This window comes from Streptomyces sp. NPDC030799 (assembly GCF_055572255.1).
Map to the genome: position 1 here is coordinate 68,120 of NZ_JBVIDS010000011.1, position 109,662 is coordinate 177,781.

The 109,662-nt window shown below is 72.5% G+C and carries 104 protein-coding genes and 7 pseudogenes (1 of these 111 running past the window's edge); 60 read left to right on the forward strand and 51 right to left on the reverse strand.

Going from position 1 to position 109,662, the window contains the following annotated elements; translation table 11 throughout:
- Positions 1–145 precede the first annotated feature (145 nt).
- Both ACZ41I_RS26320 and ACZ41I_RS26325 read left to right on the forward strand, forming a co-directional pair.
- A complete protein-coding gene (locus ACZ41I_RS26320) occupies positions 146–691 on the forward strand; it encodes a methylated-DNA--[protein]-cysteine S-methyltransferase (protein ID WP_468515184.1) in 546 nt (181 codons plus the stop codon).
- A gap of 426 nt (positions 692–1,117) precedes the next feature.
- A complete protein-coding gene (locus ACZ41I_RS26325) occupies positions 1,118–3,499 on the forward strand; it encodes a SpoIIE family protein phosphatase (protein WP_468515185.1) in 2,382 nt (793 codons plus the stop codon).
- 3 nt (positions 3,500–3,502) lie between these two features.
- Here the strand turns inward: ACZ41I_RS26325 and ACZ41I_RS26330 are convergent, their stop codons facing one another.
- A complete protein-coding gene (locus ACZ41I_RS26330) occupies positions 3,503–4,051 on the reverse strand; it encodes an RNA polymerase sigma factor (protein ID WP_399775127.1) in 549 nt (182 codons plus the stop codon).
- Positions 4,052–4,098: 47 nt separating this feature from the next.
- Here ACZ41I_RS26330 and ACZ41I_RS26335 point away from each other — a divergent pair, with 47 nt between their 5' ends.
- From ACZ41I_RS26335 to ACZ41I_RS26355, 5 genes are all read left to right on the forward strand, one after another.
- Positions 4,099–5,487 (forward strand): serine/threonine-protein kinase, encoded by a 1,389-nt coding sequence (locus tag ACZ41I_RS26335; RefSeq protein ID WP_468515186.1) that lies wholly within the window; start codon positions 4,099–4,101, stop codon positions 5,485–5,487.
- A gap of 148 nt (positions 5,488–5,635) precedes the next feature.
- The gene (locus ACZ41I_RS26340; protein ID WP_468318513.1) at positions 5,636–6,325 is read left to right on the forward strand and encodes a DUF4232 domain-containing protein; all 690 of its coding nucleotides are present in this window, start codon (positions 5,636–5,638) and stop codon (positions 6,323–6,325) included.
- Positions 6,326–6,524: 199 nt separating this feature from the next.
- On the forward strand, positions 6,525–7,763 hold the full coding sequence (locus tag ACZ41I_RS26345; protein WP_399775248.1) for a hypothetical protein: 1,239 nt from the start codon (positions 6,525–6,527) through the stop codon (positions 7,761–7,763).
- 65 nt (positions 7,764–7,828) lie between these two features.
- The gene (locus ACZ41I_RS26350) at positions 7,829–9,082 is read left to right on the forward strand and encodes an arsenic transporter (protein ID WP_468515349.1); all 1,254 of its coding nucleotides are present in this window, start codon (positions 7,829–7,831) and stop codon (positions 9,080–9,082) included.
- A gap of 29 nt (positions 9,083–9,111) precedes the next feature.
- Positions 9,112–9,603, forward strand: coding sequence for a universal stress protein (locus tag ACZ41I_RS26355; protein WP_468515187.1), 492 nt, complete (start codon positions 9,112–9,114; stop codon positions 9,601–9,603).
- Between the two features lies 1 nt (position 9,604).
- Here ACZ41I_RS26355 and ACZ41I_RS26360 read toward each other — a convergent pair whose 3' ends face one another.
- Both ACZ41I_RS26360 and ACZ41I_RS26365 read right to left on the reverse strand, forming a co-directional pair.
- On the reverse strand, positions 9,605–11,758 hold the full coding sequence (locus tag ACZ41I_RS26360; RefSeq protein WP_468515188.1) for an RICIN domain-containing protein: 2,154 nt from the start codon (positions 11,756–11,758) through the stop codon (positions 9,605–9,607).
- A 579-nt stretch (positions 11,759–12,337) separates the two neighbouring features.
- A complete protein-coding gene (locus ACZ41I_RS26365; RefSeq protein ID WP_399775114.1) occupies positions 12,338–13,306 on the reverse strand; it encodes an aldo/keto reductase in 969 nt (322 codons plus the stop codon).
- A 290-nt stretch (positions 13,307–13,596) separates the two neighbouring features.
- Between ACZ41I_RS26365 and ACZ41I_RS26370 the strand changes: the two genes are divergently transcribed.
- A complete protein-coding gene (locus ACZ41I_RS26370) occupies positions 13,597–14,454 on the forward strand; it encodes a hypothetical protein (RefSeq protein ID WP_399775112.1) in 858 nt (285 codons plus the stop codon).
- 59 nt (positions 14,455–14,513) lie between these two features.
- Here ACZ41I_RS26370 and ACZ41I_RS26375 read toward each other — a convergent pair whose 3' ends face one another.
- On the reverse strand, positions 14,514–15,047 hold the full coding sequence (locus tag ACZ41I_RS26375) for a flavoprotein (RefSeq protein WP_399775110.1): 534 nt from the start codon (positions 15,045–15,047) through the stop codon (positions 14,514–14,516).
- Between the two features lie 9 nt (positions 15,048–15,056).
- Positions 15,057–15,515 (reverse strand): nuclear transport factor 2 family protein, encoded by a 459-nt coding sequence (locus ACZ41I_RS26380; protein WP_363219488.1) that lies wholly within the window; start codon positions 15,513–15,515, stop codon positions 15,057–15,059.
- A gap of 132 nt (positions 15,516–15,647) precedes the next feature.
- Between ACZ41I_RS26380 and ACZ41I_RS26385 the strand changes: the two genes are divergently transcribed.
- Positions 15,648–16,235, forward strand: coding sequence for a TetR/AcrR family transcriptional regulator (locus tag ACZ41I_RS26385; RefSeq protein ID WP_399775106.1), 588 nt, complete (start codon positions 15,648–15,650; stop codon positions 16,233–16,235).
- Here the strand turns inward: ACZ41I_RS26385 and ACZ41I_RS26390 are convergent.
- The 3 genes from ACZ41I_RS26390 to ACZ41I_RS26400 all read right to left on the reverse strand — a co-directional run bounded on the left by ACZ41I_RS26390 (position 16,210) and on the right by ACZ41I_RS26400 (position 18,280).
- Positions 16,210–16,410 carry a ferredoxin gene (locus tag ACZ41I_RS26390; protein WP_363219490.1) on the reverse strand — a complete coding sequence of 67 codons (201 nt, stop codon included), beginning with the start codon at positions 16,408–16,410 and terminating at the stop codon, positions 16,210–16,212. The genes ACZ41I_RS26385 and ACZ41I_RS26390 overlap by 26 nt on opposite strands.
- 12 nt (positions 16,411–16,422) lie before the next feature.
- Positions 16,423–17,652, reverse strand: coding sequence for a cytochrome P450 (locus tag ACZ41I_RS26395; RefSeq protein ID WP_363219491.1), 1,230 nt, complete (start codon positions 17,650–17,652; stop codon positions 16,423–16,425).
- A gap of 169 nt (positions 17,653–17,821) precedes the next feature.
- Entirely contained in the window at positions 17,822–18,280 is a 459-nt protein-coding gene (locus ACZ41I_RS26400; protein ID WP_468515189.1) for a nuclear transport factor 2 family protein, read from the reverse strand.
- Between the two features lie 196 nt (positions 18,281–18,476).
- On the opposite strand from ACZ41I_RS26400, the gene ACZ41I_RS26405 reads away from it, so the two are divergent.
- Complete coding sequence (locus ACZ41I_RS26405; RefSeq protein ID WP_363219493.1) at positions 18,477–18,926, forward strand: nitroreductase family deazaflavin-dependent oxidoreductase; 450 nt, start codon at positions 18,477–18,479, stop codon at positions 18,924–18,926.
- A gap of 103 nt (positions 18,927–19,029) precedes the next feature.
- On the opposite strand, the gene ACZ41I_RS26410 is transcribed toward ACZ41I_RS26405, so the two are convergent.
- Positions 19,030–19,995: a cation diffusion facilitator family transporter gene (locus ACZ41I_RS26410; RefSeq protein ID WP_363219504.1), complete on the reverse strand. Its 966-nt coding sequence runs from the start codon at positions 19,993–19,995 to the stop codon at positions 19,030–19,032.
- Between the two features lie 215 nt (positions 19,996–20,210).
- On the opposite strand from ACZ41I_RS26410, the gene ACZ41I_RS26415 reads away from it, so the two are divergent.
- A complete protein-coding gene (locus ACZ41I_RS26415) occupies positions 20,211–21,227 on the forward strand; it encodes a glutathione S-transferase family protein (RefSeq protein ID WP_363219494.1) in 1,017 nt (338 codons plus the stop codon).
- Between the two features lie 28 nt (positions 21,228–21,255).
- A complete protein-coding gene (locus ACZ41I_RS26420) occupies positions 21,256–21,558 on the forward strand; it encodes a DUF4235 domain-containing protein (RefSeq protein ID WP_399775096.1) in 303 nt (100 codons plus the stop codon).
- Positions 21,559–21,562: 4 nt separating this feature from the next.
- Here ACZ41I_RS26420 and ACZ41I_RS26425 read toward each other — a convergent pair whose 3' ends face one another.
- Positions 21,563–22,024 carry a pyridoxamine 5'-phosphate oxidase family protein gene (locus tag ACZ41I_RS26425; protein WP_468515190.1) on the reverse strand — a complete coding sequence of 154 codons (462 nt, stop codon included), beginning with the start codon at positions 22,022–22,024 and terminating at the stop codon, positions 21,563–21,565.
- Positions 22,025–22,218: 194 nt separating this feature from the next.
- Here ACZ41I_RS26425 and ACZ41I_RS26430 point away from each other — a divergent pair, with 194 nt between their 5' ends.
- The gene (locus ACZ41I_RS26430; protein ID WP_468515191.1) at positions 22,219–23,853 is read left to right on the forward strand and encodes an amidohydrolase; all 1,635 of its coding nucleotides are present in this window, start codon (positions 22,219–22,221) and stop codon (positions 23,851–23,853) included.
- A gap of 33 nt (positions 23,854–23,886) precedes the next feature.
- Here ACZ41I_RS26430 and ACZ41I_RS26435 read toward each other — a convergent pair whose 3' ends face one another.
- The gene (locus tag ACZ41I_RS26435; RefSeq protein ID WP_468515192.1) at positions 23,887–24,855 is read right to left on the reverse strand and encodes a GlxA family transcriptional regulator; all 969 of its coding nucleotides are present in this window, start codon (positions 24,853–24,855) and stop codon (positions 23,887–23,889) included.
- 71 nt (positions 24,856–24,926) lie between these two features.
- On the opposite strand from ACZ41I_RS26435, the gene ACZ41I_RS26440 reads away from it, so the two are divergent.
- Together ACZ41I_RS26440 and ACZ41I_RS26445 are read left to right on the forward strand one after the other, a co-directional pair.
- Entirely contained in the window at positions 24,927–25,877 is a 951-nt protein-coding gene (locus ACZ41I_RS26440) for an NADP-dependent oxidoreductase (protein WP_363219499.1), read from the forward strand.
- 175 nt (positions 25,878–26,052) lie between these two features.
- Positions 26,053–26,433 carry an anti-sigma factor antagonist gene (locus ACZ41I_RS26445; protein WP_363219500.1) on the forward strand — a complete coding sequence of 127 codons (381 nt, stop codon included), beginning with the start codon at positions 26,053–26,055 and terminating at the stop codon, positions 26,431–26,433.
- A 21-nt stretch (positions 26,434–26,454) separates the two neighbouring features.
- On the opposite strand, the gene ACZ41I_RS26450 is transcribed toward ACZ41I_RS26445, so the two are convergent.
- The gene (locus ACZ41I_RS26450) at positions 26,455–27,402 is read right to left on the reverse strand and encodes a ribose-phosphate diphosphokinase (RefSeq protein ID WP_399775085.1); all 948 of its coding nucleotides are present in this window, start codon (positions 27,400–27,402) and stop codon (positions 26,455–26,457) included.
- 154 nt (positions 27,403–27,556) lie between these two features.
- On the opposite strand from ACZ41I_RS26450, the gene ACZ41I_RS26455 reads away from it, so the two are divergent.
- Positions 27,557–28,216: a DUF4230 domain-containing protein gene (locus ACZ41I_RS26455; protein WP_468515193.1), complete on the forward strand. Its 660-nt coding sequence runs from the start codon at positions 27,557–27,559 to the stop codon at positions 28,214–28,216.
- Here the strand turns inward: ACZ41I_RS26455 and ACZ41I_RS26460 are convergent, their stop codons facing one another.
- The 6 genes from ACZ41I_RS26460 to ACZ41I_RS26485 form a co-directional block, all read right to left on the reverse strand.
- The gene (locus tag ACZ41I_RS26460) at positions 28,217–29,989 is read right to left on the reverse strand and encodes a complex I subunit 5 family protein (protein ID WP_399775083.1); all 1,773 of its coding nucleotides are present in this window, start codon (positions 29,987–29,989) and stop codon (positions 28,217–28,219) included.
- Complete coding sequence (locus ACZ41I_RS26465; RefSeq protein WP_363221043.1) at positions 29,989–30,336, reverse strand: sodium:proton antiporter; 348 nt, start codon at positions 30,334–30,336, stop codon at positions 29,989–29,991. Before ACZ41I_RS26465 ends, ACZ41I_RS26460 begins: the two co-directional genes overlap by 1 nt.
- 10 nt (positions 30,337–30,346) lie before the next feature.
- Complete coding sequence (locus ACZ41I_RS26470; RefSeq protein ID WP_399775080.1) at positions 30,347–31,084, reverse strand: MnhB domain-containing protein; 738 nt, start codon at positions 31,082–31,084, stop codon at positions 30,347–30,349.
- Complete coding sequence (locus tag ACZ41I_RS26475) at positions 31,081–31,341, reverse strand: Na(+)/H(+) antiporter subunit B (protein WP_468515194.1); 261 nt, start codon at positions 31,339–31,341, stop codon at positions 31,081–31,083. The genes ACZ41I_RS26470 and ACZ41I_RS26475 overlap by 4 nt, the downstream gene beginning before the upstream one ends.
- A gap of 381 nt (positions 31,342–31,722) precedes the next feature.
- Entirely contained in the window at positions 31,723–32,175 is a 453-nt protein-coding gene (locus tag ACZ41I_RS26480; RefSeq protein ID WP_468318546.1) for an MrpF/PhaF family protein, read from the reverse strand.
- The gene (locus ACZ41I_RS26485; RefSeq protein ID WP_363219557.1) at positions 32,172–32,366 is read right to left on the reverse strand and encodes a hypothetical protein; all 195 of its coding nucleotides are present in this window, start codon (positions 32,364–32,366) and stop codon (positions 32,172–32,174) included. Before ACZ41I_RS26485 ends, ACZ41I_RS26480 begins: the two co-directional genes overlap by 4 nt.
- Before the next feature lie 241 nt (positions 32,367–32,607).
- Between ACZ41I_RS26485 and ACZ41I_RS26490 the strand changes: the two genes are divergently transcribed.
- Entirely contained in the window at positions 32,608–33,252 is a 645-nt protein-coding gene (locus tag ACZ41I_RS26490) for a VanZ family protein (RefSeq protein WP_468515195.1), read from the forward strand.
- A 111-nt stretch (positions 33,253–33,363) separates the two neighbouring features.
- The gene (locus ACZ41I_RS26495) at positions 33,364–34,599 is read left to right on the forward strand and encodes a lectin (RefSeq protein ID WP_468515196.1); all 1,236 of its coding nucleotides are present in this window, start codon (positions 33,364–33,366) and stop codon (positions 34,597–34,599) included.
- Positions 34,600–34,608: 9 nt separating this feature from the next.
- Here ACZ41I_RS26495 and ACZ41I_RS26500 read toward each other — a convergent pair whose 3' ends face one another.
- The 3 genes from ACZ41I_RS26500 to ACZ41I_RS26510 are packed head-to-tail and all read right to left on the reverse strand — an operon-like array spanning position 34,609 to position 36,708.
- Positions 34,609–34,854: a hypothetical protein gene (locus ACZ41I_RS26500; protein WP_363219554.1), complete on the reverse strand. Its 246-nt coding sequence runs from the start codon at positions 34,852–34,854 to the stop codon at positions 34,609–34,611.
- Between the two features lie 35 nt (positions 34,855–34,889).
- Positions 34,890–35,915, reverse strand: a complete 1,026-nt coding sequence (locus tag ACZ41I_RS26505) for a DNA topoisomerase IB (RefSeq protein WP_468515197.1) — start codon at positions 35,913–35,915, stop codon at positions 34,890–34,892.
- 4 nt (positions 35,916–35,919) lie between these two features.
- Positions 35,920–36,708, reverse strand: a complete 789-nt coding sequence (locus ACZ41I_RS26510; protein WP_468515198.1) for an SDR family oxidoreductase — start codon at positions 36,706–36,708, stop codon at positions 35,920–35,922.
- Positions 36,709–36,868: 160 nt separating this feature from the next.
- On the opposite strand from ACZ41I_RS26510, the gene ACZ41I_RS26515 reads away from it, so the two are divergent.
- Entirely contained in the window at positions 36,869–37,909 is a 1,041-nt protein-coding gene (locus ACZ41I_RS26515; protein WP_363219551.1) for a PHP domain-containing protein, read from the forward strand.
- 74 nt (positions 37,910–37,983) lie between these two features.
- Positions 37,984–38,649, forward strand: a complete 666-nt coding sequence (locus ACZ41I_RS26520) for an HAD family hydrolase (protein ID WP_399775060.1) — start codon at positions 37,984–37,986, stop codon at positions 38,647–38,649.
- A 164-nt stretch (positions 38,650–38,813) separates the two neighbouring features.
- On the opposite strand, the gene ACZ41I_RS26525 is transcribed toward ACZ41I_RS26520, so the two are convergent.
- A complete protein-coding gene (locus tag ACZ41I_RS26525) occupies positions 38,814–39,698 on the reverse strand; it encodes an alpha/beta fold hydrolase (RefSeq protein WP_468515199.1) in 885 nt (294 codons plus the stop codon).
- Between the two features lie 177 nt (positions 39,699–39,875).
- Between ACZ41I_RS26525 and ACZ41I_RS26530 the strand changes: the two genes are divergently transcribed.
- Together ACZ41I_RS26530 and ACZ41I_RS26535 are read left to right on the forward strand one after the other, a co-directional pair.
- Complete coding sequence (locus ACZ41I_RS26530) at positions 39,876–40,907, forward strand: SDR family oxidoreductase (RefSeq protein WP_399775236.1); 1,032 nt, start codon at positions 39,876–39,878, stop codon at positions 40,905–40,907.
- A 34-nt stretch (positions 40,908–40,941) separates the two neighbouring features.
- Entirely contained in the window at positions 40,942–41,184 is a 243-nt protein-coding gene (locus ACZ41I_RS26535; protein WP_399775055.1) for a hypothetical protein, read from the forward strand.
- Between the two features lie 31 nt (positions 41,185–41,215).
- On the opposite strand, the gene pdxR is transcribed toward ACZ41I_RS26535, so the two are convergent.
- The gene (pdxR, locus tag ACZ41I_RS26540) at positions 41,216–42,625 is read right to left on the reverse strand and encodes a MocR-like pyridoxine biosynthesis transcription factor PdxR (protein WP_468515200.1); all 1,410 of its coding nucleotides are present in this window, start codon (positions 42,623–42,625) and stop codon (positions 41,216–41,218) included.
- An 84-nt stretch (positions 42,626–42,709) separates the two neighbouring features.
- Here pdxR and ACZ41I_RS26545 point away from each other — a divergent pair, with 84 nt between their 5' ends.
- Positions 42,710–43,465 (forward strand): metallophosphoesterase, encoded by a 756-nt coding sequence (locus tag ACZ41I_RS26545; RefSeq protein ID WP_468515201.1) that lies wholly within the window; start codon positions 42,710–42,712, stop codon positions 43,463–43,465.
- Between the two features lie 233 nt (positions 43,466–43,698).
- Here ACZ41I_RS26545 and ACZ41I_RS26550 read toward each other — a convergent pair whose 3' ends face one another.
- Positions 43,699–44,991, reverse strand: a complete 1,293-nt coding sequence (locus tag ACZ41I_RS26550) for an ROK family transcriptional regulator (RefSeq protein ID WP_468515202.1) — start codon at positions 44,989–44,991, stop codon at positions 43,699–43,701.
- A gap of 142 nt (positions 44,992–45,133) precedes the next feature.
- Positions 45,134–48,352 (reverse strand): cytochrome P450, encoded by a 3,219-nt coding sequence (locus tag ACZ41I_RS26555; protein WP_468515203.1) that lies wholly within the window; start codon positions 48,350–48,352, stop codon positions 45,134–45,136.
- Positions 48,353–48,601: 249 nt separating this feature from the next.
- Between ACZ41I_RS26555 and ACZ41I_RS26560 the strand changes: the two genes are divergently transcribed.
- Positions 48,602–49,243, forward strand: a complete 642-nt coding sequence (locus ACZ41I_RS26560) for a PAS domain S-box protein (protein ID WP_468515204.1) — start codon at positions 48,602–48,604, stop codon at positions 49,241–49,243.
- A gap of 228 nt (positions 49,244–49,471) precedes the next feature.
- Positions 49,472–49,966 carry an FBP domain-containing protein gene (locus ACZ41I_RS26565; RefSeq protein WP_399775040.1) on the forward strand — a complete coding sequence of 165 codons (495 nt, stop codon included), beginning with the start codon at positions 49,472–49,474 and terminating at the stop codon, positions 49,964–49,966.
- Here ACZ41I_RS26565 and ACZ41I_RS26570 read toward each other — a convergent pair.
- Positions 49,957–50,226 (reverse strand): annotated as a pseudogene (locus ACZ41I_RS26570) (hypothetical protein); the annotation flags it as partial. The gene ACZ41I_RS26565 and the pseudogene ACZ41I_RS26570 sit on opposite strands and share 10 nt — an antisense overlap.
- 434 nt (positions 50,227–50,660) lie before the next feature.
- Positions 50,661–51,269 carry a TIGR03086 family metal-binding protein gene (locus tag ACZ41I_RS26575; protein WP_363219584.1) on the reverse strand — a complete coding sequence of 203 codons (609 nt, stop codon included), beginning with the start codon at positions 51,267–51,269 and terminating at the stop codon, positions 50,661–50,663.
- 154 nt (positions 51,270–51,423) lie between these two features.
- Here ACZ41I_RS26575 and ACZ41I_RS26580 point away from each other — a divergent pair, with 154 nt between their 5' ends.
- The 3 genes from ACZ41I_RS26580 (at position 51,424) to ACZ41I_RS26590 (ending at position 55,177) form a co-directional block, all read left to right on the forward strand.
- Complete coding sequence (locus ACZ41I_RS26580; protein WP_399775035.1) at positions 51,424–52,677, forward strand: aromatic acid exporter family protein; 1,254 nt, start codon at positions 51,424–51,426, stop codon at positions 52,675–52,677.
- 69 nt (positions 52,678–52,746) lie between these two features.
- Positions 52,747–53,832 carry a hypothetical protein gene (locus ACZ41I_RS26585; RefSeq protein ID WP_468515205.1) on the forward strand — a complete coding sequence of 362 codons (1,086 nt, stop codon included), beginning with the start codon at positions 52,747–52,749 and terminating at the stop codon, positions 53,830–53,832.
- A gap of 112 nt (positions 53,833–53,944) precedes the next feature.
- Positions 53,945–55,177 carry a lactonase family protein gene (locus ACZ41I_RS26590; RefSeq protein ID WP_468318575.1) on the forward strand — a complete coding sequence of 411 codons (1,233 nt, stop codon included), beginning with the start codon at positions 53,945–53,947 and terminating at the stop codon, positions 55,175–55,177.
- A 146-nt stretch (positions 55,178–55,323) separates the two neighbouring features.
- Here the strand turns inward: ACZ41I_RS26590 and ACZ41I_RS26595 are convergent, their stop codons facing one another.
- Together ACZ41I_RS26595 and ACZ41I_RS26600 are read right to left on the reverse strand one after the other, a co-directional pair.
- The gene (locus ACZ41I_RS26595) at positions 55,324–56,064 is read right to left on the reverse strand and encodes a DUF2470 domain-containing protein (RefSeq protein WP_399775029.1); all 741 of its coding nucleotides are present in this window, start codon (positions 56,062–56,064) and stop codon (positions 55,324–55,326) included.
- 80 nt (positions 56,065–56,144) lie between these two features.
- A complete protein-coding gene (locus ACZ41I_RS26600; RefSeq protein ID WP_399775027.1) occupies positions 56,145–56,750 on the reverse strand; it encodes a TetR/AcrR family transcriptional regulator in 606 nt (201 codons plus the stop codon).
- Positions 56,751–56,869: 119 nt separating this feature from the next.
- Here ACZ41I_RS26600 and ACZ41I_RS26605 point away from each other — a divergent pair, with 119 nt between their 5' ends.
- Positions 56,870–58,450 (forward strand): cytochrome P450, encoded by a 1,581-nt coding sequence (locus ACZ41I_RS26605; protein WP_468515206.1) that lies wholly within the window; start codon positions 56,870–56,872, stop codon positions 58,448–58,450.
- On the opposite strand, the gene ACZ41I_RS26610 is transcribed toward ACZ41I_RS26605, so the two are convergent.
- The 4 genes and pseudogenes from ACZ41I_RS26610 to ACZ41I_RS26625 all read right to left on the reverse strand — a co-directional run.
- A complete protein-coding gene (locus tag ACZ41I_RS26610; protein ID WP_468515207.1) occupies positions 58,412–59,275 on the reverse strand; it encodes a pentapeptide repeat-containing protein in 864 nt (287 codons plus the stop codon). The two genes, ACZ41I_RS26605 and ACZ41I_RS26610, sit on opposite strands and share 39 nt — an antisense overlap.
- 649 nt (positions 59,276–59,924) lie before the next feature.
- Positions 59,925–60,668 (reverse strand): PIG-L deacetylase family protein, encoded by a 744-nt coding sequence (locus ACZ41I_RS26615; protein ID WP_399775021.1) that lies wholly within the window; start codon positions 60,666–60,668, stop codon positions 59,925–59,927.
- A 191-nt stretch (positions 60,669–60,859) separates the two neighbouring features.
- Positions 60,860–62,161, reverse strand: a complete 1,302-nt coding sequence (locus ACZ41I_RS26620; protein ID WP_363219371.1) for an alpha/beta fold hydrolase — start codon at positions 62,159–62,161, stop codon at positions 60,860–60,862.
- Positions 62,162–62,286: 125 nt separating this feature from the next.
- Positions 62,287–62,777: pseudogene (locus tag ACZ41I_RS26625) on the reverse strand (substrate-binding domain-containing protein); the annotation flags it as partial.
- A gap of 209 nt (positions 62,778–62,986) precedes the next feature.
- On the opposite strand from ACZ41I_RS26625, the gene ACZ41I_RS26630 reads away from it, so the two are divergent.
- From ACZ41I_RS26630 to ACZ41I_RS26645, 4 genes are all read left to right on the forward strand, one after another.
- Positions 62,987–63,742: a (Fe-S)-binding protein gene (locus tag ACZ41I_RS26630; RefSeq protein ID WP_363219369.1), complete on the forward strand. Its 756-nt coding sequence runs from the start codon at positions 62,987–62,989 to the stop codon at positions 63,740–63,742.
- Positions 63,739–65,217: a LutB/LldF family L-lactate oxidation iron-sulfur protein gene (locus tag ACZ41I_RS26635; protein ID WP_468515208.1), complete on the forward strand. Its 1,479-nt coding sequence runs from the start codon at positions 63,739–63,741 to the stop codon at positions 65,215–65,217. Before ACZ41I_RS26630 ends, ACZ41I_RS26635 begins: the two co-directional genes overlap by 4 nt.
- Positions 65,214–65,855, forward strand: a complete 642-nt coding sequence (locus tag ACZ41I_RS26640; RefSeq protein ID WP_468318593.1) for a LutC/YkgG family protein — start codon at positions 65,214–65,216, stop codon at positions 65,853–65,855. The genes ACZ41I_RS26635 and ACZ41I_RS26640 overlap by 4 nt, the downstream gene beginning before the upstream one ends.
- 148 nt (positions 65,856–66,003) lie before the next feature.
- Positions 66,004–67,158: a betaine/proline/choline family ABC transporter ATP-binding protein gene (locus tag ACZ41I_RS26645; RefSeq protein WP_468318596.1), complete on the forward strand. Its 1,155-nt coding sequence runs from the start codon at positions 66,004–66,006 to the stop codon at positions 67,156–67,158.
- On the opposite strand, the gene ACZ41I_RS26650 is transcribed toward ACZ41I_RS26645, so the two are convergent.
- The 3 genes from ACZ41I_RS26650 to ACZ41I_RS26660 all read right to left on the reverse strand — a co-directional run bounded on the left by ACZ41I_RS26650 (position 67,055) and on the right by ACZ41I_RS26660 (position 69,616).
- Positions 67,055–68,110, reverse strand: coding sequence for an ABC transporter substrate-binding protein (locus ACZ41I_RS26650; protein ID WP_468515209.1), 1,056 nt, complete (start codon positions 68,108–68,110; stop codon positions 67,055–67,057). The two genes, ACZ41I_RS26645 and ACZ41I_RS26650, sit on opposite strands and share 104 nt — an antisense overlap.
- 62 nt (positions 68,111–68,172) lie before the next feature.
- Positions 68,173–68,844, reverse strand: coding sequence for an ABC transporter permease (locus ACZ41I_RS26655; protein ID WP_468515210.1), 672 nt, complete (start codon positions 68,842–68,844; stop codon positions 68,173–68,175).
- A 28-nt stretch (positions 68,845–68,872) separates the two neighbouring features.
- Entirely contained in the window at positions 68,873–69,616 is a 744-nt protein-coding gene (locus ACZ41I_RS26660; RefSeq protein ID WP_399775004.1) for an ABC transporter permease, read from the reverse strand.
- A 158-nt stretch (positions 69,617–69,774) separates the two neighbouring features.
- On the opposite strand from ACZ41I_RS26660, the gene ACZ41I_RS26665 reads away from it, so the two are divergent.
- The 3 genes from ACZ41I_RS26665 to ACZ41I_RS26675 are packed head-to-tail and all read left to right on the forward strand — an operon-like array spanning position 69,775 to position 73,009.
- Positions 69,775–70,632 (forward strand): AAA family ATPase, encoded by an 858-nt coding sequence (locus ACZ41I_RS26665; protein ID WP_363219362.1) that lies wholly within the window; start codon positions 69,775–69,777, stop codon positions 70,630–70,632.
- Positions 70,629–71,981: a VWA domain-containing protein gene (locus ACZ41I_RS26670; RefSeq protein ID WP_468318606.1), complete on the forward strand. Its 1,353-nt coding sequence runs from the start codon at positions 70,629–70,631 to the stop codon at positions 71,979–71,981. Before ACZ41I_RS26665 ends, ACZ41I_RS26670 begins: the two co-directional genes overlap by 4 nt.
- 59 nt (positions 71,982–72,040) lie before the next feature.
- A complete protein-coding gene (locus tag ACZ41I_RS26675; protein WP_468515211.1) occupies positions 72,041–73,009 on the forward strand; it encodes a pyridoxal-phosphate dependent enzyme in 969 nt (322 codons plus the stop codon).
- Between the two features lie 431 nt (positions 73,010–73,440).
- On the opposite strand, the gene ACZ41I_RS26680 is transcribed toward ACZ41I_RS26675, so the two are convergent.
- Positions 73,441–73,797 (reverse strand): cupin domain-containing protein, encoded by a 357-nt coding sequence (locus ACZ41I_RS26680; protein WP_363219724.1) that lies wholly within the window; start codon positions 73,795–73,797, stop codon positions 73,441–73,443.
- A gap of 285 nt (positions 73,798–74,082) precedes the next feature.
- Positions 74,083–74,739, reverse strand: coding sequence for a transmembrane-type terpene cyclase (locus ACZ41I_RS26685; protein ID WP_363219723.1), 657 nt, complete (start codon positions 74,737–74,739; stop codon positions 74,083–74,085).
- An 84-nt stretch (positions 74,740–74,823) separates the two neighbouring features.
- On the opposite strand from ACZ41I_RS26685, the gene ACZ41I_RS26690 reads away from it, so the two are divergent.
- The 5 genes and pseudogenes from ACZ41I_RS26690 (at position 74,824) to ACZ41I_RS26710 (ending at position 77,662) form a co-directional block, all read left to right on the forward strand.
- Positions 74,824–75,390, forward strand: coding sequence for a GNAT family N-acetyltransferase (locus ACZ41I_RS26690; protein WP_468515350.1), 567 nt, complete (start codon positions 74,824–74,826; stop codon positions 75,388–75,390).
- 147 nt (positions 75,391–75,537) lie between these two features.
- On the forward strand, positions 75,538–75,975 hold the full coding sequence (locus ACZ41I_RS26695; RefSeq protein WP_468515212.1) for a hypothetical protein: 438 nt from the start codon (positions 75,538–75,540) through the stop codon (positions 75,973–75,975).
- Between the two features lie 109 nt (positions 75,976–76,084).
- Positions 76,085–76,267 (forward strand): annotated as a pseudogene (locus ACZ41I_RS26700) (sigma-70 family RNA polymerase sigma factor); the annotation flags it as partial.
- Positions 76,264–76,605, forward strand: coding sequence for a hypothetical protein (locus ACZ41I_RS26705; RefSeq protein WP_468515213.1), 342 nt, complete (start codon positions 76,264–76,266; stop codon positions 76,603–76,605). The pseudogene ACZ41I_RS26700 and the gene ACZ41I_RS26705, both read left to right, overlap by 4 nt.
- A gap of 91 nt (positions 76,606–76,696) precedes the next feature.
- Entirely contained in the window at positions 76,697–77,662 is a 966-nt protein-coding gene (locus tag ACZ41I_RS26710; RefSeq protein ID WP_363219721.1) for a pirin family protein, read from the forward strand.
- A 261-nt stretch (positions 77,663–77,923) separates the two neighbouring features.
- Here ACZ41I_RS26710 and ACZ41I_RS26715 read toward each other — a convergent pair.
- Together ACZ41I_RS26715 and ACZ41I_RS26720 are read right to left on the reverse strand one after the other, a co-directional pair.
- Positions 77,924–78,016, reverse strand: a pseudogene (locus ACZ41I_RS26715) (IS5/IS1182 family transposase); the annotation flags it as partial.
- Positions 78,017–78,119: 103 nt separating this feature from the next.
- Positions 78,120–78,416 carry a hypothetical protein gene (locus tag ACZ41I_RS26720; RefSeq protein ID WP_468515214.1) on the reverse strand — a complete coding sequence of 99 codons (297 nt, stop codon included), beginning with the start codon at positions 78,414–78,416 and terminating at the stop codon, positions 78,120–78,122.
- A 548-nt stretch (positions 78,417–78,964) separates the two neighbouring features.
- On the opposite strand from ACZ41I_RS26720, the gene ACZ41I_RS26725 reads away from it, so the two are divergent.
- Together ACZ41I_RS26725 and ACZ41I_RS26730 are read left to right on the forward strand one after the other, a co-directional pair.
- Positions 78,965–79,423, forward strand: a complete 459-nt coding sequence (locus tag ACZ41I_RS26725; RefSeq protein WP_468515215.1) for a cyclic nucleotide-binding domain-containing protein — start codon at positions 78,965–78,967, stop codon at positions 79,421–79,423.
- 44 nt (positions 79,424–79,467) lie between these two features.
- Complete coding sequence (locus ACZ41I_RS26730; RefSeq protein ID WP_468515216.1) at positions 79,468–80,121, forward strand: CBS domain-containing protein; 654 nt, start codon at positions 79,468–79,470, stop codon at positions 80,119–80,121.
- Between the two features lie 411 nt (positions 80,122–80,532).
- Here ACZ41I_RS26730 and ACZ41I_RS26735 read toward each other — a convergent pair whose 3' ends face one another.
- Positions 80,533–81,378, reverse strand: coding sequence for a CBS domain-containing protein (locus ACZ41I_RS26735; protein ID WP_468515217.1), 846 nt, complete (start codon positions 81,376–81,378; stop codon positions 80,533–80,535).
- A 30-nt stretch (positions 81,379–81,408) separates the two neighbouring features.
- On the opposite strand from ACZ41I_RS26735, the pseudogene ppdK reads away from it, so the two are divergent.
- The 4 genes and pseudogenes from ppdK to ACZ41I_RS26755 form a co-directional block, all read left to right on the forward strand.
- Positions 81,409–83,827, forward strand: a pseudogene (ppdK, locus tag ACZ41I_RS26740) (pyruvate, phosphate dikinase).
- 184 nt (positions 83,828–84,011) lie between these two features.
- Positions 84,012–84,470, forward strand: a complete 459-nt coding sequence (locus ACZ41I_RS26745) for a pyridoxamine 5'-phosphate oxidase family protein (protein WP_468515218.1) — start codon at positions 84,012–84,014, stop codon at positions 84,468–84,470.
- A gap of 442 nt (positions 84,471–84,912) precedes the next feature.
- Positions 84,913–85,500, forward strand: a complete 588-nt coding sequence (locus ACZ41I_RS26750) for an Rv1733c family protein (RefSeq protein WP_468515219.1) — start codon at positions 84,913–84,915, stop codon at positions 85,498–85,500.
- 246 nt (positions 85,501–85,746) lie between these two features.
- Positions 85,747–86,124, forward strand: a pseudogene (locus ACZ41I_RS26755) (site-2 protease family protein); the annotation flags it as partial.
- A 251-nt stretch (positions 86,125–86,375) separates the two neighbouring features.
- Here the strand turns inward: ACZ41I_RS26755 and ACZ41I_RS26760 are convergent.
- Both ACZ41I_RS26760 and ACZ41I_RS26765 read right to left on the reverse strand, forming a co-directional pair.
- Complete coding sequence (locus ACZ41I_RS26760) at positions 86,376–87,284, reverse strand: universal stress protein (protein ID WP_468515220.1); 909 nt, start codon at positions 87,282–87,284, stop codon at positions 86,376–86,378.
- Between the two features lie 25 nt (positions 87,285–87,309).
- A complete protein-coding gene (locus ACZ41I_RS26765) occupies positions 87,310–88,215 on the reverse strand; it encodes a universal stress protein (RefSeq protein ID WP_468515221.1) in 906 nt (301 codons plus the stop codon).
- A 238-nt stretch (positions 88,216–88,453) separates the two neighbouring features.
- Between ACZ41I_RS26765 and ACZ41I_RS26770 the strand changes: the two genes are divergently transcribed.
- Positions 88,454–89,107, forward strand: a complete 654-nt coding sequence (locus tag ACZ41I_RS26770; protein WP_468318119.1) for a CBS domain-containing protein — start codon at positions 88,454–88,456, stop codon at positions 89,105–89,107.
- 194 nt (positions 89,108–89,301) lie between these two features.
- Here ACZ41I_RS26770 and ACZ41I_RS26775 read toward each other — a convergent pair whose 3' ends face one another.
- Positions 89,302–90,171 carry a CBS domain-containing protein gene (locus ACZ41I_RS26775; protein WP_468515222.1) on the reverse strand — a complete coding sequence of 290 codons (870 nt, stop codon included), beginning with the start codon at positions 90,169–90,171 and terminating at the stop codon, positions 89,302–89,304.
- A 334-nt stretch (positions 90,172–90,505) separates the two neighbouring features.
- Here ACZ41I_RS26775 and ACZ41I_RS26780 point away from each other — a divergent pair, with 334 nt between their 5' ends.
- The 7 genes from ACZ41I_RS26780 to ACZ41I_RS26810 are packed head-to-tail and all read left to right on the forward strand — an operon-like array spanning position 90,506 to position 97,327.
- Positions 90,506–90,793 carry a DUF1918 domain-containing protein gene (locus tag ACZ41I_RS26780; protein WP_468515223.1) on the forward strand — a complete coding sequence of 96 codons (288 nt, stop codon included), beginning with the start codon at positions 90,506–90,508 and terminating at the stop codon, positions 90,791–90,793.
- Positions 90,777–91,655: a universal stress protein gene (locus ACZ41I_RS26785; protein ID WP_468515224.1), complete on the forward strand. Its 879-nt coding sequence runs from the start codon at positions 90,777–90,779 to the stop codon at positions 91,653–91,655. The genes ACZ41I_RS26780 and ACZ41I_RS26785 overlap by 17 nt, the downstream gene beginning before the upstream one ends.
- Before the next feature lie 30 nt (positions 91,656–91,685).
- On the forward strand, positions 91,686–92,675 hold the full coding sequence (locus tag ACZ41I_RS26790) for an Acg family FMN-binding oxidoreductase (protein ID WP_468318107.1): 990 nt from the start codon (positions 91,686–91,688) through the stop codon (positions 92,673–92,675).
- A gap of 39 nt (positions 92,676–92,714) precedes the next feature.
- Positions 92,715–93,173 (forward strand): CBS domain-containing protein, encoded by a 459-nt coding sequence (locus tag ACZ41I_RS26795; RefSeq protein WP_468318104.1) that lies wholly within the window; start codon positions 92,715–92,717, stop codon positions 93,171–93,173.
- Positions 93,163–96,018: a cation-translocating P-type ATPase gene (locus ACZ41I_RS26800; protein WP_468515225.1), complete on the forward strand. Its 2,856-nt coding sequence runs from the start codon at positions 93,163–93,165 to the stop codon at positions 96,016–96,018. Before ACZ41I_RS26795 ends, ACZ41I_RS26800 begins: the two co-directional genes overlap by 11 nt.
- Positions 96,015–96,674, forward strand: a complete 660-nt coding sequence (locus tag ACZ41I_RS26805) for a potassium channel family protein (RefSeq protein WP_468515226.1) — start codon at positions 96,015–96,017, stop codon at positions 96,672–96,674. Before ACZ41I_RS26800 ends, ACZ41I_RS26805 begins: the two co-directional genes overlap by 4 nt.
- Positions 96,671–97,327 (forward strand): potassium channel family protein, encoded by a 657-nt coding sequence (locus tag ACZ41I_RS26810; protein ID WP_468318095.1) that lies wholly within the window; start codon positions 96,671–96,673, stop codon positions 97,325–97,327. Before ACZ41I_RS26805 ends, ACZ41I_RS26810 begins: the two co-directional genes overlap by 4 nt.
- Before the next feature lie 28 nt (positions 97,328–97,355).
- Here ACZ41I_RS26810 and ACZ41I_RS26815 read toward each other — a convergent pair whose 3' ends face one another.
- The 7 genes from ACZ41I_RS26815 to ACZ41I_RS26845 form a co-directional block, all read right to left on the reverse strand.
- Positions 97,356–97,799 (reverse strand): universal stress protein, encoded by a 444-nt coding sequence (locus tag ACZ41I_RS26815; RefSeq protein WP_468515227.1) that lies wholly within the window; start codon positions 97,797–97,799, stop codon positions 97,356–97,358.
- Positions 97,800–97,944: 145 nt separating this feature from the next.
- Positions 97,945–98,823, reverse strand: coding sequence for a universal stress protein (locus ACZ41I_RS26820; RefSeq protein WP_468318089.1), 879 nt, complete (start codon positions 98,821–98,823; stop codon positions 97,945–97,947).
- Positions 98,824–98,944: 121 nt separating this feature from the next.
- Positions 98,945–99,424 carry a hydrogenase maturation protease gene (locus ACZ41I_RS26825; RefSeq protein WP_468515228.1) on the reverse strand — a complete coding sequence of 160 codons (480 nt, stop codon included), beginning with the start codon at positions 99,422–99,424 and terminating at the stop codon, positions 98,945–98,947.
- Entirely contained in the window at positions 99,421–100,767 is a 1,347-nt protein-coding gene (locus ACZ41I_RS26830) for a Ni/Fe hydrogenase subunit alpha (protein WP_468515229.1), read from the reverse strand. The genes ACZ41I_RS26825 and ACZ41I_RS26830 overlap by 4 nt, the downstream gene beginning before the upstream one ends.
- A 25-nt stretch (positions 100,768–100,792) precedes the next feature.
- The gene (locus tag ACZ41I_RS26835) at positions 100,793–101,641 is read right to left on the reverse strand and encodes an NADH-quinone oxidoreductase subunit B family protein (RefSeq protein WP_468318081.1); all 849 of its coding nucleotides are present in this window, start codon (positions 101,639–101,641) and stop codon (positions 100,793–100,795) included.
- 1 nt (position 101,642) lies between these two features.
- On the reverse strand, positions 101,643–102,461 hold the full coding sequence (locus ACZ41I_RS26840; protein WP_468515230.1) for an FAD/NAD(P)-binding protein: 819 nt from the start codon (positions 102,459–102,461) through the stop codon (positions 101,643–101,645).
- On the reverse strand, positions 102,458–103,642 hold the full coding sequence (locus ACZ41I_RS26845) for a 4Fe-4S dicluster domain-containing protein (RefSeq protein WP_468515231.1): 1,185 nt from the start codon (positions 103,640–103,642) through the stop codon (positions 102,458–102,460). Before ACZ41I_RS26845 ends, ACZ41I_RS26840 begins: the two co-directional genes overlap by 4 nt.
- Positions 103,643–103,805: 163 nt before the next feature.
- Between ACZ41I_RS26845 and ACZ41I_RS26850 the strand changes: the two are divergent.
- The 5 genes and pseudogenes from ACZ41I_RS26850 to ACZ41I_RS26870 form a co-directional block, all read left to right on the forward strand.
- A pseudogene (locus tag ACZ41I_RS26850) lies at positions 103,806–104,174 on the forward strand (hemerythrin domain-containing protein); the annotation flags it as partial.
- A 156-nt stretch (positions 104,175–104,330) separates the two neighbouring features.
- On the forward strand, positions 104,331–106,163 hold the full coding sequence (gene acsA, locus ACZ41I_RS26855; RefSeq protein ID WP_468515232.1) for an acetate--CoA ligase: 1,833 nt from the start codon (positions 104,331–104,333) through the stop codon (positions 106,161–106,163).
- A complete protein-coding gene (pdhA, locus tag ACZ41I_RS26860; RefSeq protein ID WP_468515233.1) occupies positions 106,160–107,185 on the forward strand; it encodes a pyruvate dehydrogenase (acetyl-transferring) E1 component subunit alpha in 1,026 nt (341 codons plus the stop codon). Before acsA ends, pdhA begins: the two co-directional genes overlap by 4 nt.
- Complete coding sequence (locus ACZ41I_RS26865; RefSeq protein WP_468515234.1) at positions 107,182–108,264, forward strand: alpha-ketoacid dehydrogenase subunit beta; 1,083 nt, start codon at positions 107,182–107,184, stop codon at positions 108,262–108,264. The genes pdhA and ACZ41I_RS26865 overlap by 4 nt, the downstream gene beginning before the upstream one ends.
- Before the next feature lies 1 nt (position 108,265).
- Positions 108,266–109,662 carry the 5' portion of a dihydrolipoamide acetyltransferase family protein gene (locus tag ACZ41I_RS26870; RefSeq protein ID WP_468515235.1) on the forward strand. The gene runs 91 nt beyond the window's last position, so 1,397 of the gene's 1,488 nt are visible here — the first part of the coding sequence; the start codon lies at positions 108,266–108,268; its stop codon lies off the right edge, out of view.

The window sequence follows — 109,662 nt, forward strand, 5'->3', positions numbered from 1 at the left end:
CGTAAATATCGGCAGGTCAAGTGCCCTTTTCCGCGGTACCCGAGGGTGTGAAAGCCAGGTCCGATTCCCGCCGGTCAGCGAGCGTGGGGCGCAGCAGACTAGGCAGCACGGAAAGAGACCCCGGCAGGACACGAGGAGCACTCCGATGAGCACACGCACCCTGCACACCCTCCACCCGAGCCCGCTGGGCGACCTGCTGCTGACCGGCTCGGTGTCGCCGTCCGGCCTGACACTCGGCTCCCTCAGTGTGCCGGGGCAGCGCGGCGCACCCACCGTCCGTTCGGAGGACCGCGACGACGGCCCGTTCGCCGAGGCGCACCGGCAGCTGGACGCCTACTTCGCGGGCCGTCGGACCCGGTTCGAGCTGCCGCTCGCCGCCACCGGCACCCCGTTCCAGCGGGCGGTGTGGCAGGCCCTCGACGACATCCCCTACGGCACGACGACCACCTACGGCGCGCTGGCGGCCCGGCTGGGCGTGCCGCGCACCGGACTCCGCGCGCTGGGCCGGGCGCTTGGCGCCAATCCCCTGCTGCTGGTGCGCCCCTGCCACCGGGTGATCGGCGCGGACGGCACCATGCGCGGGTACGCGGGCGGAGTCGAGGGAAAGCGGTGGCTGCTCACGCACGAGGGTGCGCTGCAGCCGGCCCTGCCACGAGGCGCCCATCGGGAGGCGCTCGCTTCAACTCCCTGACGCCGAGGGTCGTGGACGTCGTCGAACTCGACCGATATCCGTCGGCCGGTGGAGGCCGGCGGCAGGGTGGAGGCCAGCCGGCGGAGCGGCGGCGCGTGCGCAGGCGCCGGTCGGGTCGGTGATGCCGCCCGGGTTGACCAGGGCGAAGCGCCGGCCGTCCCGCAGCGGCATGGTGTGGCGGCCGCCGGGATGCTCAGCAGCGCTCGGGCCCGGCTCAGAAATGCTCACAACTGATCGTGAACAAACAGAGGTCGGGCACCCACGCCCGCCCGGGGTCGCAGATCGGCCGGATCTCCCCCTTGACGGTGTTCGACCGACCGGGCCGGGCCGGCGGAGGTCGTGGTTCACAGGAGTCCCCGAAGTACTACGCTGGAACGCGAGAGGTGCCACCTGTTCACTGTGAGTGTGCGCTTGGGAGCGGCGACGATGAGCCGGGTCTATCCGTTCGACGACGCGGCGACGGCCCGGGCTGTCATCGACGACGAGGGAAAGCTGGTCGAGTGGAACGAGGGTGCCAGGCGCCTGCTCGGCCACCCGGCGGACGCCGTCCTGGGCCGTCCCGCCGCCCGGCTGCTGGCCGGGGAGTACCCGTCGGCCCTGCCCACGGGCGCCCGCTGGCAGGGAACCGTCGGATTGCGCCACCGGGACGGCCGTACCGTGCCGGTCTGGCTGCTCGTGCACCGCCGGCCGCCGCGCGACGGACACGGCGGCGACTGGCTCGTCGTCACCCCGCTGCCTCCCGAAGAACCGCCCGCCGAGGACGACCCGCTCGCCGCGGCGGACCTCATCCAGTCGCCGTGCGCGGTCGCCGTGTACGACGCGGAGCTGCGGCTGCGCCGGATGAACGAGGCGATGGCCGAGGTCATCGGGCTGCCGGAGGAGCGCCTGCGCGGGCTGCGGCTCGTGGAGATCGGCGGCCGGCCGCAGAGCGACGACCTGGAGCAAAGCATGCTCCAGGTGCTGACCACGGGCCGGCCGCTGGATGTGCAGACCTTCGTGCACACCGGCGGCGAGGACCGCGCGCATGCCTGGCTCGCCCGGATGGCGCCGGTCAGGGACGCGCAGGGCCGGGTGCGCGGGGTGTGCCTGGCCGCGCACGACATCACCGACAGCCACCGCGCCCGGCAGCGGCTGCAGCTGGTGAACGAGGCGAGCGTGCGCATCGGCAGCACGCTGGACGTCACCCGCACCGCGCAGGAGCTGGCCGACGTGTGCGTGCCCGTGCTCGCCGACTTCGTCACCATCGATCTGCTGGACCCGCAGGACTACGGCGGCGAGCCCCCGGCCCGCCTCTCGGCGCCGGTCACCCTGCGCCGGGCCGCCCACCGGTCGGTCCTGGACGGCGTGCCGGAGGCGGTGATGGAGCCCGGGCAGACGGAGGAGTACCCGGCCGGCTCCGCCCAGGCGGACTCGCTGACCGCGGGCCACACGATCACCGCGTCCGGGACCGTCGGCGACCTGCTGCCATGGCTTACCTGGCACAGCGCGCGCAGCGAGCGGGTGCGCAGATTCGGCATGCACTCCTCGATGTCGGTGCCCATCCAGGCCCGTGGGCTCACCCTCGGCGTGGCGGTCCTCACGCGGCACCGGCGCCCGGACCCGTTCACCGCGGACGACCGGCTGCTCGCCGAGGAGATCACCACCCGGGCCGCCGTCTGCATCGACAACGCCCGCCGCTACTCCCGCGAACGCGAGACGGCGCTCGCGCTCCAGCGCAGCCTGCTGCCGCGCACCCTGCCGCGCACGGCCGCGCTGAAGGCCTCCTCCCGCTATCTGCCGGCCGCGCGGGCCGGAGTGGGCGGCGACTGGTTCGATGTGATCCCGCTGTCCGGGATGCGGGTCGCGATGGTCGTCGGGGACGTCGTCGGACACGGCGTGGAGGCCTCGGCCACCATGGGCCGGCTGCGGACCGCCGTGCGCACCCTCGCCGACATCGATCTGGCCCCGGACGAGCTGCTCACCCACCTGGACGACCTGGTGATCCGGCTGTCGGAGGAGTCCGGCGGCGACGGCAGCCCCGGCGAGGTCGGCGCGACCTGCCTGTACGCCGTCTACGACCCGGTGTCGCGGCGCTGCACCCTGGCGCGCGCCGGGCACCCGCCGCCCGTGCTGCTGCGGCCGGGCGGCCGGCCGCATCTGCTGGACCTGCCCGCCGGTCCCCCGCTGGGCCTGGGCGGGCTGCCCTTCGAGTCCGCCGAGTTGGCACTGCCCGAGGGCACCGTCCTCGCGCTGTACACCGACGGTCTGGTGATGTCCCGGGGGCGGGACGGGGACGCCGGCCGCGAGCTGCTGTACGAGGCGCTGGCCGGGCACACCGGCTCCCTCGACGTGACCTGTGACCGTGTGCTGCACACCCTGCTGCCGCCGGGTGGCGTCCCCGACGACGTGGCGCTGCTGCTCGCCCGCACCCAGGGCCTGCCGGCCTCGCAGGTGGCGACCTGGGACATCCCGGCCGACCCGGCACTGGTCGCTCCGATCCGCAAGCAGGTCGTGGAGCAGCTGGACACCTGGGGGCTGAGCGAGGCGGCCTTCACGGCGGAACTGGTGGTCAGCGAGCTGGTCACCAACGCCATCCGGTACGGCTCGCATCCCATCCGGCTGCGGCTGATCCACGATGCGACCACGCTGATCGTCGAGGTGTCCGACACCAGCCACACCGCTCCGCACCTGCGCCGGGCCAAGACCTTCGACGAGGGCGGCCGTGGCCTGCTGCTGGTCGCCCAGCTCACCCAGCGCTGGGGCAGCCGGCACACCCCGGAGGGAAAGACGATCTGGGCGGAACTGCCCCTCTTCGAGGAGGACGAGTAGCGCTCAGGACCCCGCCAGCCACGGCCGTACCTGTTTGCGGGCCTCGTGCAGACGGGACTTGAGCGTGCCGAGCGGGATGCCGACGCGCTCGGCGGCCTCGGCGTAGTCCAGCTGGCAGATGTCCCGGTAGACCAGCGGCGCGACCAGGTGCGGATGTGTCCGCTCCAGCCGGTCCAGCGCCTCCAGCAGATCCACCCGGGAGCCGGCGATGACGCTGGTGGTGCGCGGGTCGACGGCGTACGACGGCTCGATGGCGGCCGGCTGCTCGGCGGCCCGCCGCTTCAGCTCGCGGTACTTCTGCCGGGCGCAGTTGGCGACCACGGTGTACAGCCAGGTGCTGAAGCGGCTGCGGCCCTCGAAGCCGGAGATGTACCGGGCCACCTGGAGCAGCACGTCCTGCGCGGCCTCCTCGGCGTCCTCCCGGCACGGCAGGAAGCGCCCGCAGCGGCGCAGGACCTCCGGCCGGATCTCGGTGAGCAGCCGGTCCAGGGCCGCGCTGTCGCCGGCGGCGGCCCGCCGCGCGAGGTCTTCCAACGGCGCCTGGTCCTGCACGGACGGGCCCTCCTTCAAGTCGATCTCAGGCCAGGCATGATAGTCGTATGCACTCCCTGGAGCGGATCGGCCGCTACCGCCTCAACCGGCCGCTGGGCACCGGCGGCTTCGCCACGGTCTGGCTCGCCCATGACGACGAGCTTCAGGCACCGGTCGCGGTCAAGGTCCTCGCCGACAACTGGGCCCACCGGCTCGACGTCAGGGACCGCTTCCTGTCCGAGGCGCGGCTGCTGCGCCGGGCCGGCTCCAGCCGTGTGGTGCAGGTCTACGACATCGGCGAACTCCCCGACGGCAGGCCGTACTTCGTGATGGAGTACGCCGACGGCGGCACCCTCGCCGATCTGCTGGCGGGCGGGCCGCTGCCGGTGGGGCACGCGCTCGCGCTGACGGCCGAGGCCGCCCGGGCCGCCGCCGCGCTGCACGAGGCGGGCATCGTGCACCGGGACATCAAGCCCACCAACGTGCTGCTGCACACCGCCCCGGACGGCACCCGGCGGGTGCTGCTGGCCGACCTGGGGCTCGCCAAGAGCCTCGCGCAGGCCTCGGTGCTCACGCTGGCCGCGGGCTCGGCGGGCTATCAGCCACCGGAGCAGGCCGAGCCCGGCGAGGGCATCGACGAGCGTGCCGACGTCTACAGCCTGGGGGCGGTCGGCTATGAGCTGGTCACCGGCAGCGTGCCGGGCCCGCCGGGCAGGGTCGTACCGCCCGGGCGGCTGCGGCCGGACCTCGGTGACGACGTGGAGCGGGCGCTGCTGCGCGCGCTGGAGCCGGACCGCGCGCGGCGCTGGCCCGGCGCACAGGCGTTCGCGAACGAGCTGGACCGGCTGTCGGCGTCCTTGGCGCTCCGGCCCGCCCGGCGGCTGGACGGCGTCCGTGGCCGGCTGAACACGGTGACGCTGGCCCTGGCCGCGCTCCTCGCCGCGGCGGCGGCCGCGGCCACGGTGACCGTGCTGATCAACCGCGGCGGTTCCTCGGACGAGGTCCGGGTGACGGACTCGACCGGACGGGTGGTCGTGAAGGTTCCGGCCGGCTGGAGCCGCGAGCTGCGCAACTCCGGCTGGGACCCGGCCACGCTGGGACTCGGCAAGGGGCGTGAACCGGGGCTGGTGGTCGCCGACGACCTGAGCCACTGGCCCGATCTGCGGAAGGCGGTGGACGGCGTGTTCGTGGGGGTGAGCGAGCACGGCGACGTCACCGCGAAGGTGAAGGCCCTCACCCACTCCGGCTGCCGCTACTCCGGCAGCCGCACCTTCACCGACGGCGACTGGCACGGCCTGGTGCGGGCCTGGAGCGGCTGCCCGGACGGCGGTTCGGTCACGGAGTCCGCGCTGAACCCGGCGGACGGCGCCGCGCAGCCCCAGGTGTACGTACAGGTGCGCGAGCGGGGCGCCGGGGACGCGACCGAGGGGATACTCCGTTCGCTGAGCGTGACCTGACGGGCGGCTGGCGGCGGTCGCGGCGGGGAAGAAAACCCTCCGTGCCGAACTTTTCCGGCGTTCGGTGCATCGGAGTGTGAGGACGGCGCAGTCCGCGCCGTCAGGCACGCGGTCCGCCGCGTGCCGTGACCATCCAGGAGTGTTCTACATGGTGTACACACCCCGGTCCGCGCGGCGCGGGACCCTGCTCGTGGGCACGGTCACCGTGCTGGGGCTCCTGACCGCCTGCGGCAACGGCCAGGACGTCCACAGCAACCCACCGATGACGGTCTCCGGTACGGCCGCCCCGGCGACCGGCACCACGAAGAGCCCGGAGTCCCCCACGTCCGCCCCGGCGGCGTCCCGCAGTACCGTCCCCTCGTCCTCGACCACGAAGGCCACCGCGTCCACGGGCGGCGGTACGGCCACGCCCGCGGCGAGCAACCGCTGCCACACCTCCGAGCTGCGCGCCTCGGTGGGCCGCAACGACCCGGGCGCCGGCCAGGAGAACTTCCCGGTCGTCCTCACCAACAGGTCCGGCCGGACCTGCACCCTGCACGGCTATCCGGGCACGGCGTTCGTGACCGCCTCCGGCGCACAGCTCGGCCCGGACCCGCAGCGCGAGTCGGGCTCCCCGGTCACCGTCACCCTCAAGTCGGGGCAGAGTGCCTGGGCCGGGCTGTCCTTCTCCAACCCCGGTGTCAGCGGCGCCCGTACGGCCACCCCGGCCGCGCTGCTGGTGACGCCGCCGGACGAGCGGGACGCGCTGAAGGTCGCCTGGACGGGCGGAGCGGTGCCCGTCTCCGGCAACTCCTCGTCCGTCTTCCTGTCGCCGCTCAGCCCGGGCACCGCTCCCTGACCACTGCCCACACCCCCGGGACGAACCCCGCTGCCCCACTCCCCCGGCAGCGGGGTTCGTCATGAGCGCGCCACAACTGTCACAGGACGGCAACAGGCGCCGCAGGCCGCGATCCATCCGCTGGACCCCGTCATCGAACCCGTCGACCTACACCGGCGAGCAGGCCCCCAAGGGCCGTGACGAGGAAATCGGGGAGAAGATGAGCGGGATCTCACGCAGGCGGGTGCTGACGGCGGGCGCGGCGGCGGGCGCCCTGGGCACGCTGGCCGCGTGCTCCTCCGGCACCGGCCTCTCGGTCGACGGCCCGGCGGACGGCAGGGGCACCGCCCAGGCCCGGCCGGCCAAGCCGATAGGTGACGGCTCCACGGCCGACACCGGGGCCCAGCCGCACCAGCCCAAGCCCGAGCGGCTGAAGCCGGGTCAGAAGCCTCCGCAGTTCGTGGTGTTCTCCTGGGACGGCGCGGGCGAGCTGAGCAACAATCTGTTCTCCCGGTTCCGCAAGGTGGCCGCCGACCACGGCGCGAAGATGACGTTCTTCCTGAGCGGCATCTACACGCTGCCCGAGTCCAAGAAGCACCTGTACCGTCCGCCGCAGCACCCGGTCGGCGCGTCCGCGATCGGCTACCTCGCCGACCGGCACATCCACGCCACGATCCAGCAGGTCCGCGCGGCCTGGCTGGAGGGCCACGAGATCGGCACCCACTTCAACGGACACTTCTGCGGCGCGAACGGCGTGCGCAACTGGTCCCCGGCCGAGTGGCGCAGCGAGATAGACCAGGCCGTCGGCTTCGTGACCAAGTGGAAGACCAACACCGGCTTCACCGACCTGGAGCCCCTCCCCTTCGACTACCGCAAGGAGCTGATCGGCGGCCGTACGCCGTGTCTTGAGGGCCAGTCCAACCTGCTGCCCACGGCCGCGGCCCTCGGCTGGAAGTACGACGCCAGCTCCCCCGGCGGGCTCCAGATCTGGCCGGGCAAGGTGCAGGGCGGAAAGATCTGGGACTTCCCGCTGCAGTCCATACCGTTTCCCGGGCACTCCTTCCAGGTGCTGTCGATGGACTACAACATGATGTTCAACCAGTCCGGCGGCAACCCGCTCGGCGACCGCGCCCATTACGACGCCTGGCGTGCCCAGGCCCGCGACGCCTATGTCGCCGGTTTCCGGCGGGCGTACGAGACCAACCGCGCCCCCTTCTTCATCGGCAACCACTTCGAGCGCTGGAACGGCGGCATCTACATGGACGCCGTCGAGGAGGCGATCGGGAAGATGGCAGCGCACGGCGACGATGTGCGCTTCGTGTCGTTCAAGCAACTCGTGGCCTGGCTGGAGGCGCAGGACCAGGCGGTGCTGCGCAAGCTGCGCACACTGGTGCCCGGGCAGGCCCCGGCGGGCGGCTGGGCGGAGTTCCTGGGCGCGGCGGGCAGCCCGTCGTCGTAGGACGTTCAACGTCTTCTGTTTTCATGGGCGGGCACTCCTGATGATCGCTTCCGGAAGGACCCGCCCTGAACACGCCGCTCGCCGAAGCGCTGTCCGCCGTGCTGCTCGTTGCCGTCCTCGCCTGGGCCGTCGTACGGCCTTTCGGGTGGCCGGAGGCGGTGATGGCCGTTCCCGCCGCCGGCATCGCCGTCGCCACCGGGGCGATCTCGCTGGACCACGCGCGGGCCGAGGCGGAGCGGCTCGGGCCGGTGGTCGGGTTCCTGGCGGCGGTGCTGGTGCTCGCCCACTTCTGTGATGAGGAGGGGCTGTTCCTGGCCTGCGGGGCGTGGATGGCCCGGTGGTCGCGGGGCCGTCCGGTGCGGCTGCTGACGGCGGTGTTCGCGCTGGCCTCCGCCATCACCGCCGTCCTCAGCCTGGACGCCACGATCGTGCTGCTCACCCCGGTGGTGTTCGCGACGGCCGCGCGGACCGGCGTACGGCCGAAGCCGCATGTGTACGCCTGCACGCATCTGTCGAACACCGCGTCGCTGCTGCTGCCGGTGTCCAACCTGACGAACCTGCTCGCGTTCGCGGCGAGCGGGCTGACCTTCACCCGGTTCGCGGCGCTGATGGCGCTGCCGTGGCTGGTGGCGATCGGCGCCGAGTACCTGGTGTTCCGCCGGTTCTTCGCCCGTGATCTCGTGGCGGCGGCACCGGCGGGCGGGGAGAGCGGCGGGGCTCCGCGGCTGCCGCGGTTCGCGCCGGCGACCGTGGCCTGCACGCTGGCTGGGTTCGTGGTGGCGTCGGCGTTCGGCGTGGAGCCGGCCTGGGTCGCGGCGGCGGGTGCGCTGGTGCTGGCGGGGCGGGCGCTGGTGCGGCGCAGGGCGACGCCGCTGACGGTGGTACGGGCGGCGGCCCCGGCGTTTCTCGCGTTCGTGCCGGCGCTGGGCATCGTGGTGCGGGCGGTCGTCGACAACGGGCTCGCGGACGTGCTCGGGCACGTGGTCCCGGGCGGGGCCGGGCTGCCGGCACTCCTGGGAACCGCCGCGCTGGCCGCCGTCCTGGCGAACCTGATCAACAATCTGCCCGCGGTGCTGGTCCTGCTGCCGCCGGCGGTGCCGGCCGGGCCCGGCGCGGTGCTGGCCGTGCTGCTCGGGGTGAACATCGGGCCCAATCTGACCTACGCCGGGTCGCTGGCGACGCTGCTGTGGCGGCGGATCGTGCACCAGCACGAGCACGGCGTGGATCTCGGCGAGTTCACCCGGCTGGGCCTGCTCGCCGTGCCGTCCTCCCTCGCCGTCGCGGTCGTGGCACTGTGGGGATCGCTGCAGGTTCTCTGAGGTTCGCGTGCGCCGAAGGGGGCGACCGGATGCGTGTGATCGCCTGGCTCGTCGAGGGCACCTGGCCGTCCTGTGTGGACGCCGTGCGCAGCCATGCACCGGAGACCGCCGAGGTGGTGCTGCTGCACGTCAGCGGGCCCGAGGTGCCGGGGCTGGCGCACGGCGCGTTCGCGGGGCTGCTCGGGCGGGGGCATCCGGAGAGGGATCCGGGCGACCGGATGGAGGCGCTCGGCGGGAGCTCGGCGGCCGGTCTGCTGGACGCGGCGGCACAGCGGCTGGGCCGGCGGTGTGCGCGCGAGGAGCGGGCGGGCCGGGTCGAGCGGGAGGTGGTGGCCGCCGCCGAGGGCGCCGATCTGCTGGTGCTGGCCCGGGACGGCGACCGGTCCCGGCTGGGGCCGAAGAGTCTCGGCCCGGCCGCCCGGTTCGCCGTCGACCATGCGCCCTGCCCGGTGCTGCTGGTGTGGCCGGAACCCGCCCCGGGGCTGGGCACCATCCCGCCGCCACCGCCGCACCGTCCCTGAGTCAACGGCGGTGGTGCCCGCCCTCGCCGTAGCCCCCGCCGCAGTAGTACCGGTAGGCGGAGCAGGGATCGGCCGTGGCGGACGGCGTGGGTGACGCGGCGGCCCCGGTCGCCTTCGGGGTCGGGCTCGGGACCTGCGACGAGGTGGTGGAGGCCTTGGGTGCGGGCGTCGCCCGGGGTACCGACCGCTGCGGGGTGGGGGCCGGCAACGGGCTGCTGTCGCTGTCCCAGTTCACGTTCTGCATCTGCAGATCCGGCTTGGTGGTGTCGACGGCCCAGCGCTGGGCGGCACCGGTGGCTCGGGACTTGAGGACCAGGGCGCCGGAGCCGTCGGTGGCGGCCGGGGTGAGGGCCAGGTCCTGGTTCCAGCGGGGGATCAGGGCGCCCTGGAGGGTGAAGTCGTAGCGGACGTTGCGAGCGGCGCTACCGGTGGCCGAGCAGGGGGCCAGGCGGACCGAGTAGCCGAGGTGGGAGTCCAGGCACAGGTCGGGGGCGGCGGAGTTGCGCAGCAGTCCGTCGGTCTCGTACGTCCACTGTTGGCTCCATGTCGTGGAGCAGGTGGCGAGTTCGGTCTCGGCGCCCTTGACGGCCTTCTTCCCCACGACGCCGATGCACAGGCCGGAGGCGAGGTTGTGCAGCCGGCCGTGCAGGGCGCCCCGGCCCGCCGCGTTGACCGCGGTCCAGGACGCGCCAGGACTCGCGGTGCCCTTCCCCGGCGCCGGTGAAGAGGTGCTGTCACCGGCGGATGCGGGGCCGTCGCCGGATCCGAGCACCGACCACAGCACCAGGGGCAGTACCACCAGACCACTGACGGTACCGGCGGCCACGACGAGATTGCGCCGCCGAGCACGCCGGGCACGGGCGGCTCGCTGGGCCGATCGACCGGAGACGGCGGTTTCCCCGGGACCGGCCGGCACCGCGGCAGCAGCGGCGCCGGTGTCGCGGGAGGAGCGGCGACGCGAGGACGCGGCATCGGCAGCACCGGCCGGGGCCTTCGGCCCGGCGGAGCCCCGCAGCCCCGCGGACTCGGCGGCGCCGCCCCGGCGCCCGCGCCCGGCGGAACCACTGCCGCCCGTCGACTCGGCGAATCCGGAATTGGCCGTCGGCCCGGCAGAATCAGGCGAAGCCGGGGACTCGGCGGCGCCACCCGCGCGCACGGACTGCACGGAAGCACCCTCGGCCGGGACCTCGGCCGGGCCACCCCGGCGTCCCCGCCCGGCGGAACCCGCCCTCCTCCTCGGTCCGGCGGTGGCGCCCCGGCCCGCTGGGCCTGCCTCGTCCGGCGGCCCGGGTGGCAGGAAGGCTTCTCCCCCGGGGGGTGCGACCGCCTCGGGACGAGGGACCGGCTCGGTCGCCTCCTCGGTGCGGCTTGCCCGTGAGTCCAGGTAGGCGCGGGCACCCCAGCCGAGGACCGCCTCGGCGAGGGCGAGGCCGAGTCCGGTGTCGAACGCGGCGAGTTGGTCGGCGGTCCGGCTGCAGTGGCCGCACCGCCCCAGGTGCTCACGCAGATCCGGGTCGATGCCGACGCCGCCGCGCCGGAACGTCACGTCGAGCATGCGCAGATAGCGCTGGCACTCGTCCTCCGGAGCGAGTTCGCGGTGGACCTGGAGGCACTCCTCGCGCAGCCGTTCACGGGCTCGGCGCAGCTCGATGCCGGCGTCCTCCTCGTCCAGGCCGAGCAGCGCCGCGGGTACGGCGAGCGGTTCGGCCTCGACCTCCGTGTGCCACAGCACGGCCCGGGAGGTCTGGGGCACCCGCTGGAACGCGCGGGACAGCAACCGCCGGCCGGGCGGCGGCAGCATCCGGGCGGCGGCACGTTCACCGGTGACCCCGGACCGCAGGCCCGGGTGGAGGAGTTCCTGGCGGCCGTCGGTGTCCCACTCGGCCGCGATCCTGCGGACGGCGACGAGCACCTGGGGCCGCCAGGCGGCGGTCGGACCGACCTGCCGGAGCGATTCCCCGAACAGCCGGGTGAAGGCGGCGGTGGTGAGCATGCCGGCGGCACGCGTCCCGTCCGTGCACAACCGGGCGTAGGCGAAAGCCGCTTCCCAGTGCCGGTCGAGGAGTTCACCGACGGGCTGGAGCGCGGGTGTCCCGCCCGTCCACTTCTTCAGCTCGGCACTGAGTCGTTCGTCCGACAGGCCTGCCTCATTCACGACCGCATTCCTCCAGACGCGATAAGGAAATTAGTCCATACCAAGTGGTATGGGAAGGCGGTGGGGCTGCTCGAACGTCCACCTGAGGCGGCTCTTTTGAAGCGTGGGGGGTGTACGGGGAGCGGCCTGGCACAGAGAGTCGCATTCCGCTCTGCCTGCGCGCCGACGGTGCACACTTTTACACAGCCGCACACGCACGAACAAGGGATCTTTCGACAATCGACAAATGCGTGCGACACCGTTCCTTATTGACGCGCGGTCAAAGAAATCCTTTTCTTCCACTTACCGCCGTTCACCCGCCCGGTAGGCGCCGGGCGGCGGCGGGTCTGGCCGGCGCGGGTCCGGGCGCCGCCCTGCCGGAACAGTCCGGATCCGCCCAGGGTGCAGGTGAACAGCCAACTGCCCGCCCTGCCAGTCCGGTTGACGCCGTAGCCGGGCCGCTGGTCGTAGCGGCCGGTCACCACCCGGGCGGCAGGGACGGATCGGCAGCGGCAGCCGCCACGGACAGGTCGTCAGCACGCACAGGCATCCTCCCGTGGCTCGGTACCGGGACCCACCGGATGGACCAGGGGGCGTTTTTCAGTGGCCGCTGATCGCGCGCGCCGTGTAGGGCTCCTCCAGTTCCTCGATCTCCTTCTCGGTCAGCTCCAGTTCCACGGCGGCCACCGCGTCCTCGATGTGGCGGGGCTTGGGAGCGCCGACGATCGGGGCGGCCACCGTGTCCTGGTGCAGGAGCCAGGCGAGGGCCACCTGGGCGCGGGGCACGCCGCGGTCGTTCGCGATCCGGGTGACGGCCTCCACGATCGAGTGGTCGCTCTCCAGGTACAGGCGGCTGCCGAAGTTGTCGTTGGCGCTGCGCTCGGTGACCGTGCCCCAGTCCCGGGTGAGCCGGCCTCGGGCGAGCGGGCTCCACGGCAGCACGCTCACTCCCTGGTCCGCGCAGAGCGGCAGCATCTCCCGCTCCTCCTCGCGGTAGAGCAGGTTGTAGTGGTTCTGCATGGACACGAACTTCGTCCAGCCGTGCCGCTCCGCCGTGTACTGCAGCTTGGAGAACTCCCAGGCGTACATCGAACTCGCCCCGAGGTAACGGACCTTGCCCGCCTTGACCAGGTCGTGCAGCGCCTCCATCGTCTCCTCGACGGGAGTCGCACGGTCGTAGCGGTGGATCTGGTAGAGGTCGACGTAGTCGGTGCCGAGGCGGCGCAGGCTGTGGTCGATCTCGGTCATGATCGCCTTGCGGGACAGTCCGGCTCCGTTGGGGCCCGGCCGCATCCGGCCGTTCACCTTGGTGGCCAGTACGATCTCGTCGCGGTTCGCGAAGTCGCGCAGGGCCTTGCCGACGATCTCCTCGCTGGTGCCGTCCGAGTAGACGTTCGCGGTGTCGAAGAAGTTGATGCCCGCCTCCAGCGCCTGCCGGATGAGCGGGCGGGACGCCTCCTCGTCGAGGGTCCACTCGTGGACGCCGCGGTCGGGCAGGCCGTAGGTCATGCAGCCCAGACAGATCCGCGACACGTCCAGGCCCGTCGAACCGAGCTTCACGTACTGCATCGTTGCTGCTCCTGCCTTCGGGACGATGGTCACCGACGAGCGTACGACGTGGCCCGGCGGTGGCCCGGGCCGTTGCCCTTCCGGCGCCCGCCGGCTGCGGGTTGGCCGTGGTTGCTCGCGCCACGCGGTGGAGCCGCCTGTCGATGCAGCCCCGCGTCCCTTCGGGGCACGTGCGTTGCTGCCCCCAGGTGACCGCCCGGCGTGGGAGCCGAGGATGGTCGTACGGTCGGATCATCCTCGGCGCAGACGACCGGCATCCGGCCGGTCTCGGCCACCCGGAGGAAAACGCGGTGCCGATTCGTCCCACCACCCTGAGAACCCTGGCCGGAGCAGCACTGCTGCCCCTGGCGCTCGTCACCCCGGCCTGGGGGCACCCCGCTGCCGCACCGGGGCCGGCGCCCGAGAGCCCGGCCACGCTGTGCGCGGCCGCCGGCACCCTGCGCGGCGCACACGGTCAGGAGGCGCAGGTCAGCCTGTGCACGGACACCGGCTCGCCGAGACTGACCATCGCGGCCCCGGCCAGCTGCCGCCGCGCGGGTGTGCGGGTCCGGTACGCCTGCCGCACCGAGGGCACCTGGACGGTCCGCCACGCCGGCAAGACGCTGGACACCGGCACCCTGCCCGGTTCACGGATGTATCCGGGTCCGGGCACCTACGACATCAGCGCCACGGTGCGGGTGCGGTCGACGCCCTCCGGAGTCGATCTGAAGGGCACGGTGCAGACCACCCTGTCGCTGACCGCGCCCAAGGCCCTGCCCACGCATGCCGTCACCGTCGACCGGACCACGCTGCACCCCAATGCCACGACGACGGTGACCTACACCGTCCGCCGGGACAGCGACCAGGGCGACGGCAACGCGCGGCTGGGACTGATCGGCGAGGAAGGCACCGGTGTGCGGATCGACACGGCCGACCGGCGCTGTGTCAACCCGCTGGTCGGCCGGTACCCGGCGAAGACCCGGCTGGCGCACTCCGTGGACTGCGCGCTGACCGAGCTGCAGCCCGGCCACCCGGAGAAGGTGACGGTCCGCATCACCGTCGGGGCGAAGTGCTCCTCGGTGGTGTCGAAGCTCGGCTACTGGCTGCCGGAGGGCCAGGCCCTGGAGACCGGGGGCATGCTGGCGGGACCGACCCTGACCTGTCGCTAGGCCCTGTCGTCTCCTTGCCGTCGTCCGCCCGCCTAGAGAGTGGGAATGCGACGTCACGGCTACCGCGGCGGGAGCAGGTCCAGGGTGCGCTCCCAGGCGACGTCCGGCCGGCTGCCGTCCGGCCGGACGTCGCCGGTGTACGCCTCGCCGAAGCGGACCCCCATCCCGCGCAGCCGTCGCAGGCTGTCCTGGTAGGCGGGGTGGGCGGCCAGCGCGTCGGCGACGCAGGGCAGGACGGCGATCGGTACGCCCAGCCCCGCGGCCTCGCTCAGGGTGCCGAGCGCCAGGGTGTCGGCGATCCCGGCGGCCCACTTGTTGAGGGTGTTGAAGGTGGCGGGGGCCACCACAACGGCGTCCGGGGGCGGGAAGGGGCGGGGGTCGGCCGGTGAGCGCCAGGCCGATCTGACGGGGCGGCCCGTCTGTGCCTCCACCGCCCCGCTGTCGAAGAAGCCGCCCATCGCCACGGGGGTGGCGATGACCCCGACCTCCCAGTCCCGTTCCTGGGCGGCGGTGATCAGCTTGCTGACGCCCGCGGCGATCCCGGCCGCGCACACGACGACGTAGAGGAAGGGCCTTGCGGCCTGTTCGGTCATCCGGGAACCCTACTGAAGCGGGAAGGACACCCCTCGCTCGGCCTCGGGTCGGGGTCCGTGGATGCGGCGCTCCTTCTCCTCGATGGCTACGTCGTTGATGCTCGCCTCCCGCCGGGTCATCAGGCCGTGCTCGTCGAACTCCCACAGTTCGTTGCCGTAGGAGCGCCACCACTGGCCGTCGGTGTCGTGGGACTCGTACTGGAAGCGGACGGCGATGCGGTTGCCGTCGAAGGCCCACAGGTCCTTGCGCAGCGCGTAGTCCAGCTCTCGCTGCCACTTGGCGGTGAGGAACGCGACGATCCCGTCGCGGCCGGTGACGAAGGTGTCGCGGTTGCGCCAGACGGAGTCCTCGGAGTAGGCGAGTGCCACCTTGTGCGGATCCCGGGTGTTCCAGGCGTCTTCGGCGGCCTGCACCTTCTGCGCGGCGGTCTCGCGGGTGAACGGCGGCAGGGGCGGGCGGTCGGCCATGGTCTCCTCCTGGGCTTGGACGGCATGGGCTCGGACAGCATTCGGAGAACGAGCGTTCTCCGGGTAGCTGCTACCGTAGGAGAACGCTCGTTCTCTCGTCAAGGAACACATCGAGGAGTGATGGTGTCGCCGATGGACAGCGCGGTCGCCCGGGACCGGGCACTCGACGCCGCCGAGGAACTGTTCTACGCCCGCGGCGTCCAGTCCGTGGGCATGGACGAACTGCGCGGCGCGTCGGGCGTCTCGCTCAAGCGCCTCTACCAGCTCTTCCCCACCAAGGAGCAGCTCGTCGCGGCCTGTCTGGCGCGGCGGGACGAGCGCTGGCACGGACGCCTCGCCGCGCACCTGGCGGAGCAGCGGGACCCGACGGAGCGGATCCTCGCCGTCTTCGACTGGCTGGAAGGGTGGTTCGGCGAGGACGGATTCCGGGGGTGCGCCTGGATCAACGCCCACGGCGAGCTGGGCGCCACCTCGGCTCTGGTGGCCGAGCAGGTGCGCGCGCACAAGGAGGCGTTCCGGCGCCGGCTCGCCTCGCTCGTGGAGGACGCCGGGCTGCCCGCCGCACTGGCCGGGCCGCTGTTCCTGCTGGCCGAGGGAGCCATGGTGACGGCGGGCATCACCGGGAGCACCCGGCCGGCGGCCGAGGCCCGCGCGGCGGCGCGGGCGCTGATGGCGGCCGCCGGCCGGGGCGAACTCAGCCGGCCGTCTCCGACACCGTGATGGCACTCACCGGGCAGGCGCGGGCCGCCTCCCGGACCATCGGGTCGCCCGCGCCGTCCTCGCGTCCGGGCAGCAGGGTGCTGTAACCGTCGTCGTCCTGGGTGAAGACACCCGGTGCGGCCAGCGCGCACTGGCCGGCCCCGATACAGACGTCCTTGTCGATGTCGATGCGCATGAACAGAGCCTCTTACCAGGTCACGGGGAGTTCCAGCATCCCCTGGATCGTGTCGCCGGGCTTGAAGCGGACGTCCTCGACCGGGACGGCCGGCCGCAGCCCCGGCAGGCGGGTCAGGAGGGTACCGAGGGCGATCTCCAGCTCCGCGCGGGCGAGGTTCTGGCCCAGGCACTGGTGGATCCCGAAGCCGAAGGCCACGTGGTGGCGGACGGGGCGGTGGAAGTCGAGGCTGTCGGGGTCCGCGTACTGAGCCGGGTCGCGGTTGATCACCGAGGTCGAGAAGAGCACGCCCTCGCCGGCCCGGATGGTGGTGCCGGCGATCTCGATGTCCTCCAGCGCCACCCGCAGCAGGCCGTCCGCGATGGACAGCATCCGCATCAGCTCCTCGACGGCGGCGGGCAGCAGCGCCGGATCGGCGCGCAGTTCGGCCAGCCGCTCGGGGTGCTGGAGCAGGGTGTAGGTGCCGAGGGAGATCATGTTGGCGGTCGTCTCATGGCCCGCGACCAGCAGGATGAGGGCCAGCGAGACGAGTTCCTCGCGGTCGAGGGTGCCCTCGCGCAGCTGGTGGTGGACGAGGTCGTCGAGGATGCCGTCGCCGGGTTCGGTCTGCTTCGCCTTGTCGTCGACCAGTTGTCCGAGGTAGCCCTCCAGACGGTCGCGGGCCACCCGGGCGTCGGCCGCCGTGGGGCCGCGCAGCAGCCGGCGGGACTGTTCCTCGAAGTACTCGTGATCGGCGTACGGCACCCCCAGCAGGCGGCAGATCACCATCGAGGGCAGGGGCAGGGCGAAGGCGGAGACCAGCTCGGCGGGCGGTCCCTCGGCGATCATGGCGTCCAGCAGCCCGTCCACGGTCCGCTGGATCCACGGCCGCAGCTCGGTCGCGCGTCTGACGGTGAACGACGGGATCATCAGCCGCCGCTGTCGCTGGTGCTCGGGATCGTCCACCCCGACCAGGGCCGCGCGGCGGTCACGGATGCCGGCCAGGCGCTCGGTGGGTATGGGAAAGCCGGGACGGCGGCGGTCGCTGGACAGGCGGGGATCGGCGAGCAGGGCTCGGGCGGTGGCGTGCGCGGTGACCGCCCAGACCTCGCGGCCGTCGAAGAGGGTGACGCGGGACAGCGCGTGCCCGTCGCGCAGCGGCGCGTATCCGGTGGGCGGGTGGTAGGGGCAGGTGCGGTCCTGCGGGAAGGCGACGGGTTCGGCCGGGGTCGCCGGGCCGGTGATGTCCGTCAGTTCCGTCATGGAAAGACCTCGCAGACGAAGAAGTGCGTCGTGCCGATCTTCATTAGATGCCTCGGGCATCTATGGGGCGACGGCAAGTTCGGCCACTTCGGTGAGGTGTGTGATCTGGCCGAAGAGCGGTTGATCGCAGGGGCGGTATCCGGCCACACATCGCCAACGCGTCCACCGGTCAGGGCAGCCGGCGATGCGCCTTCGGCCGGGCGAAGGCACGCGCGACCGCGAGACTGTCCTCGTACACGTGATGCCGTACGACCATACCGGTTCGAATGGTGAGATGCAGGGCGAACCGGGCGGCGTACGCGCGGCCGGTCGGCTCGGCCGTCTGCCCGATGACGCCGAGCACGACCGCGTCCTCGCCGTCGACCAGGATCCGCTCGACGCGGGTGTCCGCCCGCTCCGGTACGTGGTACGCGGCCAGCTCCCGGTAGTGCGCGGCGGCGTCGGCGCGGGTGGAACGGTGCCGGATCCACGGGGCGTCGGCGCGGCCGTGCTCCTCCTCCGGCCAGTCGAACCGCCAGTCGCAGCCGTCGGCGTACAGCTCGGCGATCCGCTCCGGGTCACCCTGGCCGATCCTGTGCAGCAGTTCCTCGACCGCGGCGCGGGTCGACCGGTCGTGGCTGGTCGTCATGGGCAGCTCCTTGTGCGCACGGACCGACGGGTTGCCGGGACGCGGACCACTGTGCCGCGTGCACCGGGGCGGCGCGATTACCCCGGAGGTCATCACCCCGCCGGCCCAACCGGTCCGCGGTGCGGATGATTCGCGGCGCCACGGGTGTTGAATGCCGGTGGCAGACAGCCGTTGGACCGACGAAGGGGACGGATCCATGCCTCTTGAGGGCGAGTACGAGCCCAGCCCGACACAGTGGGTGCGCGAGCAGGTCGAGCTGTACGAGAGCTCCGGCGGGACGAAGGGCACGACACTCCTCGACACCGGGCTGCCGGTGGTCGTGCTGACCTCCCGGGGCGCGAAGAGCGGAAAGATCCGCAAGACGCCGCTGATGCGGGTGGAGCACGAGGGGACGTACGCGGTGGTCGCCTCGCAGGGCGGCGCGCCCAAGCATCCGGTGTGGTACTTCAACATCACCTCCGATCCGCATGTCGAGCTGCAGGACGGGCCGGTCAAGCGGGACATGAGGGCCCGTGAGGTCACCGGTGAGGAGAAGGCGCAGTGGTGGGAGCGGGCCGTCGCCGCGTACCCGCCGTACGCCGACTACCAGGAGAAGACCTCGCGGGAGATTCCGGTCTTCGTGCTGGAGCCCGTCGAGGAGAGCTGACCGAAGAGGGCCGCGGAGAGCGGCTTCCCGCCGCGCACCGACCGGTTTCAGAAATATCTGTGCCGGTCAGGTGTGAACCCGTCTCGGGGCGGGCACTCGTGCCTCAGGCCCCGCCGCGTTCCCCCGTCGCGGCGGGGCTCTCCGCTGCCTCGCCCGCCGGCCGGTCGGTCACGTCCAGGAAGATCTGGTCGGCCTCGGGGAAAGTCCTCGCCAGGGACCGCTTGATGCGTACGGCGACCTCCTCCACCCGCTCGCTGTCCAGGCCCGGCACCAGGTCGATGCGGGCGGCCACCAGGGTGGAGTCGAGGCCCATCTTCATCGTGAACAGGGCCTCCACGCTGTCGATCTCCGGCTGTGCCCGCAGCAGCGAGCGGATGCGGCCGCTCAGCTCCGGGTCGGCGGCCTGGCCGATGAGCTGGTCCCGGGCGTCGCGGCCCAGCCGGTAGGCGACGTACACCAGCAGCACGCCGATCGCCAGCGAGGCCGACGCCTCCCAGGCGACCTGCCCGGTCACCATGTGCAGGGCCATCCCGACGAGGGCGAGCACCACACCGAGCACCGCCGTGCCGTCCTCGGCGACCACCGTGCGCAGCGCCGGATCGCTCAGCGAGCCGAGGCCGCCGCCCTGCCGGCGCACCTGGTGCAGGGCGCGCAGCAGCGAGATGCCTTCGGCGACGAGGGCCACGCCCAGCACGATGAGGCCCGCCACATAGCCGCCGAACGTCTCCTCGGTGCCCTGGCTCAGCGCCTCGGCGCCCTGGAAGAAGGAGAAACAGCCGCCCATGACGAAGATGCCGACGGCGGCGAGGAGGGACCAGAAGAAGCGTTCCTTGCCGTAGCCGAAGGGGTGTCGCTTGTCCGCGGGGCGGCGGCTGCGGCGCAGCGCGGCCAGCAGGAACACCTCGTTGAAGCTGTCGGCCACGGAGTGCGCGGCCTCCGACAGCAGTGCGGGCGAGCCCGCGAGGACACCGCCGACGGCCTTGGCGACGGCGATCACCAGATTGGCGGCGAGCGCCACGAGGACGGTGACCTTGGTGCGCCGGTCGGACGTGGGGCCGGCGTCGGGCACCGCACGGCTCTGCCCGCCGTTCCCCGCACCGTGCTGCCCGGCAGCCGGTGTGGGGGGCGTGGCGTTGTCCTCGGCCGTTCGTGCGGCCTGTTTCCGTTCCGGGGATGTGCCGCTCACCTGACGACGACTGCCCCCGAGCGGGCGGATCACACCGTGCGGGCGGCGGAAAACGGGGAAGGCGAATCCGAGGAGCAACGGGCGGCGAGGAGGCAGACATGGGCGGCGACGGCAACCGTGCCTACGGCCACAAGACGTTCAGCCGGTCCAGGAGCCACTTCACGGACCGGATCACCGCCGACGGACGGGACGGCTGGCCGGTGGAGGCGGGCCGGTACCGGCTGGTGGTCTCCCGGGCCTGTCCGTGGGCGAGCCGGGCGGTGATCTCCCGGCGGCTGCTGGGCCTGGAGGACGCGCTGCCGATGGCCGTCGCGGATCCGGTCCAGGACGACCGCAGCTGGCGGTTCACGCTGGACCCCGGCGGCCGGGACCCGGTGCTCGGCATCCGCTTCCTGAGCGAGGCCTACGACCGCCGAGAGACCGGTTACCCGGGCGGGGTCAGCGTGCCCGCCGTCGTGGACGTGCCCAGCGGCCGGCTGGTCACCAACGACTACCAGCGGCTCACCCTGGACCTGGCCACCGAGTGGACGTCCCTGCACCGCCCGGGCGCGCCCGACCTGTACCCCGAGGCCCGGCGTGAGGAGATCGACCAGGTGATGGCCGAGGTGTACGAGGACGTGAACAACGGTGTGTACCGGGCCGGGTTCGCCACCCACCAGGAGGAGTACGAGAAGGCGTGCACGGGCGTCTTCCGGCGGCTGGAAGTGATCGCCGAGCGGCTGTCCGGACAGCGGTATCTGGTCGGCGACACCCTCACGGAAGCGGACATCCGGCTGTTCACCACGCTGGTCCGGTTCGACGCCGTCTACCACGGCCACTTCAAGTGCAACCGCTGGAAGCTGACGGAGAACCCGGTGCTGTGGGCGTACGCCCGGGACCTGTTCCAGACACCGGGGTTCGGTGACACCGTCGACTTCGACCACATCAAGCGGCATTACTACCAGGTGCACACCGGGATCAATCCCACCGGGATCGTGCCCGTCGGCCCCGATCTCGCCGGCTGGCTGGTTCCGCACCACCGCGAGGAGCTGGGCGGCCGGCCGTTCGGCGAGGGCACGGCGCCGGGACCGGTGCGCCCTGGCGAACGGGTGGCCGCCGCGGGTCGGCCCGCTTGAGGGCCGACCGACGAGGAAGGAGTCACACATGGCCAAGCAGAAGAAGAAAAAGCTCCCGTTCGTCTACCAGCCGATCGGTTTCGTGATGAGCTGGGTGAGTGGCGCGCTGGCCGGAATGGCCTTCCGGCAGGCGTGGAAGGCGATCCGGCACGAGGACGACGCGCCCGACGCCCTCGACCAGGACCGCGGCTGGGGCGAGATCCTGCTGGCCGCGGCGGTCCAGGGCGCGATCTTCGCCGTGGTCCGCAGCGCTGTCGACCGGACGGGGGCGAAGGCCATTGCCCGGTCGACGGGTCAGTGGCCGGTGGCCGACCAGGGCGGCCGGGACTGAGCCCCTAGGGGGTGATCCACGTGCCGTCTCTCATCAACTCCCGGCCGCGCAGCTCGTTCTCCTCGCGCCAGGCCTGGACACGCTGCGGGAGGATCCTGAAGTACAGGTAACGGGTGGAGAGTTGACGGGGGTCGAAGCCTGTCTTGCCGGCGAACACCTCGGCGTCCTCCTCGGGCAGGTCCTCCGGTGTCACCGCCTGGACGGTGCCCTCGATCAGGACGACGTCCCGGGTCGGACCGAGGCCGAGGCGGGTGCGGCCGGTGGCCACGAGGTTGCGGCCGGTGGGGCTCTCGGCCGGGGTGGCGATCAGCAGGGTGGCGCCGTCCCACACGAAGGACAGCGGCACGAGGTAGGGCGTGCCGCCGTCGGGGCCGGCGGTGGAGACCCAGACGTCGACATCGTGCTCCAGCCGGTGCAGAGTGTCCTTCTTGCGCTGTTCGGCGGTACGGGCGGGCGGTGGGGTCATGGCGTACGGCCTCCTCGGGATACGGATCCCGTCCAGTGTGGCCGTCGGTCGCTGATCTCCGCACGAATGTGATCAAGGCGTGTCCGGGCGGCCGGCGGGGGCGCGCTCTGCAGCGGGCGGCACGGCCGCTGCTCGTGCCGGTTGCGATGATCAGGTCCGGGTTCACCACCCACCGACCGACCAGGAAAGGCACCATGCACGCTGATCTGCTGTTCACCGGCGGCCCCGTCCTCACCCCCGAAGGCCCGGGGGGCCGTACCGCGACCGCCGTCGCCGTCACCGGGGGCCGCATCACCGCGGTCGGCGGCGACGAGCTGCGCGACCTGGCCGGGCCGGGCACGGAGGTGGTCGACCTGTCCGGGCGGCTGCTGCTGCCCGGCTTCCAGGACGCGCACGTCCATCCGGTGCCCGCGGGCCTGGAGCTGGCCCAGTGCGACCTGAGCGGCACGACGACCGCCGCGGACACCGTGGCCGCCGTACGCGCCTACGCCGAGGCGCATCCCGGGCGGGAGTGGATCCTCGGCGGCGGCTGGTCGATGGAGGCGTTCGCGGGCGGGACGCCGACGAAGGAGCTGCTGGACGCGGTCGTTCCGGACCGGCCGGTGTATCTGCCCAACCGGGACCATCACGGGGCCTGGGTCAACAGCCGTGCCCTGGAACTGGCCGGCATCGACCGGGAGACCCCCGACCCGGCCGACGGGCGGATCGAGCGGGACGCCTCTGGAGAGCCGGGCGGCACGCTGCAGGAGGGTGCGATGCAGCTGGTCGGCCGGTTCGCCCCGCCCGCCACACCGGCCGACCGGCTGGCCGCGCTGCTGCACGCCCAGCGGCATCTGCACGCACTCGGCATCACCGCCTGGCAGGACGCGCTGGTCGGTGACTTCCTCGGCATGGACGACCCGGCCGAGGCGTATCGCACGGCGGCACGGGACGGCTCGCTCACCGCACGGGTGGTGGGCGCGCTGTGGTGGGACCGGGAGCGCGGGGCCGAGCAGATTCCCGAACTCGTGGAGAAGCGCGCCGAGTTCAGTCACGGCCGGTTCCGGGCGGGTGCCGTGAAGCTGATGCTGGACGGAGTCGCCGAGAACGGCACGGCCGCGCTGCTGGACCCCTATCTGGACCGGTGCGGCTGCGTGACCGCGAACCGCGGCACGACCTTCCTCGATCCGGCGCAACTGCCCAAGTACGTCACGGAGTTGGACGCTGTCGGCTTCCAGTGCCACTTCCACGCGCTGGGCGACCGGGCCGTACGCGACGCGCTGGACGCGGTCGAGGCGGCCCGTGCCGCGAACGGGCCGAGCGACACCCGGCCGCACCTCGCGCATCTGCAGGTCGTGCACCCGGACGACGTCCCGCGCTTCGCCCGGCTCGGCGCCACCGCGAACATCCAGCCGTTGTGGGCCGCGCACGAGCCGCAGATGGACGAACTGACGATCCCCTTCCTCGGACCCGAACGGGCCGCCCTGCAGTACCCGTTCGGCGCGCTGCTGCGCTCGGGGGCACGGCTCGCGGCGGGCAGCGACTGGCCGGTGAGCAGCCCCGATCCGCTCCAGGGCATCCACGTCGCGGTCAACCGGGTCGAGCCGGGCGGCACCGGACCGGTGTTCCTGCCGAAGGAACGGCTCGGCCTCGCCGACGCGCTGACGGCGTACACGGCCGGATCGGCGTACGTCAACCATCTGGACGACACCGGCCGGGTGGCCGTCGGGGCGCTCGCCGATCTGGTGGTGCTGGACCGCGACCCGTTCGCCGGGCCGCCGGAGGCGATCGCGGAGACGGCCGTGGCGCTCACCTACGTGGGCGGGGAGCGGGTCTACGCGGCCGAGTGAGCCCGTGCGGCGGACCCGGCCCCGCCGCAACGCTCAGCGGGCCTGCTGGAATGTGCGGCGGTACGTCTGGGGGGACACGCCGATCGCCGCGTGCAGGTGCTGCCGCAGTGAGGCGCCGGTGGCGAAGCCTACCTCGGCGGCGATCCGGTCCACCGGCAGGTCGCTGGCCTCCAGCAGGTGCCGGGCGCGGGCGACGCGCTGCTGGATCAGCCAGCGGCCGGGGCTGAGGCCGACCTCGTCGTTGAAGCGGCGGGCGAAGGTGCGCAGGCTCATCCGGGCGTGCCCGGCGAGGTCGGACAGGGTGAGCGGCGTGTCCAGGCGCTCCAGGGCCCAGGCCCGGGTCGCGGCCGTGCTCGCGGCGCCGCTGACCGGGACCGGCTGCTCGATGTACTGGGCCTGGCCGCCGTCCCGGAACGGCGGGACGACACAGCGGCGGGCGACGGAATTGGCGAGCTCGCTGCCGTGGTCGGTCCGCACGATGTGCAGGCAGATGTCCACGCCGGAAGCGGCTCCGGCCGAGGTGAGGATGCGGCCGTCGTCGACGAAGAGGACGTCCGGGTCCAGGTCCACTTCGGGGAACCGGCGGCGGAACACGTCGGCGACCTGCCAGTGCGTGGTCGCGCGGCGGCCGTCGAGCAGGCCGGCCTCGGCGAGCACGAAGGCGGCCGTGCAGATCGACACGATCCGTGTGTCCGGGCGGATCCGGGCGAGCGCCGCGGCGACCTCGTCCGGCAGCCGCGTGGGGATGTACGCGGGCGGCATGGAGGTGACCACCACGGTGTCCGCCGTCCCGAGGATCTCCGGGCCGTGCGCGACACCGATCGTGAAGTCGGCATTGGTGCGCACGGGGCCGCCGTCGACCGAGCAGGTCAGCACCTCGTAGTGGCCGTCGGCGGCGCCGAGGATGCGGCTGGGTATGCCCAGCTCGAAGGGGTAGACGCCATCGAGGGCCAGGACGACCACCCGCTCCGGCGGCCGGGTGCGCAGCTCCATGTCATGCATGGCACGATCCTATCGAAGCTTGGCAATCATGCCATTTCCCGAGCGGGCGCCGCCCGGCAGGCTGGATGACCATGAGCGATGTGAACACGATGCGAGCCATCAGCCAGGACGTCCTCGGCGGTCCCGAGGTCCTGAAGGAAGTACGAGTGGAGCGGCCGCAGCCGGGCCCGAACCAGGTGCTGGTCCGGGTGCGGGCCGCCGGGGTCAATCCCACCGACTGGAAGCACCGGGCCACCGGCGGGTTCCTGGGCGAGCCGCCGTTCGTCCTCGGCTGGGACGTCTCCGGCGAGGTCGTCGAGACCGGGATCGGCGCGGCCGCCTTCCGGCCCGGCGACGAGGTCTTCGGCATGCTGCCCTACCCCTACGGCCACGGATCGCACGCCGAGTACGTGATCGCCCCGGTCCGGGCCCTGACGCACAAGCCGGCCGCGATCGACCACACCCAGGCGGGCGCGCTGCCGCTGGTGTCACTGACCGCCTGGCAGGCGCTGACCGAGCACGCGGACGTGCGGCCCGGGCAGCGGGTGCTGATCCACGCGGCGGCCGGCGGCGTCGGGCACGTGGCCGTGCAGATCGCCAAGGCGCGCGGCGCGTATGTGATCGGCACGGCCAGCGCGGGCAAGCACGACTTCCTGCGGGAGATCGGCGTGGACGAGCCGGTCGACTACCGGTCCACCGATGTCACGGAGGCGGTGCGGGATGTCGACGTGGTCCTGGACACGCTCGGCGGGGACACCTCCGTCGAGTCGCTGAAGGTGCTGCGGCCGGGCGGTGTCGTCGTATCGATCCTGCCGGTGGGGTCCCAGGAGTTCCACGACGAGGCCGAGCGGCTCGGGGTACGGGCCGTGCGCATGCTGGTGGACGCCGACCGGGCCGGGATGGAGAAGATCGCGGAGCTGGCGGAGTCGGGGAAGCTGACGGCGACGATCGCCGGGACGTTCCCGCTGTCCGACGCGGCGAAGGCGCACGAAGTGGGCGACACCGGACGGACCACGGGGAAGCTGGTCCTTCTGGTCGACTGACGGGCCGGCCGACGGGTCTGACGGGTCGGCTGACGGTCGTCCTACGGCGGTTACCGGGCGACAAGCGCCAAACTCGAAGACATATGTCAATCGAACATGCTCAAATTCCTTCCATCGAGGGTAACTTGACGATCGGGAGACCGACGTCCGGGCACGGGTGGGAGGTGATGCCGGCGTGCGAGACGAGCCTGCACCGTTCACCCGTCACCTCCGTGTCTACGAACACCGGGCGCACACGGTCCTGGAGCTGCGCGGCGAGATCGACCTGGCCTCGGCCACGGAAATCGGCCCGCTCCTGGACCGGGTCACCGCCCGGCCCGGTGCACGGGTCGTCATCGACCTGCGGCCGGTGGAGTTCTTCGACTGCTCGGGGCTGCGGCTGCTGTACCGGGCCCGCACCCGTGTCCTGGGCGGCGGCGGACAGCTGCACCTGGTGTGCACGCACCCGCTGACCCTGCGCGTCTTCCGGGTCACCGGGCTGTCCCGCCTGCTGCCCCCGCACCCCACGCTGGACGCGGCCCTGGCCCCCTCCGGGGCCGCGTCCGGCTCGCTGTGAGCGTCCTTCCCGCCGCGCGCTCTACGACGGCTCGAACAGGGCGCTCACCGATTCACCGTTGTGAATGCGCCGTACCGCCTCGGCGAGGGCCGGGGCGATCGAGAGCACCCGCAGCTTGTCCGTGCGCTCCCCGTCCACCGGGACCGGCACGGTGTTGGTGCAGACGATCTCCAGCACGTCCGGCTGCTCGCTCAGCCGCTTCAGCGCACCGGCCGCGAACAGCCCGTGCGTGCAGGCCACCCGGACCGACCGCACGCCCGACTCGCGCAGTCTGCCGAGGAGTTCCAGCACGGTGCTGCCCTTGGCGATCTCGTCGTCCAGCACGATGACGTCCCGCCCGGCGACATCGCCGATGACGGAGCTGACGCTCACCCGGTCGTCCGCGAACCGCTGTTTGGCGCCGGCCGCCACCTGGGCCCCGATGAGCCGGGCGAAGGCGGCGGCCTCCTTGGCGTTGCCGAGGTCCGGCGAGACCACCGTGGTGCGCGTGAGGTCGTACCGGCGGAAATGCGCGGCGAGTTCACGCAGCGCGTTCAGGTGGTCGACCGGCACCGAGAAGAAGCCGTGCACCTGCGGGGAGTGCAGGGTCATGGCGAGCACCCGGCCCGCGCCCGCCGCCACGAGCAGATCTGCGACCAGCCGGCCGCCGATGGAGATGCGCGGGGCGTCCTTCTTGTCGGAGCGGGCGTAGGAGTAGTGCGGCATGACGACGGTGATCCGGGCCGCGGAGGCGCCCCGGGCGGCGTCGCACATCAGCAGCAGCTCCACCAGGTGCTCCTGCACGGGACGGACGAGCGGCTGGACCAGGAACACGTCCCGTTCCCGGCAGTTGGCCTGAAGCTGCACGCCCAGACAGTCGTTGGCGAACCGGCTGACCCGGGCCGGACTGAGCGGTACCCCGAGATGGGCGCAGACCTCGCGGGCCAGGTCGGGATGGGCGCTGCCGCTGAAGACGGCGATGTCTCGCACGATCCGCTCCTCGCAGAATCGTCACGGGCTGGGCCGTCATGCTACTGGCGGCACCCTGTCCCGGCGCGTACGTCAGGCGTGCGATCGCATCAACGCATCCGTCTGGCCCAGCCGTTGGCGGGGCATCCGGACAGCAGGAAGGAGGACCGTCGCGATGACGACTTCCCTCAGGCGCCTGCCCGGCTGGGCCAAGGCCGTCGCCGCGCTCGTCCTGGTGCTCGCCGTGCTGTTCGCCGGAATCCGGCTGGCCGTACTGCCCGGCATCAAGGACCTGTTCGGCACCGAGACGCACGACCGTTCCGGACCCGCCCTGCTCAAGTCGATCCAGGACATGAGCCGTTATGACGCCGCCTCGGGCAACTTCCAGGTGGTCGTCGACCTGGAGAAGGACGCGAAGTTCCTGCCCGACGCGATCCGCGGCACGCGCACCCTGTACGTCGGTGCGGGCACCGTGGACGCGTACGTCGACCTCGGCCGGGTCGGCGAGAAGGACGTGTCGGTCAACGGCGACCGTACGTCCGCCACGCTCCGGCTGCCGCACGCGCGGCTCGGCAGGCCGGCCCTCGACCCCGACCGCTCCTACGCCGTGTCCAAGCAGCGCGGGCTGTTGGACCGGCTCGGCGATCTGTTCTCGGACAATCCCAACAGCGAGCAGGCCGTGCAGAAGCTCGCCGTCCGGCACATCGGCGACGCGGCCAGGAGCAGCGGACTGACCGCCCGCGCCGAGACCAACACCACCGGCATGCTCCAGGGGCTGCTGCGCTCGCTCGGCTTCACCGAGGTGCACATCTCCTACGGTCCCCCGGCGCACTGATCAGCCGCCCAGCACGCCCGGCAGGGCCAGCGCCCCCAGCAGCGTGGCGCCCAGCAGCAGCCAGGCCACGTAGTCGCCGACGTGGCCGGACTGCAGGCGCCGGAGGGGCCGGGCCCAGTCGGGGGCCGCGGTCCACCGCGGGCGGGTCACGGCGAGGCCGGCGAGGGCCACGGCCAGCGCGGTGGAGGCGAGGCCGAGCAGGACGCCGGAAAGCGTCCAGTGGACGGAGGCGTGGGCGCCGCCCGAGCCCGCCTCGTTGACGGAGCGGGCGACCAGGTCGCCGAAGCCGGGGCCCACCCCGACGGCGAGGGCGGCGGCGAGCAGCACGGCGGGCACCGTCGTCATGGTGTCCGGGATCCGGCTCAGCAGGCCCGTCGTCTCGGGTTGCTCACCGGATCCGCTGGTCTCCAGGTCGGAGTCGGCGTTCTCGGGGCGGGGCCCGAGGCCGAGGAACACGCGGGCGGTGACCCGCAGGACGGCGCCGGCGGTGATCGCGGAGGCGGCCACATACACGACGGTGAGCGGGCCGCCGACCGCCTCCTCGGTGACCGCCTTGCCGAGCGCCGTACCGAACGGGGGCAGTCCGGCGAGGCCGAGGGCGCCCACGGCGAACAGCACCGCGGTCGTCCGCAGCTCGCCGGCCCGGCCGTGCAGGGCGTGTTCGTCGACGCTGCCGTACCGGTCGAGCAGCACCCCGGCGCAGGCGAACAGCGCGGCCTTCACCCCGGCGTGGCCGAGCATGTACAGGGCGACCCCGTCGTCGCCCTCCGGGGTGAGGACACCGAGCCCGACGAGGAACAGCCCGGTGTGGGCGACGGTGGAGTAGGCCAGGAGCCGTTTGATGTGCCGCTGGTACCAGCACATGACGGCACCGGTCACGGCCGTGAGAGTGCCCAGCGTCACCAGGGCCCGGGTCAGGTCGGCGGCGGGGATGCCGCCCGGTCCGGCGAAGACGGTGCCGTACACGCGCCAGACGCCGTAGGCGCCGAGTTCGACCATCACGCCGGACAGCAGCATGCACACCGGTGTGGGGGCGACGGCATGCGCGTCCGGGAGCCAGAAGTGCAAGGGTACGGCGGCCGCCTTCACCAGCAGTCCGGTCAGGACCAGCACGAAGGACGCGAGGACCAGCGCGTCCGGTCCGCCGTGCCCGGCCGCCGTGTCCAGGCCGCGGCCGATCTTCGCCATGGCCAGTTCGCCGGTGCGCGCGTACAGCAGACCGATGCCCATGAGCATGCTGTAGGCACCGAGGGAGTTGACGACACCGAAGGTCAGCGCGCCCTGTACGGCCTTCGCGTCGTCGATGCGGTAGCCGGTGAGCGCGTACGCGGTGACGCTCATCAGCTCGAAGAACACGAACGCGTTGAACAGGTCGCCGGCGATGGCGAATCCGCACATCGCACCCTGGAAGACGAGCATCAGCGCGGTGAAGGCGCCGCGGTGACCGCGCGGGGGCTCGTCGAAGTAGCGCCAGGAGTAGGCGAGGGCCGCCAGCGTCAGCAGGGAGACCAGCGCGGCCATGCCGAGCGCGGGGCCGTCGCCGACCACGACGATGCCGACGCTCTCACCGGCGACGGGCAGCCAGCCGCCGACCCACTCGACCATCGGCGGCGAGGAGTTCAGCAGCAGGAGCAGTGCGAGGGCGCCCGTGCCACCGGAGACCACGAAGCCGGTGATCTCGGCGGCGACCCTCGGCAGATGGCGCCCGGTGGCCACCAGCAGGGCGGCGCCGAGCAGGGGGACCGCGACGAGCAGCGGGAGCAGGTGGTGCATCAGCCGCGCAACTCCCGCAGTTCGTCGGGGTCGACCGTGCCGTGCCGTTTGGCGATCTGCAGGACGAGGGCGAGCAGCAACGCGGTGACGGTGGCGCCGACGACGATGTCGGTGAGGGTGAGCGCCTGCACGACCGGGTCGACCACCGGCCGGGAGCCGGGCTGGAGGTCGGAGAAGACGGGTGCGGTGGCGCCGTCCTGGTAGCCGACCGCCAGCAGCAGCACATAGGTCGAGGACTGGCACACCGCGAGACAGCCGACGGCGTGGATGAGGTTCCGGCTGGTGGCGAGGCCGTAGCAGCCGGTCAGGAAGACGTAGGCGGAGACCAGGTAGGGCAGGACATGCATCACGGTGTACTCAACTCCCGTGTTCCTCCTCGATCTCGACGGCCTGGTCGAGGAAGTTCGCGAGCAGGACGACGACCGCGCTCGCCACCTCCATGCCGATGGCCGCGTTCAGCAGGGGGACGGTGCCGCCGGAGGACAGGGTGTTGAAGGTGCCGTACGGCAGGAGGGTGTTGGCGAGGAACGCGGTGCCGGCCAGGACTCCGGCGGCGCCCAGCACCAGGTACGAGGAGACCGCGAGGGCGTCGGAGGTCTCGTAGACGGCGAGCGGGCGGACGCGTTCCAGCGCGCGGTAGTCGGCGCCCAGGTAGAGCAGGTGCAGGGCGGTCGCGGCGACGACCCCGCCCTGGAAGCCGCCGCCCGGGCTGAGCTGGCCGTGGGCGATGACGTAGAGGCCGGTGACCAGGGCGACGGGCAGCACGAGCAGGGCGTAGCGGCGGACCGGCCGGGCCACCTCGGCGGGCCGGGGCCGGGCGCGGTGTTCGTCGCGGGCCTGACGCAGCAGCACCACGCAGCCGAGGACGGCGGCGAACAGGATGCTCATCTCGCCGAGGGTGTCGTAGGCGCGCTGGTCGAAGTTGACCGAGGCGATGGTGTTGGCGGTGTGCCGGGTGAGGGAGGCGTGCACGGCACGGGTGCCGTAGGGGTGGCTCCGGCCGCCGAAGCCGGGCAGATCGAGGCAGGCGGCGACGAGCAGGGCGGCGAGGCCGGCGCCGCCGACGGCCAGCAGGGCGAGTCGCAGCCGGTTCACCGCGCGTCCTCCTTCTCGCGGCCTCGGCGTCTGACCTTGCGTACGCTCAGCATGATCAGCAGCGGGGTGAGCGCGGAGCCCACGGCCAGCTGGGACAGGCCGACGTCCGGGGCCTGGAGCACGGTGAACAGCACGGCCAGCACGGACCCGAGCACGGACAGCACCAGCGCCTGGCGGGCGGGGTCGCGCTGGACCACCGCCGCGGTGGCGGCCGCGGCCATCAGCAGCAGGGCGACGACGATCACGGCGTCGTCCATACGACACCCCCGTTCGCCCCCACCGACGCCCCATCGGCCTCCGCGCACCCCGGCGGCAGCCCCGCCGTCGCATCAGCCGCCACGGACCCCGGCCGAACCGCCGGCACACCCGCGACGAACCCTGCCTTCGACCGGCCCGTCGGCACCACGGCCGCCGGCCACCCCTGCGACCTGCCCCCGCACATGCCCGGCACCACGCACTCCCCCGGCCCACCCGCAGGCACCTGGGCCACCGCACTCTCCAGCAGCCGACCCGCGCGCACACCAACCACCGCACACCCCGACAGTCCACCCGCGCACACCCCAGCCGCCCCCTCCGCCCGCGGCCGGGCCCCGGGCGTCCGGGACGCTGTGCCGGCCCGGACGTCGTGCGAGTGCAGGTCAGCCACCGCGTACCCCCCGGAATCCGCCCGACAGTGCACGAGAGGCGATGACGTTGCCAAAGATCAGGAGGGCGCCGATGACCAGGACCTTCACCATCGCCCGACCTGGGCCGGTGGCGACGCACACGGCGGTCACGACCGCCGCGCCCGCTCCGGCGGCGGTCCAGGTCAGCGCCCAGGCGCTCGGCCGGCCACCTTCCAGGTCGTCGGAGAGGAGCCGGGCGAAGACGAGCGTGCCGACCGGGCCGAGCAGGGCCAGCAGCAGGGCGAGGTCGACGTAGGACGGGCGGCCGTAGCCCTGGGAGAGCAGCAGCAGGGCCGGGCACAGGGCCGAGGTGGTCATGTTCTGGGCGACGACCCGGCGGGCCGGCGGGCCGGTGGTGACGCCCCACAGGGCGGCCGCGCCTCCCCCGCCCAGTTCGACGGTCGCCGCGAGGATCCAGCCGTTCACCGCCAGGTCACCGCCCGCCGGCCGGCCCGTGCCAGCAGCGCCCCGACGGCCGCGGCGCTCCCTCCGACGATCCGTTCCAGGGTGTCGACCGACGTGATGAACACCAGCCACAGCAACGCCAGCGCCCCCCACCAGGCCAGGAGTTCACCGATGGCGAGGAGGGCCGTGCGCGGGGACGTACGCCGGGTCATCGACCACCTCCTCGGTCTGCTCCGTTCACATGCGCGCCGTTATGTCCGAGCTGCCGCTCGGGGCATCCAAGCACCGCCGGGCCCGCGGCGGGGCGGCGGCACGCGGGTCCGCAGCCGGAGTGCCCCGGGAGCGTGAACGGAAACGCCCCTGGGCGCACGGAGCGGTCCGCGCGGTGGCATCCCGGACCGGTTGCCGGGTAACCGGCTTACGGAAAAGGGAAGTTGGAGACCGGAGGACCATATGGCCCGCACCGCCCCGCGCCTGCCCGCCGTGCTGCGCCTGCCGGGGAAGCGGCGGCAGGCCGAGCAGCCCCGCCCGCGGCGACCGAAGGACCGTACGGGTCGCGTCGCCTCGCGTCTGGCTGCTGTGCTGCGCCGACCCGCGGCCGGCAGGGTCCGCCCGCAGGCCGAGCGACCTGCGCTTGCCCTGCCCCTGCGACTGCTGGCGATGCTGGCCGCCTTCGTGTGCATGGTGGCGTTCGCCGCCGCCCTGGCCCGGATCACCCTGGAGCCGTCGCCCGCGTCGGTGCATCTGACGCACAGCAATCTGCACCCGGGCCGCTCTCTGCGGGCCTACGCGGAGCAGGCGCGGACGGTGGACGCGGTACGGCAGATCGGCGGGAACGTGCTCCTCGGCCTGCCGTTCGGGGTGCTGGTGCCGGTCCTCGCGCCGCGGGCCCGAAGGCTGCTTCGGGTGCTGGCACTCACGGCGCTCGTGATGCTGATGGTGGAACTGGCGCAGGGCGCGCTGGTCACCGGGCGGGCCTTCGACATCGACGACGTGCTGCTCAACACCGCCGGGGCGCTGCTCGGCTGGCTGCTGCTGGGGCGGCGGCTCGGGCGTGCGGTGCACCGGCGTGTGCGCACACGCCACTCGGTGGACTGACGAGAAATCAGGAACAGGTCCGGACCAGAGTATTGACGCCCTGTTATCTCACTCCTTAAATCAAGAGGCATTCTCATAGGTCACCGCAGCCCCCACGCCGAACGGAGAGTCATGGCCTCCCCACGCCTGCTCCGCAGATGCCTCCTCGCCGCTCTGTCCGCCGCGCTGGTCGGTTCCGCAGCCGTCGGCCCCGCGCGGGCCCAGGCCGCCGCACCGGCGGCGGCGACCGTCACCACCTTCTCCGACACCTTCGACGGACCCGCGGGATCCGCGGTCGACTCCTCGAAGTGGACGCTGGAGACCGGCGACAACGTCAACAACCACGAGCGGGAGTACTACACCTCGGGCACGCACAACGCGGCCCTGGACGGCCAGGGCCACCTGGTGATCACCGCCCGCAAGGAGAACCCGGCCGGCTACCAGTGCTGGTACGGCAGCTGCCAGTACACCTCGGCCCGGCTGAACACGGCCGGGAAGTTCGAGGCCCGGTACGGGCACGTCGAGGCGCGGATGAAGATCCCGCGAGGGCAGGGCATGTGGCCGGCGTTCTGGATGCTCGGCACGCCCGTGAACTGGCCGGACTCCGGCGAGATCGACGTGATGGAGAACGTCGGCTTCGAGCCCTCCACCGTGCACGGCACCATCCACGGCCCCGGCTACTCCGGATCCGGCGGCATCGGCGCGGCCTACACACTGCCGGGAGGGCAGGCCTTCGCGGACGCCTTCCACACCTTCGCCGTGGACTGGGCGCCCGGGTCGATCACCTGGTCCGTGGACGGGAACGTCTACGAACGGCGCACGCCCGCCGACCTCGGCGGAAAGACGTGGGTGTTCGACAACAAGCCGTTCTTCCTGATCCTGAACCTGGCGGTCGGCGGCTACTGGCCGGGCGACCCGGACGGTAGCACCGCGTTCCCGCAGCAGCTGGTGGTCGACTCGGTGTCGGTGACGACCAGCGACAGCGCGGCCGGGGCGCCGATACGCGGCCTGGCCGGCAAGTGCGTGGACGTGGCCGGCGCGAACTCCGCGAACGGCACCCCGGTGCAGCTCTACGACTGCAACGGTACGGCCGCGCAGATGTGGACGGTAGGCGCGGACGGCACGATCCGGGCGCTCGGCAAGTGCCTGGACGCCACCGGCAACGGCACGGCGGACGGCACGCCCGTCCAGCTGTGGGACTGCACCGGCGGCCCGAACCAGAAGTGGACCGTCACCGGCGCGCAGGACATCGTCAACCCGCAGGCCGGCAAGTGCCTCGACGTGACCGGGAACAACGCGGCCAACGGGACACGCCTGCAGATCTGGCCGTGCACGGGCGGCGCCAACCAGAAGTGGGCGGTCGGCTGAGCCGTCGGCTCAGCGCGGCGTCCAGGTGTACTTGTCACCGCCCACGAAGCGGACCACGTCCGGGTCGTCCAGGTCGTGGATGGTGATGCCGTAGGACGCGGCCGCCTCCAGCACGTCGGTGACGGTCCTGGCCTCACCGACCACCTGACCGTCGATCTCCATGATCCGGAACGGCGGCTCGCCCGGCCTGCCCGGGCACACGCCGTGGACCAGAACCCGCGGATGGGAGATGTGGGGAGCTGCTTGTTCGGTCATGCAATCGAGGGTAGAACGCAACCCGCGCGGACGGGTCATCCACCGGAGCCGTCCAGAAGATCGAGAACCGCGGCCTCGACCGCACCCTGGGTGGCCGGACACCCGAAGTCCCCGTGTTCCCCCAGCCGGGTGAGCACGGGGGCGATGGTCACGCCCTGTTCGAACAGCTCGAAGACCGCGGGGTCGATGTAGGAGGACCGGCACACCGCGGGGGTGTTGCCCAGGTAGTGGCTGACCTCGCGGACCGCCCGGGTGACCTGCCGCCGCCGGGCGGTGTCGCTCGCCCGGGCGTTCTCGGCGGTCACGGCGACCGCCACGGCGGCGAGCACGGTGGCGTGCCAGGTGCGGAAGTCCTTCGCCGTGACATCGGTGCCGGACAGCCGGCGCAGCGCCTCGTTGAGGTCGTCGCCGTGCAGATCGTGCCAGCCGCCCCGCACGAAGAAGACGAGGAAGCGCTCGCCGCCGCGCGGGCGCCGCAGCAGGGCGCGGGTGACCACCTGGACCTGCTCGTCGACCAGGGCACGGACCAGCTCGGTGCCGCCCTTGGCCGGGTAGCTGAACATGATCTCGTCGCGGCCGCAGGTGACGTGCTCGCGGAGCATCGTCGTCAGGCCGTAGGTGCCGCTGTTGCGGGTGTGCCGGTCGCTGCCGATGCGGAAGAACCCGAGGTCGAGCAGGCGGACCGCGCAGGCGGTGACCCGGGGCCGGCTCAGCCCGCGCCCCGCCAGGTCGACGGCCACCCGGGCGCGCAGCTCCGGCATGGCTCGCGCGATCTGCCGGACGTGCGCGTGCTTGGCCTTCTCCTGCTCGGCCCGGAACTGTTCGTGGTACAGGTACTGGCGCCGCCCGGCGTCGTCCGTGCCGACGGCCTGGAGGTGGCCGTTGGGCCAGGGGCAGATCCACACGTCGTGCCAGGCGGGCGGGATGGTGAGGGCGCGGACGCGGGCGAGCTGCCCGGGGTCGGTGAGCGGCTTCCCGCCGATGTCGACGTAACGGAAGCCCTTGCCGCAGCGGACGCGTTCGTAGCCGGGGCCGTCGCAGGAACTGGTCCGCAGGCGCATCGGCTCAGGGACGCCGCCAGTCGTCGCCGGTGAGGTGCGAGCCGGCCTGCGGGCCCATGCGGAGCATGCCGCCGTCGACGCTCCAGGAGGCGCCGGTGACGTACGAGGCGTCCGGGCTCGCCAGGAAGGCGATCACGGCGGCGACCTCGCGGGCGTCGCCGGGCCGCCCGAGCGGCACGCCGGGCCGGCGCTCGGTGTGCACGTCGATGTCCTCCTGGCCGGTCATCGGCGTGGCGATCTCGCCGGGCGCGACCGCGTTCACGGTGATGCCGTACTCGGCGAGCTCCAGCGCCATCACCTGCGTGAGCAGGCCCAGTCCGCCCTTGGCCGCGCAGTACGGGGCCGCGCCGACGCGGGGCTGGTGCTCGTGGACGGAGGTGACGTTGACGATCCGGCCGCCGTCGCCCTGCCGGATCATCCGCCGGGCCGCGCGCTGCCCGCACAGGAACGGGCCGATGAGGTCGACGTCCAGGACGCGCCGTACGTCAGCGAGGGTCAGGTCCAGGTAGGGGGTCATGGTGCCCGTGCCGGCGTTGTTGACCAGCACGTCGATACGGCCGAGTGCGTCGCACAGCTCGTCCACGGTGTCGGCGGCCTCGGGCAGCCGGGTGAGGTCCAGCCGGGCCACGGCGGCGCGGCGGCCGGTGCCGCGCACTTCCTCCGCCGTCCTTTCGGCGCCCTTCTCGTCGGTGTGCCAGGTGATACCGATGTCCAGGCCGGCCTCGGCGAGGCGGACGGCGGTGGCTCGGCCGATTCCGGAGTCCGCGCCGGTCACGATCGCTGCGCTTGGCATGGCCGACCTCCTCAGCTGCGGTTGGGCACTGCAGTACCCGGGGGTGGGGTGGGCAAACGGGTTCGGTTGCCTGGTGCGGGCCGTCGCGGTCTGCGGGTCCGCCGTGACGGTCGCGCAGTTCCCCGCGCCGCTGACCGGCATCCGTCGCACCCTGGGGTGCATGGAACCCGTGGCCGCACTCGACCGGATCGCGTTTCTGCTGGAGCGGGCGTTGGCTCCCAGCTACCGGGTCAAGGCCTTCCGCACCGCCTCCCGGGCACTGGCCGCCCTGCCCGCGGACGAGGTGGCCGAACGGGCCGCGGCCGGGACGCTGGAGGCGCTCAGGGGCGTCGGGCCGAAGACCGCACAAGTGGTCCGGGAGGCGCTGGCCGGGGAGGTGCCCGGGTATCTGCGCAAGCTGGAGGAGGAGGCCGGTACGGCGTCCCGGTCCGGTGCGGGGGCGCAGTTGCGGGCGTTGGTCCGCGGGGACTGCCACACGCATTCGGACTGGTCCGACGGGGGAAGTCCGATCGAGGAGATGGGGCGGACGGCGGCCGCGCTCGGGCATGAGTGGACCGCCCTCACGGACCACTCCCCCCGGCTGACCGTGGCCCGCGGCCTGTCGCCGGAGCGGTTGCGCGAGCAGCTGGAGGTGGTGGCGGAGCTGAACGCGCGGTGGGCGCCGTTCCGGCTGCTGACGGGCATCGAGTGCGACATCCTGGAGGACGGCTCGCTGGACCAGGAACCGGAGCTGCTGGAGCGGCTGGACGTGGTCGTGGTGTCCGTGCACTCCAAGCTGCGGATGGACGCCCGGTCGATGACCCGCCGGATGGTGGCCGCCGTGCGGCATCCGCACGCCGATGTGCTCGGGCACTGCACCGGGCGGCTGGTGACGGGCCGGGGGCGCCCCGAGTCGGAGTTCGACGCGGACGCGGTGTTCGCCGCCTGCGCCGAGTCCGGTACGGCCGTGGAGATCAACAGCCGTCCCGAGCGGCTGGACCCGCCCCGCCGGCTGCTGCGCAGGGCCGTGGCCGCGGGGGTGCTGTTCGCCGTGGACACCGACGCTCACGCGCCCGGCCAGCTGGACTGGCAGATCCTCGGCTGTGCCCGGGCCGAGGAGTGCGCGGTGCCCGCCGAGCGGGTGGTGACCACCTGGTCCGCCGACGAGCTGCTGGACTGGACGCGGGAGAGGCGGGTACCGGCGCGGGTGACGGGTTCCTGACCCGGGTCCGCGTGGTACCCGGTCGCGAGCGGCAGCGGGGAAGGAGCCGGGACGGAGCGAGGGAAGGAGCCGGCATGGAGCGAGCCGCCGTCTTCGATGTCGACGGGACCCTCGTCGACACCAATCACCTGCACGTCGTCACCTGGTGGGAGGCCTTCCGCCAGGCCGGGCACGACGTGCCCATGCACGCGGTGCACCGGGCCGTCGGCCTCAGCTCCACGGATCTGATCGCGCACCTGCTCGGTGACGGCCGCGACACCGGCCGGGACGGCGAGCTGAGCGCCGCGCACAAGGCCCTGTACGGCCAGTACTTCGACCGGCTGCCCGCGCTGCCGAGGGCCGGGGAGCTGCTGCGGCGGCTGCACCGCGACGGCTGGACGGTCGTCCTCGCCACCTCGGCCGGCGGTGCCGAGTTGGGGGCCCTGCGCCGGGCCCTCGACGCCGACGACGCGATCGCGGACACGGCGAGCGCGGAGGACGTGCGGGAGGGCAAGCCCGCGCCGGAGCCCGTGGAACACGCGCTGGAACTGGCCGGGGTGCCGGCCGGGCGGGCGGTGTTCGTCGGGGACACCGTGTGGGACATGCAGGCGGGCAGCAAGGCCGGGGTCCGGTGCGTGGGCATGCTGTGCGGCGGGATTCCCCGGGCCGACCTGGAGAAGGCGGGGGCGGAGGCGATCTATGCCGATCCCGCCGATCTGCTCGAAGGGCTCGACGGGAGTCCGCTGGCCCGAGCATCATAGGAAGTGGTGCAGGTCACATCACTCACCGGAACAGGTGGTCGCTCGTTGCACCGGCCACCTCTGGAGCTTTCACCGAGGGGCGACCGCCCTCCGTGCTCGCCCCCTGAGCGCCCCGGCCGTGATTCCCCCGTCGCGGCCGGGGCCCTCCCTATGGGGGCGAGGCGTCAGGGCGTCCAGGCGTCGGCCTTCGCCCCGGCCAGCGCGCCGTCCCGGGCGGCTCCGGCGTCGATGAACGCGCGCAGATCCGCCGTGAGCCGTTCCGCATGCGTGACGAACAGGCCGTGGCCACCGCGCTCGTAGACCTTCAGGGTGCTGTCCGGGACGAGCCGGGCCACACGCTCCCCGGTACGGGCCAGGGGCGCGGAGGTGTCGTCGGTGCCGTGCACGACGAGCACCGGCACGTTCACCGCGGGCAGTTCGGCCGCCATGTCCAGCGCGGCGACCACGCCCCGGATGCCCGTCGCGGCGCGCGGACCGGTGGCCGTGCAGAGGCCGATCAGATAGCGGACGTACTCCGGGGACGGCTCGTTGCCGGGCAGGTGGGCGGCGAAGAAGGCGTCGACCCCGGAGACGAACCAGGCGGCCCGGTCGCGCCGGAACACCTCGTCGTCGGCGCGCACCACCTCAGGGTCCACGCCGTCCGGGGTGCCCGGCGAACGAACCAGGCCCGGGCTGACACCGGCGACCAGGGCGAGGCGGGCCACGCGGGCGGTGCCGTGCCGGGTCAGGCAGCGCAGCACCTCACCGGTTCCGATGGAGTGCCCGATCAGCGTGGCCTCGCGCAGGTCGAGATGGTCGAGCAGACCGTGCAGATCGTCGGCGAGGGTGTCCAGGTCGAAGCCCGACCAGGGGCTCTCGGAGCGGCCATGGCCCCGCCGGTCCAGGGCGACGCAGCGGTAGCCGGCCTCCGCGAGCGGCAGGATCTGGTACTCCCACATCTCGTGGCCGACGTAGGCGCTGGCCGCGAAGACGGCGACGGGGCCATCGGCGGGGCCGTGGTCGACGTAGTGCAGACGGGTGCCGTCGACGGGGCTGTCGTAGTACGGCATGGGGTGCCTCCTCGGCGGTGGGACCTGGTGCGACGCCTCTCGGTCGCGCTCACGTCCTCGATGCTCCCCGGATCCCGCACACCGGTCGATTACCTCCCACGTCATGCCCGGGGTGTGCGCGCACCCGGCCCCGGGTACCCGGCCGTCCGCCGGAGTGTGGGCCGAGAGGAGCCGATGGTGAGCAGCGCAGCGGGCAGCAGGGTCGTCGTGACGGGCGCCACCGGCAACGTCGGCACGAGCGTGGTGCGACTGCTCTCGGAGGACCCGGCGGTCAGGTCGGTGCGCGGACTGGCCCGGCGTACGCCCGAGTGGTCGCCGCCGAAGACCGAGTGGTCCGCGGTCGACATCGCCTCCGACCAGGCGAACCTCGCGGAACGGTTCGAGGGCGCCGACGCGGTGGTGCATCTGGCGTGGGCGTTCCAGCCGACGCACGATCCGGCGGCGACCTGGCGGACCAATGTGCTGGGCGGTATCCGGGTGTTCGAGGCCGTCGCCGCGGCGCGGGTGCCGGTGCTGGTGCACGCGTCCTCCGTGGGCGCGTACTCACCGGGGCCCAAGGACCGCGCGGTGGACGAGTCCTGGCCGACGCACGGCTGGCCCGACGCCGCGTACTGCCGTGAGAAGGCCTATCTGGAGCGCACGCTGGACGTGTTCGAGCGGGACCATCCCGAGGTCCGGGTGGTGCGGATGCGCCCGGCGTTCCTGTTCAAGTGGCAGTCCGCCAGCGAACAGCGCCGGATCTTCGGCGGACGCTTCCTGCCGGGTCCGCTGGCCCGGCCGGAGCTGATGCCGTTCCTGCCGGACATCCCCGGCCTCAGGGTGCAGGCGCTGCACACGGACGACGCCGCGGAGGCCTACCGGCTCGCCGTGACCACGCACAGCGCTCGGGGTGCCTTCAACCTCGCGGCGGATCCGCCGCTCGACGCCGGTGTGCTCGGCGAGCTGCTGGGCAGCCGCCCGGTACGGCTGCCGCGCGCGGCGGCCCGGTCGGCAATCGCCGCGGCCTGGGGGCTGCACCTGCTGCCGGCCTCACCGCACCTGTTCGACGCGGTGCTCCGGCTGCCGCTGATGGACTGCGGTCGGGCGCACACCGAGCTGGGCTGGCAGCCGCGGCGCACGGCGACGGAGGTGCTCCAGGAGTTCCTCGACGGCCTGCAGAAGGGCGCGGGGATGGAGACCGAGCCGATGCGCGGGCGCAAAGTCGGCTGACGCGCCCTGTGTCCACGCCCGAGGGGAGAACGCCATGGCAGCACAACGGGAACCCGAGCCGGGCCAGGACCGGGGCCCGGTCCCGAGGGACATGCCCGACCAGCAGGCGGGCGCCGGCGAGGACCCGTGGGAGGTCACGCCGGACCGGCCGGGTGAGGACGACGCCACCCCGGCCGACGTCCCCGACACGGACGAGGCCGGCTCGGGCCCCCGCGGCGCACCGCACCCGGGCACGGCACAACCCGAACACCCGTCACCGGACGAACCGTCGGCTTGACCGCCGGGGAACGGTGCGGGTCACGCCTTCCTCATTCCGGGCTGGTCCCCGGCTTCTGCAATGCTGCGAACAGCGCGTCGACGGCGGGCCGGAAGGCGTGTTCCGGCGGGGCCGCGAAGCCGATGAGCAGACCTGCCGGCCGCCCGTGAGGATCGATGTGGAGTTCGGACAGGCCGCGCAGGGCAAGTCCCTGCCGGGCGCAGCGGGAGAGGATCTCCTGCTCGGGCGGCCAGTCGGCGGAGAGGGTCACGAGAGTGTGCAGACCGGCGGGAACGCCGTGGGCGTCGAGTCCCGTGACACCGGACAGGCGGGCCAGGAGCACTTCCCGTCGTCGGCGGTAGCGCAGGCGGGTGGCGCGGACGTGGCGGTCGTACGCGTGCGTGGTGATCAGATCCGCGAGGATCAGCTGGGAGAGGCTCTCGGTGTACAGGTCGGCCTGCTGCTTGGCCTCGACCACCGGCTGCACCAGCTGGGGCGGTAGGGCCATCCAGGCCAGGCGCAGAGCCGGCCCCAGGGTCTTGGAGGCGGTACCGCAGTAGACGGTCCGGTCGGGAGCGATGCCCTGGAGGGCGCCGACGGGTTGGCGGTCGTAGCGGTACTCGCCGTCGTAGTCGTCCTCGATGATCAGACCTCCGGTGGCACGTGCCCAGGCACCGACGGCCTGTCGTCGGCCGGGGTGGAGGGGGACCCCGGTCGGGTACTGGTGCGAGGGCGTGAGCAGCACGGCGTCGGCCTCGTGCGTCAGCGCGTCCACGCAGGCGCCGTGGGCGTCGACGGGCACGGGCGGGGTGGCGAGTCCGGCGCGCTGGACGACCGCGCGGAAGGCGTTGTGGCTGGGATCCTCGACGGCCACCGTCCTGGCGCCGTTCCGGGCCAGCACACTGCTGAGCAGGCTCAGGCCCTGGTAGTAGCCGGAGGTGATGACGATCCGGTCGGCGCTCGTGACCACACCGCGGGTACGGCCCAGGTAGTCGGCCACCGCGGCACGCAGTTCGATCCGGCCCTGCGGGTCTTTGGCGCCGAGCACCATCGAGCGGGGGTCCGCGACCACCCGGCGTGTCGCCGCGAGCCAGGCCCGGGCGGGGAAGGCGCTGACGTCGGGAAGCCCCGGGCGCAGGTCATGGCGGGGACCCGCCGGTATCGGCGTGACCGGCTCGGAGGTCACCGCCTTGGGCGGTATGTCGGTCACGGTGGTGCCCGACCCGGGCCGGGTGGTCAGGTAGCCCTCTTCGACCAGTTGGTCGTAAGCGGCGGTCACCGTGCCACGGGACAGGCCGAGTTCGGTGGCCAGCCCCCGGGTGGAGGGCAGGAGCGTCCCCGCGGACAGGCGCCCCTGGCGGATCGCGTCGCGCAGCGCCGACTCCAGAGCCGCACGGCGGCCGGTCGAGGGGTTGAGATCGATATGCAGGTCGACGCGTGAACCGGACCAGGATTTCCGCACGGAACTGGATCTTACTCGTGGTCCGGTGTCCGCCTAGCGTCGGCCCAGGTGATCAACGGCCCGACAGCGACAGGACGTTCCGCGATGATCGTGACAGCCCATCTCAGCGACACCCACATCGACAGTGAGCCGCGCAGCATCGAGCGCACCCGCGCCGTCATGCGCTACCTGGAAGAGCTGCCGTACGACCTGGACGCGGTCCTGGTGACCGGAGACATCACCGATCACGGTCTGCCTGCCGAGTACGAACAGGCCCGGCGGCTCTTCTCCTCGCGGCACCCGGTGCTGCTCTGTCCCGGCAACCACGACCGGCGTGATGCGTTCCGCACCCACCTGTTGGGGCAGGCGAGTGCCACGACTCCGGTCAACCAGGTGCACCGCGGCGCCGACGTGGTCATCGCGATGTGCGACTCGTCGGTGCCGGGCAAGGACGAGGGTTTCCTCTCGGACGAGACCCTGGCGTGGCTCGGGGACGTCCTGGCCCGAACGTCCGACCGGACGCCCGTGCTGATCGGATTCCACCACCCGCCGGCGCAGTTGCACGTCCCGTTCGTCGACGGCATCCGCCAGTTCGGTGCCGAGCGACTCGCGGCGCTCGCCGACCGCCACCCCAATGTCGCGGCGTTCGTCTGCGGCCATGCCCACACCGCCGCGGCGACCGTCTTCGCCGGGCGCCCGCTGCTGGTGGCCCCCGGAGTCGTCTCCACGACCCGTCTTCCGTGGGAACAGCGTGCGCACCCCCAGGACCATGTCCACCTGGACCACCGTCCCGCACTCGCTTTCCATGTCCTCGACGAGACAGGACGGTTGACCACGCACTTCCGTCAGATCCCCGGGTGAGCACGCCGCAGCGGCGCGGGAGAACCGCCATCGAAATCGACAGCGGGCTGCGCCGCACGCGACGAGGAGCGAGCGCCGGGCAAGGCGGTCGACCGTGATCAGCAGCCCGTGACGGCAGTCGACCTCGTCGACGTCTCCTGATCGTCCGGCGCGGGGAGTTCGTCGACCGCCGGCAGGTGACCGCACGCGGCGCGGACACCTGGCGAGCCCGGTCCCCGGTGGCACCGGACCCGTCAGCGCGGCGTCCGCTCCCGGAGCGCCGCACGCCACGCCGGCAGCCGGGTCTCGGTGGTCGGTTCCGGGCGTCGGCCGCCGCTCGCGAAGAACTCGGCCAGCGGCAGGATCGCCGCACCGACGGTGACCGCGTCGGGGCCGAGCCGCCCGAGGCCGATGGTCACCTTCGCGGCCGGATGGCGCAGCGCGTGCGTCATCGCATGGCGCCGTACGGCGGGCAGGAAGCGGGGGCCGAGCTGCAGCCCGGCCCAGCCGCCGATGAGGATCCGTTCGGGCTGGAACAGGTTGATCAGGTCGGACAGGCCGGCGCCGAGGTACTCGGCGGTCTCCTCCAGGACGGCCAGCGCCACCGGGTCGGGCTCGGTACCCTCGGGCGGGTAGGCGACGGCGAGCATCGCGGTGAGCGCGGTCTCCTCGTCGGTTTCCTCGGGGGGCCGGCCGCCGCCTTCCCGCCAGCGGGCGAGCAGCGACTCGGCGCCCGCGTAGGCCTCCAGGCAGCCGGGCGCGCCGCAGCGGCAGCGGCGTCCGCGCACCCGTACCGTCAGATGACCCCATTCGACGGCCCGTCCGTGCTCCACCTCCGGGGTGACCACGCAGGCGCCGACGCCGGAGCCGAAGAGCACGACCACGGCGTTGCGGGCGCCGCGTCCCGCGCCGAACCACATCTCGGCCTGCCCCAGTGTCTTCGCACCGTTGTCGATGAAGTACGGGACCCGGTCCGGGAGTTGTGAGGCCGAGCGGAGCAGCCGCTCCAGCGGGGCCGCGTCCCAGCCGATGGTCTGGCCGTGGACGACGGCGCCCTGGTCCGGGGTGTGCTCGACGATGCCGGGCACGCCGACGCCGACACCGAGCAGCCGCCCGGGCACGGCCTGTTCGGCGCCGAGGACCTCGGCGATGCCGTCGCGGATGTGCCCGGCGATCACCTCGACGTCGTAGCAGCCCTGTGGGCTCAAGCCGCGCTCGGCACGGGCGAGTTCGGTCAGGGTCAGATCGAACAGCTCGACGCGGACACGGGTTTCGCCGACGTCGATGCCGATCATCTGTCCGCTGTCCGGGGCGACGCGCAGCAGGGTACGAGGCCGGCCGCCGTCGGAGTCGACGCTGCCGGCCTCCTCGACCAGACCGTCCGCGATCAGGTCGGCGACCACGTTGCTGACCGAGCCGCTGCTCAGGCCGGTGGCCGGGCCCAGCTCGAACCGGCTGAGGGGGCCGTCGAAGTACAGCTTCTGCAGCACGGCCGTACGGTTGCCCCGCCTGAGGTCGCGTACCGTGCGCCCGTTCCGCTCTGACATGCGGCTCCCTTCACGAACCACGTCCGACCTGCAACATACCCCTTCGGGCGGGCGGGATGCGTTATTCCCCAACCCTTAGTTCATGATCTGAGCTAAGCGGAGCGCTCCGCGGGCCTCGCCGTTGGACTGCGGGTCGGTCGCCTCAGCCCGCCGCGTACACGTCCTCCACGTAACGCCCCTCCGCGATCAACGAGTCGAGCCACTGCCCGGCGTCGGCCGAGTCGGTGCCGGGAGCGTGTTCCCGGTACAGCGTGCCGAACGCCTCGCGGACGCCCGGTGCCATCCGGGCACCGTCCCCGCAGACGTACACCCGGGCCCCGGCGTTCAGCAGCTCCCAGATCTCCCCGGCCTCGGCGGCGATGCGGTGCTGCACGAAGGCGGCACCGTTCTCGGGGGCGGCGCTGAAGGCAGGGCGCAGCGAGACCGCGCCTGCCGCCTCCGCGTCCCGCAGTTCCCCGGCGTGCAGGAAGTCGGCGTCGGGGGCGTCGCAGCCGAAGTACAGCAGTGCGGGCGGGAGTTCGGCGCCCGCGGTGCGGGCCGCGGTGCGGTCGGCGACGGCGCCGCGGAACGGGGCGAGTCCGGTGCCGGCCGCGACCATCACCACGGGTGCCGAGTCATCGATCCGGAAGGCCTCGCGGCAGGGCTGGACGCGGGCGTACACGGTGTCGCCCGGCCGGACGGAGGCGAGGTAGCCGGAGCCGGTGCCCCGGTAGCGGCCCCGGCCGATGGGGCTCCCCCCGCGCGAGCGCAGCCGAGCACGGGGGAGGGCGGGGGCGTCGAGCACGGAGACCATCAGGTCCACATGGCCGGCGTCGACGGCCGGCGAGGAGGACACCGAGTAGTGGCGGGGCCGCAGCGGGGTCAGCAGGTCGAGCAGGAGCGGCCAGTCCAGCGCGCCGCGCAGGGCGGGGTGGTCCTCGGCCAGCTCCACCAGCGTGCGCGGATCGTCACCGGCCAGGGCGGCGAGGGCGGCGCGCTCGGGCGGGCAGGGGTTGGCCTCGGCGAGCAGGGCCGCCTGCCGGGCGGTCGGCCGCTCCTGCAACTCGACGTGATGGGTGAGGAGTTGCCGGACGGTGAGCGGGCGGTCCACGGCGAGGCCGTCGTGCCGAGGGCGGGTGGGGCGGAGGTCCAGGACGGCGTCGGGGTCGAGGCCGAAGGCGGCGACGGCGCGGTCCACCAGGTCCGGGGCGTTGGCCGGCAGTACGGTCAGATGGTCGGCGGTGCGGTAGGTGACGCCCTCGGGCAGCGCGATGCGCAGGAACCGCTTGGTGCGCGGGTGGTCCGGCGCGGTCAGGTCGTACGCCTCGGTCACGGTCATCGGGACCAGTTCGTGCCGCTCGGCGAGGGCGTCCAGCGGGCCGCCGCTCAGCGTGCGCACCTCGTAGGCGTGGGCGGGCTCCTCGGCCGCGGTGCCGTGCGCGGCGTCCGGGTCGCCGTACTCGGTCAGGAGGGCGGTGCGCAGCCGGGCCGTGAACTGCCGCACGGTGCCGGTGAGATCGCCGGAGGCGTCGGCCGCGGCGCGGTCGGTCAGGCGGGTGGCGCCGAGTTCGGCGAGGCGGGCGTCGATGCGGGTGGGGACGTGCTGGTAGGTGGCGGCCCAGTTGCGGTCGCCGACGCCGAGGACGGCGTAGGTGACGCCGGCCAGGTCGGGGGTGCCGTCGAGCCATGCGGTGAAGGCGCCGGCGTCGTCGGTGGGGCGGCCGTTGTAGGAGGCGGCGGTGATGACGACGGCCCGGTCGGTGGGCAGTCCGTCCGCGTACGCGTCCAGGGCGGCGACCTCGGTGGCGCAGCCCACGGCGGCGGCCTCGTCGGCGAGCTGGGCGGCGAAGGCGCGGCAGGTGCCGTAGTTGCTGCCGTGCAGGAAGAGGACGCTCGTGCCGGGACGGACCCGGGCCGGGAGCGTGTCCGGGGCGGCCGTCCGGTCGGCCTGCGCGGGGAGGGTGCCGGGCAGCGGGGCGTGGACGCGGTCGGCGGGGGTGCGCGGGGTGAGCGTGAGGGTGAACCCGTCGGGCTTGAGGGTGAGGGTCTCCTTGACGGTGAGCCGGTAGCCGGCGTGGTCGTGCAGCCGGTAGCGGTGCACCAGCATGGCGAGCAGCATGGTCGCCTCGTGCAGCGCGAACTGCCGCCCGATGCAGGCGCGTTCGCCGGTGCCGAAGGGCTTGAAGGCGTGCACCGGGCGGGCGGCTTCGGCCTCCGCGGTGAACCGCTCGGGGTCGAACAGCTCCGGGTTGTCGCCCCACACGGGCTGCCGGTGCAGCATCGGGGTGAGCACGGTGACGGCCTGGCCGGCGGCGAGCGGGATCCGGCCGCCGAGGACGGTGTCCTCGCGGGCGTGCCGGCTGAACGCGGCGGCCGTCGGCCACAGCCTGAGCGCCTCGTTGAGGACCTGACGGGTGTAGGTGAGCCGGCCGATGTCGTCGTACGACGGCTCGGGGTCGGCCGAGTCGCCCCACAGCGCGTCGGCCTCACGCTGCACCAGCCGGAGCACGGCGGGGTGCTTGGCGAGGTAGTACAGGGCGAAGGACATCGCGCCGGAGGTCGTCTCGTGGCCGGCGATCAGGAAGGTGATGACCTGGTTGCGGATGTTGGCGGCGTCCAGGGTGGTGCCGTCGGCGGGGTGCGGGACGCTGAGCATCAGCCCGAGCAGGTCCTCGGCGCCGCTCTGGTCGGTGCCGGTGCGGGCGGCGATGACGTCGTCCACGACCTGGGCGAGGTAGCCGGCGTCCGCCCGGAAGGCCGCGTCGGCCGCGGAGTGGTCCTGGCCCGGCGTGCGGCCCAGCTGGTTCATGCTCCACTCCAGGCAGCGGACCATCGACTCCACGAAGGGGTGCGGTTCGCTGCGTTCGAAGGAGCGGAAGTCATAGCCGAACCCGGCGAGCCCGATGGTGTCGAGGGTCATGCGGGTCATGTCGTCGGGCACGTCGACGGGGCGCCCGTCGCGCGCCGCGCGGTCCCAGGAGCCGATGAGCCGGCGGGCCACCTTGAGCATGACCGGGTGGTAGGTGCGCATCGAGCCGAGCGCGAAGGCGGGCATCAGGATGTCGTGCGCCTTGGCCCAGTTGGGCTCGTCGTTGTACGCCGTGAACAGGCCGTCGGCGGTGAATTCACGCACGTTCTCCAGCGCGGGCCCGACGTGCTTGGCGAACCGCTCCTCGTCGGCGAGGTCCGCGACCAGGTCGGCGTCGGCGACGAACAGCACGTCCCGGCCGTGCAGTCGGCGCACCAGCACCGGGCCGTGGGTACGCATCAGGCCCATGACCTGCTGCAGGGGGGTGCGGCCGGGACCGGTGGCGGTGATGTCGGCGATGGGGACGCCGGGCAGGGTACCGGCCGGGTCGGGGTGCACTGCGGTGGGGGGCATGGCGCGACAACTGCCTTTCGCGGTAACGGGGTACTCGCGGTAACCGAGTACTGCGTTCCAGGGTGGTCGAGCGGCGCGGTGTGCACGTGCCACCGCACTACACGATCGCGCAGTCAAAAATCGGTCACGGGGCTTGCGCCGACGTCGGACCAGGAGCTCGACGACACGCGCCGGCGGGCCACTGATTTGCCGCTGACCTGGCCCTGCGTCTTGGATGAGGGGGCTGGCTCGGCACATCGGGAGGTAGGTGTGGATGCGGGGCGGGCCGACGGGGTCGTGTGGCGCAACCGCGCGCTGACGCTCTTCGACCGGCTGGCGGTGCCGGTCGCGGTGTGCGATGTGTACGGCCAGGTGATGCTGGCCAACCCCGCGATGGCGGCGGAGTGCGGTACGACGCCGGGGCGGTTGCGGGGCCAAGACGTGCTGGAACTGTTCCGGCCGCAGGAGGCCACGCAGGTGGAGCGGATCGCGGAGGCGCTACGGCTGCGGCACCGCTCGCGCTACCAGGTGTCGGTGCGCTGGCGGGCGTCCGGCGGGGCCGAGCGGTTCGGGGAGCTGACGGCGGACCCGGTCAGCGACAGCGTGGACGAGACACCAACCCTGCTGGTGATGCTGCGGGTGCGGGGCGAGTGCGCACCGGCCGAGCCGGAGCCGGCGCGGGTCACGCCGATGGAGGGCCGGGTGCTGGCGCTGCTGGCGGGCGGCGCCACCACGGCCGGCGCCGCCCGCGAACTGGGCCTCAGCAAGGACGGCGTCACGTACCACCTACGCCGCCTCTCGGCCCGCTGGAACGCCGCCAACCGCACCGAACTGGTCGCCCGCGCCTACGCGTTGGGGGTCCTCACGCCCGGTGCATGGCCACCGGAACCCAGACCGACGGACACGGAGTGAGGCACACCGACCGCCTCGGGACAGTCCGCCACGAAGACTTCGGGCCTGGTCGGATAGGGGTGGGGCGGATGGGGGTGAGGTGGGGCGGACCGTTCCTGCGCTCTCGGGGGCGCCGAAGCGGGCCAGTCCCTGCTCGAAATCCATTGGCACACCTTCCCCTTGGCTTCCTACACTAGCCGCGAACCTAGACCCCCTAGGTTACGGCGATGAACACGAAAGGCCTCCCCCATGAGATCGCTCACCGAGCAGGACATCCGCAACTCCTTTGTCAACTGCTCCAAGGGGGAGGCCAAGCGGCTGTCGGTTCCCCGGGATCTCGGTGAACGCCCTTGGCCCGACCTGGACTTCCTCGGCTGGCGGGATCCGGGCGCGCCCGACCGCAGCTATCTGGTCACCGAACGGGACGGCCGGCTCGTCGGTGTCGCCTTCCGCTTCCAGGCAGCCCAACGCGGGTTCCTGCACCGCAGCATGTGCTCGGTGTGCCTCACTACGCACCCCGGTGGCGGAGTCTCCCTGATGGCGGCACGCAAAGCGGGACCGGCGGGCCGCGAGGGCAACTCGGTCGGCCTGTACATGTGCACCGACCTCGCGTGTTCCCTGTATGTGCGGGGCAGGAAGGTGCCGGAGTCCGGCGCCCGGTTCGAGGAGAGCCTGACGATGGAGGAGCAGATCACCCGCATGACGGGCAATCTCTCCGCGTTCATCGACAAGCTCTACACCTGACAGCCCCGCACCCCCTCTTCAGCGACTGGTGCTCCATGGAGTACTGCGGCGACGCGGTGAAGGTGGATCAGCACGTCATGGCTGCGAGCGAGTGCGATGTCCCGGGGGCCGTCGGGACAGGCGGTGCCGATGCTGCGGGTCGGCCGGGCCCGCTCCAGCGCCTCGTTGGTCCCAGGTGCCGCGGGACCGAGGGTGCAGCGGTGGACGGTGCCGTCCGTGCCGGTGGCGTTGAAGGAGCCCCGGCCGAAGGTCAGGCCCACGCATCGACGGTCCGCAGCCGGTGGGCGGCGCGGTCAAGGGCGGTGACGACCGACCTCGCCGCGCCGGTACCGAGGCGGTCGCGCGGCATGTGAGCAGGGCCAGGACGGCGGTGCGCCGATGTCGTGTCATGGCTCCGAGCTGCTGGCCCGGCGCCGGTCGGAAGCGTACGACTGCCCCCCACTTCACCGCTCCGGCCAGCCCCGTCGCCGGCACGGGGGTCGCCCGGCGGTCCACTCCATCCGGACACTGGGGGCGCCCGCTCCCGGTCGAAGCAGATGCTTGCAACAACCCCGCCCGGCCCAGGGTCCCACTCCACAGGCCTCCCCAGGGCCCGCACGATCAGGAACCGTCAGCCGTCGCTCGGACCGGCACAGAGGTTGCCCAGCCGCGGGCCCACCCCGTCGCCGCCCAGGGCTGCCCGACGCCCGCGTGGTCAGGGAGCCTCGGGCGTCCACTGCGGGTTGCGGCCGAGGAAGGCGAGCAGGGCCGCCGCCTCGTCCTGGGGACCGTCGGAGGCGAGGGGCGGTGCGAAGACGCCGTAGTCGCGCAGCCGTGGGACCAGGTGGTCGGCGGCCGGTCGCAGGCCCGCGGCCAGCGCTGGTGCGAGCGGCCGGTTCTGCCCCGTGGCGACGGCGATGTCCCAGGCGTGCACGGCGGCGTCCAGCGCACCCGCACCGGCGGCCAGCGGCAGGGGCAGCGGCCCCAGCGGCGTCGGCACGGACTCGGCGTCGGCGGGCAGCTGCGCATAGGCGTCGGCCACGGCACCCAGGACCTTGTCCAGCTCGGCCACCGGATCGCCGTGGAGGGCGTCGGCCGGCTGGAACGAGTCCTCGCCGGGCCGCTCGGCGACCAGCGCAAGACCGTACGCGTGCTGGTCGATCCGCGCGTGGTTCAGCACCTGCCGCACCGTCCACTCGGAGCACGGCGTCGGCCTGCCCCAGGCCTCCTCCGGTACCTCGGCGACCACCTCGCGCAGATAGGCGTGCGCCTGCTGGAGCAGTTCGACGCCCGCGGGCTTCCAGGCACCCCGGAGCTCCCCCATGCCGACCCCTTCCGTGGCCTCTCGACGGCCTCTCGACGGCTTCTCCGTCCGGCGGCCTCTCACCGCCGAACTCACTGTACGAACCCTTGCGGACACCTACAGTCCGCGATCGAAGCACGTTCGTCCCAGCCACGGAAGGGGAACAGGCCAAGGGATGCACGACGTACGCAAGTGGACCACGGGACTCCTGCGCCTGCTGGAGCGCCGCCGGCAGCCGGTGGTCGTCCAGACGCTCCGATCGGCGACGGCGGCGACGATCGCCTACGTCGTCGCGCTGCGGCTCAGCCCCGAGCCGGCCCCGCTGACCGCCCCGCTGACCGCGCTGCTGGTCGTTCAGGTGACCTTCTACGCCACCCTCACCAACGGCATCCGGCGGGTGAACTCGGTGGTGGCAGGGGTGCTGGTCGCGATCGCCTTCAGCGTGCTGGTGGGGCTGACCTGGTGGAGCCTCGCGCTGCTGATCGTGGCCTCGCTGGCGGTCGGGCACCTGGTGCGGGTCGACGAGTACGTGGCCGAGGTGGCGATCAGCGCCATGCTGGTGCTCGGCGTGACCACCGTCGGGTTCACCGCGTGGGCGCGGATCGTGGAGACGCTGATCGGCGCGGTCGTCGGGACGGCCTGCAACCTGCTGCTCCCGCCCCCGGTGTGGGTGGACGAGGCGGGCCGCTCGATGGAGGACCTGGCGCGCCGGATACGGCAGCTGATGCTGCGGATGGGTGAGGAGGCCGCCGGGCGGATCCCCTGGGAGCGGGCGGCCGAACGGCTGCACGAGGCGCGCCGGCTGGACCAGCACATCGCCCACGTGGACGCCTCGCTGCGGCAGGCCGAGGACAGCCTGCGGCTCAATCCGCGCGTCAAGGAGGGGCTGCTGCACCGGGTGGTGCTGCGCACCGGCCTCGACACGCTCGAGATCTGCACGGTGGTCCTGCGGGTGCTGGCCCGGTCCTTCACCGACCTGGCCAAGGCCCGCGGCGCCGAGGACCTCTTCCCGCCCCGGGTCGGGGTGACCGTGGAGCAGCTGCTGTCGGAGATCGCGGACGCGGTGGTCAGCTTCGGGGTCCTGGTCACCACCCATCTCAGCGAGAACGCCGAGTCCGCGGAGGCCCGTCTGTCGGCCGAGCTGCACATGGCGGCCGGCACCCGGGACCGGCTCGCCGAGCTGCTGCGGGAGGAGGTCGGCAAGGACTGGACCAACTGGCAGCTGCTCGGGGCCGTGCTGACCGAGACGACCCGGATCATCGACGAGCTGAACACCGAGCACCGCACCCGGCGCCTGTTCGAGGAGCTGGACCGGGTCTCCCGCGGGCAGCGGGCGAAGCTGCCGCGGATGTCCCGGCTGCGCGAGCGGCTCGGGGTGCAGGAGGAGCTGTGGCGGAACCGTACGGGGTTCGGCGAACGTTATCCGTGAGGAAGCCGCCGGGCGGGGCCCGGCGGGAAGTGCCGGGCGGGCCGGTGCGCGAGGCGAAGGGGGCGACGGATGGCCGGTTCCGGTTCCGGGGTGCGGATCGACGGGAACACACTGCGGCTGCCGGGCGGGGTGGCGGTGCGGTTCGTCCGCACGCTGCGGCTGCCGGAGACGGGCACGCATCCGCTGCCGCCGGGCCTGGGCGAGTTCCCGGTCCGGCGGGTCGCGGACTACGCCGACACCGTCCCGGACGAGTGGCGGGCGCGCGGCGGAGTGATGCTGCCGGTGTATCTGCGCGAGGCGATGTGGCTGAGCTTCTCCGGCACGAGGGAGCCGGCCGCGCTCCAGGTCGGGGTCGGCAAGGTGTGCGCGGTGTCCGGCCGGCCCTGGAGCGACCGTCTCGCCCGGGATCCGCAGAACTACGTGGTGCTGCCCCGCCAGCCCTGGCTGGACGGCATCAACTCCGGCAAGGGGACCGTCCGCCAGTTCGTCGCCGTGCCGCTGGGTCTCGGCGCGACGGTGGAGGGGCAGGTCACCGGCGAGGAGGTGTGGGGAGGGGTGCAGCTGCAGTCGTTCCCGCTGAAGGAGCCGGTGCTCGCCGAGTGGCGGCGCCGCGAGCGGGAGCGGGAGGAGGCGCGCCGCAGGACCCTGTCCGCCGGGCCGGCGGGCGGGCCGACGATGCCGATGATGGCGTCCGCCCCGGGCGGCGCCCCGCCGATGCCGGCCGCGCCCGGTGGGGCCCCGCCGCCGGCCGCCGGTGCGGCACCCCGGCGCGCCGCGGCCATGGGCCTCGGCGTCGGCGGCTCGATGCGGCAGGAGGTCTACCAGGACGAACGGCCGCTGTCGGACTGGTCCGAGGAACCCGCCGGGCGGGTGTTCGTGCACCTGGTCACGCCGCCGGAGTGGCGGCGCATCACCGGCGAGGCACCCCCGCCGTCCCCTGTGGACCGGGCGGCGTACACGCGCGCGGGACTGCCCTGGTACGACTACTACGACGCCGACGCCGAGGATCTCGCCCCCACCGACACCCTGGAGGGGGTCAAGCCGGTCGGCGACTGGCTGGGGGACGACCTGGATCCCTGGCAGCCGCCGTCCGCGGGCCAGGTCACCCCGCTGAAGGACCCGCCGGGCAAGCCGGTCGAGAACGGGGAGTGGTGAACCGGCCGTCCATTGCACTCTGCGCAACGCCTGTTGCCCGTCTTGCCGTTGGTGGCGGGTTCGGGCCAAGGTTGCTGTCACGAGCGGGGCAACCGACGACCTGAGGTGCGGCATGGGCAGGCAGGCGCGGGCGGCGCGACGGGGATTTCCTCCGCGCGGGCGGGAGTCCGGGGGCGGCTGGAGCCGGCGCCGGTTCGTCGGGGCCGCGGCGGGCGCGGCGGCTGTCGTCGCGGTGCCGTCCCCGGCGGCCCCGCCGGCCGGCCCCCCGGCAGCGGCGGAGGAGCCGGGGACCGCCCCTCCTGCCCGCAGGCCGTCCGGGCCGCGCCCGCTGTACGTGGGCACGTACACCTCGGCCGACGGCGGCGGCACGGGCATCGCGCTGACCGCCTACGACCCGTCGACCGGCCGGATCACCGGTTCCGGCACGCTCAACGGCGTCCCCGACCCGTCGTATCTCGCCGTGCACCCGGACGGGCGCACGCTGTACGCGGTGGACGAGCGGGAGGACGGCGGTGTGACGGCGGTACGCCTCGCGGACCGGCGGATCCTCGGCGCCCGGAGTACGGGCGGCTCGGGCCCCTGTCATCTGTCGGTGCATCCCTCCGGACGCTGGCTGCTGAGCGCCAACTACGGTTCGGGCAGTGTCGCCGTGCATCCGGTCGACGCATCGGGCGCCCTCGGCGAGCGCACCGACCTGGTCACGCACTCGGCTCCGCCACCGGGTCCGGGACAGCAGGGGCCGCACGCGCACCAGTTCCTCACCAGCCCGGACGGCGGTCATGTCCTCGCGGTCGACCTCGGCACCGACACCGTCTACAGCTACCGCCTCGACCTGGCGAAGGGCACCCTGACGGAGGTGGCGCAGGCGCACACGCGACCCGGCGCCGGACCGCGCCATCTGACCTTCCATCCGGGCGGCCGGTACGCCTATCTGGCCAACGAGGTGGACGACACGGTCGCCGTCTGTCCCTACGACCCCGCGTCCGGCCGGCTGACGATCGGCGAGCCGCAGCCGACGGGCTCGGACGGCGGCACCAACTACCCGGCCCAGTTCGTGGTGACGGCGGACGGCAGGTATGCGTTCCTGGCGAACCGAGGGCACAACAGCCTCGCCCGGTACGCGATCGAGGCCGACGGCGGCCGGCTGCGGCTGCTCGGTACGGTGCCGGTGGGCGGGGACTTCCCCCGGCAGATCGCCCTCTCGCCGGACGGCGGGCTGCTGTTCGCGGCGAACCAGCGCTCGGGTACGGTCACCGTCTTCCACGTGGACCGGGAAGGCGGCGGACTCCGGTCGGCCGGTGAGCCGTTCGCCTCACCCGTCGCCGTCTGCGCGCTGCCGCTGTAGGGCCTGTCCGGCGGATCATGCCGCAGAAGGGGGTCCGGCACGCACTCCCCCACGTTCGGCTCTGCTCGCGCGCGGGCACCCCATCGCGTCGACGCCCTCTTCCGCCTTGCGGCTGCACGCCTCCCGACCCCGCTCGGGCCGGCCGATCAGGCACCGCCGCCTCCCTGCGGCGTGACCCGCCGGACAGGCCCTCGCGCCCTGGGGCAGGCGGCGGCAGCAGCCTGGGCCAGCAGGGCGTGCATGCGCTCGGTGAGCTGGGCGACGTCGTCGGCGGGCGTGTGGAAGGGCAGCCGTACGTCGCCGTGAGTGCGGGTGCGCTCGATGCGCAGGGTCAGTCCGTGCCGGTCGACGGCGAGCGGCAGCACGCGGGTCGCGGCGTGCAGGCTTTCCGGCCGTACGAGGCGGGTCAGCCGCTCGACCGCGTCCGGGTGGGCGTCGGCGAGGTGGGTGAGGAGCCGGGCCTCGGCCCCGGCGAGCGGGTCGGGCCGGGCGGTGGCGTACTCGTCGAGGTCGACCACCACGGCCCCGGAGGACTGCCGCAGCACCACTCGCGTGGGACGGAAGAGCAAAGTGCCGCGGTCCGGGGCGAACCAGCCGGCCAGGTACAGCCGGGCCCGGATCCGGCCCCGCACCGGTACGGGCGCCACGTCGGCGAACTCCAGCACGGCGGAGGGTTCCTGGCGCGGGGCGCAGATGGCCGCGGTCAGCAGGGCACTGTCGTCGGGCACCGTCAGCCGCACGGCACCGTCGTCGGTCACGGTGTGCGCGCCGACGTACTCCTCGCGGGCGCCGTCCGCGGTCACCGCGCACGACCAGGCGGCGGCCAGCACCGACCGTGCCCGTTCCGCCGCGCCGGGGGCGGCCGTCCAGTCCTGCGTGTCACCCATCCCAGACCTCCTTAGGTAAGCCTTGCCTAACTTACCGAAGATCGAGGCGCGCGCCAACCACTGCCCTCGGCGAGAGGGAGTCAGGCGATGACACCCAGCAGCGCCCGCGCGCACAGGTCGCGCACCTGCTCACGGGTCAACTCGCCGTCGCGCAGCCACTCCAGGCACACGGCCGTGGTGAAGGCGAGCCAGCCACGCACGGCCAGGCGCACCTGCGGGGCACTCTCGAAGACGGGCCCGAACTCGGGATCGGCGGCGAGTGCGGCGAGGATCTGCTGCTCCTGAGCTGCCAGGGCCCGCTGGTACACCCGGCGTACGGCCTGGTCGCCGGCCGCGTCCGCGCGGTGGAAGGCACGGAATCCGTGCGCATGTGCCTGGACGTAGGTGAGGTAGGTGTCGAGGCCGGCGGCGAGCTGCTCGCGTACCGGCACACCCGGCACGGCCGCCGTCATGCGCAGCATCCGCCCGCTCTCGCGCTCCACGACCGCCGCGAAGAAGTCCCGCTTGGTCGGGAAGTAGTGGTAGAGCAGCCCGCGGGAAACCCCGGCGATCTCGGCGACCTGCTCGATCCACACGTCGTCGTACGGACTCTCCGAGAACAGCTTCGCGCCGACCGACAGCAGCTGCTCACGACGCTCCTCGGTGCTGAGTCGGCGCCGGGCACGCTCCCCCTGGTTCGCGGGCATGGCGTCACTTTACTTGACGCGGATTCAACAAGCGGCCCACACTGAAACGCGTTATTGAACCCACGTACAACACGCGTGTCACAGAATCAACGTCCGCTGGATCAAGGGAGATCGGCGTCATGGCGGAGACGACGGAGACGGGACTGCCGAGGGGCTTCCGGAGCGCCGAACAGGGCTGGCCCGAACTGCACCGCATTCCGCATCCGCCACGCCGGGTGCCACTGCTCGGCGATGTGCTGGGCGCCGACCGGCGCAGGCCGGTGCAGGACTCCATGCGCTTCGCGCGCGAGCTGGGGCCCATCTTCCGGCGGCGGGCCTTCGGCAAGGAGTTCGTGTTCGTGTGGGGCTCGCGGCCGGCCGCCGACCTGGCCGACGAGTCCCGGTTCGCCAAGCACGTCGGGCTGGGGGTGGCCAATCTCCGGCCCCTCGCCGGGGACGGCCTGTTCACCGCCTACAACCACGAGTCCAACTGGCAGCTGGCGCACGACGTCCTGGCGCCCGGGTTCAGCCGGGAGGCCATGGAGGGGTATCACGGCATGATGCTGGCGGTCGCACAGCGCCTGACCGGCCACTGGGACCGCGAGGCGGCGGCCGGCCGTACGGTGGACGTGCCCGGCGACATGACCAAACTGACCCTGGAGACCATCGCACGCACCGGCTTCGGGCATGACTTCGGCTCCTTCGAACGGGCCCGGCCGCACCCCTTCGTCACCGCGATGGTCGGCACCCTCACCTACGCCCAGCGTCTGAACAGCGTGCCCACGCCGCTGGCCCCGCTGCTGCTGCGCGCCGCCGCCCGGCGCAACGCCGCCGACATGGCCTACCTCAACCGCACGGTCGACGACCTGGTCGCGGCGCGTCGTCGCTCCGGACGCGCAGACGGTGACCTGCTGGACCGGATGCTGGAGACGGCACACCCGCAGACCGGCGAGAGGCTGTCGGCGGAGAACGTCCGCAAGCAGGTGATCACGTTCCTGGTCGCGGGCCACGAGACCACCTCGGGCGCGCTCTCCTTCGCCCTGTACTACCTCGCCCGGCACCCCGAGGTCGCCGCCCGGGCCCGCGCCGAGGTGGACCGCGTCTGGGGCGACACCGAGGAGCCCGCCTACGACCGGATCGCCAAGCTGCGTTACGTCCGCCGGGTGCTGGACGAGTCGCTGCGGCTGTGGCCGACCGCGCCGGCCTTCGCCCGTGAAGCCCGCCGGGACACGGTCCTCGCCGACGAGCACCCGATGCTCCGGGGTGCCTGGGCGCTCGTCCTCACCCCGATGCTGCACCGCGACCCGGAGGTGTGGGGCGAGGACGCCGAACGCTTCGACCCGGACCGCTTCGAAGCGGCGGCCGTACGGTCCCGTCCCCCGCACACCTTCAAGCCCTTCGGCACCGGCGCGCGGGCCTGCATCGGCCGCCAGTTCGCCCTGCACGAGGCGACCCTGGTCCTCGGCCTGCTGCTGCGCCGCTACGACCTGTCGGTCGACCCCGCCTACCGGCTGACCGTCACCGAACGCCTGACGGTGATGCCGGAGGGGCTGCGGCTGGGGCTGGAGCGACGGCGAGCGGTGCCGCTGGGCGGCGCTGGGGAGCAGTGCCCCGAAGAAGCGCGGGGCGGTGTGGGAAATGCGGCCACTGCCGCGGGGGCGCGACCGGCCACGACGAACCCGTCAGCGCCCCGTTGTCCAGTGCGCGGGCCGGGTGACTGACGCCGGCAGACGGGTGCCGGTGTTCCCGCGGGCCGCGTTGAGCTGCGGCTGAGTCAGGAAGAACGCGCCGGTGAGATCCGCGTCGGACAGGTCGGCGTCCCGGAGATCCGCGCCGATCATGTCCGTGTCGCGCAGATCGGCGCCGGTGAGGTCGGCGGCGATGAGGTAAGCGCCGCGCAGGCTGGCACCGCGCAGGTCGGCGCCCCGGAGCCGGGCCCCGATGAGGTCCGCGCCCCGGCGATCCTTGCCCTTCCCGTTCCCCTTGCCCTTCTTGCCGCTCTTCGCGTCGGCGACTTGGGCCCGGGCCAGCTCGCTGGTGCGCAGGAGCAGCACGTTGACCTGCTGGCGGTGTGCGGCCACGTCCAGCGCGGCCAGTTCCTCCGGAGTCAGCCGGGTCAGCCGCTCGGTCTCCTCCAGCGCCCCGCGCAGCTCCGGATGGACCGGGCGGGCGGCGGGCAGGCCGAGCGCCTCGGTCAGGTACCACAGCAGCTCGTGCAGCTGCCGTACGACCGGGAACACGTCGAACATCTCGCGGGCGTGCTCCTTGGAGCCGGTACGCCAGTCCCGGCCGCCGAAGGTGACCTGCGAGACCTTCTGTCCGGCGCCGAAGCAGTCGTAGACCGTGCAGCCGGTGAACCCCTTCTTCCGCAGGTCGGCATGGATGCCGCAGCGGTGGTCGCCCTGGAGGTTCGGGCACGGCTTCCCGGCGGGCTTGTCCAGCGCGAAGTCGGCGGACGCGGCGAAGGGCAGGGCGACGCAGCACAGCCCGAAGCAGCGCGCGCAGTCCCCGCGCAGCTCCGGAAGGCCCGCTATCTGGTCTGGCATGAGGGACAGCCTACCGGGGCAGCCACCCTCCCTGATCCTGCGGGATCACGCAGGTCAGGGCTGTGCGAGCGGCTCGGCGGCCGTCCCTGCCCCGGTCGGCGCCGTCCTCTCCGGCCACCTGCGCCGCGGCGGGCGCGGCGACGGTGCTGGACGGCTGGTCCGCCGTGACCGGCACGGGGACGGCCGGGACCCCGGCGTGCACCACTCGCCATGGACCCGAAGCCGGCGAGCACCGGCCGGGGCCCCGGCACGCGGGAAGTCCCCGCAGCGGCGGGCAGGTGCTCAACGGCACCGACGCACGGCCGGCAGGTGCCGGGGACCTCCAGTCCGGACCGCCGGTCGGCGGGGCGTGCCACGCGGGCCGTGCTGAAGCCGTGCAGCACGGGCCGGTTCGCCGCCCCGGTGCCCGGTACCTGACGACCTGTTGCGCCGGCTCGGCGAGGCGCTCCAGCCGGTCGGTCTCCTCGCGGAACTGCCGCTGCCCGGACCGCGGACGGTGCGGGGGCGTTCGCCTGTGCGGCGTCCGCGCGGTCGAGCCTGCGAACGACCATCTGCCCCACAAAGTGGCCCATGGGCCTGCCCTTTCGTCCGCCCACAGCATCGAGCCCGCCGTGCGGGGAGGCTCGACTCGGCGCGGCCCCGGGACGGGTCAGTGGTCGAACACCTCGAAGGCCACCGCCGGTGTGCCGCCGAAGCGTTCGGCGAGGGCAGTGGTCTGTGTGGTGAGGAAGTCGCGGACGTAGGTCTCGGGGTCCTGGTCGGTCAACGCCTCGATGTAGGTGCGGTGTTCGAGCAGTGAAGCCACCGCCCGCTCCAGGCCGGGTGTGGCGTCGACGGCGTGGGTGGGGCTGCTGGAGCCGGCGATGGCGATCCAGCGGACGCCGTTGAAGGGTTCGAGGCCCTGCTCGGTGAGTTCCGGGAAGATCCAGCGGTTGCCCGCGTCCGCGACGGCGTCCAGGGTGGCCCGGCCGACGGCCACGTGGTCGGGGGTGTTCCAGGCGGAACCGCCCCAGGTGTCGCGGTGGTTGAGGGTGAGGACGAGTTCGGGGCGGTGGCGGCGGATGGCGGCGGCGATGTCCCGGCGCAGCGCGGGGCCGTACTCGATCACTCCGTCCCGGTGGCCGAGGAACTCCACCGTGGTGACGCCGACGACGCCGGCGCTGGCCCGCTGCTCGCGCTCGCGCAGCGGGCCGCAGGTGGCGGGGTGCAGGGTGTCTATGCCCGCCTCGCCACGGGTCGCCAGCACATAGGTGACCTCTCGGCCGGCGTCGGTCCAGGCCGCGATGGCCGCGGAGCATCCGTATTCGAGGTCGTCGGGGTGGGCCACCACGGCCAGGGCGCGCTGCCAATCGTCGGGCATGGGCTGGAGTTGGGTGTTCTTCGCCTCGGTCATGGACCGCAGACTATGCGCTCCGCCGGGAGAGCCGACCGCGGTGGGCAGGTGTCGCGATGGGCTGTCGGGCGTCTGCTGCGCCGCTGTGGCCGGTCGCGCCCACATGGCGGTAACCCCACATCAGCCACATGGCGGTAGCCCCACATCAGACCGGGCCCCGCCCCTTCGCGGCGCTGCCCATGCCCCGCGCTTCACACCTCGTCGCGCGCCAGCGCCAGCAACCGGTCCAGCACCCGCGGTGCGCCCGCGCGCAGGCCGTCGTGTTCGTACTCGTCGGTGACCCAGGTGCGCAGGCCGCGGACGGCGCGGGCGGTCTGGAGGGAGTGTGCGGTGTCGACGTACATGTCGTCGTGGTAGATCGCGGCGGCGACCGGGACGTCGTTGGCGGCGAGGCGGGCGGGGTCGTACAGCGGCTGCCAGTCGGTGCGGGCGGCGAGGAGGTCGGCCGTCTCGCGCAGCGGGCGCAGCGCCGGGTCGGTCTCGAACATCCAGGGGTGGATGGTCTCGCCGGTGAAGAGGACCGGTGTGTCGCCGGCGAGCGCCTTGGCCGCGTCGAACTGCGGGAACTCGGCGCGGACCCGCTCGGCGGCCCAGGCGGTGGGGCGGGTGTCCTGGCCGTAGATCGACTCGTGGACGAGCGCGTAGAGGGGGTGTGCGGCGTACGACAGCAGGGCCTGGGCCTGCTCCTGGAAGGCGTCCGACAGCTCCGGGCCGCCGGGCGTGCGCACAAAGGCGTGCTCCAGGAGGTGGTGCAGCCGGTGGCTGCCGTCGCTCGTGCCGAGCATCAGGCCGAGGGACTGGAAGGCCTCGACGGTGAACCGGTACCCGTTCGGGAGGACCACGTCGTGGGTGAGGAGGTGGTCGGCGATCCGGCGGACCCGTTCCACGTCCTGCGGGTAGCGGGCGTAGTGCGCGGTGGCCTTGCGTTCGATGCGCGGGTAGGCCGCGCGGTAGACGTCGTCGGCGTGGGCGTGCAGGGAGGGCAGGCCGCCGGTGATGACGGCGGTGGCGAGGCCCTCTGGGGCGAGGGAGAGGTACGACACCGTGCAGAAGCCGCCGAAGCTCTGGCCGAGCACCGTCCACGGGGCGCCGCCGGTGACCTCGGGGCGGATGGCCTCGCAGTCCCGGACGATGGAGTCGGCGCGGAACCGGGTGAGGTAGTCGGCCTGCTCGGCGGGGCCGCCGCGCAGCGGGAGCGTCTGCCGGGTGGCGGGTGTGGAGCTGCCGGTGCCGCGCTGGTCGAGGAGGAGGACGCGGTAGTCCTTCAGGGCTCGGTCGAGCCAGGCCTGACGTCCGACGAAACGATTCGCTCCGAAGCCGGGGCCGCCCTGGAGGTACAGCAGCCACGGCAGCTCCTGGCCGGCCTTGTCGCTCGCGACCGCCTCGCGGGCGTACAGCTCGATCGTCTCGCCGTCGGGTTCGGCGTGGTCGAGGGGCACGGTGAAGCGGCGGTCGGTGAGGACGACGCCGGGCTGGCGGTAGCTGAGGCTCAACGGGTCTCCCGGGACGGATGGGACGGACGCATCCCAGTTCAGCACAAGGACCGGTCCCACGCCGACCCCCGGGATCATGGATTGTTACTGAACTACCGGTCAGCTCACGGCCGCCGTACGGCTCAGCGTGCGGCGAGGCCCAGCAGACGGGCGCCCGCGTCCCGGCCGCGGCCACGTCGAGGCGTTCGGTGGGCAGCTCGCGCAGCACGTCGGGGCCGAGCCCGGCCTCCGCCAGGGCGATCAGGGCGCCGGTACGGCGGTCCCAGGCCTGATGGAACCCGGGCGGACCGCTGACATGGGCGAGGGAGCGGTGCCCGGCGTCCACCGGATACCGGACCGCGAGTGCGCCGCCGGCCACGTCGTCCACGGACACCGAGCACTCGGTGGTGCCCTGGGCAACCCGGTCGACCAGCACGAACGGGATGTCGTGCCGGCGGAAGGTCTCGATGTTGCGGCCGGTGGCGTCGGCCGGGGTGAGCAGCACGCCCCGCACCCGCTGCTCGGCGAAGAGCGCCAGGTACTCGGCCTCCTCCGCGGCGTTCCGCGCGCTGTTGCACACCATCACCCCCTAGCCCGCCTCGCGGGCCGCCCGCTCGGCACCCCGCGCCACGTCCAACCGGCGGCGAGGGCGGCACTGGTGCGGCGGAGGGAGGATTGAGCATCACGGGCGGTTCTTGGCAAGGAGGACGACGCTGCCCGGTGGCGAGAGGCCGAGGCACGGCTCGCCACACGGTGAGGATGTCTGCCCCGGCGAGGCCGTCTCCTCCGCGGCGGTGTCCGCCCACTACCCTGCACTCGTCCGATGACCGACCCCGAGGAGCCGTGATGCGTGTCGCCCTGTTCCTGACCTGTGTCAACGACACGCTCTATCCGGACACCGGCCGCGCCGTGGTGAAACTGCTGACCCGGCTGGGCGTCGACGTCGATTTCCCGATGGGCCAGAGCTGCTGCGGGCAGGCGCACTACAACACCGGTTACCGGCACGAGGCCGAGCCGCTGGCCCGCCACTTCTCCGATGTCTTCCGCGAGTACGAGGCGATCGTGACCCCGTCCGGGTCCTGCGGGGCGATGGTGCGGGAGCTGTATCCCCGGATGGGCGAGCGGGCCAGGGCCGAGGGGCGCGGGGACTGGCTCGCGCGGACCCTGGCGCCGGTGGTGCCGAAGACGTACGAGCTGACGGAGTTCCTGGTGGACGTGCTGGGCGTGACGGATGTGGGCGCCTACTACCCCCACACGGTCACCTATCACCCGACCTGCCACGGGCTGCGCGGCCTGGGGCTGGGCGACCGGCCGCACCGGCTCCTCCAGGCCGTCAAGGGGCTGGAACTGGTCGAGCTGCCCGGTGCCGAGGAGTGCTGCGGCTTCGGCGGGACCTTCGCACTGAAGAACGCCGAGGTGTCGGCGGCGATGGGCGCGGACAAGGTGCGCAACGCCGAGTCGACCGGCGCTCAGGTGCTGTGCGCGGCCGACAACTCGTGTCTGATGCACATCGGCGGCACGATGAGCCGGCTGCGGACGGACATGCGGCCGGTGCACATCGCGGAGATCCTGGCGAGCACGGAGGAGGAACCGGCGGCATGAGCGGAACGTTCGTCGGCATGCCGGCCTTTCCGAAGGCCGCGCACGAAGCCGTCCACAACCCCACCCTGCGCGGCAATCTGCGCCACGCCACGCACACCATCCGCGCCAAACGTACCCGCGCGGTCGCCGAGTTGGACGACTGGGCGGCGCTGCGCGAGGCGGGCCGCCGGATCAAGGATCACGCGCTGCGCCATCTCGACCGTTATCTGGAGCAGCTGGAGGAGTCGGTCACCGCGGCGGGCGGTACGGTCCACTGGGCGGCGGACGCCGACGAGGCCAACCGGATCGTCGCGGACCTGGTGAAGGCGACCGGAGAGTCGGAGGTCGTCAAGGTCAAGTCGATGGCCACCCAGGAGATCGGGCTCAACGAGGCCCTTCTCGAAGAGGGCATCCGCGCCTACGAGACCGATCTGGCCGAGCTGATCGTGCAGCTGGGCAAGGACCGGCCCTCGCACATCCTGGTGCCGGCCATCCACCGGAACCGGGGGGAGATCCGGGACATCTTCCGCTCCGAGATGGGCGCGTGGGGCCGCCCGGCCCCCGAGGGGCTGACCGACACTCCCGCAGAGCTCGCCGAGGCGGCCCGGCTGCATCTGCGGGAGAAGTTCCTGCGGGCCAAGGTCGGTGTCTCGGGCGCCAACTTCATGGTCGCCGAGACCGGCACCCTGGTGGTCGTGGAGTCCGAGGGCAACGGCCGGATGTGTCTGACCCTCCCGGAGACGCTGATCTCGGTCGTCGGCATCGAGAAGATCGTGCCCACCTGGCGGGACCTGGAGGTCTTCCTGCAGACCCTCCCCCGCTCCTCCACCGCCGAGCGCATGAACCCGTACACGAGCATGTGGACCGGCACGACGGACGAGGACGGGCCACGGACCTTCCACCTGGTGCTGCTCGACAACGGCCGCACCGACGCCCTCGCCGACCAGGTGGGCCGCCAGGCTCTGCGCTGCATCCGCTGCTCGGCCTGCCTGAATGTGTGCCCGGTGTACGAGCGGGCGGGCGGCCACGCCTACGGCTCGGTCTATCCCGGCCCGATCGGCGCGATCCTCAGCCCCCAACTCCGCGGCACCACAAGCGAGATCGACGCTTCACTGCCGTACGCGTCGAGTCTGTGCGGGGCCTGCTACGAGGTGTGCCCGGTCGCCATCGACATCCCCGAGGTGCTGGTGCATCTGCGCGAGCGGGTCGTGGCGGGCGGCCCGGCGGTGCGGCAGGGCAACAAGGTGGTGCTGAAACCGGCCAAGGGGCACGCGGCCGAGCGGGCGGCGATGCGCGCGGCACGCTGGGCGTTCGCCCACCCCGGCGCCCTGCGTGCCGGTCAGCGGCTCGCCTCCCGCACCCGCCGGCTGCACCCTCGTACCCTGCCGGGCCCGGGGAAGGCGTGGAGCGGCACCCGGGACCTGCCGGCCGTGCCGGCGGAGCCGTTCCGGGACTGGTGGCAGCGCACGCGCGGCGGAGAGGACGGCACCAAGTGAGCAGCAGGGACAGGATCCTGGGCCGGGTGCGGCGGGCACTCGCCGATGTGACACCGGACGAGAGGCCGTACGGGGAAGCGGTGCCCCGGGACTATCTGCGCGTGCACGGGGAGCGCACGACGGAGCAGACGGTGGAGTTGCTGGCCGAGAACCTGGCGGACTACCGGGCGATCGTGCACCGCGCCGACGCGGAGGAACTGCCCCTGCTCATCATGCGGCTGCTGGCCGAGCAGGGCGCGCAGGAGGTGCTGGTGCCGCCCGGACTGCCACCGGAGTGGATGGCCGCCGCGGACCCGGTCCGGATCCCCGACCGGGCGGCGGACACGCCGCAGCGGCTGGACCGGGTGGACAGCGTGGTGACGGGGTGTGCCCTGGCGATCGCCGAGACCGGCACGATCGTCCTGGACGGCTCCCCCGACCAGGGGCGGCGCCGTATCTCGCTCATCCCGGACCACCACATCTGTGTCGTGCGCGTACCCGGCCAGGTGGTCTCCTCGGTCCCCCAGGCTCTTGAACGCCTCGCTCCCGCACGACCGTTGACCTGGATCTCCGGTCCGTCGGCGACCAGCGACATCGAGCTGGACCGGGTGGAGGGCGTGCACGGACCGCGGAAGCTGGACGTGGTCCTGCTGAGCTGACCCGGTGCCCCTCCGACGGCGGCCGGGCGCGGTGGTCACGCTGATGCGGTACGCGGTCGCCGTCATCCCTTCGGCCGTTCGGTCGGTCGTTTGATTCGTTTCACTCGGTCGGAGAGCATGCCGGCAGGGGCGCCGTTAGCGTGAGGGAATGATCCGGTTCGAGCATGTCACCAAGCGGTATCCGGACGGTACGACGGCCGTGGACGACCTCTCCTTCGAGGTGGCCGAGGGAGAGCTGGTCACGCTCGTCGGCCCGTCGGGCTGCGGCAAGACGACGACCATGATGATGGTCAACCGGCTCATCGAGCCGACCTCCGGCCGGATCCTCGTCGACGGCGAGGACATCGCCGGCGTCGACCCCGTGCGGCTGCGCCGCCGTATCGGCTACGTCATCCAGCAGGTGGGCCTCTTCCCGCACCGCACCGTCCTGGACAACACCGCGACCGTGCCCGCGCTGCTCGGCTGGAAGCGTGCGGAGGCACGGGCGCGGGCCGCCGAACTGCTGGACCTGGTGGGGCTGGACCCGAAGACGTACGGTCGGCGCTACCCGGAGCAGTTGTCCGGCGGGCAGCGGCAGCGGGTGGGGGTGGCGCGGGCGCTCGCGGCGGATCCGCCGGTGCTGCTGATGGACGAGCCGTTCGGTGCGGTCGACCCGGTCGTGCGGGAGCAGCTGCAGGACGAGTTCCTGCGTATGCAGGCCGCCGTGCGCAAGACGGTGCTGCTGGTCACGCACGACATCGAGGAGGCCGTCCGGCTCGGCGACCGCATCGCCGTCTACGGACAGGGCCGCATCGAGCAGTTCGACACGCCGGGCGCGGTGCTCGGAGCGCCCGCGACTGCGTACGTCGCCGGTTTTGTGGGCGCGGACCGGGGGTTGAAGCGGCTGTCGGTCACCGCGATCGAGCCGGACGACCTGGAACAGCCGCCCGTGGCCCGGCTGGACGAGCCCGCCGAACGAGCCGTCGAGCGGCTGCGGGCCCAGGGCGCGCGGTGGACAGTGGTCCTCGACGGGCACGGTGATCTGCACGGCTGGGCCGGCATCGAGGAACTGGCGGCGGGCGGCAGCGTCGGGGATCTGGCCCATCGGATGACCGCGTGGGTGCCGGTGGGCGCGCCGCTGAAGCAGGCGTTCGGGGTGATGCTCCAGCACGACGCCGGGTGGGTCGCGGTGCTGGACGGCGCACGCTTCCTCGGCGTGCTCACCCCGGCGAAGCTGCACGAGGCGCTGCGCCGCTCGGTGGACGCGGATGCGCGCGGCGTGACGCGGGGGCAGGTGCCGTTCGACTCGGTGGCGGACGCGTGACGTCTGCTGTTTCAGCCTGTGTGAGCAGGCCCTTTTCTTTGAGATAGGTCCGGGTGACGTCGGCGGGCAGCCGGCGCCGGCTGTCGACCTGCTGGTTCAGCTGTGCCAGGTCCTTGGTCGTGAGAACGTCGTTGAGCCTGCCGAGCGCCTTGGCCACGCGGTCGCTGCCTGCCCGGGAACGGTTGACGACCGGGACCACGTAGTCGGCGTTCTGCAGATGTCTGTCGTCGGCGAGCAGGACCAGGCCGAAGGAGTCCAGCGTGGCGTCCGTGGTGGTGGTCAGCACCATCTGGTCCCTGCCGTCCTGCACGGCCCGCTTGGCCTGTGTGGTGCCGACGCCCTTGGGATCGACGCCGGTGATGCCGATGCCGTACACCTTCTTCAGCCCCGGCTCGCAGTACGGCCGTTGTACGCATTCGTCACCGGCGGCGAGCCGTACCTTCAGCTTCGCGGCACCGAGGTCGCTGAGGGTCTTGAGGTGGTGCTCGCGGGCGTAGGCGGCGCTGACCGCGAAGGCGTTCTGGTCGACGGCCCGGCCGGGCGGGAGGACGGTGAGCCCGCGGGGCGTGGCGAGCGTGTGCAGGGCCTTCATGGTGGCGGTGAGGTCGGGTGAGCCGACCGGCTTCGCGTCGGCGCCGTGGGTCTTGGCGTTCAGCCAGTCGGCGAAGGTGGCCGCGTACTCGGGTACGACGTCGATCTGGCCGGACTCCAGCGCCGGTTCGTACAGCTCCCGGTTGGCGACCGTGAGGATCGAGGTCGTGTACCCCGCCTGGTTCAGCAACTGCGCATACATCTGGGCGAGCAGGTCGCTCTCGGTGAAGCCGGCCGAGCCGATGGTCAGGTGGTGACGGTCCCCGGGCGGCACGGTGACCCGACCACGGTTCTCCAGGGAGGGGCCGGTGGAGCAGGCGGTGAGGGCGAGGAGGGAGACCACAGCGAGGGCTCTCCTCATGGGCTGTTCGCGGCCTGCGGGGACGCTGCCGGCCGGCCGCCGCCGGCTCCTGCCCGGGCCGGTCATCGGGCGCCCCTCGCCCGCACCGGCGCCAGTCTCTCGGCGAGCTCGAACATGCCCTCGACCACCAGTGCGAAGACCGCGACGAGCAGGGCGCCCGCGACCACCTGGGGCGTGCTGGCGAGGTTGAAGCCGGCGGTGATGATCCGGCCGAGGCCGCCGCCCCCTGCGAGCGCGGCGATGGTGGCGGTGGCGACCAGCTGGACGGCGGCGATCCGTACCCCGTTGAGGATCATGGGCAGCGCGAGCGGCAGCTCCACACGCAGCAGCATCTGCCGTCCGGTCATCCCCATGCCCCGGGCCGCCTGGACGATCCCTCGGTCGACCTCGCGCATCCCGACATAGGCGTTGGTGAGCAGCGGTGGAACGGCGAACAGCACCAGCGCCACCACCGTGGGCCCCTCGCCCCACCTGCCGACCGGCGTCAGGAGCAGCAGGACCAGGACGGCGAAGGTGGGCACGGCCCGGCCGACGTTGGAGATGTTGACGGCGAGCGCGCCGCCCTTGCCGAGGTGGCCGAGGACCAGGGCGACGGGCAGCGCGATCAGGCAGCTGAGCAGCAGGCAGACCACGGTGAGCACCAGGTGCTGGAGCAGCCGGTGCCGGATGCCGTCGTCGCCGGACCAGTGCGCGGGGTCGGCGAGCCAGTCCCAGGTCACGGTGAGCGTGCTCATGCGCGGCCCGCCGTCGCCCCGGTGGTCCTCATGAGCGGCCCGCCTTCGCCCCGGTGGCCCTCATGGGCACCCGCCCTCGCCGCGGAGGCACGCGTGCGCGGCCCGTCCTGGCCCACGGCGTGATCAGCCACTGCACGCCCAGCAGGAGCAGGTCGGCGGCGACGGCGATCAGCACACAGAGCACGGACGCGGTGAGGACCTGGGCCTTGAAGTAGGTGTTCATCCCGGCGTAGATGAGGTTGCCGAGGCCGCCGAACCCGACGATCGCGCCGACCGTGACCAGGGAGACCGCTGAGACGGTGGCGATGCGCAGGCCGGCCATCGCGGCGGGCAGGGCGAGGGGCAGTTCCACGGTGAGCAGCAGGCGGATCGGGCCGTAGCCGAGGCCGCGCGCGGCCTGTCGGGTCTCCTCGGGGACCGCGCGCAGGCCGGCGAGGATGTTCCGGACGAGCAGGGTGAGCGAGTACAGCACGAGCCCGGCGACGACGAGGGTGGCCGAGAGCCCGTACAGGGGCAGGAGCAGGGAGAACATGGCGAGTGACGGGATGGTGTAGAGGATCGTCGTCGCGGCGAGGACCGGGCCGGCCGCCCAGCTCCAGCGGCGCGCCAGCACGGCGAGCGGCATGGCGATGACCAGGCCGATCAGGACCGACAGGACGGTCAGCTGAAGGTGCTGCACGACCGCGTCGAGGAGGATCTGACGGCGGGTGCTCAGATAGGCGCCGCAGATCCACTCGTTGCGCGCGAGGCAGTCGTCCAAAGGCGCGGTCACGGTTTCATTGGACCGGGTGGACGAGCGGATCGGCACGTTGCGCTGGCCCACATGGGGGGAGGCCGCCGGCCCCCGCTGGGGCTTCGGGTGACAAGAGCGCTGAACAAGCGCTTAGATATGGGCACCGGACCCCGCTCCCGACCCGCCGGAGGCCCCCGTTGTTCACGTCCGTCGACGACGTCTCCGCCCGCCTCGCCGAGACCGGCTACCTCGCCTCGCCCGCCGTCGCCACGACCGTGTTCCTCGCCGACCGGCTGGGCAAGCCGCTGCTGGTGGAGGGCCCGGCCGGGGTCGGCAAGACCGAGCTGGCCAAGGCCGTCGCCCAGGTGTCCGGGGCACGGCTGGTGCGGCTGCAGTGCTACGAAGGCGTGGACGAGTCCCGGGCGCTGTACGAGTGGAACCACGCCAAGCAGCTGCTGCGGATCAGCGCCGGCCGCGACGAGAGCTGGGACGAGACCCGCACCGACATCTTCAGCGAGGAGTTCCTGCTCCCCCGCCCGCTGCTCACCGCCATCCGCGGCGACGAGCCGACCGTGCTGCTGATCGACGAGACCGACAAGGCCGACGTCGAGATGGAGGGCCTGCTGCTGGAGGTGCTCAGCGACTTCCAGATCACCGTCCCGGAGCTGGGCACGGTCACCGCGACCCGCCGCCCGTTCGTCGTCCTCACCTCCAACGCCGGCCGGGAGCTGTCCGAGGCGCTGCGCCGCCGCTGCCTGTTCCTGCACATCGGCTTCCCCGAAGAGGAGCTGGAGCGGCGGATCGTACGGCTGAAGGTGCCGGGCCTCGGCGCGGCGCTGGCCGAGTCGGTGGTCCGGGTGGTCGGGGCGCTGCGCGCGATGGACCTGCGCAAGGCGCCGTCCGTCGCCGAGACCATCGACTGGGCGCGCACCCTGCTGGCCCTGGGCGCCGACACGCTGGACGAGACGGTCGTACGGGACAGTCTCGGGGTGATCCTCAAGCACCAGGACGACATACAGACGGCGGCGGCGAAGCTCGACCTGGACGCGCTGTGAGCGCGGTCGCCGAGCGGATCACCGGGCTGGTCGGGGCGCTGCGCGCGCACGGGGTGCGGATCGGCACGGGCGAGACGGTGGACGCGGCCCGCGCGGTGGAGGCGCTGGGGCTGGCCGATCGGGAGCGGCTGCGCGAGGGGCTGGCCGCGACGCTGTTGCACGGCCCCGGGCAGCGGGCGGTGTTCGACCCGGTCTTCGACCTGTACTTCCCGCGCGGGGTCGGCGGTCCGGACGGGGAATCCGGGGACCGTGAGGCGCTGCGCGACCGCCTGGCGCAGGCGCTGGCGGCCGACGACCGTGCGCAGATGGCCCGATTGGCGGCGGAGGCGGTCGACGGCTGGGGAGGATACGGCAGTTCACCCGGCTCGGACGGCTTCTCGGCGTACCAGACCCTGGACCGGCTGCGCCCGCAAACGCTGTTGGCCCGGGTGCGGGCCGATGTCCGGGGCCGCGAGGGGAGCGGCGCAGGCTTCGCGGACCGGTTGCTGGACGACGAGATCCGGCGCCGGATCGAGGCCTTCCGGCGGATGGTCGGGGCGGAGGCCCGCCGCCGGGTCGCCGAGCGGCGCGGGCGGGACGAGATCGCCCGGCGCGGTGTCGTACCGACCGCCGACCGGGTGGACTTCCTGTTCGCGAACCGGGACCAACTGGCCGAACTGCGCCGGGCGGTGCAGCCGCTGGCACGCAAGCTCGCCACCCGGCTGGCCGCACGCCGCCGCCGGGCCGCGCGCGGTACCGTCGACCTGCGCCGCACCCTGCGCTCCTCGCTGTCCACGGGCGGCGTGCCGATGCGGCCGGTGCTGCGCCGGCGCCGCCCGGTCCGCCCCGAACTGGTGCTGCTCTGCGATGTGTCCGGCTCGGTGTCCGGCTTCTCGGACTTCACGATGCTGCTGGTGCAGGCGCTGCACGACCAGTTCAGCAAGGTCCGGGTGTTCGCCTTCGTCAACCGGCTCGACGAGGTGACCGGCCTGCTCGGCCACGGCCGCGCCGACCCCGACGGACTGAGCGCCCGGATCCGCGCCGAGGCCACGCTGACCGGCTGGCACGGCAGCAGCGACTACGGCGTGGCGCTGGGCGAGTTCACCGAGCGGTACGGCGGCGCGGTCGGCCCGCGTACGACCGTGTTCGTCCTCGGGGACGCCCGGACGAACATGAGCGACCCGAACCTGGCCGCCGTACGCGAGGTCGCCCGGCGGGCTCGCCGCGTGTACTGGCTGAACCCCGAGCCGAGCGCTCAGTGGGGCACCGGCGACTCGGCCGCGCCCGCCTACGCCGACCTGGTCGAGATGCACGAGTGCCGTACGGCCCGCCAGCTCAGCGCGCTGATCGCCCGCCTGCTGCCGGTGTGATCGACTGGTCCCGAACGACCGCGATCGGCATCCCCGCTCCGCACCGAAGGGCGTACGCCATGAGTCACTCCCCCGTACCGCTCGGCACTTTCCCCACCCCCGTCGAACCGGCGCCCCGGCTGGCCGCCGCGCTCGGGCTCGGACCCGGGGACCTGTGGATCAAGCGGGACGACCTGACCGGTCCGGGCGGCGGCGGGAACAAGATCCGCAAGCTGGAGTGGACGGTGGGCGCGGCCCTCGCCGAGGGCGCGGACACACTCGTGACCACGGGTGCCCCGCAGAGCAACCATGCCCGGCTGACCGCCGCGGCGGCCGCCCGGCTGGGCCTGTCCGCCGTCCTCGTACTGCGCGGCACACCGGGCGCCTCGCACTCCGGGAACCTTGCGCTGGACGGGCTGTTCGGGGCGCGGCTCGTCTGGGCGGGCGAGGTGGACCGGGCGGGGCTGGACGCGGCGGCGGCCGAGGTGTGCGCGCGGCTGCGGGCCGGCGGTGCCCGGACCGCGCTGATCCCGTTCGGCGGGTCGGGAGTGCTGGGCGCCCGTGGCTATGTGCGCTGCGGCGAGGAACTGGACGAGCAGCTGCCGGAGCTGCGGACGGTGGTGGTCGCGCTCGGTTCGGGCGGCACCATGGCCGGGCTGGTCGCGGCCCTGGGCACCGGTGCGGTGCTCGGCGTCGACGTGGGCGCCCTGGCCGACCCGGCGGCGGCCGTGACGGAGTTCGCGGCGCCGCTCACCACGGAGGAGGTCACGGCCGAGGGGCTGCGGGTGCGCCGGGACCAGGTGGGTGCCGGGTACGCGACGCTGACCGGCCCGGCGAGCGAGGCGCTCCGGCTCGCCGCCCGCACCGAGGGCCTGGTCCTGGACCCCGTCTACACGGCCCGGGCCCTCGCCGGCCTCCACGCGGCCGTCCGCGACGGTGAGATCCGCCCGGGCGAGAAGACGGTATTCGTCCACACCGGCGGCCTACCCGGCCTGTTCGGCCACCCAGCCGCCGTCGCCTTCGCGGAGGAGGGGGCAGGGGCCTTTTAAGGGGAGAGGCGGGGTCGTCTTCTCAAGGTGAGGGGGCAGGTCAGGGTGAGGGGGGAGGCCTTCGAAGGGTGAGAGCCATCGAGGGGCGAGGGAGCAGGCCTTCGAGGAGCAAGGGTCGGAGACGTTTGCGGGGCGAGGGGTCGGAGGCCTCCGCGGAGCAAGGAGCCGAAGACCTTCGCGGGGCGAGGGCACCTTGCAGGGGCGGCGCTGCAAAAAAAGGGGTGGCGCCTAGCCGCACGGCGGTGCTACGACGCACGCCCGTGGCGGCCTTTCGACCGGCGCCGCTCTTCCTCCGGTGGTGGCTCAACGACGGACGGCGGCTCCTCTTCGGGGGCGGCGGATGCGGCCCGGGCCACCGGCACGGCGACCGGGTCACACCATGTGCGACCCGGTTCCGCGAGCGGGCGGACCGCCGTGCCCGCCCCGCCCTGTCAGCCCTTCGCGTACTCCTTCGCCATGGTCCCGGCGAAGTCGAAGACCACGACCTGTTCGTCGCCCACCACCCAGGCGTCGTGCCCGGGCGGGCACACGAACACGTCGCCGGGGCCTATCTCGGCCTCGCCGCCGTCGTCCATGCGGATGCGCATCCGCCCCCGCAGCACATAGCCGTTGTGGTGGACCATGCAGCTGTCGGTGCCTGCGAGCGGAGCCACGGACTCCGACCAGCGCCATCCGGGTTCGAAGGTGGCCACGGCGAAGTCGAGCCCGGTCAGGTGCAAAGCTTCGAGGTGACCGCGGGGGAAGTCGCGCCGTTCGTCAGGCTTCTCGACCGTCTTCACTTCCAGCATGACGGTGTCCTCCCTTCCGGCCGCTCACCGCGGCCGGGGCCGGCCACCGTCCCCCGGCGGCCTCGGACGGCACCGGCGCTGCGGCGGCGGCCGTACCCCACGCCACCATCGTCGGCCTCGCGCCCGTGCGACGCCACACGGGACCGGACAACGATGTCGGCCGTACGAGACCGAGGACACCGCATGCCGCCGCACGCCGCCACCCGCCGCCACTGGCGCCGGGCCGCCGGGCCACGGGAACCGTCCTGGCGCACGGGGTGAGCCCGGCGGGAACCTCCCCGGCGGTCAGCGCGCCCACGCCGGGGCCGTGCCGCAGGCCGTTCGCTCGGCGTGACGGCGTACGGCGAACAAGGCGGCGGCGTAGGCGAGATCGAGCAGGAAGCAGCCGACGTAGAGGTAGTACATGAGGGCGCTGTCATGGCGGGGCACCGAGTCGGGGTCGGTGAGCATCGACAGGGAGGCGCAGGCCGTGCCGAGGAGCTTGGTCACCGCGATGCCCATGGACTGGCCGCGGGTGCCCCGGCGGGCGGCGAGCATCGCGAGGAACATGCCGGACATCGCCAGGTTGCTGCCGAACGCGGTGACGGCACCGGCTCCGGCGTCGAACTGCTCCGAGGCGTAGTTCATGCCCGGATAGGCGAAGGCGATCAGCACGGCGAGCGCAGGCAGGAACAACCGCTCGGGCACGTAAGGGAATTCGGCCCGTCCGAAACGTACGAGCGTGTAGCCGACGGCCAGGTCGAAGCAGAACCATACGATGTTGACGATGTGCCCGAGCCCGGTCGGGGGCCGCACGAACGCGAACGTGAACTCCCAGCTGATGTTGGTGGCGAAGGCGACCACGGGCATCCCGAACGTACGCTCCCGCAGCCCCGTCCGGATCAGCAGCACATAGGTCGCCGTCCAGAACGCCCCCGTGCCGAGCAGGAACAGTGTGTGCATGAAGACCCCCGTCTGCCGACCACTTGATGCGCAACGGTGACTACTGTGGCAGAGATGTCCCGCCCGATCATCCGAAGGGTGACCATGTTCGCGACCTCCCTCGGCTCCGACGGCGCCGAGCTGTGTCCTCTCCAGCCCTGGCAGGCCGAGGAGTTCCTCGCCCATGTGAACCGGGGCCGGGAGTTCATCGGGCGGTTCAACGGCCTGCCGGACGTGGTCACGGACCTGCCGGCCGCCCAGTCGTTCCTGACGGCGTACGCCGGAAAGGAAGCGGCCGACGCGGGGCTGATCCGGGGGATCCGACTCGACGGCACACTGGTCGGAGCGGTCATCCTGCGCCGGATGGACGTCGCGCAGGGTACGGCGGAGGCGGGTTGCTGGCTGGAACCGGCCGCGGTGGGCCGGGGTCTGGTGACCCGCGCCGCGCGGCTGCTCATCGACTGGGCGATCAGGGAGCGCGGCATCCACCGGGTCGAGTGGTGGGTGTCGGCGGGAAACGCGCCCAGCATCGCGGTCGCCCGGCGGCTCGGCATGCGCAAGGAGGCCGTGCTGCGGGAGAGTTACCCCTACCGGGGCGAGCGGCACGACGAGGAGATCTGGTCGGTGCTGGCACCGGAGTGGACGGGTGGGGCCGGCGGCGCGGGCGGGTGAGGGGTAAGGGCGGCCCGACCGCAGGCTGACCACCGGCCCGGGAAAGTTCCCGTTCGTCGCCTGCAACCTCGGTCGGGGTCGGACGTCTGTCCGGGTGGAGGCCTCCACTTCGACCAGATGCCCGATCCCGAACGACCGAAGGAACCCATGTCCGCACACCGTGCATCCCGGCCCGGCCGTGCCCGCAGGCTGCGTGCCGCCCTGGGGGTCTCCGCCATCGGCGCGGCCCTGGCCGTCGCCGGCACCATCACCGCCCAGGCGGCCCAGGACGGCAGCCACACCGCCCTCCACAACGGCGCCACCCCCACACCGGCACCGGCGAACGACCACGCGCCCCCGTCCACCGCACCATCGCCAGTCCGCACAGCAACCCTCTCCCCCGTACCCACACCGCCCCACACCGCGACCCCCTCCCCCGTGCCGGGCACTCCGACCCCGGTGCCGGCACCGACACACGCCCAGCCGAGCCCCGTACCCTCCTCGCCCGCACCCGCGACCCCGAGCCCCATGCCCGCACCGATGCGGCACGAGCACGTTCCGCAGCACGGCCCCGCAGCACCGGCGCCGGTTCCGCAGCACGACTGAGCACCACCGAGTCAGGGACCGGAAGCGTGGCCCGCGCTCGGCGGCACCCCGCTTGCGGTTCCGGGAGATCCATGACGACAGCCACACCACCGGCGGCGGCCCTGCGGACGAGGTGCTGACGGCTCTGCACACGCTGACCCGGCGGCAGCGGGAGGTCCTGGTGCTGCGCTACTGGTCGCATCTGAGCGAGGCCGAGATCGCGGCGACGCTCGGCCTGTCGCGGGGCGCCGTCAAGTCCACCGCCAGCAGGGCTCTGGACGCACTCGGCCGACGTCTGGAGGGGCTGCGATGAACGAGTCCGGTGCCGGTACCGTGCGGACGCCGGTCGAGGAACGGCTGCGGGCCGCGCCGGCCGCACGTGCCCACTCCGTCGGTCCCGCCGACCTGCGCCCCCTGCGCCCGCCGACGCCGGCGCCCCGGCTCCGCCGCGTGCTGCTGCGCCGGGCCGTGCTGGGCGCCCTGGCGCCGGCCGCCGTGGCCGCGCTGCTGTTCTTCGCCACGCGCGGCGGTCCTTCCCGTCCGACCGAGCCGGCCCACGTCCCGCGTCCCACGGTCGGCACACCGTCCCCGGTGCCGAGCGCGGTCACCACGTCCGCGCCCGCGCCGTCCCCGAGCGCGCCGCACCCGTGACCTCGCCATAAGTCGATTGATTGGCTCAACCAAGGAAAATCCGCGTTTCCGCACCCACCGGTAGGACGCCCGCCCCGCTAAGTTGGGCGGCATGAGCAATCTTGACCGCGCACCCGTGCCCAGTGTCTGCGGCGGTCGCGGATTCGTCGTCGCCGAGCCCGTCCGCGAACTGCTGAGCCCCCGGCAGGTGAAGCTGGGTGAGTCGACCGAGGTGCGCCGGCTGCTGCCGAACCTCGGGCGTCGCATGATCGGCGCGTGGGCCTTCGTCGACCACTACGGCCCGGACGACATCGCCGACGAGCCCGGTATGCAGGTCCCGCCGCATCCGCACATCGGGCTGCAGACGGTGAGCTGGCTGCACGAGGGCGAGGTGCTGCACCGTGACTCGACGGGCAGCCTGCAGACGATCGGGCCGCGGCAGCTGGGCCTGATGACCTCGGGCCGCGCGATCAGCCACTCCGAGGAGAGCCCGCGCCCGCACGCCCGCTTCCTGCACGGCGCCCAGCTGTGGGTCGCGCTGCCCGACGAACACCGCCGGACCGACCCGAAGTTCGAGTACCACCCGGACCTGCCCACGGTCACCGCGCCCGGCCTGACCGCCACGGTGATCCTCGGCGACCTCGACGGGTCCGCCTCGCCCGGTACGACGTACACCCCGATCGTCGGCGCGGATCTCGCCCTCACCCGGGGCGCCGACGTACGCCTGCCCCTGGAGCCCGACTTCGAGTACGGCGTCCTGGCCATGTCCGGCGAGGTTCATGTGGACGGCGTGCCGGTGCTGCCCGGCTCGATGCTGTACCTCGGCTGCGGCCGCTCCGAACTGCCGCTGCGCGCCGAGTCGGACGCCGGAATCATGCTCCTGGGCGGCGAGCCGTTCGCGGAGGAGCTGATCATGTGGTGGAACTTCGTCGCCCGCACCCAGGCGGAGATCGAACAGGCCCGTGAGGACTGGGTGAAGGGGACCCGGTTCGGCGAGGTGAAGGGCTACGACGGCGCTCCGCTGCCCGCACCCGAGCTGCCGCCGGTGCCGTTGAAACCACGCGGAAGGGTGCGCTGACCTGGCTGTGGGAACCCAACGGCTTCAGATGGAGGGGCACCACCGTCCGATCCCGGCGGCGAACATGGCATCCCGAGAAACGACCCCACCACCCCCAGCGAACCTCCCCTGTCGCCAGCCCCGTTGGCACCACCATGAGGGGTCAATAACTCATTCGATCGGGCTAGGCCCTGCGGCTTTCTGTAATTCTGACCACGGAAGTCAGCACGGAACCAGCACCGGAAGTCGACGGTGATGACCAAAACCGACCGGGGATAGGGCTCATCTCAGGCAGCGTGCCGTTGGGCGATGCGGCCATCGATAGAAGTTTCTGGCCTGCCGGATCAGCGCGCGAATGGTGACGAATGCGGCGGACTCGGCGACCGACGGGCCATGTCTGCGGTACTCATCTTCTGAAAGCGCCGACGGTGTGCGACTCCGACAACGAAGTTGCACACCGCCCTCTCGCTGGATCGGATCAGTGGCCGCCGCCATGACCGCCGCCACCATGGTCGCCGCCGTAGCCGCCACCATGGTCGCCACCGTGATCGCCACCGTAACCGCCACCGTGGTCGTATCCGCCGTGGTCGCCATAGTTGCCGCACCCGTTGTCCCACCAGTCATCGCAGTCGCCGTTGAAGTGGTGGGAGTACGAGGTGGCGTGCGCCGGGGTGGTCGCCGTAGCGGTCCCGGCCATGCCGATCGCGGCGCCGCCGGCCATCAGAACGCCTGCCGCGGAAACCGCGAAGAGGCGCTTGGTGCGTTGTGCTCGCATGGGGTGATTCCTTTCCATCCTGTGCCTCGCGCAACGAAGGAGGTGCGAGGACGATGGCCGCGCCGAAAGGAGGTTGCATGTGCGGCGCGGACTCAGGCGCTGCAACGGATAAGTGCTGTGATCACGACCCCGGTAGGGGTCCTGCCGGACGGGGCGCGCCCCGTGTCGCGGCTTCGCCGCTGATTCAAGCCTTGTACCTGGACGACTGCTCGGCGAGGGCCGTTCGGCCCTGGTTCATGAGCAGATCGCAGCGTTCCTTGGGCCGCTGGGCCCAGCCGGGGAAGCTCCCATGCCGACAGGTCCGCGGGCAGCCCCGGGTGGGTGAGGGAATTTGGGATGCGGAGAAGCGGCCGGCAGCCGTGCACCGCGCGATCCGGACCCTCGAGAAGCGGGTGGCCCTTCCCGTCCAGCCCTGCCATGACCAGCGTGCGGGAGCAGCTGGTCCAGCGTATGGGCCGAAGAACCCGGGCCGGGTCCGGGCGGCCCGTGGCGCGCGTACGCAAGGGCGCGCACGCTGGGATCAGCAGCCCATGAAGGGAGCCGGTGCGATGACCTCCGCGACCACCATGACCACGGCTCTTGAGCCTGTGCACCGCGAACGGCTGATGGGCCTCGCCCATGAGGCCTCCTTCCCGGCCGGGACCCGCCTGTTCGAGGAGGGCCACCGGGCCGACCGCTTCTGGATCGTGCGCACCGGCACCGTCGCCCTCGACCTGCACGTGCCCGGTCGGCGCCCCGCCGTCATCGAGACGCTTGGACACGGCGAGCTGGTGGGCTGGTCCTGGCACTTCCCGCCGCACATCTGGCACCTCGGGGCCGAGGCGATGAGCCCGGTACGGGGCTGGGAGTTCGATGCCGAGGCGGTGCGCGCGATGTGCGCCGCCGACGCCGAGTTCGGGCGGGCCGTAGCGGTGTGGGTGGGACGCGTGGTCGCTCAGCGGCTGCACGCCTCGCGTGTCCGACTGCTCGACCTCTACGCCCCGTACGGCAGCGGAGGCCTGACGTAACCGCCCGGGCGCCCGGCCCCGCCGTGGAATTCGAGGAGGAGAGCATGGACAGCAGCCCGCACCGGGTGGGCGACGTGATGACGCGCGCCGCCGTCGCGGTGGGCCGCAAGGCTCTGTTCAAGGACATCGTCGAGCGCATGGAACAGTGGCAGGTCAGCGCCCTGCCGGTGCTGGAGGGCGACGGCCGGGTGATCGGGGTGGTGTCCGAGGCCGATCTGCTGCCCAAGGAGGAGTTCCGGGACAGCGATCCGGACCGGTTCACCCAGCTGCGCCGGCTGCCCGACCTCGCCAAGGCCGGGGCAGTCTGCGCCGAGGAGCTGATGAGCACGCCGGCCGTCACCGTCCACGCGGACGCGACACTCGCCGAAGCGGCCCGCATCATGGCTCTGCGGCACGTCAAACGGCTGCCCGTGGTGAGCTCCGAGGGCGTCCTCGAAGGTGTGGTCAGTCGCGGTGACCTGCTGAAGGTGTTCCTTCGCCCGGACAACGAACTCGCCGACGAGATCCGCCGTGACATCGTCGACGTCCTCTTCCCGGCGCCGATCGAGCCCATACACGTGATGGTCACCGACGGCGTCGCGACCCTGACCGGGCGCGTCGGGGATTCTGCTCAGGTCGACCTGGCCACGCGCCTGGTCCGGGGCGTGGAAGGCGTCGTGGGGGTGGACTGCCGTCTCACCGCCGCCGACGCGGTATGACCCCTCCCTCAGTGGCATTGGGAGTCAGCGACAGCCGTCGACGCCACCCCTTGCCCCTGCTCCGATTCCGCCACTCGGGACCGATCCGCTTCCATTCCTGATCCCATTCGGCCAAGCGGCGCCGCAGGAGCCGTTCACGGATCAGCCGCCCTCCGGCCCAGACCGTCGCACCGGCCAGCGGTGCCACGAGGGCACCGGTCAGAACCACCTGCAGCGTCGCCTCCGCGCCGCTGGGCGGCGGAGACTCCGCCGAGGAGAGCGACGGCCCAGATGAGGAGCACGAGCCAGGCCTCGACGACGTCGCTGTGGCGCCTGATCGGGTTCCGCCGCCGGCGCCACACCCCGGTCCCGGTCGTGGGAGGTGTCCCGGTCATCGGTACGCGCCACCTCTCGTCCCGCCTCCTACGGTCGTCAGGCAGGGGCCGACCGCCGTGATTCCGGCAGGTCCGGGTCGAGATCCGGATGGCGGGGCGGTCCGGTCAGCGCGCAGTGCACATCCACCACACCGGCCACGGTCCGGGCGAGGTGGGTGGCGAGCGGTATCAGAGCCGTTTCGGGGATCCGGCCGGTAAGCGTCACCACACCGTCCTGCACCTCGACCCGGACGCCTTGCGCGTGCGTGCCAAAGAGCCGGGCGCCGACCTCGCGCCGGACGTCCTCGGCGATGTCCGCATCGTCTCGCAGAAAAATCTTCAGCAGGTCGGACCGGCTCACGATGCCCTTCAGTGTTCCGTTGCGGCCGACCACCGGAAGCCTCTTCACCCTGCTGCGCGCCATCACGCGCGCGGCATGGGCGAGGGTGGAGTCGGGCGCGACGGTGATGGCGGGAGTGGTCATCAGCTCCGCGGCGGTGACCGCGTCCGCATTGTGGACGTCGACTGAACGCCGGACCTGCCCGTACCGGCTGAGATCGCGCTCGCTGAACTCCTCCTTGGGCAGCAGGTCGGCCTCGGAGACCACGCCGACAACACGTCCGCCGTCGTCCAGGACCGGTAGGGCACTGACCCGCCACTCCTGTATGGTCCGCACGATGTCCTTGAACGCCGCCCCGGTGCGCAGGGCGACGACCCTGCGGGTCATCACGTCGTTCACGACGGGGGGAGTGCCGGTCATGGCGTCCTCCAGGGCTCGGTGTCGTACCACGACACCACCAGCCTGCGTCGCCGCGGCGTCCCAGCGCATGGGCCGATCGGCCCGCCTGACGGGACCGAGGGCACCTCCCGGGTGCCCCGCTGCCGTCGCAGGCTGGAAGGACATCGGATGATCGCGGAGCCGAGGAGTGGCGTCATGGTCCGCTATGTGTACGACTTCCAGAACGGGGGCCGCGACATGGCCGGCCTGCTCGGCGGCAAGGGCGCGAACCTGGCCGAGATGAGTCGGCTGGGCCTGCCGGTGCCGCCGGGGTTCATCGTCCTGCCGGCGGCTCGTCCAGATGTACGGCACCACTGTGATGGGCGTCGACTCCGCCCTGTCGACGAGGTCATGACTTTGCTGAAAGCGGCTCGCGACGCTTCCGACGACCTTCGTCTTGACGCGGGTGACCTGGCCTGGCTCGTGGAAACCTACAAGCGGCTGATCCGCGACGAGGCAGGCCGAGACTTCCCGCAGTCCCCGGCCGAGCAACTGCACGAGGCGATCCTCGCGGTCTTCCGGTCCTGGAACGCCGAGCGGGCCCGACTGTACCGGCGCCGCGAGCACATCCCGGACGACCTCGGGACCGCCGTCACCGTGCAGCGCATGGTGTTCGGCAACCTCGGTCCTGACTCCGGCAGCGGCGTCGCCTTCACCCGCGACCCGGCCACTGGGCGCCCGGGCCTGTACGGCGACTACCTGCCCAACGCCCAGGGCGAGGACGTGGTCTCCGGCGTACGGGACGCCGTACCGCTGGCCGAGCTGGAACACCTCGACCCGGTCTCCTACCGGCGGCTGCGCGATCACGCGCAGACGTTGGAGCGGCACTACCGCGACCTGTGCGACATCGAGTTCACCATCGAGCGCGGGACGCTGTGGATGTTGCAGACGCGGGTGGGCAAGCGCACGGCCGAAGCGGCGTTCGCCATCGCCGCCGAGCTGGTGGAGGAGGGACTCATCAGCGCGGACGAGGGCCTGGCGCGGGTGAGCGGCGACGGGCTCGCACGGCTCATGTTCCCCCGTTTCGACAGCGCCGCCACCGGTGAGCCGCTCGCCCATGGCGTGCCGGCCTCGCCGGGGGCCGCGGTGGGCGCGGCGGTGTTCGATTCGGCGGAGGCCGTACGGCGTGCCGCCGCAGGTGAGAAGGTGGTCCTCGTCCGCGAGGAGACCACTCCCGACGACCTGCCCGGCATGGTCGCCGCGCAGGCGGTGCTGACCGGCCGGGGCGGCAAGACCAGCCATGCCCGTCGTCGCCCGCGGTATGGGCAAGGTGTGCGTGTGCGGCGCCCAGGACATCGCCGTCGACGGCGAGGCACGGCGCTTCACCACTCGGGACGGCACCGTGATGGAAGAGGGCACCGTCATTTCGGTGGACGGCTCCGCCGGTGTCGTGTACTTGGGGCCGGTCCCCTTGGTCGCTTCCGCGACCATGCGCTACTTGGAGAGCGGCGAGCAGGCCGACAGCGTGGTCTGCGCGGTGGGCCGGGCCCTGGATCAGGCCGACTCCGTACGGAGGCTGGAGGTTCGGGCCAACGCCGACACCCCCGAGGACGCGGCGCGCGCCCGGCGCTTCGGGGCGCGGGGCATCGGGCTGTGCCGTACCGAGCACATGTTCCTCGGTGAACGGCGCAAGCTGGTGGAGGACATGATCCTGGCCCGCACGGAGACGGGTCGCGACCGGGCGCTGGCAGCTCTACTGCCGCTGCAGCGGAAGGACTTCACAGGCCTCCTGCAGGCGATGGACGGACTGCCGGTCACCATCCGGCTTCTCGACCCGCCGCTGCACGAGTTCCTGCCCGACCGCACCGCTCTTGCGGTGCGCATCACCGCGGCCGAGGCCGTCGGCGAACAACCGGACGCACACGACGTGGAGTTGCTCAAGGCAGTGAACCGGATGCACGAGGAGAACCCGATGCTCGGCCTGCGGGGCGTGCGGCTGGGGCTGCTGATTCCGGGACTGGTCGCCATGCAGGTGCGGGCGATCGCCGAGGCGGTCGTCGAGCGCACCCGCGCGGGCGGGTCTCCACGGGCGGAGATCATGGTGCCGCTGGTCGGCGCCGTCGAGGAACTCCGGCTCGCCCGCGAAGAGGTCATGCGAGTCCTGGCGGAGGTCGGCGAGGAGACCGGCGTCCCCGTCCCGTGTCCGGTCGGCACCATGATCGAGTTGCCCCGAGCCGCGCTCACGGCAGGCCGTATCGCCGAGGAGGCGGAGTTCTTCTCCTTCGGCACCAACGACCTCACCCAGACCACCTGGGGCTTCTCCCGCGACGACGTGGAGGCCGCGTTCTTCTCCGCCTATCTCGACAAGGGCGTCTTCGCCACCTCACCGTTCGAGACACTCGACCGCGAGGGTGTGGGCCGACTGGTCCGGATCGCGGTCGAAGAGGGGCGCGCGGCACGCCCGGCTCTGGAGACAGGTGTCTGCGGCGAGCACGGCGGTGACCCGGAATCGATCCACTTCTTCCACGCCACAGGCCTGGACTACGTCTCCTGCTCGCCGTTCCGGGTTCCGGTGGCACGTCTGGAGAGCGGCCGGGCGGCGCTGACCGGCGTGGACGCGAGTGACAGCAGGTGAGAGGGACGTCCGGCCCCTTGCTCGACCCGAATGGCACTGGAGAGCAGGTGCGTCAGGGACGACGGTGAGAGCAGGAGTGGCGACGGTCCTTCGGGATGTCGCTCCACCCTCGTCGCACCCGACCGTGCACGGGCCAACCGGATTCGGTCGAGGAACAGTTACTCACCTGCAGAAGAAGCAGCGCATGACCCGCAACCAGTCTCCCACGAACCGGCGCATCGACTTGGACCCTGCCGAGGCGCTGCGGTTGCTGGGCAGCGTGTCGCTGGGGAGGATCGTGTTCACCAGGCAGGCCCTGCCCACGGTCCGCCCGGTCAACCACGCCCTGGACAGTGGGGACATCGTCATCCGCACCCACGAAGGCGCGGCTCTGACGTCCCACGCCGAGGAGGCCGACGCCACAGGCGTGGTCGTCGCCTACGAGGCAGACGTCATCGACCCGGACACCCACCTCGGCTGGAGCGTCGTTGTCACAGGTTACGCCCAACTCGTCACCGACCCGGTCGAACTCGACCGCATCCGGGAGTTGTTGCAGCCCTGGGCACCCATCGAAGGCATGGACCAAGCGGTGCGCATCCGCCCCGAACTGGTTGCGGGTGTCCGCCTGACGGAGTCGAGCGAGACCAGGACGGCACCCGGTTGAGCCGCCGGGCTGTCGCAGCAATCGCTGACCCAGTGATCCGACGTCCTGTCCCAGAGTGCCGGGATCGACGCGCCCCCGCGCCGCGCGGTCGCCTCCCGCCCAGGACTCGTTGCGCGCCTTGTCCGCTACAAGCGCTGACTTCGCGGGTCTCTCGCCGCTCGCGCGGTCGCCTTCGGCCTGTGCGGTGCGCGGAACCCTGCGTTTGGGCCGTCCGGCCCTCGGCCCCGGCCGGGCGGTTCTGAACGGCTCGCACCGGGGCGGTGGGGCTTCGGCGCCGCGCCGGGTCGCGTCCGCTTCCCCGCGTCCCTCTTGCGGACATCGCCCATGGGGACCAATGGGCCCCCGTGGCTCGGGGACCGGGCCCGGGTGGCCCGGCAGGAGGGTCCCTCGGCCTCTGTGAAAGCCGCACCTGCGGAGTCACCGTCGAAGGAGTCATCGCGGCGTGGAGGTGCCCGTTATGAGCAGCGGCAAGCGGCTGTGGCGATGGCGGAGCAGTCCACTGCGGCGGCGCGAGGACGTCATCGAGGCCTGGATCGTCCTGGCAGTCTGGCTGGTCGTGGTGGTCTGTGGCGGCGTTGCCGCACTCGTCACGGACCGCAGCGCCGAGCACGAGTTCGCGCAGCAGCGCACCCACCGGCATCCCGTCAGCGCTGTCTTGCTCGCCGACGCTCGGCACGGCGTCACCGCGGACTGGTCGACCGACGGCCGTGTCCAGGGATCGGTGCGCTGGAAGGCCCCCGACGGCTCCGCTCGCACCGGGCACACGCTGGTGGACGGCGGCCTGAAGGCCGGGGCTCGTGTGACGGTGTGGCAGGACGACCGGGGCCGGCTCAGTCCGTCGCAGCCGACAGGCCGGGGCGAGGGTCATGTCGAAGCCGCGCTCTTCGGCGCCGCGGCGGCCCTCGCCGTGGCAGCCCCGGCCTTCGGCGCGGGCGCCGTCGCGCGAGCGCGGCTCGACCGGCGCCGCATGGCCCATTGGGACCAGGAGTGGGATCTGGTGGGACCGCGGTGGGACCCCAGGATGGGCTGATCCGCAGCGCCAAAGGCCCGCATCGGGCCTGCTGACCGGACACAGCGAGTCCTCGGCGCGCGACTCGGGATCGAGGCGAGGGTCATGGACGTGACGCTGCCCCTCGGCCGGATCGCCGGTGTGCGGTCGGCCTGAAGTGGAGTGTCCTGGTCTTCGTCGCCCTGGTGACCGTCGCTACTTGCGCACAGTGAGCTCCCGTCCGCCCACCCCGGCCACTCCGCCCTGCTCTACTGGGCTCTGGCGCTGGTGGCGGCGATCGTCTTCCTCGCCTCGCTGCTGGCGCACGAGCTGGCGCACGCCGTGGTCGCCCGCCGCAACGGCGTGCAGGTCGACGGCATCACCCTGTGGATGCTGGGCGGCGCCGCTCGCCTGCACAGTGCGGCACCCACTCCGGGCGCCGAGCTGCGCATCGCCGCCGTGGGTCCGCTCACCAGTCTGCTCGCCGGTGGTGTCTTCGCCGGCATCGCCGCCGGGCTGCACACGCACGCGTCCGGGCACGTCGTCGAGGCGGTCGTATGGCTGTCCGCGATCAACGTCATGCTGGCCGTCTTCAACGCGCTGCCGGCCGCCCCGCTCGACGGGGGACGGCTGCTGCGGGCGTACCTGTGGCACCGCACCGGCGACCGGCTGCGGGCCACGCGCGGGGCGTCGGCTGCGGGCCGGGGACTGGGCTGGTTCATGGTGCTGACCGGGTTCGCGGCAGTGTGGTTCGGGCACGGTCTGTCCGGCCTGTGGCCCGCGCTGATCGGCTGGTTCCTGATCGGTGCGGCGACCACGGAGGCTCGCCAGGCCGAGCTGCGGAGTGTGCCGGGCGGTGTCCCGGTCCGGCGGGGTGCCGGCGGCCGACGGCTCGGTGGCCGGTTCCCGGCCCGGGCTCAGACGGACTCCGGTACGACCGCCACCGGGCAGGCCGCATGGTGCAGCACGCCGTGGGCGACTCGGCCGAGTCGGAGCCCGAAGTGGCCAGGGCGTCGTCGGGCACCGACGACGAGCAGGTCGGCCTCGCGGGACACCGCGATCAGGGCGTCCCGTGCGTAACCCTCGACCGTACGCCGCTGTACCTCCAACTCGGCCGGGGCGTCCCGCAGCGCCCCTCCCACCAGTTCCGCCGCCCGCGCCTCCTCCAGGTCGGCGGGTCCGCCGACCATCAGGGGATGTGCGGCCGGCTCGTGCAGTGGTCTGCGCCAAGCGCGTACGGCTTCCACCGGGACCCGGCGCAGCAAGGCCTCCTCGATCGCGAATCGTGCCGCGGCCGAACCCGCCGCCTTCTCTCCCGCCCCGAGAACGATGCGGCCGTGTGTCCCTGTGCATGCCTGGTTGTCGTGGCTTCCTCGGAGCACGATCACCGGGCAGTGGGCGTGTCCCGCGACGGTGACACCGACCGAGCCGAGGAGGGCCGCCGTCACCCCGCTGCGGCCACGGCAGCCCAGCACCATCGCGAGGGCGCTGCGGCTCTCGCGTACCAGGCCGTACTCCGGTTCTTCGGGCAGCACATCGGTGGTGACCTTCACGCCTGGTTGCCGGTGACGGGCCCGCCGCTCGGCGGTCCGGACGATGTCCTCGGCCATCACCTCTTCGGACGGCTTGCCGAGATCGGCGGCCATGGAAGCACCCTCGTAGCGCTCCCAGAGCGAGGCGTACACCAGCCGGAGCGACGCCCCGCGCAGGGCGGCCTCGTCGGCAGCCCAGTCCACGGCGCGCAGGCTCGACTCGGAGCCGTCGACGCCGACGACCACGGGCTGATCCAGAGGCGCCCCGTCGGCATGTGCGGCTGATGCACTCATGGCTTCCCCTTCCCCGGAGCGGAGGTCAGCCGTGTGCGACGACCGCGACGGGAGCGGCGATGTGGTGCAGGGCGGAGTGGGCGACATGGCCGATGCGGGCGCCGAACGACCTGGTGCGGATGCGTCGGCCGACGACCACCAGGGAGGCGTCACGGGAGTCGTTGACGAGAACCTGCGCGGCGCTTCCGCACTGGCTCGCCTCGATCACCTCGACGTCGGGGAACCGCTGGCGCCAGGGATGCAGCACCTTGCTCAGGAGAGTGGCCTGTCCGCGTTCGAGGGTGTCGTAGAGTTCGGCGTCGCCGGCGAAGCGGTAGAAGGAGGTCGGCGGCTCGGGCCAGGCGTGGACGACCCGAAGGGTGGCTTTCCGCCGCGCGGCGGCGTCGAAGGCGAACTCCAGCAAGGTGTCGTCCGCTTGGTCGGTGTCGAGCCCCAGTACGACGGGCCGGAAGGGCGCCGCAGCGGACGGCACGCCCGCCGGATCCATCTCGTGCTCGTCGGCGGCCTGCTCTTCCGCCCGCACCAGCACCACCGGCCGTTCGGCGCGGGCGACCACGCCCAGGCTCACCGAGCCCACCATGAACCCCTCCAGTCCACCGAGGGCCCGCGAGCCCAGGACCAGCAACTCGGCAAAGCCCGCCGCCTCGCACAGGACGTCGGCCGGGGTCCCGGTCAGCTGCTCGGTGATCACCTCGATGCCCGGGTGGCGAAGCCGGATGCCGTCCGCGGACTCGCTCGTCACCTGCTCTGCCCAGTGCCGGTAGGCGTCGGGATCCAGCAGCGGAGTCCGGGCCACGAACCTGGGTGTCGGCTCGGAGACGTACATGATCTTGAGGGGCAGGCAGCGCAGCAGTGCTTCTCGCGCCGCCCACTCGGCCGCGGCCCGGCTCTCGGGCGAGTCGTCGACACCTACGGTGACGGTGCGGGACATGGTCTCCACCTCCCACGGCGAGGGTTCCTACACCAGCGTGGCGCCGCGGTGCCGAGGGGATCAGGGGCCACACGGCCCCATCATGGCCCGCCCGACCCTCTACGGCTCGGAAGCGCCCCTCTTGCGGCCCGGAAGCCGCACGGGCCCGTCCGAGGGCCGTGCGGCCCCTGGCACTGCCGCTGCCCCCGGCACACCCTGGAAGGAGCGGACACCTCATCGAGGCCCTTACGGAGTCACCATGTACGGCACCCGCCACATCGTCAGCGACGTGATGAGCCAGACGGTCGCCGCCGTCGGCCGCCGTGCCTCCTTCAAGGAGATCGTGCAGCTGATGCAGGACTGGCAGGTCAGCGCCCTGCCCGTGATCGAGGGCGAGGGCCGGGTGGTCGGCGTGGTCTCCGAAGCCGACCTGCTGCCCAAGGAGGAGCTCCGGGACGACCCCGACGCGGGCTACCTCCAGCTGCGACAGCCCGTCGACGTGGCGAAGGCCGGCGCCCTCACGGCCGACGACCTCATGTCGTCCCCCGCGGTCACGGTCAGGGCCGGCGCCACCCTTGCCGAGGCCGCGCGCATCATGGCGCACGAAGGGGTCAAGAGGCTGCCCGTGGTGGACGACACAGGGTTGCTGGCCGGTGTCGTCAGCCGGGCCGATCTGCTCAAGGTCTTCCTGCGCGACGACGAGGACATCGCCGAGGAGGTGCGGCGGGAGATCACCTCGTACCTCTTCCCGCCGCCGTCGGCCGTCCACGTGGAGGTGCACGACGGGGTAGTGACACTCACCGGCCGGCTCTCCGACACCGCCCTCGTGCCGGTCGCAGCCCGGCTGATCAGGGCCATCGAAGGGGTGGTGGACGTGGAGTTCGACCTCGCTCACCACACCGCTGGGCGGTAACCGGAGGCGATAGTGGGGTCGCCATGACCGACCCCCGAGCTGATCGGTGACGGCTGCCGGCGAAGCTCGGAGTGCAGCGCCGGGTCCAGGCGGTCGTCCTCGCCTCCCACCTCGACCAGCCAAACCCCCACCTGCACGATTCCCACCATGCCGGGAGGCCGGATTCCCCGGTGATCGGATGAGAGCGGGCGAACTCAGTCGGCGCTGAGCAGGTTCTTCACCTCGATGACGTCGGCGATCCCCTCGACCTCCGCCACGAGTCGGGCCATCGTCGCCGACGGCAGCCTCCCGGTCAGCTCCACGATCCCGTCGTGCACGGTGACGGCCACACGCTCCCGGTCAGCCGGTGGGCAGCAGGCTTCGAGCGTGGCCTGAACTTCCGCCCGGATACCGGAATCATCCCTGATCAGCGCCTGCAACAACGCGTCACGACGCACGACGCCCACGAGTCGGCCGTTGCGATCGGTGACGGGCATGCGCTTCACCCGGGACAACGCGGCGAGCCAGGCGGCCTCGGCCACCGTCGTGCCCGGCAGTACCGTGATCGCGGGACTCGTCATCAGGTCGGCGGCCGTCTCGCCCCGGGCCTTGTCGTGCACCCGGCGTTCGCGCAGTCTGCCGATGCGTCCGGGCCGGTGGCCGGAGGCCTCGAACGCGACCTTGGCCAGCAGATCGGCTTCGGAGACCACGCCGACGACATGGTCAGCGGTGTCCACGACCGGGAGCGCGCCCACCTGCTCGCGGGCCAGCAGCCGGGCGATGTCGCGATACGCCTGGTCCTCGCAGAGGGAAGCGGCGGGCACGTCCATCACGTCCCGCACCAGTGGCACACCTGGTTCCTGCGGGAGGCCTGGCCGGCGCGTGGGCGTCACGGTCGACGGTGCCCGCTCCTCGGTGTCCGCGTGCTCGGCCGCACTGCCGGAGTGCTTGGCCGCGGCCGAGGCGACCGCACCCAGGTAGCGGAGCAGCATGTCCTGTCGAGCCGTTTCTCCCGGGCTCCAGGCACGTGCGGAGACACCCTGCCGGGCATCGGCCCCCGCGCGGTGGTTCTCGTGCGCGTTCACAGCGGCCTCCTGACTCTGTCGAGTCGCCTCCCGTCCCAGTCTCCCGTTCTCGCCGCCCGTGCCAAGAGCCGAACGGCCCTGGTGGAACGACGTAAGGGCCCTGTCCGGTGCGGGGTGGGCCGGGAACGCCCTGGGCACCGCACCGCGCCGTCGGACATGGCCGGTCACCGTTCCGGCGCGCTCTCGTTCTGCGGACACTGACCTGCCGCGTGACGGCGGAGGGTCGGCGGACCTCCGGTGGGGACCATTGGCCCCTGGCAGCATGCGCTGCCAACGCCTTCCATGGAGGTGGCGACGGCATCCTTCCGCGCCACCGCAGGGAGGAGGTGAGGCGATGTCCGCTCCCGCACCAGCGAAGAACGCGCAGGCCGTCGCGCGCCCCGGCCCAGAGGCAACCGGCGCCTCCATGCGCGCCCGCGCGGGTGACGAGATCGTGGTACGGAGGACCACGGCCGGGGTCGTCGCGCGAGACGGCGAGATCGTCGGCCTCCACCATCAGGACGGCAGCCCGCCCTACGACGTGCGGTGGGCCGAGGACGGACGAGTGACCCTGTACTTCCCGGGTCCTGATGCGTACGCCTGGCACTTGGTGAGCGGAGGCGGGCATGTCCGGGCCCGGTGACCGCCGACCGATCGTGGTGGGTGTCGATCCCGATCCCGTCCACCGGATGGCACTGGCCTGGGCGGCCGACGAGGCCGTCCGCAGACGGCTGCCGTTGCGCGCCGTCCACGTCGAGGGCGTACCCACCAGGGGCTACCGGAGGCAGGAAGTCCCGCCGTCGTGGGAGGAATGGAACGAGGCACTGCACAAGGCCGGCCAGCAGGTGCTGGAGCAGGCCGTGGCCTTCGTCTCGGCCCGGTACCCGCAGCTCCAGGTCGACGCGCTGCTCGCGGAGGGCGACCCGGTGTGGGTGCTGCGGGAGCAGAGCCGCGACGCCACCGCCGTCGTGCTGGGATCGCGGCACCTGAGCCGGAAGCAGGAGGTGTTCGGCTCCGCGTCGGTCGCTCTGCCGGTCATGGCCCGTACGCGCTGTCCCCTGGTGGTGGTCCCCGAGCCGGAACACGTCACCGAGGAGCCGGCGTACTTCGTCGTCGGCGTCGACGGCAGCGAGCACTCCGCCGCCGCGGTCGACGTGGCGTTCGAGGAGGCGGCCCTGCGCGGCGCCCGGCTGCGGGCCCTGCTCGTCTGGGAGCCAGGACCGCTGAGGGTCTTCGACGAGCACCAGCCGCAGCAGGACTGCCGACGGCTCCTCTCCGAGATCGTGGCCGGACGCCACGCCCGCTGTCCCGAGGTGGACCTGCACCACGAAGTGCTCGTCGGGCACCCCGTCCAGGTGCTCACCGACGCCTCGGCGCACGCGCTGGGCCTGGTGGTGGGGACCCGGGGCCGCGGAGGCTTCGCCGGCATGCTGCTGGGCTCGGTCAGCCAAGGCGTGCTGAACCACGCCCGGTGCCCTGTCATCGCCGTACCGACCCGCGAGTGAACCGGCAGACCGGCACGAAGGGAAGCCGCCGTGACTGCACAACCTCTCGACGTGGACACCGTCGCCGGACTCGTGGCGGACGCCGCGGCGGCGCCCTCGCTGCACAACGCCCAGCCCTGGACCTTCCGCTACCTGCGGGACCTCGGTGTCCTGCGGCTGTACGCGGACCTGGAGCGGGCACTTCCGCGAACCGACCCCGAGAACCGCGGCCTGCACGTGGGGTGCGGCGCCGCCCTGCTCAACCTGCGCGTGGCCGCCGCGGCAGCCGGGCTCGCGCCGGTCGTCCGGCTGCTCCCGGACCCGGCCTGCCCGGAGTTCCTCGCCGAGGCGCATCTGTGCGGCACGGGAACCCCCGACGGGGCGCTCGCCCGGCTGAGCCCTGCGATCCGGCGCCGTCACTCCAGCCGCTTCCCCTTCCGCGAGGAGACGCTCCCCCTCGACGTGCAGGAGACGTTGCGGGAAGCTGCGCTCGCCGAGGGCGCACAGCTGCTGTTCCCCGGCGCATGGCACGTGCAGTCGATCCTGGAGCTGGTGCGGGACGCCGAGGGCAGGGAGGCGCTGGCGCCGGACGTGCGTGAGGAGACGGCGCGCTGGGCGCATACCGGCTCTTCCGGCAACGCCGGGGCCGTTGACGGCATCGCCGCCGAGGCTTTCGGTCCTCGGCAGCGCCACACCACGGTCCCCGTGCGTGACTTCGCCGCCGGTCGTCCGGTGCCCGAACGCGGCTGGGCGCCCTTCGAGAGGGAACCGAACATCGCCCTGCTGGGTACGGCCCACGACGGGCCCGCGGACTGGTTGTCGGCCGGTCAGGCTCTGGAACGGGTCCTGCTCCAGGCCACGACGGACGGGCTCGTCGCCTCGGTCACTTCCCAGCCCCTGGAGTGGCCCGAGATCCGGTGGGCCGTCCGCGACCCCGTCTCCGCGATGGCTCATGTCCAGATGGTCATCCGGCTCGGTCACGGCCCCGAAGGCCCCGCGAGCCCACGGCGGGCGGTGGCCGAAGTGCTCGACGTTCTCTGAGTCCGGACCCTCGAACCGTGGGACAGCGAGGAGGAGCGCATGAAGGTCTCCGAGGTGATGACGGCTCCTCCGGTGTGCGTGGCGCCGAAGGCCACCCTGGCCGAGGTGGCCCTGTGGATGGCCGAGAGCGCCGTCGGGTCTGTGCTGGTGGTCGAGGACGGAGCACTGCACGGCATCGTTACCGACCGCGACCTCGCCGTTCGTGGCATGGGCGGCGGCCTGGACGCGAGGGCCCGGGTGGACGCGGTGATGTCGACCCGCGTCGTCACGGTCGAGGCCGTCGAGGATCTAGGGGCTGCCTATCGCACGTTCCGTCGCACGGGGGTCCGTCGGCTTCCGGTCCTGGACGCGGGCCGGGTGGTGGGGGTGCTGACGATCGACGACCTGTTCCTCGACCTGTTCCGGCGGTTCACCGACCTGCTGGGGCCGGTGGCCTGGAGCGTCCTGCAGGAGCCTCCGGGACCGCCCCAGGAGGCCGGAGCCCCGGATGAACCCTGAACAGGCCCGGCAGGGCACGACCGCACTCCACGAGGACGGTCCGGCGGCGGGCGGCGAGACCGCGGCACAGCCGCCACCCACGGACCGGCCGAGCACCCCTGTGCCGTCGATCCCCTCCCTGCCGGTTCCCGCGGTCTTCGCCGCCCTGGAAAGCTCCCCGCGCGGTCTGACACCGGCCGAGACCACCGCCCGACGGGACCGCCACGGCCCCAACGAGCTGCCCGGAGCGAGCCACGGCCAGGTATGGCGTCGGCTGCTCGCCCAGTTCACCGACCTCTTCGCGGTCGTCCTGCTGGTCTCCTCGGCGATCACGTTCCTCGCCCACTGGCTGGGACAGCCCCGGGACCCGGCCACCCTGCAACTGGCCCTGGCCATCTTCGGTGTGGTGCTGCTGAACGCCGGCATCGGTTTCGCACAGGAGTACTCCGCCGAGCGCACCGCGGAGTCCTTGCAGGCGATGGTGCCGCATACCTGCCGGGTACTGCGGGACGGGGAGCGGCGGGAGTTGTCCGCGCGGGATCTGGTGCCGGGCGATGTGGTGGTCCTGGAGGCCGGGGACGCGGTGCCGGCCGACTGCCGGCTGGTCGAGGCTCAGGAGGCGGCCGTCAACAACGCCGCTCTCACCGGTGAGAGCGAACCCGTCACACGCATCGCGGAACCCGTGCCGCCGGGGCCGCCGCTGGAGGCACGCAACTGCGTCTTCATGGGCACCGACCTGGTCGCCGGCACCGGCAAGGCCGTCGTGTTCGCCACCGCCACGGCCACCGAGTTCGGGAGGATCTTCCGGCTCACCGCCGCCGCCCCGAGGCAGCAGACCCCATTGCAGCGGCAGGTCGCCGTCATGGCCCGCCGGGTCGCGGGCGTGGCACTCGCAACCGGCGCCGCCTTGTTCGCGGTGCGCGCGCCCAGCGGGCAGCCGTTCGTCGACACGTTCGTCTTCTCGCTGGGAGTGATGGTCGCTCTCGTGCCCGAGGGGCTGCCGGCCACGCTCTCCGTGTCGCTGGCGATCGGTGTGCGTCGCATGGCCCGTCGGCACGCACTGGTCAAGCAGTTGCTCGCCGTGGAGGCGCTGGGTTCGACCAGCGTGATCTGCACCGACAAGACGGGCACTCTCACGCAGGCCGAGATGACCGTCGTGCAGCTGTGGGCGGACGGGGTGTCGCACGCCGTGGCGGGAGTGGGGTACGCGCCGGTCGGTGAGATCACCGACGCTCCGCCCGTGCGGGGGCTGTTGCGGGCGGCGGCTCTGTGCAGCAACGCCCGGCTGGTGCGGCCCGCCGGGCGGGACGCGTGGCGGGTGCTGGGAGACACGACCGAGGGTGCGCTGCTGGTGGCGGCCATGAAGGCCGGTCTGGATCCCGCCAAGGAGGAGATGCGGGCACCCCGGGTGGCGGAGTATCCCTTCGACTCGGCGCGGAAACTGATGAGCACCGTCCATCGCGACAGCGACGGGACGTACTTCGCATGTACCAAAGGCGCCCCCCTCGAACTGCTCACCCGCTGCGACGCCCTGGACCAGGGCGAGGGGAAGACGCCGCTGACGGAGGCCGATCGCAGCCGTGTGGTCGCATCCGCGGACGGCATGGCCGGGCAGGGCCTGCGGGTGCTGGCGGTCGCCCGACGGCAGGTCTCCGGGCCTCGGCCGCCGATCGCGGATGTCGAGTCGGAGCTGACCCTGCTGGGGCTCGCCGGGATGTACGACCCGCCCCGGCCGGAGGTACGGGACGCGGTGGACGCGTGCCGACGGGCCGGGATCCGCATCGTCATGGTCACCGGTGACCATCCGCTGACCGCGGAGGCGGTCGCCCGTCGCGTCGGCATCGTGCGCGAGACGGCTCCAGCCGTGGCGACCGGCACCCAGCTGGACACGATGGACGACAGCGGCCTGGACGACCTGCTGACCGGCTCCACCGAACTGCTGCTGTGCCGCGTCAGCCCCGAGCACAAGATGCGGGTGGTCACCGCGCTGCAGCGGCGCGGAGAGGTCGTAGCCGTCACCGGCGACGGGGCCAACGACGCCCCGGCCCTCAAGCACGCGGACATCGGCGTCGCCATGGGCGCCTCCGGCACCGACGTCGCCCGTGAGGCCGCCGTGATGGTGCTGCTCGACGACTCGTTCGCCTCCATCACCACCGCGGTGGGACTGGGCCGCTCGGTCTACCGCAACATCCGCAAGTTCCTGATCTACCTCTTCAGCCACAACATCGCCGAACTCATGCCGATCCTCGCGGCGACCTTCGCCGGGTTCCCGCTGGTGCCGATCACGGCCGTACAGATCCTCGCCATCGACCTCGGCTCCGACGTGCTGCCCGCCCTCGCGCTCGGTGCGGAACCGATGGAACCCGACGTCATGAACAGCCCGCCGAGGCCCCGACAGGAGCGGCTCTTCTCGGCCGCCGTCATGGGCCGCATCCTCTTCCTGGGCGGTATCCAGGCCCTCGGCGTGTGCGCCGTCTTCTTCTGGCACATCCACGCCTCCGGCATCCCCTACACGGACTTCACCAAGGACAGCCCCGTCTACCGCGAGGCGATCACGATGGTCCAGGCCGGCATCGTCGTCAGCCAGTTCTTCAACGCGCTGGCCGTGCGCACCGACCGGCAGAGTGTCTTCCGAGCCGGTCTGCTGAGCAATCCGTGGCTGCTGGCCGCCGGCTGCTTCGGCATCGGGCTGATGGCCGCCATCAGCTACGCGCCACCGCTCCAGTCCGTCTTCAACACCGCGCCGCTGGTCCCCGCCGACTGGGCGGTCCTGGTGGCGTTCGGAGCACTGCTGCTGGCGGCCGAGGAAGTCCGCAAGTGGACGCTGCGGCACCGGAGATCTTCCCCGAAGGGAGGAACGCCATGAGAGTGATCATCGCGGGCTGCGGTCGGCTCGGGGCCACCCTGGCCACGCAACTCGTCACCGAGGGCCATGACGTCCGCCTCATCGACCGCCAGCCCAAAGCGCGGCGGAGCTTGCCACCGGGCTTCCCCGGCGCCTTTCACGTCGGCAACGGCTTCAGCCGCTCCGCGCTGGAATCGGCCGGCATCGCCCATGCGGACGCGTTCGTCGCCGTCACCTCCGGGGACAACAGCAACATCGTCAGCGCGCGCACCGCCAAGGAGACGTACCGGGTCCCGATCGTCCTCGCCCGCATCCACGATCCGCGCCGCGCCGACATCTACCGGGACCTGGGAATCCCGACCATCTCCAGCGTCCGCTGGGCCGTGGGCCGCATCCACCAGATGCTGCTGCACCGGCACCTCACCCCCGAAGTCTCCTTCGGCAACGGCGAGACGCTCCTCGTCCGCTCCCAGCTGCCGTCCTATCTCTCCGGACGGCAGGTCACGGAGTTCGACGTCGACGGCGAGATCCGGGTCGTGGAGATCACCCGTGGCGGCCGCTCGCTGCTGCCCGCACGCGGTGTCCTGGCCGAGCCCGGCGACCTCGTCACCTTCGGTGTCGCAGCAACGGCGCTGGGCCGGCTGAGCGGCTTTCTCGACAAGGAGCTGGGAACGTGAAGGTCCTGATCGCGGGCGCGGGACGACTCGGCACCCAGATCGCCCAGGTGCTGTCCGCCGCCCGCAACGACGTCACCCTCGTCGAGTACGACGACGAGCGTGCAGCGGAACTCGGAGGCCTGCCGCACGTGCGCCTCGTGGCGGGGGACGCCTGCGAGCCGGGCCTGTTGGAGAGCGCGGGCGTGCTGGCCTGCGACCTCGTCATCGCGGTCACCGGCCGCGACGAGGACAACCTGGTCATCAGCCTGCTGGCGAAGCGGCAGTTCGGGGTGGGGCGGGTGGCCGCGCGCGTCAACGAGGCGGAGAACGCCTGGCTCTTCGACCAGCGGTGGGGCGTGGACGCGGCGGTGCCCGCCGCCACCCCGCTGATCTCCCTCATCGAGGAAGCCACCGGAGCCACGGACACGGTGGCACTGCTGCGGCTGAGCAAGGCCGGTGTCGAGGTCATCGAGACCGCGATCACCGAACGGTCCCGGGCCGCCGGTCACACGCTGGGCGAGGTCTCCCTGCCCGCCGGCACCGTGGTCGCCACCGTCGTACGGGGCGGGCAGCCCACTGTCCCGGGTCCCGAGGTGCGGCTGCTCCCCGGCGACGAGTTGCTGCTCGTGTCGCACGAGGCGACCGAACAGGAGATCCACGCGGCTTTCCAGTGAGCTGCCCCGGCACGGGACCGGCTTCGCGTCACTGCTTCTGGCAGCGCACGATCACGACCGGGCAGCTCGCGTGCTGCGACACGTGCTGGCTGACGGAGCCGAGCAGGGCGCGGGCGAACCCGCCCCTGCCCCGGCTGCCGACGACCAGGACCTCGGCTCCTTCGGCTGCTCTCAGCAGGACGTCGGCGGGGTTTCCGTGCACCACGTGGGTCCTGACCGCGTCGGCAGCTCCCGCGCCGAGCACATCGGTCAGTTCCTGGCTCATCTTCTGCCGGGTCTCGTCCTCGTCGACGTCCATGTCCACGGCGGGCGCCGACCAGCCGTACAGGCCCGGCAGCTCCCACACCGCGACGGCGTCCACGGTGCCGCCGACCAGGCCGGCATAGCGCACTGCCCAGCGCAGGGCCTCGTACGAGGACTGCGACCCGTCGACACCGACCACCACCCGGCGCTCGGAGGCATCCTTTTCCATGCGTCCCACCTCTCCTTCGTCCGTGCCCGCCGGGCCGGTACACCTCTGTTCTCCACGCTGCGGGCCTCCTCGCCGCACCGCCAGCGATGAGCATCCAGCGGCATGACGGACGACGGGAGCGACGGTGCCGTCAGCGGCCGAACCTTCACTGCCGTTCGGGCACGACCGCGACCGGGCACTGGGCATGGTGCAGGAGTGCATGGCTCACGCGGCCGAGCTGGAATCCGAAGGCGCTCGTTCGGCGTCGGGCCCCGACGATCACCAGGTCGGCAGCCGCCGACCGGTCCACGAGGACCTTGGCGGCCGGTCCCTCCGGCGTCGCCGGGTGCGTCCGGACATGCGGATACTCGGCGATCGCGGCCTTGAGCCGAGCGTCGACGACAGCGGAGGCACGCTCCTCGTACGTGTCCGCCGGCCCTCCTGTACCTGTCCTGTTGCCGTTCCTGTCGAAGGCGGGCCTGCGCCAGGCATGCACCACGTCCAGGACACAGCCGCGCACTTCGGCCTCCCGGAAGGCGTACCGCACGGCCTCGGTGCTCGTGTCGTCGGCGTCACCGATGCCCAGCAGGATCCGCTCATGCGTGCCCGCGAGCCCCGCCGGATCGCCCCGGACGACGATCACCGGGCAGTGCGCACGGGCCGACACGGCCAGACCGACCGACCCGAGAAGCAGTCCCTTGACCTCGCCCCGGCCACGCGAACCCGTCACCAGCGTGAGGGCCTGGCCGCCCTCGTGGACGAGAGCGGCCACCGGGTCCTCCGGGATGATGTCGGTGGTCACCTTGACATCCGGGTTGCGCCGTTCGGCACGATCGGCCGCCGAAGCCACGATGTGCTCGGCCAGCACCTGCTCGGAAGGGCGCCCCGGGCCCACCGAAGGAAGGCCGGCCTCATAGCGCTCCCACAGGGAGGCGTACACGAGCCTCATCGGAGCACCGTGGCGTACGGCCTCGTCCACGGCCCAGTCGACCGCCGTCAGACACGAGTCCGACCCGTCGACGCCCACCACCAGAGGGAGTGTCATCGTCCCCACCGCCTTTCCTGGGTGCCTGGCGTACGGCACATGGGGGTGACCTTCACCGTCGCATCCCCGTGGCACAGGTCGCGAGGGCGGTTCGACCCGTGCCGGGGGACCTTCGGCCCCGCTACCGCTCGTGGTTTCGCTCGTACGCCTGCCGCACGGAGGCGGCGACCCGGTCGACCAATCCCGGGAGCGCCGACCGCACCGCTTCGCTCAGGCGCGCGCCGAGTTCGACGTCGGCCACCTCCATGGCGTGCACCACGAGACTCGGCGGCAGCTGGTCGAGGGCCTCCGCCAGGGCGAGGCACTCCCCGAGGCCGAGCGCATGCGTACTCGCCGTACCCGCTGTTCGGGCGGCCGCGTCCGCCGCCGTGAGGGTGTGCAGCTCCCCTGGCCGGCTCGGCCGTGCACGGAGCGCTTCCACCACGACCACCGTGTCAGCGCCGCGCCACAGGTCGAGCATGCGGGCAGGTTCACCGTCGCTGACTGCCAGGACGGTTCCGTCGGGAACCCGGGCCCGCAAGGCCTCCACGGCTGCCGGGCCGACACCGTCGTCACCGCGCAGGGGATTGCCCACGCCGATCACCACGACCCGCCGGCTCATGCGCGTTCCACGGTGACGTCGAGGAAGTGGGCGGCACAGGAGATACAGGGATCATGGTTGCGGATGGCCCGTTCGCAGAGACGAGTCAGTTCCTCGTCGTCGGCGGCCGGCTCGGGCCCGTCGAGGCGAGCCTGGACAGCTCTGCGCACGTCCTCCTCGATGGCCGTCTGGTTCTGAGCCGTGGGCGGGACGATGCGGGCCTCGGTGAGCGTGCCGTCCTCCGTGAGCGCGTAGCGGTGGTACAGCAGGCCCCGGGGCGCCTCGGTGGCGCCGACGCCCACGCCCCGGCGGGGCGGGACCTCGACAGCCGGCCGGGGAGGTGGTTCGTATCCGTCGATGATCCGCACGGCCTCCTCTACGGCCTGCACCACTTCGATGGCCCGTACGACGATGCTGCGGAAGGGGTTGTCGCAGATGGCGCCGGCCGCGGGATCACCGAGACCGGCTTCCCCCGCCGCCTCGGCAGCCACGGGATGCAGCCACTGGCCGTTGATCGCGTAGCGGGCCAGCGGGCCGGTGAGGTAGCGGCGGCCGTCGAGCGTGGCCGTCAGGGCGGTTGAGTGGGGTACCTGCCCTTCCCGGACGTGCTGTTCGAAGTCGGACAGGGGGATCGAGTGCGGCGCCCGGCCTTTGTCGGCAACGGCCATGACCGCCGGTGTCCCGGTGTCGACGGCGTACCGGCCGGGGTCGCGCAGCGCGAACAGGTCGTGGTCGCACACCGCGTCGGGGAAGTCGAACGCCGCTACCCAGCGGACGGTCTCCAGCGCGTCGTCCCGGGCTTGCCGCAGCCGTTCCGCCAGAGGGCGTAGCTCGTCCGCTGTCGGCGTCCGGTAGAAGCCGCCGATCCGGACGTTGACCGGGTGGATGGGGCGGCCGCCGAGCTGTTCGACGATCGCGTTGCCGGCCTGCTTGAGCCTCAGGCCGCGCTCGACGGCCGCTCGGTGGTCGCGGGCGAGTTCCACGACGTCGGCACGCCCCAGGAAGTCCGGGGCGTGCAACAGGTAGATGTGCAGGGTGTGGCTCTCGATCCACTCGCCGCAGTACAGCAGGCGGCGCAGCTGCGCGAGGGGGCCGTCGACCGTGACGCCGCTGGCGTTCTCGATCGCCTGGCAGGCGCTCATCTGGTAGGCGACCGGGCAGATGCCGCAGATGCGGGCGGTGATGTCAGGGGGTTCGGTGTGGCCCCGGCCGGTCAGGAAGGCCTCGAAGAAGCGTGGGGGTTCGTAGATGCGCAACCGCGTCTCGGCGACCGTGTCACCCTCGACGCGCAGGTGGAGGGCAGCCTCGCCTTCCACCCTGGCCAGCGCGTCCAGCCGCAGGACGCGGGTTCCGCGATGGTTCATGCGAGCCTTTCCGGGCGGGGGTCCGTCAGGCCGGAGGGCTCTGTCGCTCCTCGGCCGCGAGGTCGGGTACGGGGGCATATTCCGGCGACGCGGCGTTGAAGGTGCGGAAGACACGCTGGACGTCCCGCTCGCTCATCCCGTCGTGGCGCAACTGGGCGATCATGGAGCGCAGGTTGGGTTTGCTCGACGGTCCGAAGCAGCCGTAGCAGCCGCGACCGTAGGCGGGGCAGATGGCACCGCACCCCGCGTGCGTGACCGGGCCCAGACAGGGGGTGCCGTGGGCCACGGTGATGCAGGTGGTGCCGCGCCTCTTGCACTCGAAGCAGACGCTGTGGTTGGAGATCTGGGGCCTGCGGCCGGCCAGGTAGGCGGTGATGACCTCGAGGAGCTGGCGACGGTCGATGGGGCACCCACGCAGCTCGAAGTCGACCGGCACATGGGCCGAGATCGGTGTCGAGGTCTCCAGCGTGGCGATGTACTCCGGCCGGGCGTAGACGGCGGCGAGGAAGTCGTCGACGTCGGCGAAGTTGCGCAGGGCCTGGATGCCGCCCGCGGTGGCGCAGGCCCCGATGGTCACCAGGTACCGGGAGATGCGGCGGACGTGCTGGATCCGCTCGGCGTCCTCGACGGTGGTGATCGACCCTTCCACCAGGGAGAGGTCGTACGGCCCCCGGCCCTCCAGCTGCGCGCGTTCCCTGTCGGCGCCCTCGGCCGGGGTCATCTCCAGGAAGTGGTCGATCCGTACGCGCTCGGTGAGGCCGAGGAGTTCGTCCTCGCAGTCCAGCAGGGTCAGCTGGCAGCCGTCGCAGGAGGCGAACTTCCACACGGCGAGCGTCGGCCGTGTGCGAATGACCGGGCCGAGGTCGGTGACCATGTCACAACTCCCTCACAAGGAGCAGGGGCGCCACCCGGTCGTAGCCGACGACCGGCCCGTCGCGGCACAGCAGGAGCGGACCGAGCTGGCAGTGGCCGCAGTGGCCGGTGGCGCAGTGCATGTTGCGTTCCAGGGACACCTGAACGCGGTGCGCGGCCAGGCCCCGCACCACGAGGTCGCGAGCGGTGTGCCGCATCATCACCTCAGGCCCGCACACCAACGCGCAGGTCCGTTCCGGGCGCAGTTCGAGGCGGTCCAGGAGCGTGGTGACCACGCCCACCGCGCCCTGCCAGCCCGGGGCGGGCCGGTCGACGGTCACCTCCACCCGGGCCTGGCCGCGCCAGCTCTCGACCTCGTCGCGGTAGACCAGATCGGCAGGGGTACGGGCGCCGACGAGGACCGCGAGCGGACCGTACGCCGCCTGCCGGTCCAGGACGGCGTGGACGACCGGCCGCAACGGTGCCAGACCGATGCCGCCGGCGACGATCAGAACATCGTGGCCGACCGCCGCTTCGAGGTCCCAGCCGGTGCCGTACGGCCCGCTGAGCCCGACGCTGTCACCCGGGCGCAGTCGGCAGAGGGCGGCGGAGACCGCACCCACCGCACGCACGGTGTGTACGAGCCCTCCGTGGCGGCCCTGCAGGGCGCTGGCAGAGATGGGCACCTCACCGACCCCGAACGCGTAGAGCATCGCGAACTGCCCTGGTGCGAAAGGCGGGAGTCTCCGTCCGGCCGGTACGAGCTCGATCGACCGGGTGTCGCCGGTCTCGTCCCAGGTGCCGGCGACCCGGTACGGCAGCGGGGGCGTCACAGTGCTCATGGTGGCTCCGGCGCCGATGCCGACGTCCCGGACTGTGTCCAGTCGTGCAGGGCGGCCGCTTCCTCGGTGATGTCGATGCCGACGGGGCACCACACGATGCAACGCCCGCAGCCCACGCAGCCGGACGAGCCGAACTGGTCGTACCAGGTGCCGAGTTTGTGGGTCATCCACTGCCGGTAGCGGCTGCGCGAGGAGCCACGGACCGGACCGCCGTGCAGCTGGGAGAAGTCCAGGTCGAAGCAGGAGTCCCACAGCCGCCACCGCTCCGCGTGGTCACCGCTGAGGTCCGTGACGTCCTCGGTGGTGGTGCAGAAGCAGGTGGGGCACACCATGGTGCAGTTACCGCACGTCAGGCACCGCCCTGCGACGTCGTCCCAGCGGGGGGCGTCGAGGGTCCCGGCCATCAGCTCCCGCAGGTCGGCTTCGGGCATGGTCCTGCCCATGCGGTCCGCGGCGGCCGTGACGCCCGCGCGAGCCGTCTGTCGGGTTTCGGGGTCGGCCGGACGAGCGGGCAGTTCGGCCAGGATCTCCGCGCCTTCCTCGCTGCCGCTGCGCATCCAGAAGCGATGCCCGTCCTCGTCGACCACTTCCGTCATCACCAGGTCATAGCCGGGACCGGCAGCGGGTCCGGTGCCCATCGAGACGCAGAAGCACGTGGCGCCGGGCTCCGTGCACTCGACCACGATCAGCAAGGCCCCGGAACGCCGCCCCTCGTAGCCGGGATCGCGGTACGCCCCACCGGTCAGTACGCGGTCCTGGATGGCGATGGCCCTCAGATCGCAGGGGCGCACACCCAGGAAGGCGTACCGAGGCGGCGTGGCCTGGTCTGCCGTGAAGACCAGCTCCCCCTCCACCCGGTCGGCACTCCATTCCCGCACCCGTGCCGGGTGCAGGAAGGACTTCCACGACTGGGGACCCGCCGCGTTCGCGAAGGCCGCGCCGTCCGGCCGCTCCCGCAGCCGGTACCGCCCGGCCTCCAGCTCCACTCCCCATCCGTACGGCAACTCGTCGGCCGACCGCAGCTCCGCCAGCACGATCGCACCGTCCCGCACCGTGGGGCCGACCACGGTGAACCCGCGCCGGACCAGCACGTCCACGAGCACGGCCATACCGTCCTTGCCCATGACGAGCCCGCCGGACGCGGGCGGCTGGGAGGCATGCACATCGGCGTCGGTGCTCATGACCGACCTCCTTCGGCACAGCGGACGGCACGTGGAGCCCCGCCGTCCCCTCACACCTACGATCGCAGCATTTCGGCTGTGGCGCCGCGCCGACAGAGCCATGTGGACACACACGCGGGGTCCGTTGGTCCCGGTGACCGGGGCCAACGGTTGTGGTGGCTGATCCGTCCGCGACACCGCCGACCGGCTCTCCGACTCCCCTGGCCCCCAGGCCCTGGAAGCCGTCGAGGAGACCCACCGGCTGCTCGTCCAACGGCTCCTTCCGCACGAGTACGCCGAGGAGCACGAGCTGTACCCGGCCCTCGCGCCGACGCTCGGCGGACCCGAGGCCACCGCCACCATGAGCCGTGCCCACACCGAAATAGAGCGTCTCTCCCGCCGCATCGCCATCCACCTGCAACTTGCCCACGCAAGCGGGGGCCTCTCCCCCGAGCAACTCGACGACCTGCGCTCCTGTCTGTACGGCCTGAACACCGTCCTGCGCCTGCACTTCACCCAGGAGGAGGAGAACTACTTCTGCCTCGCTCCCTGAACGACGGCATCGTCAGGCTCCGTGTTCCGCGTCGGCAGGCGATAAGGACGACATGGATCTGAGCCGTCCGGCCGCGGATCGGGGCCCTTCGACCCAGTGCGGACGGGGCCAGCCGGGCGGATGGTCGATAAGGATCCGAAGGAAGGAGGGGCCGGCATGCCGTGGGAGACCATCCGCAAGGGCACCCCGCTGGGCACCGCCCCCAATCTGCGCGACTACGACAAGGAATGCGCGAGCTTTTCGTGGCAGGCGGCACGCGGCAGGCTGCAGGGGCTGCCCGGTGGGCGGGGACTGAACATCGCGCACGAGGCCGTGGACCGGCACGCGGCGTCGGAGCGAACCACAGCGGTCGCGCTGCGCTGCGTGGGACGGGACGACTCCGTCACCTCGGTGACCTACGGGGAGCTGGCCCGCTCGACGGCACGGTTCGCCAACGTGCTCCGCGGCCTCGGAATCGGGTACGGCGACCGGGTGGTGACGCTGCTGGGGCGCTGCCCCGAGCTGTACACCGTGGTGCTCGGCGCGCTGAAGAACACCAGTGTCCTGTGCCCGCTGTTCTCCGCGTTCGGACCGGACCCGGTGTTCCAGCGGATGACGCTGGGTGACGCGGAGGTGCTGGTCACCACGGCGGACCTGTACCGCAGGAAGGTCGCCGGGCGACGCGGCGCACTCGCCGCCCTGCGCCACGTACTGATCGTCGGCGAGGGCGCGGACGAACTGCCCGGCACCCTGTCCCTCACCGCGCTGATGGCCGACGCGTCCGACACCTTCACGATCCCGCCGACCTCTCCCCACGACATGGCCCTGCTGCACTTCACGAGCGGCACGACCGGCATCCCCAAGGGGGCGGTGCACGTGCACGAGGCGGCCGTGGCCCACTGCATGACCGCGCTGTACGCCCTCGACCTCCACCAGGACGACGTGTTCTGGTGCACCGCGGATCCGGGCTGGGTGACCGGCATGTCGTACGGGATCGTCGCCCCTCTCCTGCACGGCGTGACGGTCGTGGTGGACGAGGGCGACTACGACGCCCGGCGCTGGTACCGGATCCTCGCCGAGCAGCGGGTGAGCGTCTGGTACACGGCGCCGACGGCGCTGCGCATGCTGATGCGGACCACACCGAGGACGGGCCCTTACGACCTGCCGCGCTCCTTCGACCTGAGTGCGCTGCGGTTCATCGCGTCGGTCGGCGAGCCGCTGAACCCGGAGGCGGTGGTGTGGGGGCGGGACGTGCTCGGGCAGCCGGTGCACGACAACTGGTGGCAGACCGAGACCGGCGCCATCATGATCGCCAACTTCGCCGCCTGCGACATCCGCCCCGGCTCGATGGGTCGTCCGCTGCCCGGTGTGGAGGCGGCGGTGCTGCGGCGCGGCGAGGACGGCCGGGCCGACGTCGCCGACGGGCACGTCACCGTACTGGAGGAGCCCGGCGTGGAGGGCGAACTGGCGCTGCGGCCCGGCTGGCCGTCCATGTTCCGCGGCTACCTGCACGACGAGCCACGCAGTGCGGCGGCCTTCGCGGACGGCTGGTACCTCACCGGTGACCTGGTACGGCGCGACGCCGACGGCTGGTACTGGTTCATCGGGCGCGCCGACGACGTCATCAAGTCGGCAGGACACCTCATCGGGCCGTTCGAGGTCGAGAGTGCTCTGATGGAGCATCCGGCGGTCGCCGAGTCCGGGGTCATCGGCCGGCCGGACCCCGTGGCAGGGAACATCGTCAAGGCGTTCGTCACGCTGCGGCCCGGCTTCGACGCGAGCAGCGCGACCCGGCGGGATCTGCTGGCCTTCGCCAGGCGCCGGCTGGGCCCGGCCGTGGCGCCCCGCGAGATCGCCTTCGACCAGCACCTGCCGCACACCCGCAGCGGCAAGGTCATGCGCCGCCTGCTGCGGGCACGGGAACTCGGCCTGCCCGAGGGCGACATCTCCACCCTGGAGGACTCCGCTTCGGAGGCCGCCTCCACGGCGAGGACGGAGCAGCCCGCATGACCACCACACGCAGCGCCCGCGCACCACGGCCCGCCGCCCGGCCGAACCGTCAGGCCGCACATCGCCTGGCCCTGCTGGAATCCATGCTGCGAGTCCGCCGGTTCGAGGAACGCTGTGTGGAGCTGTACAGCGCGGCACGCATCCGGGGTTTCATGCACCTCTACATCGGCGAGGAAGCCGTGGCCGTCGGCGTCAACGAGGCCCTCACTGACGACGACGCGGTCGTGTCGACGTACCGCGAACACGGCCACGCGCTCGCCCGCGGCGTTCCGGCTGAGGCGATCATGGCGGAGATGTTCGGCAAGGTCACCGGCTGCAGCCGAGGCCGTGGCGGCTCGATGCACCTCTTCGACGCCGGCCGCCGCTTCTACGGCGGCAACGCGATCGTCGGCGGCGGGCTCCCCCTCGCGGCCGGCCTCGCCCTCGCCGGCCGCATGACCGGGCGCAACCGCGTCACCTGCTGCTTCTTCGGCGACGGCGCCTTCGCCGAGGGCGAGTTCCACGAGACGGCCAACCTCGCCGCGCTCTGGCAGCTGCCCCTGCTGCTGGTCTGCGAGAACAACCTGTACGCGATGGGCACGGCGCTGGCCCGCCACCAGGCCCAGACCGACCTCGCGCTGCGCGCGGCCGCGTACGGCATGGTCTCCTGGGCCGTCGACGGCATGGACGTCTTCGCCGTCGAGGACGCCGCCCGGCGGGCCGCCGAAGGGGTGCGTGCCGGAACCGGTCCGCACTTCCTGGAGATGCGCACGTACCGCTTCCGCGCTCACTCCATGTACGACTCCGACCGCTACCGCGACAAGGCCGAGATCGAGCACTGGAAGGAACGCGACCCGGTCGAGGGGCTCGCGCGGCGGCTGCAGGATGCGAAGGAGCTTTCCGACAAGGCCCGCACAGCCTTGGAGGACCGTCTGGCCGCCGAGATCGACGCGGCCGTGGAAGCGGCCGAGCAGGCTCCGGAAGAGCCCGTCGAGGATCTGCTGAAGTACGTCACCAGCCCGGTGGAGGTGACCCGGCCATGACCACGACGACGCACACGTGTGTCGCCGAAGCCGCCGCGCCTTCCGGCCGGAAGACGACGTATCGGGAAGCCATGCGTGAGGCCATGCGCGAGGCGCTGCGCAGCGACGAGCGGGTGTTCCTGATGGGCGAGGACGTCGGCCGGTACGGCGGCTGCTTCGGTGTCAGCCTCGGCCTGCTGGAGGAGTTCGGGCCCGAACGGATCCGCGACGCCCCGCTGTCGGAGTCGGCGTTCGTCGGTGCGGGCATCGGTGCCGCTCTGGCGGGCATGCGGCCGATCGTCGAGATCGTGACGGTCAACTTCAGCCTGCTGGCCCTGGACCAGATCATCAACAACGCGGCGACCCTGCTGCACATGTCGGGCGGCCAACTGCCCGTACCGATCGTGATCCGGATGACCACGGGCGCGGGACGACAGCTCGCGGCCCAGCACTCGCACAGCCTGGAGGGCTGGTACGCGCACATCCCCGGCCTGCGGGTCCTGGCCCCGGCGACCCTCACCGACGCCCGGTACATGCTGGCCCCCGCGCTCGCCGACCCCGACCCGGTGCTGATCTTCGAGCACGGCACCCTGTACAACGTCTCGGGCGACCTGCCCGCCGACGCCGGGCCGGTCGACATCGACCACGCGGCGGTCCGTCGGCCCGGCACGGACGTCTCGCTGATCACGTACGGCGGCTCCCTGCCCAAGGCATTGGCCGCCGCCGACGACCTCGCGAGCGGCGGCATCAGCGCCGAGGTCATCGATTTGCGCACGCTGCGCCCCCTGGACGACGCCACCGTCGCCGACTCGGTCGCGCGCACCCACCGTGCCGTCGTCGTCGACGAGGGCTGGCGCACCGGCAGCCTCGCCGCGGAGATCTCGGCACGCCTCACCGAACAGCACTTCTACGACCTCGACGCCCCCGTGGAGCGGGTGTGCAGCGCCGAAGTGCCCATACCCTACGCGCGCAGGTTGGAAGAGGCCGCGCTGCCTCGGGTCGACGGAATCGTCGCGGCCGCGCACCGCGCCGTGGGTGAACCGGTGCCGACCGGAGCCAACGGGGCGGAACGGCAACCGGTGACCGGAAGGTCGGGCTGAGATGACCGCGTTCACCATGCCCTCGCTCGGCGCGGACATGGACGAGGGGCTGCTGCAGGAGTGGCTCGTGAGTCCCGGGGACCGGGTGCACAAGGGCGATGTCATGGCAGTCGTGGAGACCGAAAAGGCGGCCATCGAGGTCGAGTGCTTCGAGTCCGGGACGGTGGGGCGGCTGCTCGTGGAGCCCGGTACCCGGGTACCGGTGGGAACACCGCTCGCGCTGATCGAGGAGCAAGCCGTGCCAGACGAGCTGGCGGGCGTCGGGGAGGCCATCGTGAACAAGGCGCCCACGCGCGCGGCAGCCGGCCAGGAACCGGCCGCACGGCACCAGCGTCCGGTGCTTCGGAAGAAGGCGGCCCGCAAGCCCGGGGCGACTCCGGAGCCGGCACTCGCCGCATCCCGGAAGGAGCCGACCGACAAGCACGTACATGCACCCCCGGAGCCGTCCGGTGGAGCCGACTCGGTGATCGGCGCCGGTCCGCTCGTACGGCACCTGGCCGTGCTGCGCGGTGTCGACCTGACGACGCTGCACGGCACCGGCCCGAACGGCCGAATCACACGTGCCGACGTGGAGCACGCCCAGCCGCCTCTCGCCCCGAGGGTACGGGCCACCCCGTACGCACGGCGCCTCGCCCACGACCTCGGCGTCGACCTGGCGGCGGTGCGGGGCACCGGGGACGGCGGAGCCGTGCGGGCGGCGGACGTGCGCACGGCCCTGCGCACCCTTGCCGGAGGAAACGGACCCGAACGAACCGATCGAGGCCCGCTGAAGGGCGACAAGCATCCGGACGCCGCAGTACGAAGAGACAGCCGCCCGGAGGACCGTACGGACACCATGCGCCGTGCCATCGCCGACCTCATGAGCCGCTCCAAGCGGGAGATCCCGCACTACTACCTGTCCACCACCATCGACCTGACGGCGGCCGAGGACTGGCTCCGCCGGATCAACCGCGCTCGCACGCCCGCAGACCGACTCGTGCCCGCAGCCCTGCTCCTGAAAGCCGCCGCCGTCGCGGCACGCAAGGTGCCTGCGCTCAACGGCTACTGGCAGAACGGCGGATTCGCCCCCGCATCCGAGATCAACCTGGGCCTCGCGGTCTCGCTCCGGCAGGGCGGACTGCTCGCCCCGGTGATCCACAACGCCGACACACTGCCACCCGACACCCTCATGACCCGTCTCAAGGATCTCGTACAGCGTGCCCGCCGAGGCCGGCTGCGCGGGACCGAGATGGCCGGCGCCACCCTGACCGGCACCAGCCTGGGCGACCAGGGCGTGGAGGCCGTGTTCGGGGTGATCCACCCGCCCCAGGTGGCCCTGGTGGGCTTCGGCGCGGTCGTCGAGCGGCCCTGGGCCGCGGGCGGCATGCTCGGAGTGCGTCCGGTGGTGACCGCGACCTT

Coding starts and splice junctions, on each gene's coding strand:
- ACZ41I_RS26345 (WP_399775248.1), top strand. CDS start 6,525: ATGAGCGGGATCTCACGCAGGCGGGTGCTGACGGCGGGCGCGGCGGCG.
- ACZ41I_RS26475 (WP_468515194.1), bottom strand. CDS start 31,341: ATGGACGACGCCGTGATCGTCGTCGCCCTGCTGCTGATGGCCGCGGCC.
- ACZ41I_RS26580 (WP_399775035.1), top strand. CDS start 51,424: ATGCACGACGTACGCAAGTGGACCACGGGACTCCTGCGCCTGCTGGAG.
- ACZ41I_RS26510 (WP_468515198.1), bottom strand. CDS start 36,708: ATGCCAAGCGCAGCGATCGTGACCGGCGCGGACTCCGGAATCGGCCGA.
- ACZ41I_RS26645 (WP_468318596.1), top strand. CDS start 66,004: ATGATCCGGTTCGAGCATGTCACCAAGCGGTATCCGGACGGTACGACG.
- ACZ41I_RS26745 (WP_468515218.1), top strand. CDS start 84,012: ATGACCCGCAACCAGTCTCCCACGAACCGGCGCATCGACTTGGACCCT.
- ACZ41I_RS26795 (WP_468318104.1), top strand. CDS start 92,715: ATGAAGGTCTCCGAGGTGATGACGGCTCCTCCGGTGTGCGTGGCGCCG.
- ACZ41I_RS26730 (WP_468515216.1), top strand. CDS start 79,468: ATGGACAGCAGCCCGCACCGGGTGGGCGACGTGATGACGCGCGCCGCC.
- ACZ41I_RS26765 (WP_468515221.1), bottom strand. CDS start 88,215: ATGTCCCGCACCGTCACCGTAGGTGTCGACGACTCGCCCGAGAGCCGG.
- ACZ41I_RS26725 (WP_468515215.1), top strand. CDS start 78,965: ATGACCTCCGCGACCACCATGACCACGGCTCTTGAGCCTGTGCACCGC.
- ACZ41I_RS26575 (WP_363219584.1), bottom strand. CDS start 51,269: ATGGGGGAGCTCCGGGGTGCCTGGAAGCCCGCGGGCGTCGAACTGCTC.
- ACZ41I_RS26675 (WP_468515211.1), top strand. CDS start 72,041: ATGAGTCACTCCCCCGTACCGCTCGGCACTTTCCCCACCCCCGTCGAA.
- ACZ41I_RS26685 (WP_363219723.1), bottom strand. CDS start 74,739: ATGCACACACTGTTCCTGCTCGGCACGGGGGCGTTCTGGACGGCGACC.
- ACZ41I_RS26840 (WP_468515230.1), bottom strand. CDS start 102,461: ATGAGCACTGTGACGCCCCCGCTGCCGTACCGGGTCGCCGGCACCTGG.
- ACZ41I_RS26595 (WP_399775029.1), bottom strand. CDS start 56,064: ATGGGTGACACGCAGGACTGGACGGCCGCCCCCGGCGCGGCGGAACGG.
- ACZ41I_RS26395 (WP_363219491.1), bottom strand. CDS start 17,652: ATGACGGAACTGACGGACATCACCGGCCCGGCGACCCCGGCCGAACCC.
- ACZ41I_RS26535 (WP_399775055.1), top strand. CDS start 40,942: ATGGCAGCACAACGGGAACCCGAGCCGGGCCAGGACCGGGGCCCGGTC.
- ACZ41I_RS26555 (WP_468515203.1), bottom strand. CDS start 48,352: ATGCCCCCCACCGCAGTGCACCCCGACCCGGCCGGTACCCTGCCCGGC.
- ACZ41I_RS26355 (WP_468515187.1), top strand. CDS start 9,112: ATGCGTGTGATCGCCTGGCTCGTCGAGGGCACCTGGCCGTCCTGTGTG.
- ACZ41I_RS26650 (WP_468515209.1), bottom strand. CDS start 68,110: ATGAGGAGAGCCCTCGCTGTGGTCTCCCTCCTCGCCCTCACCGCCTGC.
- ACZ41I_RS26735 (WP_468515217.1), bottom strand. CDS start 81,378: ATGTCCTTCCAGCCTGCGACGGCAGCGGGGCACCCGGGAGGTGCCCTC.
- ACZ41I_RS26525 (WP_468515199.1), bottom strand. CDS start 39,698: ATGCCGTACTACGACAGCCCCGTCGACGGCACCCGTCTGCACTACGTC.
- ACZ41I_RS26440 (WP_363219499.1), top strand. CDS start 24,927: ATGAGCGATGTGAACACGATGCGAGCCATCAGCCAGGACGTCCTCGGC.
- ACZ41I_RS26815 (WP_468515227.1), bottom strand. CDS start 97,799: ATGGAAAAGGATGCCTCCGAGCGCCGGGTGGTGGTCGGTGTCGACGGG.
- ACZ41I_RS26520 (WP_399775060.1), top strand. CDS start 37,984: ATGGAGCGAGCCGCCGTCTTCGATGTCGACGGGACCCTCGTCGACACC.
- ACZ41I_RS26630 (WP_363219369.1), top strand. CDS start 62,987: ATGCGTGTCGCCCTGTTCCTGACCTGTGTCAACGACACGCTCTATCCG.
- ACZ41I_RS26430 (WP_468515191.1), top strand. CDS start 22,219: ATGCACGCTGATCTGCTGTTCACCGGCGGCCCCGTCCTCACCCCCGAA.
- ACZ41I_RS26695 (WP_468515212.1), top strand. CDS start 75,538: ATGTCCGCACACCGTGCATCCCGGCCCGGCCGTGCCCGCAGGCTGCGT.
- ACZ41I_RS26505 (WP_468515197.1), bottom strand. CDS start 35,915: ATGCGCCTGCGGACCAGTTCCTGCGACGGCCCCGGCTACGAACGCGTC.
- ACZ41I_RS26485 (WP_363219557.1), bottom strand. CDS start 32,366: ATGACCCGGCGTACGTCCCCGCGCACGGCCCTCCTCGCCATCGGTGAA.
- ACZ41I_RS26635 (WP_468515208.1), top strand. CDS start 63,739: ATGAGCGGAACGTTCGTCGGCATGCCGGCCTTTCCGAAGGCCGCGCAC.
- ACZ41I_RS26655 (WP_468515210.1), bottom strand. CDS start 68,844: ATGAGCACGCTCACCGTGACCTGGGACTGGCTCGCCGACCCCGCGCAC.
- ACZ41I_RS26465 (WP_363221043.1), bottom strand. CDS start 30,336: ATGCATGTCCTGCCCTACCTGGTCTCCGCCTACGTCTTCCTGACCGGC.
- ACZ41I_RS26720 (WP_468515214.1), bottom strand. CDS start 78,416: ATGCGAGCACAACGCACCAAGCGCCTCTTCGCGGTTTCCGCGGCAGGC.
- ACZ41I_RS26495 (WP_468515196.1), top strand. CDS start 33,364: ATGGCCTCCCCACGCCTGCTCCGCAGATGCCTCCTCGCCGCTCTGTCC.
- ACZ41I_RS26845 (WP_468515231.1), bottom strand. CDS start 103,642: ATGAGCACCGACGCCGATGTGCATGCCTCCCAGCCGCCCGCGTCCGGC.
- ACZ41I_RS26320 (WP_468515184.1), top strand. CDS start 146: ATGAGCACACGCACCCTGCACACCCTCCACCCGAGCCCGCTGGGCGAC.
- ACZ41I_RS26835 (WP_468318081.1), bottom strand. CDS start 101,641: ATGGTCACCGACCTCGGCCCGGTCATTCGCACACGGCCGACGCTCGCC.
- ACZ41I_RS26400 (WP_468515189.1), bottom strand. CDS start 18,280: ATGACGACCAGCCACGACCGGTCGACCCGCGCCGCGGTCGAGGAACTG.
- ACZ41I_RS26805 (WP_468515226.1), top strand. CDS start 96,015: ATGAGAGTGATCATCGCGGGCTGCGGTCGGCTCGGGGCCACCCTGGCC.
- ACZ41I_RS26490 (WP_468515195.1), top strand. CDS start 32,608: ATGGCCCGCACCGCCCCGCGCCTGCCCGCCGTGCTGCGCCTGCCGGGG.
- ACZ41I_RS26780 (WP_468515223.1), top strand. CDS start 90,506: ATGTCCGCTCCCGCACCAGCGAAGAACGCGCAGGCCGTCGCGCGCCCC.
- ACZ41I_RS26585 (WP_468515205.1), top strand. CDS start 52,747: ATGGCCGGTTCCGGTTCCGGGGTGCGGATCGACGGGAACACACTGCGG.
- ACZ41I_RS26590 (WP_468318575.1), top strand. CDS start 53,945: ATGGGCAGGCAGGCGCGGGCGGCGCGACGGGGATTTCCTCCGCGCGGG.
- ACZ41I_RS26340 (WP_468318513.1), top strand. CDS start 5,636: ATGGTGTACACACCCCGGTCCGCGCGGCGCGGGACCCTGCTCGTGGGC.
- ACZ41I_RS26545 (WP_468515201.1), top strand. CDS start 42,710: ATGATCGTGACAGCCCATCTCAGCGACACCCACATCGACAGTGAGCCG.
- ACZ41I_RS26405 (WP_363219493.1), top strand. CDS start 18,477: ATGCCTCTTGAGGGCGAGTACGAGCCCAGCCCGACACAGTGGGTGCGC.
- pdhA (WP_468515233.1), top strand. CDS start 106,160: ATGACCACCACACGCAGCGCCCGCGCACCACGGCCCGCCGCCCGGCCG.
- ACZ41I_RS26710 (WP_363219721.1), top strand. CDS start 76,697: ATGAGCAATCTTGACCGCGCACCCGTGCCCAGTGTCTGCGGCGGTCGC.
- ACZ41I_RS26385 (WP_399775106.1), top strand. CDS start 15,648: ATGGACAGCGCGGTCGCCCGGGACCGGGCACTCGACGCCGCCGAGGAA.
- ACZ41I_RS26550 (WP_468515202.1), bottom strand. CDS start 44,991: ATGTCAGAGCGGAACGGGCGCACGGTACGCGACCTCAGGCGGGGCAAC.
- ACZ41I_RS26375 (WP_399775110.1), bottom strand. CDS start 15,047: ATGACCGAACAGGCCGCAAGGCCCTTCCTCTACGTCGTCGTGTGCGCG.
- ACZ41I_RS26415 (WP_363219494.1), top strand. CDS start 20,211: ATGGGCGGCGACGGCAACCGTGCCTACGGCCACAAGACGTTCAGCCGG.
- ACZ41I_RS26615 (WP_399775021.1), bottom strand. CDS start 60,668: ATGACCGAGGCGAAGAACACCCAACTCCAGCCCATGCCCGACGATTGG.
- ACZ41I_RS26770 (WP_468318119.1), top strand. CDS start 88,454: ATGTACGGCACCCGCCACATCGTCAGCGACGTGATGAGCCAGACGGTC.
- ACZ41I_RS26425 (WP_468515190.1), bottom strand. CDS start 22,024: ATGACCCCACCGCCCGCCCGTACCGCCGAACAGCGCAAGAAGGACACT.
- ACZ41I_RS26515 (WP_363219551.1), top strand. CDS start 36,869: ATGGAACCCGTGGCCGCACTCGACCGGATCGCGTTTCTGCTGGAGCGG.
- ACZ41I_RS26610 (WP_468515207.1), bottom strand. CDS start 59,275: ATGCCAGACCAGATAGCGGGCCTTCCGGAGCTGCGCGGGGACTGCGCG.
- ACZ41I_RS26600 (WP_399775027.1), bottom strand. CDS start 56,750: ATGCCCGCGAACCAGGGGGAGCGTGCCCGGCGCCGACTCAGCACCGAG.
- ACZ41I_RS26690 (WP_468515350.1), top strand. CDS start 74,824: ATGTTCGCGACCTCCCTCGGCTCCGACGGCGCCGAGCTGTGTCCTCTC.
- ACZ41I_RS26785 (WP_468515224.1), top strand. CDS start 90,777: ATGTCCGGGCCCGGTGACCGCCGACCGATCGTGGTGGGTGTCGATCCC.
- ACZ41I_RS26760 (WP_468515220.1), bottom strand. CDS start 87,284: ATGAGTGCATCAGCCGCACATGCCGACGGGGCGCCTCTGGATCAGCCC.
- ACZ41I_RS26390 (WP_363219490.1), bottom strand. CDS start 16,410: ATGCGCATCGACATCGACAAGGACGTCTGTATCGGGGCCGGCCAGTGC.
- ACZ41I_RS26800 (WP_468515225.1), top strand. CDS start 93,163: ATGAACCCTGAACAGGCCCGGCAGGGCACGACCGCACTCCACGAGGAC.
- ACZ41I_RS26605 (WP_468515206.1), top strand. CDS start 56,870: ATGGCGGAGACGACGGAGACGGGACTGCCGAGGGGCTTCCGGAGCGCC.
- ACZ41I_RS26825 (WP_468515228.1), bottom strand. CDS start 99,424: ATGAGCCGGCGGGTCGTGGTGATCGGCGTGGGCAATCCCCTGCGCGGT.
- ACZ41I_RS26865 (WP_468515234.1), top strand. CDS start 107,182: ATGACCACGACGACGCACACGTGTGTCGCCGAAGCCGCCGCGCCTTCC.
- ACZ41I_RS26500 (WP_363219554.1), bottom strand. CDS start 34,854: ATGACCGAACAAGCAGCTCCCCACATCTCCCATCCGCGGGTTCTGGTC.
- ACZ41I_RS26455 (WP_468515193.1), top strand. CDS start 27,557: ATGACGACTTCCCTCAGGCGCCTGCCCGGCTGGGCCAAGGCCGTCGCC.
- ACZ41I_RS26820 (WP_468318089.1), bottom strand. CDS start 98,823: ATGACACTCCCTCTGGTGGTGGGCGTCGACGGGTCGGACTCGTGTCTG.
- ACZ41I_RS26325 (WP_468515185.1), top strand. CDS start 1,118: ATGAGCCGGGTCTATCCGTTCGACGACGCGGCGACGGCCCGGGCTGTC.
- acsA (WP_468515232.1), top strand. CDS start 104,331: ATGCCGTGGGAGACCATCCGCAAGGGCACCCCGCTGGGCACCGCCCCC.
- ACZ41I_RS26830 (WP_468515229.1), bottom strand. CDS start 100,767: ATGAACCATCGCGGAACCCGCGTCCTGCGGCTGGACGCGCTGGCCAGG.
- ACZ41I_RS26565 (WP_399775040.1), top strand. CDS start 49,472: ATGAGATCGCTCACCGAGCAGGACATCCGCAACTCCTTTGTCAACTGC.
- ACZ41I_RS26335 (WP_468515186.1), top strand. CDS start 4,099: ATGCACTCCCTGGAGCGGATCGGCCGCTACCGCCTCAACCGGCCGCTG.
- ACZ41I_RS26460 (WP_399775083.1), bottom strand. CDS start 29,989: ATGCACCACCTGCTCCCGCTGCTCGTCGCGGTCCCCCTGCTCGGCGCC.
- ACZ41I_RS26420 (WP_399775096.1), top strand. CDS start 21,256: ATGGCCAAGCAGAAGAAGAAAAAGCTCCCGTTCGTCTACCAGCCGATC.
- ACZ41I_RS26365 (WP_399775114.1), bottom strand. CDS start 13,306: ATGCAGTACGTGAAGCTCGGTTCGACGGGCCTGGACGTGTCGCGGATC.
- ACZ41I_RS26380 (WP_363219488.1), bottom strand. CDS start 15,515: ATGGCCGACCGCCCGCCCCTGCCGCCGTTCACCCGCGAGACCGCCGCG.
- ACZ41I_RS26705 (WP_468515213.1), top strand. CDS start 76,264: ATGAACGAGTCCGGTGCCGGTACCGTGCGGACGCCGGTCGAGGAACGG.
- ACZ41I_RS26680 (WP_363219724.1), bottom strand. CDS start 73,797: ATGCTGGAAGTGAAGACGGTCGAGAAGCCTGACGAACGGCGCGACTTC.
- ACZ41I_RS26435 (WP_468515192.1), bottom strand. CDS start 24,855: ATGCATGACATGGAGCTGCGCACCCGGCCGCCGGAGCGGGTGGTCGTC.